The sequence below is a fragment of the Micromonospora sp. BS32 genome (assembly GCF_059089345.1).
Map to the genome: position 1 here is coordinate 1 of NZ_JBSSHR010000022.1, position 95,453 is coordinate 95,453.

Below are 95,453 nucleotides of genomic sequence, written 5' to 3' on the forward strand. Positions count from 1 at the left end.
GGTCCTGCTGGCCCTGCTGGTCGCCCGCGGCCGGGTGCCGCTACCCGCCGGCACCGCGTGCTGGCTGGTCTTCCTCGTCCTGGTGCTGCTCAGCGGCACCCGGCTGGACCGGCCGACCGCCTACCTCACCTTCGGCCTGCGCCTCGGTTTCCTGGCCACCGCGCTGATCGTCTGCGTCTACGTGTACACCCTGATCCGGGAGGGTGTCGCCTGGGAGCGGGTGCTGCGCCCGCTGGGCTGGTACTGGCTGGGCATCGTGGCGCTGGGCTGGCTGGCGGTGCTGATGCCGACGTTCGCGCTGACCACCCCGGTGGAGATGGCGCTGCCCGGGGGGATCTCCGGCGAGCGGTTCATCCAGGCGCTGACCCACGTGCGGGCAAACGAGTTCAACCCGCAGTCGCGTACGCCGATCTACCGCACCGCCGCGCCGTACCCGTACACCAACAACTGGGGGACCGCGTACGCCCTGCTGGTGCCGTGCGTGCTGGCGTACCTCACCTCGGTGCGGACCGGGCGGTTCCGGATGGTGCTGTGGGTGTCGCTGCCGCTGTCGGTGGTGCCGGCGTTCATGACGCTCAACCGGGGCATGTTCCTCGGCCTCGGTGCGGGCCTGCTCTACCTGGGGCTGCGGGCGCTCATCCGGGGCAACGCCCGGCTGATCGTGTCGATCGCCGGGCTGGTCGTGCTGGTCTGGATCGTCAGCCTGGTCGTGCCGGTGCAGGAGATGATCGACGCGCGGGTCAGCAGCACCGACACCAACGTCGACCGGATGGACCTGTACGTGCGGACCTGGCAGGCGGTGGAGCACTCGCCGCTGCTCGGGTACGGCGCGCCGAAGAGCGTGGACACCACCCTCGCCGAGGAGCCGCTGGGCACCCAGGGCCTGATCTGGCAGATCCTCTACAGCCACGGCATCCCGGCGCTGTTGGTCTTCCTCACCTGGCTGGTGCTGGTCGCCCGGCGGCTGGCCGCGGCGGTCTCGCCGGCCGGGTACTGGCTGAGCACCATCCCGGTCATCGCGCTGGTGGTGATCCCGGTCTACGCGTACATCGACCCCAACCTGTCGGTGATCTTCTTCGCGGTGGGGGCCGGACTGGCCGCGGTGAGCGGGCCGGTCAACCGGGTGTCGACGGGTCCGTCCACCATGTCGCAGCCCGCGCCGCTGGCGCCGTGGCGTATCCGGGGGGTGGGTCGGGCGCCCGTGGCCCCGCTTACCGGGCAGCCGGCCGCGGTCGGGACCGGGGTGGCCGCGGTGCCGCTGCGCACCGCGCCCCCGGCCGGTCCGCCCGCGCCGCAGCAGCGCTCGACCGGGGCGGCGTCACCGCGGCTGACGGACTTGCCGGGCCGGGGAGGGACGGCATGACCGGTCCCTCGGTGTCGCGCCCGCGTGCCGGCACCCCGGGCCCGCACGCCGCGCCCGGCGCCATCCTCACCGACCCCGCCCGACCGGACACCGGGACCGCGCCCTCGGCCACCGGTGACCAGGAGGTACGCCGCAGCACCCGCAATGGGCTGGTCGGGCTGGCCGGCGCGGCGATCAACGGGGTGCTGGGCTTCCTGCTGACCGTGGTGATCGTCCGCGGGCTCGGCCCGGCCGGCTCCGGCGCGATGTTCACCGCGATCGGCGTGGTCGCCATCGTCGGCGTGCTCTGCTGCGCCGGCGCGGACACCGCCCTGGTCTGGGCGCTGCCGCGGCGGCGGGCCGGGCGGGACGGCGATGCCGCCCGCCTGCTGCCGGTCGCCCTGCTGCCGGCGCTACTGCTGACCGTCGCGGTGGCGGCCACCGGGGTCGCCCTCGCCGGGTCGCTCGCGCCGGTGCTGTTCGACCGGGACACCGGCCCCGGCGTCGACCTGCTCCGGCTGGCGTTCGCCGGCCTGCCGTTCGTGGTCGCGATGACCGTGCTGCTCGCGGCCGTCCGGGCGGTGCGACCGGTCACCGCCCTGGTCGCCGTGCAGTACGTCTTCGTTCCGGCCGCCCGTCCCGCGCTGGTGTTGGCGGCGCTCGGCGCGGGCGCCGGTGTGACGGCGGCCTTCGCCGGCTGGCTGGCGCCCGTCGTGGCGGCGGTGGCCATCTGCGCCGTCCTGCTGGTCCGTCCGCTCGGCCTCGGTGCCGGCGCGCGGCTGCGCCCGGTCGCCGCGGACTGGCGCACCCTGTGGGGCTTCGCGCTGCCCCGGGCCGCCTCGGCGGCCATCGACGCGAGCAGCATGTGGCTCACCGTGCTGCTCACCGCGGCGCTCGCCGGCCAGGCCGAGGCCGGCATCATCGGCGCGGTCGGTCGGTACGCGCTGGCCGGCCTGCTGGTCATGCAGGGCCTGCGGGTCTCGGTGGCGCCGCAGCTGTCCCGGCTGCTCGGCCAGCACCGCACCGCCGAGGCGGCGCAGGTCTACCGGCGGATCACCGCCGCGATCGTGGCGCTCTCCTGGCCGGGGTACCTGCTCCTGGCGATCTTCGCGCCGGGCTTCCTGAGCCTGTTCGGCCGCGAGTTCACCAGCGGTGCGGTGCCGATGGCGGTGCTCGCCGGGGCCATGATGGTCAACTCCGGGGTCGGCATCGTGCAGACGCTGCTGCTGATGAGCGGCAGCAGCGGGCGGCACCTGTTCGCCGCCGCCACCGGCCTGGTGCTCAACGTCGGACTGGCCCTGGCGCTGATCCCCCGGCACGGCGCGCTGGGCGCGGCGGTCGCCTGGACGGTCGGCATCGTGGCGGAGAACGTGCTCGCCACCGCGGCGGCCCGCCGGGTCGTCGGCGAGCCGCTGATGACCCGGTCGGTGCTGCTCACGGCGGCCGTGGCCGGTACCGGCACCGCCGTGCTGGCCGGGTTCGGGGCGCTGGTCGCCGGGCGCGGCGTGGCCGGCCTGTTCCTCACCCTGGGCACGGCGGTGCTGCTCGCGGCCGCCGCGCTGGCGCACCCGGCGGTGCGGCGGCGGGCCCGGGCGGCGGCCGGGACCCTGGGCCGGCGAGCGAGTTGACGAGGAGGACGAGATGACCATGCGGGATCGGGTCAAGGCGCTGGTGCCCGCACCGGTGCAGACCCGGCTACGGACTTCGCTGGTCCGGTACGGCGAACGCACCAGCGACCAGCGTCCGCTGCCGGACTTCCTCATCATCGGCACCAAGCGCGGCGGCACCACCTCGCTCTGGCGCTACCTGCTGGAGCACCCGCTGGTGCCCCGGCTCTTCCCGGCCTGGAACACCAAGACCTCGCACTACTTCGAGGACACCTGGTCCCGCGGCGAGACCTGGTACCGCTCGCACTTCCCGACCGCCCGGCAGCGGCGCGTGCTGGAGCGGCGGCACGGCGGCCCGACGAAGGTGGGCGAGGCCGCCCCGCTGTACATGTTCCATCCACTCGCACCCGCCCGGGTGGCCGGGCTGCTGCCCGGGGTGCGGCTGATCGTGCTGCTGCGCGATCCGGTGGAGCGGGCGTACTCGCACTGGAAGGAGCGGCGGACCGAGGGCGTGGAGCCGCTGGGCTTCGCCGAGGCGCTGGCGGCGGAGGAGGAGCGGACGGCGGGGGAGCGGGAGAAGCTGATCGCCGACCCGACGTACGTCAGCAACGCTTACGACTGGTACAGCTACCGGGCCCGGGGCCGCTACCTGGAGCACCTGGAGCCGTGGCTGGACCGGTTCGACCGGGACCAGGTGCTGATCCTGCCCAGCGAGACGCTCTACCGGGAGCCCGCCGCCACGTACGCCCGGGTGCTGGAGCACGTGGGCCTGCCGCCGTACCAGCTGCCGAAGTACGAGGTCTTCAACGACCGGCGCAGCAGCGCCATGGACGACGCCGTCCGGGCGGAGCTGACCAGGTACTACGCGCCGTACAACCAGGCCCTCGCCGCGCGGCTGGGCATGACCTTCGACTGGGGGAGCTGACCGTGTCGAGCGGGACCCGAACGAACGACGACAGTGCGCCGACGCGTGGCGGCCGGGGCCGCACGCCCCTGAACTCGCTGCGCTTCCGGCTGGTCGACTCGCCCGACTCGTACGGCGCGAAGCGCCGGGCGAAGCGGGCCGCCTGGCTCTCCGAGACGTTCCCGGACCTCGCCGAGATGTCCGTGCTCGACCTCGGCGGCCGGGTGGGCAGCTGGACGAAGGTGCCGGTACGCCCGAAGCACGTGCACGTGGTGAACCTGGAGCCGCTGCCGGCCGAGCTGCCGGACTGGCTGGAGGCCGACCACGCGGACGCCTGCGCCCTGCCGCCGGAGATCCTGTCCCGCCGCTACGACCTGGTCTTCAGCAACAGCGTGATCGAGCACGTCGGTGGCCACGAGCAGCGCCGCCGGATGGCCGAGGCGATCCGTACCCTCGCCCCGCGGCACTGGGTGCAGACCCCGTACCGGTACTTCCCGGTGGAGCCGCACTGGGTGGCGCCCGGGATGCAGTTCCTGCCGGTGCCGGCCCGGGTGGCGGTCGCCCGCAAGTGGCCGCTGGCCTACACCCCGGGCAAGTCCTGGGAGGCGGCGATGAGGCAGGTGCTCACCACGGAGCTGATCGGCCGGGCCGAGATGCGCTACCTCTTCCCGGACTCCACCATCCGGGCGGAGCGGCTGCTCGGCATGACCAAGTCGATCATCGCGGTCCGGACGGCCTGACCTGCGGCCCGCCCTGCGGACGTCGGTGTCCGGAGGGCGGGACGGGATGACCGGCCTGCGGGATCGGGCACCGGGCGTGACAGACTGACCAATGTGTTGCGCTGGCTGACTGCAGGTGAATCGCACGGTCCCGCTCTCGTCGCGTTGCTGGACGGCGTACCCGCCGGCATCGAGGTGACCACCACCGAGATCGCCGCCGAGCTGGCCCGCCGCCGGCTCGGCTACGGCCGGGGCGCCCGGATGTCGTTCGAGCAGGACGAGGTCGAGGTGATCGGCGGCCTGCGGCACGGCGTCACGCTGGGCAGCCCGGTCGCCATCCGGGTCGGCAACTCCGAGTGGCCCAAGTGGCAGACCGTGATGGCTGCCGACCCGGTCGACGCCGACGAGCTGGCCCGGCAGGCCCGCAACGCCCCGCTGACCCGCCCCCGCCCGGGCCACGCCGACCTCGCCGGCATGCAGAAGTACGGCCACACCGACGCCCGGCCGATCCTGGAGCGGGCCAGCGCGCGGGAGACCGCCGCCCGGGTCGCCGTCGGCGCCGTCGCCAAGGCGCTGGTCAGGCAGGCGCTCGGCATCGAGATCGTGTCGCACGTGGTGGAGCTGGGCCCGGTCGCCGCCGATCCAGGCCTGCGCCCGACGCCCGAGGACGCCGAGCGGATCGACGCCGACCCGCTGCGCTGCCTCGACCCGGCGGCCAGCGCCCGGATGGTCGCCGAGGTCGACGCCGCGAAGAAGGCCGCCGACACCCTCGGCGGCGTGGTCGAGGTGCTGGCGTACGGCGTCCCGCCGGGCCTGGGCAGCCACGTGCAGTGGGACCGCAAGCTCGACGCCCGGCTGGCCACCGCCCTGATGTCCATCCAGGCGATCAAGGGCGTGGAGATCGGCGACGGCTGGCAGCAGGCCCGCTCCCGCGGCTCGGAGGCGCACGACGAGATCGTCCCGACCGCCGCCGGCGTCCGCCGGGTCACCGACCGGGCCGGCGGCCTGGAGGGCGGCATCACCACCGGTGAGCCGCTGCGGGTGAAGGCCGCGATGAAGCCGATCTCCTCGCTGAACCGGGCGCTGGCGACCGTCGACGTGACCACCGGCGAGCCGGCCACCGCCATCAACCAGCGCTCGGACGTCTGCGCGGTCCCGGCCGCCGCGGTCGTCGCCGAGGCCATGGTCGCGCTGGTGCTCGCCGAGGCGGCCACCGAGAAGTTCGGCGGCGACTCCGTCGCCGAGATTCGCCGCAACCTCGCCGGCTACCTCGACGCCCTGGTCATCCGGTGAGCCGGCCGGCCTGCGTGCTGGTCGGGGCGCCCGGCTCCGGCAAGAGCACCGTCGGCGAGCAGCTCGCCGCTCTGCTCGGGACGGCGTTCCGGGACACCGACACCGACATCGAGGCGATGGCCGGCAAGCCCATCCCGGAGATCTTCATCGACGAGGGGGAGGCGCACTTCCGCGCCCTGGAACGGGCCGCGGTGGCCGCGGCGCTGGCCTCGCACACCGGGGTGCTCGCCCTCGGCGGCGGCGCGGTCCTCGCCGACGAGAACCGCGCCGCGCTGGTCGGGCACACCGTGGTGCACCTGTCGGTGGAGCTGCCCGACGCGGTGAAGCGGGTCGGGCTCGGGGCCGGCCGGCCGCTGCTGGCGCTCAACCCCCGGGCCACCCTCAAGCACCTGATGGACCAGCGGCGCCCGCTCTACGCCGAGGTGGCCACGGCCACGGTGGTCACCGACGGGCGTACCCCCGAGGAGATCGCCGCCGAGATCGCCGGCCTGCTCAAGGGGTGACCGCCGGTCGGGTCGTGGTGGGTCATCGCCGGTCGTCGGCGCAGACGTCGACCGCGCCGGCCCGCCGCTGCACCGCCCAGCCGACCGCGACCAGGGCCGCGCCGAACAGCAGGAAGCCGACGTCCCAGGCGGTCTGGTGTGCGCCGGACCGGACATGGTGGATGCCGAGCAGGTGGTGGTCGACCACCCCCTCAACCAGGTTGAACAGTCCCCAACCGACCAGCGCCCAGCCCCAGAGGGCGGGGGAGCGCCAGAGCCGGCCCCGGGACCGGGTGACCCGGCGGTAGAGCAGGGCCAGCCCGGCGAGCACCGCGACCCAGGTCACCACGTGGAACAGGCCGTCCCAGAGGGTGTTCATCTCCAGCCCGGGTACGGTGTCCACCGGGTACGGCCTGACCCCGATGTGGTCGCTGTCGGTGCTGCTGAGCATGTGGTGCCACTGGAGCACCTGGTGCAGGACGATGCCGTCGGCGAAGCCGCCGAGCCCGACACCGAGGATGGTGGCGGGCAGCCGAATGTCCGCACCGTCGATCGTCGTGCCTGCCATCGGGTACCTCCGCCGTCGTGGACCGGTGCCGTTCCGCCCTGCCCCGGCCTCCAGGGGCTAAACGTCGCCGCACCGGTCGCCGTCACGCCGGGCCCGCCGTCCCGATCCGGTTACTCCATCAGGTGGACAGTGGCCGTCCGGCGGTGCCAACTGGTTTAGGCTGCCCTGCGATGGACGACGTGACCCGGATCCCGGTCGGCGGCGAACGGCCGTACGACGTGCTGGTCGGACGAGACCTGCTGGACCCCCCGCCGCGGCTGCTGCCCGGTGCCGAGCGGGTGGCGCTGCTCTACGCGCCGCCGCTCAGGGGGCTGGCCGACACGCTCGGCGAGCGGCTCCGCGCACTGGGTGTCGCGCCGCTGCCGATCGAGGTGCCCGACGCCGAGGCGGGCAAACGGATCGAGGTCGCGGCCGACTGCTGGGAGCGGCTCGGCGCGGCCGGCTTCACCCGTACCGACGCGGTGGTCGGGATGGGCGGCGGCGCGGTGACCGACCTGGCCGGCTTCGTGGCGGCCTGCTGGCTGCGCGGGGTGCGCTGGGTGCCGGTGGCGACCTCGCTGCTCGGCATGGTCGACGCCGCCGTCGGCGGCAAGACCGGCGTCAACACCGCCGCCGGGAAGAACCTGGTGGGCGCGTTCCACCCGCCGGCCGGGGTGCTGTGCGACCTGACCACCCTGGAGAGCCTGCCCCGAGCCGACCTGGCGGCCGGGATGGCCGAGGTGGTCAAGTGCGGCTTCATCGCCGACCCGGTGATCCTCGATCTGGTCGAACGGGATCCGGCCGCGGCCACCGATCCGACCGGCCCGGTGTGCCGGGAGCTGATCGAGCGGGCGATCCGGGTCAAGGCCGAGGTGGTCTCCGGTGACCTGCGCGAGTCCGGGGTGCGCGAGGTGCTCAACTACGGGCACACCCTGGCGCACGCGATCGAGAAGGTGGAGGGCTACCGCTGGCGGCACGGCCACGCCGTCGCGGTCGGCACCGTCTTCGCCGGGCAGCTGGCCCGGCTGGCCGGGCGGCTCGACGCGGCCACCGCCGAGCGGCACCGCAGCGCGATGGCCGCGCTCGGCCTGCCCACCAGCTACCCGGCGGACGCCTGGCCGGAGCTGCTCGCCGCGATGCGGGTGGACAAGAAGGCCCGGGGCAGCCGGCTGCGGTTCGTGGTGCTGGACGCGCTCGCCCGCCCGGCGACCCTGGAGGGCCCGGACGACGAGCTGCTGCACGCCGCCTATCGCGAGGTTGCCTCGTGAGGGTGTACGTCCTGAACGGGCCGAACCTGGGGCGGCTGGGCACCCGGCAGGTCGACGTGTACGGCGTGACCAGCTACGCCGACCTGGCGACGCTCTGCGTCGACACCGGCAGCGAGCTGGGGCTGGAGGTGACCGTCCGGCAGACCGACGCCGAGCACGAGCTGATCGGCTGGCTGCACGAGGCGGCCGACGAGGGCGCGGCGGTGGTGCTCAACCCGGCGGCCTGGTCGCACTACTCGATCGCCGTCCGGGACGCCTGTGCCATGCTGCGCGGCCCGCTGATCGAGGTGCACATCTCCAACATCCACGCCCGGGAGGAGTTCCGGCACCACTCGGTGGTCTCGGCGGTGGCGACCGGGGTGATCTGCGGCCTCGGCGTGGACGGCTACCGGCTGGCGCTGCGCCACCTGGCCGACCGCCTCGGCGCGACGGCCTGACCGCCCGACGCTCGTCGGCCCGGCGGAGCGGCTAGTCCGCAGCGCGGTCACTCCCGGTTCGTGGGACGGACGTCACCGTCGGTCAGCAGCCGTCGGGCGCCCGTCCATCTTCCGGAACGCTTTGCTCTGCTTCAACGCCGGCAACATGCGCGCTGGGCTGCGAAAATCGCTCGCCGTGTGGCCGGTGTCACGCCGGATTGCAGCTACGCACGGTGGCTGTTGCCTCGGCGGCAGCAGAGCAAAGGGCGCGAGGGAGGGGTCAGGGTGCTGGGAGGATGTCACCGCGGGTAACAATGACCTTGGTGTGGGCGGGGTGGCCGCGGGGCGGGGACAGCGGCGCATTCGCGACTTGGGCCCAACTAGTAGACTTGCCAGGTCTGTCCGCCAATTGATGATCAAGGCAGGAAATGGCATCCACCAACGACCTCAAGAACGGCCTGGTACTCAACCTCGACGGGGAGCTCTGGGCCGTCGTCGAGTTCCAGCACGTCAAGCCCGGTAAGGGTGGGGCGTTCGTCCGCACCACGCTGAAGAACGTGCTGTCCGGCAAGGTCGTCGACAAGACCTTCAACGCGGGCACCAAGGTCGAGACCGCCACCGTCGACAAGCGCACCATGCAGTACCTCTACGCCGACGGCGAGGACTACGTCTTCATGGATCTGGAGACGTTCGACCAGATCACCGTCCCCGGCGGCACCGTCGGCGAGGCGGCCAACTACCTCCTCCCCGAGGCCGAGGCGACCGTCGCCACCCACGAGGGCGTGCCGCTCTACATCGAGCTGCCCACCTCCGTTGTGCTGGAGGTCACCTACACCGAGCCGGGTCTGCAGGGCGACCGGTCCACCGGCGGCAACAAGCCGGCCACCGTCGAGACCGGCGCGACCGTGCAGGTGCCGCTCTTCATCACCACCGGCGAGAAGATCAAGGTCGACACCCGCGACGGCCGTTACCTCGGCCGATCCTGATGGCCGAGGGTCCCAAGCAGCAGATGCCGTCGCGCCGCAAGGCGCGGAAGCGGGCGCTGGACGTGCTCTACGAGGCCGACCTGCGCGACCGGCCTCCGGTCGAGGTGCTCGCCGGCTACATCGAGCGGATCGAGAAGCCGCGGCCGGAGCACCTGGGCTACGCGGTCAGCCTGGTCGAGGGGGTGGCCGCCCACCTCGACCGGATCGACGAGGTGATCGCCAGCTACGCCGAGGGCTGGACGCTGGACCGGATGCCGGCGGTCGACCGCAACCTCGCCCGGATCGCCGTCTACGAGCTGCTCTACGTCGACGAGATCGACGACGCGGTGGCGATCAGCGAGGCCGTCGAGCTGGCCCGGCAGATGTCGACCGACGACTCGCCGCGCTTCCTCAACGGCATCCTCGGTCGGATCGCCGAGTACGCGACCCGCTGAACGACGGCGGCGTCCGCCGCACCCCGTACGACGAGAAGGGCCCGTGCCGAACGGCACGGGCCCTTCTCGGTGCGACTGCGGTCAGGACGCGAAGAACGCCCGCGGGTCGGCGACCAGCACACCGTGCTCGGTGAGCCGCTCGATCAGACCGGACGGCGAGGCGTCGTAGACGATCGCCAGCGCGCGGAGGTCGTCGGCGCGGATGGAGAGCACCCGGCCGTTGTAGTCACCACGCTGCTGCTGGATGGCGCGGGCGTACCGGGCGACGTAGGCGAGGTCCTCGGAGGCCTCGTCGTAGAGCCGCTCCAGGTCCAGGACGATCTTGCTGGTGGGCTCGTGGCGCACCCCACTGCCGTCGGGCAGCAGCTCCGAGACGGGAACGCGGTAGAAGTCGGCCAGCTCCGCCAGGCGGGACACCGTGACGGCGCGGTCGCCGCGCTCGTACGAGCCGACCACCACGGCCTTCCACCGCCCGTTCGACTTCTCCTCCACCCCCTGCAGGGACAGGCCCTGCTGCTGGCGGATGGAGCGCAGGCGGGCGCCCAGCGACTTGGCGTATTCAGAGGGCATTCGGACACTCCCAGTGCTGTGCTTTGGGGTTCTCCCAGCGATCGCTACGGAGCGTGACGGTACGGGGATTGCGACACGCGGTCAAGTGCTCGTGAGATTGCCGTTGGGGAGCGCGGGGGAACTTATCCCATTTCGCCAGCCTGATCCGGGGATCAGTGGGTGCCGACGGTTGGCCCGGTGACCACTGGTAACGTGGCCTGAAGCCCCGGTCCGGGCCGTCCGCGACCTGACCGGAGCGTCAGACGTCCTTTAACGACCCGTCCGGTGAGGCGGGGAAGGAGGTCCGCCGTGGCCTGCCCATCGGCTGCCCAGACGTCGCGGGAGCGACAACCCTCGGTGAAGGTGATCCTCGCCAGCGCCGACGTCCAGCGCGTCGTCGACCGGATCGCCCACCAGATCCTGGAGAAGACCCAGGGCGCCGCCGACACCGTCCTGCTCGGCATCCCTACCCGGGGCGCCCCGCTCGCGAGGCGGCTCGCCGCCCGGATCAGCACCTTCGAGGACGTCGACGTCCCGGTCGGCGTGCTCGACATCACCCTCTACCGCGACGACCTGCGCCGGCACGCCACCCGCGCGATCGGGCCGACCGCGCTGCCGCCGGCCGGCATCGACGGCAAGCGGGTGATCCTCGTCGACGACGTGCTCTTCTCCGGCCGCACCGTGCGCGCCGCCCTCGACGCCCTGAACGACGTCGGCCGCCCCGCCTGCGTGCAGCTCGCCGTGCTGGTCGACCGCGGCCACCGCGAGCTGCCGATCCGCGCCGACTACGTCGGCAAGAACATCCCGACCTCGCTCGCCGAGAGCGTCAAGGTCACCCTCGCCGAGACCGACGGCAGCGACGAGGTCAAGTTGTACGGGGGAGTCACCTCATGATCCGCCACCTGCTCTCCGGCGCGGACCTGGACGCCGCCACCGCCACCGAGATCCTGGACACCGCCGCCGAGATGGCCACGGTCGCCGGCCGGGAGATCAAGAAGCTGCCCGCGCTGCGCGGCCGGACGGTGGTGAACCTCTTCTACGAGGACTCCACCCGGACCCGGATCTCCTTCGAGGCGGCCGCCAAACGGCTCAGCGCCGACGTGATCAACTTTTCGGCCAAGGGCTCCAGCGTGACCAAGGGCGAGAGCCTGAAGGACACCGCGCTGACCCTCCAGGCGATGGGCGCCGACGCGGTGGTCGTCCGGCACCCCGCCTCCGGCGCCCCGCACCGGCTCGCCGACTGGGTGGACGGGTCGGTGGTCAACGCCGGCGACGGCACCCACGAGCACCCCACCCAGGCGCTGCTCGACGCGTACACGATGCGCTCCCGGCTGGGCCGGCTCGCCGGCCTGCACGTCGCGGTGGTCGGGGACGTGCTGCACTCCCGGGTGGCCCGCTCCAACGTGCTGCTGCTCTCCACCCTCGGCGCCAAGGTCACCCTGGTCGGCCCGCCCACCCTCATCCCGGTGGACTGGGCGACCAGGGCGGGCGCCGCGATGCCGAACGTCTCGGCGGGCGACGCCCGCGAGGGCGGCGCGTCGGCCGCGCTCGCCCCCGGCACCGATGTCTCCTACGACCTCGACGCGGTGCTGCCGAACGTGGACGTGGTGATGATGCTGCGGGTGCAGCGGGAGCGGATGAACGACTCCTACTTCCCCTCGGCCCGCGAGTACGCCCGCCGCTACGGCCTGGACGGCCCGCGCATGCGCCGGCTGCCCGAGCACGCGATCGTCATGCACCCCGGGCCGATGAACCGGGGCATGGAGATCACGCCCGAGGTCGCCGACTCGCCCCGCTCCACCATCGTCGAACAGGTCGCCAACGGGGTCTCCGTGCGGATGGCCGTCCTCTATCTGCTGCTCGGAGGGAACAACCGGTGACCGCGTACCTGATCAAGAACGTGAGCGTCGTCGGCGCCGCGCCGACCGACCTGCTGATCCGCGACGGCGTCGTCGCGGAGACCGGCGCGGGCCTGACCGCGCCGGACGCCACGGTGGTCGACGGCACCGGTCTGATCGCCCTGCCCGGCCTGGTCGACCTGCACACCCACCTGCGCGAGCCCGGCCGGGAGGACGCCGAGACCGTCGAGTCCGGCTCCCGGGCGGCGGCGCTCGGCGGCTACACCGCGGTCTGCGCGATGGCCAACACCTCGCCGGTCGCCGACACGGCCGGCGTGGTCGAGCAGGTCTGGCGGCTGGGCCGGGAGGCCGGCCTGGTCGACGTGCAGCCGATCGGCGCGGTCACCGTCGGGCTGGCCGGCGAGCGCCTGGCCGAGCTGGGCGCGATGGCCGACTCGGCCGCCCAGGTGCGGATCTTCTCCGACGACGGGTACTGCGTCGCCGACCCGAAGCTGATGCGCCGGGCGCTGGAGTACGTCAAGGCGTTCGACGGGATCATCGCGCAGCACGCCGAGGAGCCCCGGCTCACGGAGGGCGCGCAGATGCACGAGGGCGAGGTCTCCACCCGGCTCGGCCTGACCGGCTGGCCGGCGGTCGCCGAGGAGGCGATCATCGCCCGGGACGTGCTGCTCGCCGAGCACGTCGGCAGCCGGTTGCACGTCTGTCACGTCTCCACCGCCGGCAGCGTCGAGGTGCTGCGCCAGGCCAAGGCGCGCGGGGTCCGGGTCACCGCCGAGGTGACCCCGCACCACCTGCTGCTCACCGACGAGGTCGTGAGCGGGAGGAGTGAGCTTGCGAGCCCCGCACTCGCGAACAATTGGAGCCCAGCGGGCGCCTACGACCCGGTCTACAAGGTCAACCCGCCGCTGCGCACCGCCACCGACATCGCCGCGCTGCGCGCCGCGCTGGTCGAGGGCGTCATCGACATCGTCGCCACCGACCACGCCCCGCATGCCGTGGAGGACAAGGAGTGCGAGTGGGCGTACGCCCGGCCGGGCATGCTCGGCCTGGAGACGGCGCTCTCCATCGCCGTCGACGTGCTCGGCCCGCAGTGGGACCTGATCGCCGAGCGGATGTCCCGCGCCCCGGCCCGGATCGCCGGGCTGGACTCCCACGGCCTCGACCCGGCCCCCGGCGTGCCGGCCAACCTCACCCTGGTCGACCCGGCCGCACGCCGGGTGATCGAGCCCGCTGAGCTGGCCAGCCGCAGTCGCAACACCCCGTACGCCCGCATGACGCTGCCGGGTCGCATCGTGGCGACCTTCCTGCGCGGCGAGCCTACGGTCCTGGACGGAAAGGCTGTCAAGTAAATGGGTAAGCGCAGGCCTGCGATCCTCGTTCTCGAGGACGGGCGCACGTTCCACGGCGAGGCGTACGGCAGCGTCGGGGAGACCTTCGGCGAGGCGGTCTTCAACACCGGCATGACGGGCTACCAGGAGACCCTGACCGACCCCTCCTACCACCGCCAGGTGGTGGTGCAGACCGCACCGCACATCGGCAACACCGGTGTGAACCGCGAGGACGACGAGTCGGCCCGGATCTGGGTGGCCGGCTACGTGGTCCGCGACCCGGCCCGGATCGGCTCCAACTGGCGGGCCACCGGCGGCCTGGAGGACCGACTGGCCGCCGAGGGCGTGGTCGGCATCAGCGGCGTGGACACCCGGGCGCTCACCCGGCACCTGCGCGAGCGCGGCGCCATGCGGGTCGGCATCTCCAGCGTCGACGACGACCCGCGCGCCCTGCTGGCCCGGGTCCGCCAGTCGCCGCCGATGGTCGGCGCGGACCTCTCCGCCGAGGTGACCACCCCCGAGCCGTACGTGGTCCAGGCGCAGGGCGAGCACCGGTTCACGGTGGCCGCGCTGGACCTGGGCATCAAGCGCAACGTGCCGCGCCGGCTCGCCGCGCGCGGGGTCACCACCCACGTCCTGCCCGCCGGCTCCACCATCGACGATCTGCTCGCCACCGGCGCCGACGCGGTCTTCCTCTCGCCCGGCCCGGGCGACCCGGCCACCGCGGACGTTCCGGTCGCGCTGGCCCGCGAGGTGCTCAGCCGGAAGGTGCCGCTCTTCGGCATCTGCTTCGGCAGCCAGATCCTCGGCCGGGCGCTCGGCTTCGGCACCTACAAGCTGGGCTACGGCCACCGCGGCATCAACCAGCCGGTGCTCGACCGGGCGACCGGCAAGGTCGAGGTGACCAGCCACAACCACGGCTTCGCCGTCCAGGTGCCCGGTGCCGCGCAGGGCGCGGTCGTGCCCGACCAGGTGATCGAGACCGAGTTCGGCGGCGTCCAGGTCTCGCACGTCTGCCTCAACGACAACGTGGTCGAGGGGCTGCGGGCCAGGGACGTGCCCGCCTTCACCGTCCAGTACCACCCGGAGGCGGCGGCCGGCCCGCACGACGCGGACTACCTCTTCGACCGCTTCGCCGAGCTCATCGAAGGTCGGACCGACAGCGAGGGGCGCACGAATGCCTAAGCGCAAGGACCTCAAGCACATCCTGGTGATCGGCTCCGGGCCGATCGTGATCGGGCAGGCCTGCGAGTTCGACTACTCCGGCACCCAGGCCTGCCGGGTGCTGCGCAGCGAGGGGATCCGGGTCAGCCTGGTCAACTCCAACCCGGCCACCATCATGACGGACCCGGAGTTCGCCGACGCCACCTACGTCGAGCCGATCACCCCGGAGTTCGTCGAGCTGGTCATCGCCCGGGAGCGCCCCGACGCGCTGCTGCCCACCCTGGGCGGGCAGACCGCGCTGAACACCGCGGTCGCCCTGCACGAGGCCGGTGTGCTGGACAAGTACGGCGTTGAGCTGATCGGCGCCAACATCGAGGCGATCAACCGGGGCGAGGACCGCCAGCTGTTCAAGGAGGTCGTCGCCAAGGCCGGCGTACGCCTGGGCCTGGCCGATCCGGCCGGCCTGGTGCCCCGGTCCCGGGTCTGCCACTCGATGGCCGAGGTCGAGCAGGCCGTCGCCGAGCTGGGCCTGCCGGTGGTGATCCGGCCGTCGTTCACCATGGGCGGCCTGGGCTCCGGCATGGCGCACACCGACGAGGACCTGCGGCGCATCGCCGGGGCGGGCCTGGCCGCCAGCCCGACGCACGAGGTGCTCATCGAGGAGAGCGTGCTCGGCTGGAAGGAGTACGAGCTCGAACTGATGCGGGACCGCCACGACAACGTGGTGGTGGTCTGCTCGATCGAGAACGTCGACCCGATGGGCGTGCACACCGGCGACAGCGTCACCGTCGCGCCGGCCATGACGCTCACCGACCGGGAGTACCAGAACCTGCGCGACCTGGGCATCGCGGTGCTGCGCGAGGTCGGGGTGGACACCGGCGGCTGCAACATCCAGTTCGCGGTGAACCCGGCCGACGGCCGGATCGTCGTGATCGAGATGAACCCGCGGGTGTCCCGCTCCTCGGCGCTGGCTTCCAAGGCCACCGGCTTCCCGATCGCCAAGATCGCCGCGAAGCTGGCCATCGGCTACACCCTCGACGAGATCCCCAACGACATCACCCTGAAGACCCCGGCGGCCTTCGAGCCGACCCTGGACTACGTGGTGGTGAAGATCCCCCGGTTCGCGTTCGAGAAGTTCCCCGGCGCCGACCCGGAGCTGACCACCACGATGAAGTCGGTCGGCGAGGCGATGAGCCTCGGGCGCAACTTCACCGAGGCGCTCAACAAGGCGATGCGCTCGATGGAGACGAAAGCGGCCGGGTTCTGGACGGTGCCGGATCCGCAGGGGGCAACGAGGGAGAACACCCTCGCCGCGCTGCGGATCCCGCACGACGGCCGGCTCTACACGGCCGAGCGGGCGCTGCGGCTGGGCGCCTCCGTGGCCGAGGTGGCCGAGGCCTCCGGCGGGATGGACCCCTGGTTCCTGGACCAGATCGCCTCGCTGGTCGAGCTGCGCGCCGAGATCGTGGACGCCCCGGTGCTCGACGCCGAGCTGCTGCGCCACGCCAAGCGCGCCGGCCTGTCCGACCGGCAGCTCGCCGCGCTCCGCCCGGAGCTGGCCGCCGAGGACGGGGTACGCACCCTGCGGCACCGGCTCGGCGTGCGCCCGGTCTACAAGACGGTGGACACCTGCGCCGCCGAGTTCGAGGCGACCACGCCGTACCACTACTCGACCTACGACCAGGAGACCGAGGTCGCGCCCTCGGACCGGCCCAAGGTGCTCATCCTGGGCTCCGGCCCGAACCGGATCGGCCAGGGCATCGAGTTCGACTACTCCTGCGTGCACGCCGTCATGGCGCTGCGGGAGGTGGGCTACGAGACGGTGATGGTCAACTGCAACCCGGAGACCGTCTCCACCGACTACGACACCGCCGACCGGCTCTACTTCGAGCCGCTGACCTTCGAGGACGTGCTGGAGGTCTGGCACGCCGAGGACAGCACCGGCAAGGCCGCCGGCGGGCCCGGCGTGGTGGGGGTCATCGTGCAGCTCGGCGGGCAGACCCCGCTCGGGCTGGCCCAGCGGCTGAAGAACGCCGGGGTGCCCGTCGTCGGTACCTCCCCGGAGTCCATCCACCTCGCCGAGGAGCGGGGCGCGTTCGGGGCGGTGCTGGCCCGGGCCGGGCTGCGCGCCCCCGCGCACGGCATGGCCACCTCGTACGACGAGGCGAAGGCGATCGCCGACGAGATCGGCTACCCGGTGCTGGTCCGGCCGTCGTACGTGCTGGGCGGGCGTGGGATGGAGATCGTCTACGACGACCCGACGCTGCGCGACTACATCGGCCGGGCCACCGACATCTCGCCGGACCACCCGGTGCTGGTCGACCGCTTCCTCGACGACGCCATCGAGATCGACGTGGACGCGCTGGTCGACGCCGACGGCGAGGTATACCTCGGCGGCGTGATGGAGCACATCGAGGAGGCCGGCATCCACTCCGGCGACTCGTCCTGCGCGCTGCCGCCGATCACCCTGGCCGGCTCGCACCTGACCCAGGTGCGCCGCTACACCGAGGCGATCGCCCGGGGCGTCGGGGTGAAGGGCCTGCTCAACGTGCAGTACGCCCTCAAGGACGACCAGCTCTACGTGCTGGAGGCCAACCCGCGGGCGTCCCGGACGGTCCCGTTCGTCTCCAAGGCGACGGCGGTGCCGCTGGCCAAGGCGGCGGCCCGGATCGCGCTCGGCGCCACCATCGCCGAGCTGCGCGCCGAGGGGCTGCTCCCGCCCACCGGGGACGGCGGCAGCATGCCGGCCGACGCCCCGATCGCGGTGAAGGAGGCGGTGCTGCCGTTCAAGCGGTTCCGCACCCGCTCCGGCAAGGGCATCGACTCGCTGCTCGGCCCGGAGATGAAGTCGACCGGCGAGGTGATGGGCATCGACACCAACTTCGGGCACGCCTTCGCCAAGTCGCAGTCGGCCGCGTACGGCTCGCTGCCTACCAGCGGCAAGATCTTCGTCTCGGTCGCCAACCGGGACAAGCGCGGCATGATCTTCCCGATCAAGCGCCTGGCCGACCTGGGCTTCGAGATCGTCGCCACCACCGGCACGGCCGAGGTGCTGCGCCGGCACGGGATCGCCTGCGAGCAGATCCGCAAGCACTACGAAGCCGGCGAGGGGGAGGACGCGGTGTCGCTGATCCTCGGCGGCGACGTGGCCCTGGTGGTCAACACCCCGCAGGGCTCCGGCGCGAGCGCCCGCTCCGACGGCTACGAGATCCGCAGCGCCGCCGTCACGGCCGACATCCCGTGCATCACCACGGTGCCGGGCGCGGCGGCCGCGGTGATGGGCATCGAGGCCCGCATCCGTGGTGACATGCAGGTCCGCCCGCTCCAGGAGCTCCACGCCGCGCTGCGGGCCGGCGAGTGACCCCCGGCAGTTCGATGGCCGCGGGAGGCGGGGCGTGATCTTCGAGAAGGTGGTGCGGCCCCAGCTGTTCCGGGTCGGCGGTGGCGACGCCGAGGCGGCGCACGAGTGGACGTTGCGACGGCTGGCCGTACTGTCGCGGCGGCCGGCGGCGCTCGCGGCGCTGCGGGCCCGGTACCTCGTCCGGGCACCGCGGACGGTGTTCGGGGTGCAGTTTCCCAACCCGGTCGGGCTGGCCGCGGGGATGGACAAGAACGGGGTCGCCCTGCCGGCGTGGCCGGCGCTGGGCTTCGGCTTCGTCGAGGTCGGCACGGTGACCGCGCACGCCCAGCCGGGTAACCCCCGGCCCCGGCTGTTCCGGCTGCGCGACAGCGAGGCCGTGGTCAACCGGATGGGCTTCAACAACGCCGGCGCCGAGGCCCTCGCGGCTCGGCTGGCGGCGCTGCCCCGGCCGATCGGGGTGCCGCTCGGCATCTCGCTGGGCAAGTCCAAGGTCACCGGACTGGACGAGGCGGTGAAGGACTACCTGGCCTCGTACCGGGCGCTGCGCGGGCACGGCGACTACTTCGCGGTCAACGTCTCCTCGCCGAACACCCCCGGCCTCCGGTCGTTGCAGGACAAGTCGCACCTGGACGCCCTGTTGGCGGCGCTGGTGGGGGAGAAGCCGGTGCTGGTGAAGATCGCCCCGGACCTGACCGAGCCGGCCATCGCCGAGCTGCTGGAGGTCTGCCTGGCCCGGGGCGCGGCCGGCGTCATCGCCACCAACACCACCCTGGCCCGCGACGGCCTCGCCCCGGTCGACCGGGAGCGCGGCGCGGAGACCGGCGGCCTCTCCGGCCGTCCGCTCGCCGCGCGGGCCCGCGAGGTGGTCGGCTTCGTGCACCGGGAGACCGGCGGTCGGCTGCCGGTGATCGGCGTCGGCGGCATCCTCGACCCGGACGACGCCACCCGGATGTTCGACGCCGGCGCCGCCCTGGTCCAGCTCTACACCGGCTTCATCTACCGGGGCCCCGCCCTGGTCCGCGCCGCCGTGCGCGCCGCCGGGCGTTCGTCCGCCGCGTCGAGCTAGGGCTCGTGGTGGCCCCCGGAGACCCCCTGACGACGACAAGCCCCAGCTCGACGAGGAGAGGCGGGAGAGGCGCGTGACGCCCGAGGAGATCCTGGCCGTGGACCGGGCGCACGTCTGGCATCCGTACGCGGCGTCACCGCCGGCCAACCCGCCGTACGTGGTGGAGAGCGCGTCGGGGGTACGGCTGCGGCTGGCCGACGGTCGGGAGCTGGTCGACGGGATGTCGTCCTGGTGGGCGGCGATCCACGGCTACCGGCACCCGGTGCTCGACGCCGCCGTCACCGACCAGCTCGGCCGGATGAGCCACGTGATGTTCGGCGGGCTCACCCACGCCCCGGCGGTCGAGCTGGCCCGGACGCTGGTGGAGCTGGCCCCGGCGGGACTGGAGCACGTCTTCCTGGCCGACAGCGGCTCGGTCAGCGTCGAGGTCGCCATCAAGATGTGCCTGCAGTACCAGCGGGCCACCGGTCGGCCGGAGCGTCGCCGGCTGGCCACCTGGCGGGGCGGCTACCACGGCGACACGTTCCACCCGATGAGCGTCTGCGACCCGGAGGGCGGGATGCACCACCTCTGGGGCGACGTGCTGCCCCGGCAGGTCTTCGCCCCGGTGCCGCCGGGCGGCTTCGACGACCCGCCCGACCCGGCGTACGTGACCGCGCTGACCGACGCGGTCGCCCGGCACGCCCACGAGCTGGCCGCGGTGATCGTGGAACCCGTGGTGCAGGGCGCCGGGGGGATGCGGTTCCACCACCCGGGGTACCTGCGGGTGCTGCGCGAGGTGACCCGGGCCCACGGGGTGCTGCTGATCTTCGACGAGATCGCCACCGGCTTCGGCCGTACCGGCGCGCTGTTCGCCGCCGAGCACGCCGGCGTCAGCCCCGACGTGCTCTGCGTCGGCAAGGCGCTGACCGGCGGCTACCTGACCCTGGCCGCGGCCCTGTGCACCCCCGAGATCGCCCGGGGCATCTCGGCGGACGGGGTGCTGGCGCACGGGCCGACCTTCATGGGCAACCCGCTCGCCTGCGCGGTGGCCAACGCCTCGTTGGGCCTGCTGCGGACCGGGGACTGGTCCGGCCAGGTATCGAGGATCGCCGACGGGCTGCGGGCCGGCCTGGAGCCGCTGCGCGGCACCCCGGGGGTGGCCGACGTGCGGGTGCTGGGGGCGATCGGGGTGGTGCAGCTCGACCACGAGGTGGACCTCCCGGCGGCGACCGCCGCGGCCGTGGCGCAGGGCGTCTGGCTGCGACCGTTCCGCGATCTGGTCTACACCATGCCGCCGTACGTCACCGACGACGCGGACCTGGCCCGGATCGCGGCCGGGGTCGGCGCGGCGGTCAAGGCCGGCTGACCGGTACGGCGTCCGGGCGGGAAGACCGGGCCGGCGGCTGCCGGGCCCGGGTGGACGGGTGAGTGAGGAGAGAGGGACGCGGATGGAGAGCTTCGGGATCCGGCTGCACCGGGCGGTCGCCGAGCGGGGGCCGCTCTGCGTGGGCATCGACCCGCACCCCGGTCTGCTGGCCCGCTGGGGCCTGCCGGACGACGTCGAGGGGCTGGACCGGTTCGCCCGGACAGTCACGGAGGCGCTCGGTGACCGGGTTGCGGTGGTCAAGCCTCAGTCGGCCTTTTTCGAGCGATTCGGTGCCCGAGGTGTCGGGATTCTTGAGTCAACTATCCGACAGTTGCGCGATCGGGGCTCGCTCGTTCTGCTTGACGTCAAGCGTGGCGACATCGGCTCGACCGTCGCCGCGTACGCCTCGGCGTACCTCGATCCATCCAGCCCGCTGTATGTCGACGCGATCACCGCGAGCCCCTACCTGGGGGTCGGCTCGCTGGCGCCGATGTTCGAGTTGGCGGCCGCGCACGGCGGCGGCGTCTTCGTGCTGGCGCTCACCTCGAATCCGGAGGGGGCGAGCGTCCAGCAAGCCAGAGCGGCCGACGGGCGGACCGTCGCGCAGACCGTCATCGACGAGATTTCCCAGCTCAACAGGGGTGCGGAGCCGCTCGGCAGCTTCGGTCTGGTGGTCGGCGCGACCATCGGCGACACCGGTCACGACCTCTCCGCCGTCAACGGTCCGCTGCTCGCGCCGGGCCTCGGCGCGCAGGGTGCGACGGCGGCGGATCTGCGGACCGTGTTCGGTTCCAGCCTGCCCGCGGTGCTGCCGTCGTACTCCCGGGAGGTGCTCGGCGCGGGCCCCGACGAGGCCGCGCTGCGGGCCGCCGCGGACCGCGCGCTGGCCGCCTGCCGGGACGTTCTGGCTGCGTCCTGACTGACTGACTGCTCGGTCACTTTACGATGATCTTCGCGCGCCCACGTTGCCGAAAGCGCCGACGACCGCTAGTTTTCCCCGCGCTGGGAACCACGGACCCCTTTGGTTGCCAGCGACACCACGTTTCACAGAGCGGTGGTGCGCCCCGCCCGCCGCGATAGGGACCTGAGGAGAACTGGTGCCGCTCCCGTCACTGACCCCCGAGCAGCGCGCTGCCGCGCTGGAGAAGGCCGCGGAGATCCGCAAGGCCCGTGCTGAGCTGAAGGAGCAGCTCAAGCAGGGCAAGACCACCCTCGCCACCGTCCTTGAGCGGGCCGAGTCCGACGATGTCGTCGGCAAGCTGAAGGTTTCGGCCGTCCTGCAGGCGATGCCGGGCATCGGCAAGATCCGGGCCACCCAGATCATGGAGAAGCTCAAGATCGCCGACAGCCGTCGTCTGCGCGGACTGGGCGAGCAGCAGCGCAAGGCTCTGCTTGGAGAGTTCGCCGCCAACTGAACGCCGCAACGTGTAGAAACAAGCGGTGAGCACGGATGACGAGGCGCGCCCGGCGGCTCGGCTCACCGTCCTGACCGGACCTTCGGGTGCCGGCCGGGGCGGTGTCGTCGAGCGGGTCCGGGCGCGTTCTCCGTCCGTGTGGGTGCCCGTCCCGGTGACCACCCGGCCACCCCGGCCCGGTGAGGCCGACGGCGTCGACCGGATCTTCCGGGAACCGGCGGGCTTCGACCGGATGGTCGCCGCCGGCGAGCTGCTGGAGTGGTCCCGGATGGGGCCCTACCTGCGCGGGGTGCCCCGCGAACCGCTGCGGTCCCGGCTGGCCGAGGGCCGCCCGGTGCTGCTCCCGCTCGACCTCCCCGGCGCGCTCGCCGTCCGCGAGGCGCTGCCCGACGTCCGACTGGTCCTGCTGGCGCCGCCGGGCTTCCGGCCCGACCCGGCCGTCGCCGCGGTCGGACACACCGTCACACACGACCGCACCGAGCACGTCGTCGACCAACTGGTAGGCTTGCTCGGTTCTTCCTATCTGGCTCCCGCCCGGCCGCGCCTGCGCGGTTGAGCGACCAGCCGCGCTCGCGCGGACACTTCAGACGCAGAGGGTATTTCGTGGGATCCATCGCCAACCCCGAAGGCATCACCAACCCGCCGATCGACGAGCTGCTCGAGAAGACCACCTCGAAGTACGCGCTGGTGATCTTCGCCGCCAAGCGCGCGCGGCAGGTCAACGCCTACTACAGCCAGCTCGGCGAGGGCCTGCTCGAGTACGTCGGCCCGCTCGTGGAGACCACCCCGCAGGAGAAGCCCCTCTCCATCGCCATGCGCGAGATCAACGCGGGCCTGCTCACCGCCGAGCCGACCGACAACCCGTAACACCCCCGCACGCCGATGCCCGCCGAGATCGTCCTCGGGGTCGGCGGTGGCATCGCCGCCTACAAGGCGTGTGAGCTGCTGCGGCTCTTCACCGAGTCGGGCCACCGGGTCCGCGTCGTGCCGACCGCGTCGGCGCTCCGTTTCGTCGGGGCGCCGACCTGGGCGGCCCTCTCCGGCCAACCGGTCGCCGACGACGTCTGGTCCGACGTGCACGAGGTGCCGCACGTCCGGCTGGGCCAGCGCGCCGACCTCGTCGTCGTCGCGCCGGCCACCGCCGACCTGCTGGCCAAGGCGGCCCACGGGCTCGCCGACGACCTCCTCACCAACACCCTGCTGACCGCCCGCTGCCCGGTGGTGCTCGCCCCGGCGATGCACACCGAGATGTGGGAGCACCCGGCCACCGTGGCCAACGTCGCCACGCTGCGCGGCCGCGGCGTGCGGGTGATCGAGCCGGCGGTGGGGCGGCTGACCGGTGCGGACACCGGCAAGGGCCGGCTGCCCGACCCGGCCGAGATCTTCGCGGTGGCCCGTCGGGCGCTGGCCCGGGGTGTCGACGCCCCCGCCGACCTCGCCGGCCGGCACGTGGTGGTCACCGCCGGCGGCACCCGCGAACCGCTGGACCCGGTCCGCTTCCTGGGCAACCGCTCCTCCGGCAAGCAGGGTTACGCCTTCGCCCGCGCGGCCGTGGCCCGGGGCGCCCGGGTCACCCTGGTCGCCGCGAACGTGTCGCTCGCCGACCCGGCCGGGGTGGACCTGGTCCGGGTGGGCACCACCGAGGAGCTGCGCAAGGCCACCCTGGAGGCGGCCGCCGGCGCCGACGCGGTGGTGATGGCGGCGGCCCCCGCCGATTTCCGCCCGGCGGCGTACGTCCCTGGCAAGATCAAGAAGTCCGAGCACGGGGACGCCCCGACGATCGCCCTGGTCACCAACCCCGACATCGCCGCCGAGCTCGGCCAGCGCCGCCGGCCCGAGCAGGTGCTGGTGATCTTCGCGGCCGAGACCCACGACGTCGAGGCCAACGGCCGGGCCAAGCTCGCCCGCAAGCGGGCCGACCTGATCGTCATCAACGAGGTCGGCCCGGACAAGGTCTTCGGCGCGGACACCAACACGGCGACCGTGATCGGCGCGGACGGCTCGGTGCACCCCATGCCCGAGCGGTCCAAGGAGGACCTGGCCGACGCCGTCTGGGACCTCGTGGTGACCCGGCTGGCGGATCGGTCCTGAACACTGGCCACATTCGTATTCCGATGCCCGTGCCGAAACGGGCGTGGCTAAACTGCCGCGCAGCGACCCTTACGAAGATTTCAAGTGCTTAGGAGTGCCGTGACACGTCTGTTTACGTCCGAATCGGTCACGGAAGGCCACCCGGACAAGATCGCCGACCAGATCAGCGACGGCATTCTGGACGCCCTGCTGGCCCAGGACCCGCACAGCCGGGTCGCGGTGGAAACTCTGATCACGACCGGTCAGGTGCACGTCGCCGGCGAGGTGACCACCAAGGCGTACGCCGACATCCCGACCATCGTCCGGGAGACCATCCTCGAGATCGGGTACGACTCGTCGAAGAAGGGCTTCGACGGCGCCTCCTGCGGCGTCAGCGTCTCGATCGGCGCCCAGTCGCCGGACATCGCCCAGGGCGTGGACAACGCCTTCGAGCTGCGGACCGGGTCGTCGGAGAGCGCGCTGGACGCCCAGGGCGCCGGCGACCAGGGCATGATGTTCGGCTTCGCCTGCTCCGAGACGCCCGAGCTGATGCCGCTGCCGATCGCGCTCGCGCACCGGCTGGCCCGTCGGCTCTCCGCAGTGCGCAAGGACGGGACCATCCCGTACCTGCGCCCGGACGGCAAGACCCAGGTCACCATCGAGTACGAGGGCCTGCGCCCGGTCCGGCTCAACACGGTGGTCGTCTCCAGCCAGCACGCCGCGGACATCTCGCTGGACTCGCTGCTCACCCCGGACGTGCGCGAGCACGTCATCGCCCCGGAGCTGGAGAGCCTGGGCCTGGAGACCGACGGCTACCGGCTGCTGGTCAACCCGACCGGTCGCTTCGAGATCGGCGGCCCGATGGGCGACGCCGGCCTGACCGGCCGCAAGATCATCGTGGACACCTACGGCGGGTACGCCCGGCACGGCGGTGGCGCGTTCTCCGGCAAGGACCCGTCGAAGGTCGACCGGTCCGCCGCGTACGCGATGCGCTGGGTGGCCAAGAACGTCGTCGCCGCCGGCCTGGCCGAGCGGTGTGAGGCGCAGGTCGCGTACGCGATCGGCAAGGCCCACCCGGTCAGCCTCTTCATCGAGACCTTCGGCACCGAGACCGTGCCGGTCGCCTCGATCGAGAAGGCCGTCACCGAGGTCTTCGACCTGCGCCCGGCCGCCATCATCCGGGACCTCAACCTGCTCCGCCCGATCTACCAGCAGACCGCCGCGTACGGCCACTTCGGCCGCGAGCTGCCGGACCTGACCTGGGAGAGCACCGACCGGGCCGCCGACCTCAAGTCGGCCGCGGGAGCCTGACCGGCACCAGGCGCAGCGACCGGCGACCCGCGGACGGGTCGCCGGTCGCTCGCGTCTGCGTGGACGTCCCGCTGCCGCACCTGGACCGCCCCTTCGACTACCTGGTCCCGGTGGAGCTGGACGCCGAGGCGGTCCCCGGGGTCCGGGTGAAGGTCCGCTTCGCCGGTCAACTCGTCGACGGCTGGCTGCTGGAACGGGTCGAGAAGTCCGACCACCCCCGGTTGGCGTACCTGGAGAAGGTCGTCTCCCCGGAGCCGGTGCTGGCGCCGGAGATCGTCCGGCTGGCCCGGGCGGTCGCCGACCGGTACGCGGGCAGCCTCGCCGACGTGCTCCGGCTCGCCGTCCCGCCCCGGCACGCCCGGGTCGAGAAGGAACCCCGCGCCGCCGCTGACGCCGCGCCCACCACGCCGTCGACGGCCGGGGCCGGCGAACCGTCCGACGGCACCTCCGACGATCCGGGCCCGGCGGTCGACCCGCGCGGCTGGCGGGACTACCCGACCGGGCCGGCCCTGCTCCGGGCGCTCACCGACGGCCGCGCCCCGCGCGCCGTCTGGTCGGCGCTGGCGGGGGAGGACTGGGCCGCCCGGTACGCCGACGCGGTGGCCGCCACCGTCGCCGGTGGGCGGGGCGCCGTCGTGGTGGTGGCCGACGCCCGGGACCTCGACCGGCTGGACGCCGCGCTGACCGCCGCCCTCGGCCCCGGGCGGCACGCCTGCCTCTCCGCCGCGCTCGGCCCCGCCCGCCGCTACCGGGCCTTCCTCGCCGCCCGCCGCGGCGAGGTGCCCGTGGTGATCGGTACCCGGGCCGCCATGTTCGCCCCGGTGCCCGACCTCGGGCTGGTGGCGATCTGGGACGACGGCGACGACCTGCACGCCGAGCCGCGGGCGCCGTACCCGCACGCGCGGGACGTGCTGCTCACCCGGGCCCGGCTCGCCGAGGCGGCCGCCCTGGTCGGCGGGTTCGCCCGCACCGCCGAGGCGCAATTGCTGCTGGAGACCGGCTGGGCCCGCGAGGTGGTGGCCGATCGGGCGACGCTGCGGGCGCGTACCCCGGCCATCGCCCCGACCGGCGACGACCCGCAGCTGGCCCGCGACCCCGGCGCGGCGACGGCCCGGCTGCCCAGCCTCGCCTGGACCACCGCCCGGGACACCCTGCGCGCCGACGCCCCGGTGCTGGTGCAGGTGCCGCGCCGGGGCTACCTGCCCTCGGTCTCCTGCGCGGAGTGCCGCACCCCGGCCCGCTGCCCGCACTGCGCCGGCCCGCTGGCGCTGCCGTCGGCCAACGGGACGCCGGCCTGCCGCTGGTGCGGCCGGGTCGCCGCCGCCTACGCCTGCCCCGAGTGCGGCGGCCGGCGGCTGCGCGCCTCGGTGACCGGCGCCCGGCGCACCGCCGAGGAGCTGGGCCGCGCCTTTCCCGGTGTGCCGGTCCGCACCTCCGGCCGGGAGGAGGTGCTGGCCACCGTCCCGGACGGCGCCGGGCTGGTGATCGCCACCCCGGGCGCCGAACCGGTCGCCGAGGGCGGCTACGGCGCGGTGCTGCTGCTCGACTCGTGGGCCCTGCTCACCCGGGCCGACCTGCGCGCCGGCGAGGAGACGCTGCGCCGCTGGCTGGCCGCCGCCGCGCTGGCCCGCCCGGCCCCGGCCGGCGGAAAGGTGGTGGTGGTCGCCGACGGCGCCCTCGCCCCGGTGCAGGCGCTGCTGCGCTGGGACCCGGGCTGGTTCGCCGCCCGGGAGCTCGCCGAGCGGCGCGAGCTGGGGTTCCCGCCCGCGATGAAGATGGCCAGCGTCACCGGGCCGGCCGAGGCCGTCGCCGACCTGCTGGCCCAGGCCCGGCTCCCCGACGACGCCGAGGTGCTCGGTCCGGTCCCGGCCGACGAGGACCGGGAGCGGATGCTGGTCCGGGTGCCGCGGGCCCGGGCAGCCGCCCTCGCCGAGGCGCTGCACTCGGCCGCCGGGGTACGCAGTGCCCGCAAGGCGGCCGAGCCGGTCCGCCTCCAGGTCGACCCGCTGAGCCTGTTCTGAGCCCCGACCGGGCCCCCGACGCCCTGGTCGCCGCGCTGGCGTCGCACGCCGCGTCCGCTAAAGCGCTGGCGGGTGCGTGATACCATCGCCCGTCATGCCCGGGCGCACGGACGGCGCGACGATGGCGGAGCGCGTCGGTCAGACGCCATATCGATGATGTCAATCAGCCGGTGATCAGGGGTGGACCAGTCGTGACCGTTCGTCAATCGATCGTCTTCAACGGGGACCTCGGCAGCGGCAAGAGCACCGTCTCCGTCGAGATCGCGAAGCGGCTCGGCCTGCGCCGGGTCAGCGTCGGCGACCTCTACCGGCAGATGGCGCAGGAGCGGCAGATGACCGCGCTCCAGCTCAACCTGCACGCCGAGCTGGACCAGGCCGTCGACGGCTACGTCGACCAGCTCCAGCGGGACATCGCCGCCTCCGGCGAGTCGCTGGTGATGGACTCCCGGCTGGCGTGGCACTTCTTCACCCACGCGCTCAAGGTGCACATGATCACCGAGCCGGGCGAGGCGGCCCGCCGGGTGCTCGCCCGCCCCTCCGGCCCGGCCGAGAGCTACACCTCGCTGGAGGAGGCGAAGGCCAAGCTCCAGGAGCGCAGCGAGAGCGAGCGGAACCGGTTCATCGTCCGCTACGGGGTGGACAAGGCCCGGCTGCGCAACTACGACCTGGTCTGCGACACCACCCGGGCGGCGGCGCCCGAGGTGATCGAGCGGATCGTCGACGCGTACGAGGGCCGGCTCGGCAACGACGTGCTGCGCGGCACGCCGCCGCTGCTGCTGCTGGACCCGGCCCGGGTCTACCCGACCGAGGACATCGCCACCCTCCGCGGGCTCTGGGACTCCGAGTTCGTCGGTGAGGTGGGCGCGGCCGGCGAGGAGGCCCTGGAGCCGCTGCGGATCGGCTACACCGGCGAGTACTTCTTCGTGGTCGACGGTCACCGCCGGCTCAGCGCCGCCCTCCAGAACGGCTTCCGCCTGGTGCCGGCCCAGCTCGTCGCCGAGGTGGAGGAGCCCGTGGTCGGCGACATCAGCGCGGTCGACTACTTCCTCGCCCACGTCCGACCGGGCAGCGTCTACGACTGGGAGGCCGCGCACGGCATCACCCTGCCGCTGCCCGAGCATGCCCTGCTCGCCGGGGACGCGGTGCTGGCGGGGGAGCCCGGCAGCGGCGCCTGACCGCCCCCCGAAACTCCCGGCCGGCCACCGCCGCCGGCCGTGCGGGGTCGCCGCGACCCGTTCCGGCGCGCATGATGGAGCCTTCCGACGCATCGACGCGGGAGGCCGGTCATGGACGCTGCCGAGGCGCTCGCCCTGCTCATGTCCCCAGCGGGGCGGGTCGACCCCTATCCCACCTACGAGCGGCTGCGTGCGCACGGGCCGGTGGTCCAGGCCGGGCCGGTCTTCTTCGTGGTGACCGGTTACGCCGAGGCCGACGAGATCCTCCGCGACCCCCGGTTCGGGGTGATGGACGACGCGCTGCGTGACCAGTTCCTGCCCGGCTGGCGGGACAGCCCGGCCGTCGCGTCGATCTCCCGCTCCATGCTGCGTACCAATCCGCCCGACCACAGCCGGATGCGCCGCCTGGCGGCCGGCGCCTTCAGCCCGCGCCGGATCGCCGGCATGCGGGACGTGGTGCAGGCCCAGGCCGAGGAGCTGGTCGACGGGATGCTCGCCCGCGCCCGGTCCGGCGAGCCGGTCGACTTCATGGCCGAGTTCGCGTACCCGCTGCCGGTCGGGGTGATCTGCGCCCTGCTCGGGGTGCCGGCGGCCGACCGGCCGCTCTTCCGGCGCTGGGCGGCCGACCTCACCGGCGTACTGGAGCCGGAGATCACCCAGGCGGAGCTGGCGGTGGCCGACCGGGGCGCGACCGAGCTGCGCGACTACTTCGCCGCGCTGGTCGCCGACCGCCGCCGCGCGCCCGCCGACGACCTGACCACCGCGCTGGTCCAGGTGCACGACGCCGACGGCGACCGGCTCTCCGGCGACGAACTGCTGGCCAACCTGGTGGTGCTCCTGGTCGCCGGCTTCGAGACCACCACCAACCTGCTCGGCAACGGCCTGGTCGTGCTGCTGGACCACCCGCGGGCCGCGGCCACCCTGGCCGAGCACCCGGAGTTCGCCCCGGGGTACGTCGACGAACTGCTCCGCCTCGACTCGCCGGTGCAGCTGACCACCCGGGTCAGCGGCGCGCCGGTGAGCTGCGGCGGGGTGGACGTGCCGGCGGGCAGCTGGGCGCTGCTGCTGCTCGGCGCCGGCAACCGGGACCCGCGCCGTTACCCGGAGCCGGAGCGGTTCGACCCGTGGCGCCCGCAGGTGCACCCGCTCTCCTTCGGCGCCGGGCCGCACTACTGCCTCGGCGCCGGCCTGGCCCGGCTGGAGGCGCAGGTCGCCTTCCCGCTGCTGCTGCGCCGGCTGCCCGGGTTGGCCCTGGCCGGGCGCCCGCGTCGGCGGACCCGGCTCACGCTGCGCGGGTACGAGAGCCTCCCGGTGACGATCGACACCCGGTCCGCGGCCGCGCATCGCGGTACGCCGGCCGGGACGGCCCCCGGCACTCCGTAGACTGGTACGGCAGCAGACCGCCCAGCCGAAGGAGCCACACCGAGTGACCGTCCAGCCCATCCGTCTGTTCGGGGATCCGGTGCTGCGCACGCCGGCCGATCCGGTCGTCGACTTCGACGTCGAGCTGCGTAGGCTCATCGCCGACCTCACCGACACGATGCGCGAGCAGAGCGGCGCCGGCCTGGCCGCCCCGCAGCTCGGCGTGGGGCTGCGGGTGTTCACCTTCGACGTGGACGACGTCCTCGGCCACCTGGTCAACCCGGTGCTCGAGTTCCCCGACGAGGAGGAACAGGACGGCCCGGAGGGCTGCCTCTCCATCCCCGGGCTCTACTTCGACACCAAGCGTCGGCAGAACGTGATCGCCAAGGGCTTCAACGGCTACGGCGACCCGCTGCAGATCGTCGGCACCGGCCTGATGGCCCGCTGCGTGCAGCACGAGACCGACCACCTCGACGGGGTGCTCTTCGTCGACCGGCTGGACCAGGCCGGGCGCAAGGAGGCCATGAAGGCGATCCGCCAGGCCGAGTGGTACGACCCGGCCGCCCCGCCCACGGTCAAGCTCAACCCGCACGCCGCGGGCAGCCCCTTCGGTCTGGGTCGGTGATCCGGTGCGCCTGATCTTCGCCGGTACGCCGGCCGTCGCCGTCCCCGCCCTGGCCGCCGTGCACGCCTCCGGGCACGAGCTGCTGGCCGTCGTCACCCGTCCCGACGCCCCCGCCGGGCGTGGTCGCGGCCTGGTCCGCTCGCCCGTCGGCGCCTGGGCCGACGAGCACGGCATCGAGGTGCTCACCCCGGCGAAGCCGCGCGAGCCGGAGTTCCTCGACCGGCTGCGTGAGCTCGCCCCCGACTGCGTCCCCGTGGTGGCGTACGGCGCGCTGGTCCCGCCGGTCGCGCTGGAGATTCCCCGGCACGGCTGGGTGAACCTGCACTTCTCGATCCTGCCCGCCTGGCGTGGCGCGGCCCCCGTGCAGCACGCCGTGCTGCACGGCGACGAGCTGACCGGCGCCAGCGTCTTCCAGCTGGAGCAGGGCCTGGACACCGGCCCGGTCTACGGCACGCTGACCGACGAGGTCCGGCCCGCCGACACCTCCGGCGACCTGCTGGAGCGGCTGGCCCACTCCGGCGCCGGCCTGCTGGTGGCCGTCCTCGACGCGATCGAGGCCGGCACCGCGCGCGCCGCGCCGCAGCCCGCCGACGGGGTGTCGCTGGCCCCCAAGCTGACCGTCGAGGACGCCCGGGTCCGCTGGACCGACCCGGTCTTCGCGGTGGACCGGCGGATCCGCGCCTGCACCCCGGCGCCGGGTCCCTGGACGACCTTCCGGGGGGAGCGGGTGAAGCTCGGCCCGGTCACCCCGGTGGCGAACGGGCCCGACCTCAAGCCGGGGGAGCTGCTGGTCGAGCGCTCCCGGGTGCTCGCCGGCACGGCGACCCTCCCGGTGCAGCTGGGCGAGGTCCGGGCGGCCGGCAAGAAGGCCATGCCGGCGGCCGACTGGGCGCGCGGCGTCCGGGTCGGCGCCGGGGAGGAACTCGCGTGACGGGCCCGACGGAACGGCCCGAGCGACGCTCCGACGACCAGCGCCCCACCGACGGCGATCGGCGCCCCGACCAGCGGTCCGAGCGGCCGTACGGCGGTCCGCGCGGCGACCGGCCCGAGCGGCCGACGCGCGGCGGCGACCGCGGTGGATTCGACCGGCGCGGCTCCCGCCCGGTACGACCCGCCGTCGACCTGCCCCGGCACGCGGCGTACCAGGCGGTGGCGGCGGTGCACCGCGACGACGCGTACGCCAACCTGGTGCTTCCGTTGATCCTGCGCGAGGAGGGGCTGCACGGCCGGGACGCCGCCTTCGCCACCGAGCTCACCTACGGCTCGCTGCGGCACACCGGCACCCTGGACGCGATCCTCACCGACGCGGCCGGGCGGGACGTGGAGCGCATCGACCCGCCGGTCCGCGACGCGCTGCGGCTCGGGGCGTACCAGCTGCTGCACACCCGGGTGCCGGCGCACGCGGCGGTCTCCTCGACCGTGGACCTGGTCCGCTCGGTCGCGCCGGGGGCGACCGGTTTCGCCAACGCGGTGCTGCGCGAGGTGGCCAGCCGGGACTCCGATGCCTGGGTGGCGAAGCTCGCCCCGTCGATGGAGAGCGACCCGATCGGGCACCTGGCCCTGGCGTACAGCCACCCGCGGTGGATCGTGCGGGCGTTCGCCGACGCGCTCGGCGGCAACCTGGGCGAGACGACCCGGCTGCTGATCGAGGACAACGAGCGGCCACCGGTGCACCTGTGCGCCCGGCCGGGGCTGGCCGACCCGGTCGAGCTGGCCGAGGAGGTCGGCGGCGCGCCCGGCGCCTTCTCCCCGTACGCCGTCTATCTCGGCGGCGGCGCACCCGGTGACCTGCCGGCGCTCGCCGACGGCCGGGCCCACGTGCAGGACGAGGGCTCCCAGCTGGTGGCGAACGCGCTGGCGGTCGCGCCGCTGGACGGGCCGGACGAACACTGGCTCGACCTGTGCGCCGGCCCGGGCGGCAAGTCCGCGCTGCTCGGCGCGCTCGCCGCGCAGCGCGGGGCCCGGCTGACCGCCGTGGAGGTCTCCGAGCACCGGGCCCGGCTGGTCGAGCAGACCACCCGGGGTCTGCCGGTGTCCGTGCTGCACACCGACGGCCGTACGGTCGGCGCCGACCCGCAGCTGCCGGAGCAGCACTTCGACCGGGTGCTGGTGGACGCCCCGTGCACCGGGCTGGGTTCGCTGCGCCGCCGGCCGGAGTCGCGCTGGCGGCGTCAGCCGTCGGATCTGCCGCCGCTGACCCGGTTGCAGCGGGAGCTGCTCGCCGCCGCGCTGCGCGCGGCCCGGCCGGGCGGCCTGGTCGCCTACGTGACCTGTTCCCCGCACACCGTGGAGACGCACGTGACGGTGACCGAGGCGGCCCGGCGGGCCGAGGTGCCGGCGGACTTCGTCGACGCTCGTACCCTGCTGCCCGCCGGCATGCCGGGGTTGGGTGACGGTCCGACGGTGCAGCTCTGGCCGCACCGGCACGGCACGGACGCGATGTTCCTCGCGGTGCTGCGCCGCGGCTGACCGCGCGCCGACGCCCTTGAGCGAGCGGGTCAGGGTGCGGTCGCTGAGCCACAGGAAGCACTGCACGCCGCGGTTGCCGCTGCGCCACTCCCGCTCGAAGGGATGGTAGAAGATCGACCCCGCGCGGAACCGCACGTCGCCGTCATTCGGCACCCCGGTGTACCGGGCGATCACCCCGAGGCATCCTTTGTGGACCGCGCCGCTGTCCCGGGTGAACGCGGCGTAGCCGACGTTCGGCGCCTGCCACACCCCGACGAACTCGGCGTGGTGCCGGGCGTTGCACGAAACGGCGACCATCGCCTGGACGTCGTCGCGGGCGACGGTCGGGTTGAAGCAGCCCAGCTTCAGGGCGCCGGCGCCGGCCAGGGCGCCCCGGAGGCTACCGGTGCGCGGGTTGGCGCCCGGGTCGTCGAGACTCCTGATCTCCGTGACGTCGCAGCGGAACCAGCGCGCCCCACCGGTCCAGGCCGGCGGGGACGGGAAGATCACCACGAGGCCGAGCCGACCGGAACGCCAGTCGGCGCCGACCGCCCGGCGCACCTCCCGGTCGCACTCGGCGCGGGCGGCGAGGCCGCCCGGGGAGCCGGCGGCCGGGGGAGTGGCGGGCCGGGCGGCGGCGCCGGTGAGGGCGCCGACGTGCAGGGTCTCGGCGCGGTGCGGCTGGGCGCAGTCCACCGGGTTCCAGCCATTGAGGTAGCCGATGTCCTGGACCCCGAGGTGGCAGGCGCCACTGGTGGGCCGGAAACCCTTCGGCGCGGCCAGCGCCGGCCAGTCGTCGGCGATGTCCCGGTCCACCCCGGCCGGCGCGGCGCAACCGGTCAGCGCCAGGGCCGCCAGTGCGCTCACGGCGACCGCCGTCCACCACCGCCGCATCGCACCGACCCTCCGCCGTCGTGGCCGCGGCGCCCGCCCCGGTCACCGGGGGGCGCCACGGTGCGGCAGCATACGGCACCACGGCTCAGATCGCGGGTAGTCCCTTCGGGCCGGCGCCGCGCATCGAGCGGGTCAGCTTCCGGTCGTCGCTCCAGAGGAAGCAGCGGATGCCCCGGTCGCCCTCGTCCCACTCCCGCTGCGACGGCGGATAGAAGATCGACCCCGCCCGGTACGGCAGGTCGCTGTTGTTGGGCACCGCGGCGAAGTTGGCGATCAGCGCCATGCACCGCCGGTGCACCTGCTGGTTGGCCCGGCCGAACTGCGCCCAGGTCATGTCCCGTTCGAAGTAGACGCCGACGAACTCGGCGCGGTGCGGCTCGGTGCAGAGCACCGGGGCCATGTAGTTGAGGTTGTTGCCGATCAGCTTCGGGTCGAAGCAGCGGTGGGTGAGCGGGTTGTCGCCGATCATCGCGCCGCGCAGGCTCCCGGCCCGGTTCACCGGCCGGGTGTTGTCGATGCTGTCGGTCTCGCTGAGGTCGCAGCGGAACCAGCGGGCGCCGCCGTTCCACGCCGGCGCGGAGGGCAGGGCGATGTTCATGGTCAGCCGGGCGGAGTGCCAGTCCCCGCCGAGCACCTCGCGGGCCCGCTGGTCGCACTCGGCCCGCGCGGGGCGCAGCGCGGCAGAGCCGGGCTCGGGCCGGGCGCCGGAGACCACCGCGCCGGTGAAGGTGCCGACGTGGATCGCCTCGGCCAGATGGCTGCGCGCGCAGCTCACCGTCTCGTAGGTGCTCGCCTGCACGATGGCGGTGATCCGGGGCAGGCAGGCGTCGGTGGCCGGTACGAAGAGCTGCGGCACGGGCAGCGCCGGCCAGTCGTCGAACAGGTCACCGTCGGCCCGGTGCTGCTGCACGCAGCCGCTCATCACCGCCGTCGCCGTGCCGGCCAGCGCCAGCGCCACGAGCCACCGTCGCATCGTCCGCCCTTCCCGGGAGCTGAAGCCGGTCGCCGCGACCCGTGCGGCGTTGCCCCGCCGCCGGGCGTGCAGCATTGTGACCGTCCCTGATGGAGTCTTGCCGCGTTTCGGTCGATCGGCCACTCACCGATGGCCTTTCGTCCGGTTTCCTGTTCCGTGGGGGCCAATTCTGCACCACCGGTCACACCCGGGTCACGGGGCGTTCCCGGGGGAGCCGCGCTGTCCCGGGCGGCTGGCCGCGTTCGTACACTGGCCCGGTGACCGTACCGCCGCCGATCATCGCGCCCAGCATCCTCGCCGCCGATTTCGCCCGCCTCGCCGACGAGGTCCGTGCCGTGGAGAACGCCGCGGACTGGCTGCACGTCGACGTGATGGACAACCACTTCGTGCCCAACCTGACCATCGGCCTGCCGGTGGTGCAGAGCCTGCGGGCCGCCACCCAGCTCCCCTTCGACGTGCACCTCATGATTACCGATCCGCGCCGCTGGGCCCCCGGCTACGCCGACGCGGGCGCCTACAACGTCACCTTCCACGCCGAGGCCTGCGACGATCCGGTGGCGCTGGCCAAGGATCTCCGCTCGGCCGGCGCGAAGGCCGGGCTGGCCATCGACCGGGACACCCCGATCGAGCCGTACCTGGAGCTGCTGCCGAGCTTCGACACCCTGCTGATCATGACGATCAAGGCCGGCTTCGGCGGGCAGCGGTTCATCCCGCAGATGCTCGACAAGGTGAGCGCCGCCCGCCGGCACGTCGACGCCGGGCACCTGGAGCTGCGCATCGAGGTGGACGGCGGGATCGCCGCCGACACCATCGAGCAGGCCGCCGCCGCCGGTGCGGACGCCTTCGTCGCCGGCACCGCCGTCTACGGGGCGGCCGACCCGGCCGAGGCGGTCCGTCGCCTGCGCGGCCTCGCGGAGCGCGCGTCCGCCGGGGCCTGAGATGGAGCCGGAGGGCGACCGCCCCGATGTCATCCTGGTCGTCGACGACGACGAGGACATCGCGCGGTTCGTCGAGTTCAACCTGCGGTTGCACGGCTTCGAGGTGATCCACGCCTCCGACGGCCAGGAGGCGCTCGAGGTGATCGAGCGGCAACGGCCGGACCTGGCCGTGGTCGACCTGATGATGCCGCGGATCGACGGTCTGGAGCTGACCCGGCGGCTGCGCGCCGACCCGATGACCTCCGCCCTGCCGGTGATCATGCTGACCGCCAAGGGGATGACCGTCGACAAGGTGCACGGCCTCAGCGCCGGCGCGGACGACTACCTGGTCAAACCCTTCGACACCGCCGAGTTGATCGCCCGGGTCAGCTCCACGCTGCGCCGCAACAAGGAGTTCCGGGAGGTCTCCCCGCTGACCGGGCTGCCCGGCAACAGCCGGATCCGCCGGGAGATCAGCGACCGGGTACGCAGCGGCGTCGACTACGCCGTCGGCTACATCGACATCGACCGGTTCAAGAGCGTCAACGACCGGTACGGCTTCGTCCGGGGCGACGAGTTCATCTCCGCGCTGGCCCGCAGCCTGCATCGGGCGGTGGTCTCGATCGGGCTGCCGCCGGCCTTCCTCGGCCACGTCGGCGGGGACGACTTCGTGATCGTCTGCACCCCCGAGCAGATCCGCCCGCTCACCTCCCGCGCGGTGGTCGACTTCGAGAAGTCCGCCGACACCCTCTACGACCCCACCGACGCCGAGCGCGGCTTCGTCGAGCTCAAGGACCGCCGGGGCACCATCCGCCGGGCCGCCCTGGTCACGCTCTCCATCGGGGTCTCGCTCTCCGACGCCAAGAAGCGCTTCACCGACCCGCTCGTCGCCATCGCCGTCGCCTCGGAGATGAAGACGGTGGCCAAGAGCCAACCCGGGTCGTACGTCGCGGTGGACCGGCGGCGCGCCGACGGGGTGTGAAGTAGGGGTGTGAGGTACCTCGCCGGGGTGGCGTAGACCCCCGCCGGACGTGTAAGACTTCGCATGTACCCACCACGCGCTGGCGGGGCTCGGTGAAATTCCGAACCGGCGGTGATCCACGGTCCGACCGTGGTAAGCCCGCGACCCGGACGGCTTGTGCCGCCCGGTGGACCTGGTGAAAATCCGGGGCCGACGGTTGGGAGCGGGAGGTTTCCGCACCCAGAAAGTCCGGATGGGAGACAGCGCGCGGGGACGGGGCGGGCCCGCGTGGGTCGCTGTGATCCAGCCACGCGTGGGCTCCCCGGGGGCCGGCTCTGCCGTTCCCGGATTCCGCCGCCGCCTGCCCGCGGCTCCTCCCGTACCGCCTGCGCGCGGACCGGCGAGTGAGAGGGCAGGAGCATGGCCGGCGTCTCCGTCGAAGAGGCGATGCGTCGTGCCGTCGTGCTCGCCGCCCGTGGCCTGGGCACCACCAGCCCCAACCCGGTCGTCGGCTGCGTGCTGCTCGACGCCGACGGCACGGTGGTCGGGGAGGGTTTCCACGCGTACGCGGGCGGACCGCACGCCGAGATCGTCGCGCTCGCCCAGGCCGGGGAGCGCGCCCGCGGCGGCACCGCGGTCGTCACCCTGGAACCCTGTGACCACACCGGCCGCACCGGCCCCTGCAGCCTCGCCCTGATCCAGGCCGGCGTCGCCCGGGTGGTCATCGCCGTGCCGGACCCCAACCCGGTCGCCTCCGGCGGCGCCGCCACGCTGCGGGCCGCGGGCGTCCAGGTCGAGCTCGGGGTACGCCGGCCCGAGGCCGAGGCCGGCAACATCGCCTGGCTGACCTCGATGCGGCGGGGCTGGCCGTACGTGATCTGGAAGTACGCCGCCACCCTCGACGGCCGCTCCGCGGCGGCCGACGGCACCAGCATGTGGATCACCTCGGAGGCGGCCCGGATCGACGTGCACGCGCTGCGCGGCACCGTCGACGCGGTGATCGCCGGGGTGGGCACCGTGCTGGCCGACGACCCCCGGCTGACCGCCCGGAACCTGCGTGACGGCTCGCTGGCCATCCGCCAGCCGCTGCGGGTGGTGGTGGACAGCGCGGGGCGTACCCCGGCGGCGGCGCGGGTCCGCGACGGCGCCGCCCGGACGTGGATCGCCACCGCCGCGGAGGTCGGTGCCGGCCCGGACGGTCGGGTCGACCTGCCCGCGCTCCTTGCCGAGCTGCACCACCGCGGCGTGCGGGCGGCGCTGCTGGAGGGCGGCCCGCGGCTCGCCGGCGCGTTCCTCGCCGCCGGCCTGGTCGACCAGGTCGTCGGGTACGTCGCGCCGAAGCTGCTCGGCGCCGGCCCGACCGCGCTGGCCGACGCCGGCGTGACGACCATCGCCGACGCCATCGATCTGGACATCACCGACGTTACGCAGGTCGGTCCCGACCTGCGGATCACCGCGCTGCCCCGGAAGAGGGAGGCCTGACATGTTCACCGGCATCGTCGAGGAGCTGGGCGAGGTCGTCCGGATCGCCGACACCGGGGGTGACTCCGCGCTGGTCGCGATCCGCGGCCCGCTGGTCACCTCCGACGCCCGGCACGGCGACTCCATCGCGGTCAACGGGGTCTGCCTGACCGTGGTCGACGTCGACGGGGGCGTCTTCACCGCCGACGTGATGGGGGAGACGCTGCGCCGCTCCGCGCTGGGGGTGCTGCGCCCCGGCGACCAGGTCAACCTGGAGCGGGCCGCCGCGCTGAACAGCCGCCTCGGCGGCCACCTGGTGCAGGGGCACGTCGACGGGGTGGGCGAGGTCGTCGCCCGGGAGCCCGCCGAGCAGTGGGAGACGGTCCGGTTCCGGCTCCCCGCCGCCCTGTCCCGGTACGTGGTGGAGAAGGGCTCGATCACCATCGACGGCGTATCGCTGACCGTCGCCGCGGTCGGCGACGACTGGTTCACCGTCGGGCTGATCCCCACCACCTTGAAGCTCACCACGCTCGGCGCGAAGGGGGCCGGCGACCCGGTCAACCTGGAGGTCGACGTGCTGGCCAAGTACGTGGAGCGGCTGCTCGGCGACCGGCTGGCCGGCGGCGGGGTCGTACCGGGTGGTGAGCGCTGATGGGCCCGCTCGGGTGGCTGCTCGACGCCCAGGTCCAGGTCGCCGGTTCGCCGGTGCTGGTCCGGGAGATCGTCGGCAACGTCTTCGGCCTGGCCTCCGCGCTGTTCGGCCTGCGCCGGCTGGTCTGGGCCTGGCCGGTCGGCATGATCGGCAACGCGCTGCTGTTCACCGTCTTCCTCGGCGGGGCCTTCGCCACCCCGCAGGCGCACGACCTGTACGGCCAGGCCGGCCGGCAGGTGTTCTTCTTCGCGGTCAGCGTCTACGGCTGGTGGCGCTGGTCGCGCAACCGCCGGGCCGGGGCCGGTGACGAGGCCGCGGTGACGCCCCGTTGGGCGACCGGGCGGGAGCGGCTCGGGCTGCTGCTGGCCGCCGCCGTCGGCACCGCCGCCGGGTACCCGGCGCTGGCCGCGCTCGGCTCCTGGGGTCCGCTGCCCGACGCCTGGATCCTCACCGGCAGCCTGCTCGCCACCTACGGGATGGCCCGGGGCTGGGTCGAGTTCTGGCTGATCTGGATCGCCGTCGACGCGGTCGGCGTGCCGCTGCTGCTGCGCGGCGGCTTCTACCCGTCGGCGGCCATGTACCTGGTCTACGGCGCGTTCTGTGTCTGGGGTTTCGTCGCCTGGTGGCGGACCTCGCGGGCCGCCACCCGCACGGCGTCCCGGCCGATTCCGCCCACCTACTCGGAGGTCGTCGCATGAGCGAGCGAATCATCAGGTTCAGCGCGGTGGTGCCGGCATGAGCGCGTTCGCCAGCATCGAGCAGGCGGTGGCGGACATCGCCGCCGGCCGGCCCGTCGTCGTGGTCGACGACGAGAGCCGGGAGAACGAGGGCGACCTGATCCTCGCGGCCGAGCTGGCCACGCCGGAGCTGCTCGCGTTCATGGTCCGCTGGACGTCCGGGTACGTCTGCGTCGCGCTGACCGAGTCGGAGTGCGACCGGCTGGACCTGCCGCCGATGCACCACACCAACCAGGACCGCCGGGGCACCGCCTACACGGTGACGGTGGACGCCCGGGAGGGGATCAGCACCGGCATCTCGGCGGCCGACCGGGCGCACACCATCCGGCTGCTCGCCGATCCCGGCACCGACCCGACCGACCTGTCCCGCCCCGGGCACGTGGTGCCGCTGCGGGCCCGGGAGGGCGGCGTGCTGCGCCGCCCCGGGCACACCGAGGCGAGCGTCGACCTGACCCGGCTGGCCGGGCTGCGCCCCGCCGGTGTGCTCTGCGAGCTGGTCAACGACGACGGCACCATGATGCGGGTGCCGGACCTGGAGAAGTTCTGCGCCGAGCACGCGCTGACCCTGATCACCATCGCCGACCTGGTGGCGTACCGGCGGCGGCACGAGAAGCAGGTCGAGCAGGTCGCCGACGCCCGGATGCCCACCCCGTACGGGGTGTTCCGGGCGCTGGGCTACCGCGCCGAGCACGACCCGGCCGAGCACGTGGCGATGGTCTACGGGGAGATCGGCGACGGGCGGGACGTGCTGGTCCGGGTGCACTCCGAGTGCCTCACCGGGGACGTCTTCGGCTCGCTGCGCTGCGACTGCGGGCCGCAGTTGCAGGCCTCCCTGGCCCGGGTCGCCCGGGAGGGGCGGGGCGTGGTGCTCTACGTGCGTGGGCACGAGGGGCGCGGCATCGGGCTGCTGCACAAGCTCCAGGCGTACCAGCTCCAGGACCAGGGACGCGACACCGTGGACGCCAACCTCGACCTGGGGCTGCCGGCCGACGCCCGGGACTACGGCACCGGCGCGCAGATCCTCTACGACCTGGGCGTGCGCTCGATGCGGCTGCTGACCAACAACCCGGCCAAGCGGGCCGGGCTGGAGGGGTACGGCCTGACCATCACCGGCCGGGAGGGGCTGCCCATCCGGCCGCACCCGGAGAACGTCCGTTACCTGCGGACCAAGCGGGACCGGATGGGTCACCTGCTGGACGAGCTGGACGAGGTGACCGAGGCCCCGATGGGCCGCCCGGTCCCCGGCGACGAGATCGGAGCGTAAGACATGGCGGGTTTCGGTGAGCCGGGGGTGAGCACGGTGGACGCCGCCGGGCTGACCGTCGGGGTGGTGGCCGCGCGCTGGCACGGCGACCTGACCGACCACATGCTGGACCGGGCCGTGGCCGCGGCCGAGGCGTGCGGGGCCCGCGCGGTCGTCGCCCGGGTGGCGGGCTCGGTGGAGCTGCCGGTGGTGGCCCAGGCCCTCGCCCGCCGCTGCGACGTGGTGGTGGCCCTCGGCGTGGTGGTCCGGGGCTCGACGGCGCACTTCGACTACGTCTGCCGGTCGGTGACCGACGGCCTGACCCGGGTGGCCCTGGACGAGGGGAAGCCGGTGGCCCACGGGGTGCTCACCGTGGAGACCATCGAGCAGGCCCGCGACCGGGCCGGGCTGCCCGGCTCCGCCGAGGACAAGGGCTGGGCGGCGACCGTCGCGGCGCTCGACGCGGCGCTGGCGATCCGGGGCGTGGCCTCGGCCAGCGGCCAGCGGGTCGGCTTCGGCGGCTGAGCGCCCGCCGGTCGGGGTGTCCCGATCGACTCGACTGTGCCGCGGTGGCGGTGTCCGGGCGTGCCGGAGACGGCCACCTCGGCGTTCCTGGGGCGGATCTGGTGCGGTGACCAAGAACGTTCACGGTGTTGGACGACACGCCGCCCGGCCGACGGGCCGGGCGGCGTCGAGGCGTTCAGGCTGAGGCGGCCGTTCACCCCGGTGGAACGCCCGGTCCCGGGTCGACGTCCTGGTGGCGGCCCGCCCCTAACGGCTAGCGCGCTGGTTGTACTTGCGCCTGGCCCACAGGTAAGACACCAGCGAGATCCCTGCGCACCAGGCGAGCGCGGTGATCGCACTGGTGCCGATCCCGGAGCCGAGCAACAGCCCGCGCAGGGTCTCGATGATCGGCGTGAAGGGCTGGTACTCAGCGAAGGTGCGCAGCCCGGCCGGCATCGTCTCGGTGGGCACGAATCCGCTGCCCAGAAACGGCAGCAGGCTCAGGAACATGGGCGTGTTGCTGGCCGTCTCGACGCTGTCGGCGACCATCCCGAGCGCGACGGCGAACCAGGTCAGCGCGAACGCGGTCGCGGTCAGCACGCCGAGCACGGCGAGCCACTCGAGCGCGGTGGCGTTCGGGCGGAAGCCGATGAGCAGGGCGACGCCGAGCACGGCGAGCAGCGCCAGAAGGTTCTGCACCAGGCTGCCGAGCACGTGCCCGGTCAGCAGCGAGATCCGGGCGATGGCCATGCTGCGGAACCGGTCGACGATGCCCTCGGTCATGTCCATCGCCACCGAGATGGCGGTGCCGGCGGCGGCCCCGGCCATGGTGAACAGCAGGATTCCCGGGGTCAGGTAGTTCACATACGCGGAGCGGTCGCCGCCGATCCCGGCGCCGAGCGTGCCGCCGAAGACGTAGGCGAAGAGCAGCAGGAAGATGACCGGCATGCCGATCAGCAGCCCGGTCAGCGACGGGTAACGCCGCAGGTGCAGCAGCTGCCGGCGCAGCATGGTCCGGGAATCGGTGAGGGCGTGGGCCATCGTGGTCATCGCGAGGTCTCCTCGGCGGTCGCATCGGCGGTGGCGGGCGCGCCGGTGAAGGCGAAGAACACGTCGTCCAGATCCGGGGTGTGGATCGTCAGGTGGTCGGGCTCGGCCCGTGCCCGATCGAGCGTGCCCAGCACGGCGCGCAACGAGGCGACGTCGCCGTCGCTGGGCACCTGCAGGGTCAGCGCGTCGTCGTCGCGGTGCGCCGTGGCCAGCACCGCGGCCGCCGCGTGCAACGTGTCCGGGTCGGTGAAGCGCAGCAGCAGGTGCCCACCGGGGATCCGGCGTTTGAGCTCGTCCGGCGTGCCCTGGACGACGATGCGGCCGTGGTCCAGCACCGCGATCCGATCGGCGAGCTGATCCGCCTCCTCGAGGTACTGGGTGGTGAGGAATACCGTGACGCCCTCGGCGACCAGTTCCCGGACGATCTGCCACATCGCATGCCGGCTGCGCGGATCGAGGCCGCTGGTGGGCTCGTCCAGGAAGATCAATCGGGGGTTGCCGACCAGGGTCATCGCCAGGTCCAGGCGGCGCTGCTGGCCGCCGGAGAGCAGCGACACCGGCTTTCGTGCCGATTCACCGAGGTCGAAGCGCTCGATCAGCCGGGCCACCCGCCGGCCACCTTCGGTCCGGCCGAGCCGGTGCAGGTCGGCCATCAGCCGCAGGTTCTCCTGTACGGTCAGCAGGCGGTCGACGGCCGCGAACTGGCCGGTGAGGCCGATCGCCGCACGCACCTCGTCAGGATCGCGGGCCAGGTCGTGCCCGGCGACGCGGATCGAGCCGCTGTCGGGCGGCAGCAGGGTGGCGAGGATCCGCACCATGGTCGTCTTGCCGGCGCCGTTCGGGCCGAGCAGGGCGAAGACGGTGCCTTCGGTGACGGTCAGGTCGATGCCGTCGAGGACCACCTTCGCACCGAAGGTCTTGCGCAGGCCGGCCACCGAGACGGCGGGCCGGGTGGTGACTGTCGTTGTCATCTACGCCTCCTGGCGGATTTCCGGGCAGGGGCCACCGCCGGCCGGGGCACGAGCGCCACGGCCGGGACGGCGGGTTGGGTCAGGAGCGGTGGATCAGGATGTCGCCGAACGCGGTACGCGCGCGCACCTCGGCCTGCTCGTCGGTCTCGGCGGGACCATCGGTGGCCGCCATCTCGTTGTGGACCTTGCCGTACTGGGTGTGCAGGTCGAGCCGGGCGGCGGTGCCCGGCCGGATGCCGATCTCGATGCGGCCGGCGGCGCTGCGCAGCGTCGCCGAGCCGCGGACGAGCTCGCGGACGCGGATGCCGCCGTTGGCGGTGTTCGCGGTTATCGAGGCGGCGGCGTGGTCGGCCGCGATGTCGCCGTTGGCGGAGCTGATCCGCAAATCACTGCCGGCGTGGCCGATCCAGATCTCGCCGTTGCCGCTCTTGAGCACGGCCGGCCCGGCGACCGAGCGCACCTGTAGCTTGCCCGAGCCGGTGGTCAGCTCGGCGTTGCCGGTGACGGTCTCGGCGGTCAGCAGCCCCATCCCGGTCGTCAGGGACAGGCTCTCGGCCTGCTCGACCTGCAGATCGCCGGCACCGCTGCGCAGCCGGCAGCCGCCCAGTGCCCCGGTGCAGCGGACCGCGCCGACGCCCAGCTTGGCCTCGAGGCCGGAGCCGGCCGGGAGCTCGACGAGCACGTCGACGGCGCCGACCTTGCCGAATATGCCGAGGCCGGGTTGACGGGGGCCGCGTACGGTCAGGGTGCCGGATGTGAACTCCACGCGGGTCTGCTCGGCGGCACGCACATCCCGGTTCTCGGTGTCGTCTGCCGGGCGTACGTGCACGACGGTGTCCGGCCGCTCGCTCGCGACCACCCGCAGCTCACCGGCGGTGAGCTCGACGGAGGCGGTGATGGGCCCGGGAGTGTCGAAGGTGGGCATGGCGGTTCTCCTTCTCCTCGAAGTCAGCGGACCCAGCCGGTGTAGCGCTGGCCGCCGCTGGTAGCGCTTCCGGTCGCGGGACGCGCCGTGTCGCTGTCGGCCGTTGTGGCCGCGGCCCGGATCAGCCAGGTGTTGATCGAGACACCGGCGCGGGCGGCGGCCTGCTCGACGCGGTTCTTCAGGTGTTCCGGCAGGCGCAGGCTGATCCGCACGGTCGCCTCGTCCTCGCCCGGGGTCGGAGCTGGTGCCGGACCGGGCGGCGGCGGGGCGGCTGACTGATCGGTCCACGGGTCTGCGGGCGCCGGCGTCACGACGAAGCTGGGCTCGCGGTTGCGCAGCCGCAGGTCCACGGAACCGGGAGCGAGATCGCGGGTGATCTCGGCGGCCGCCTCGGATAGGGCGTCGAGCAGGGCGAGCCTGGCTGCGGATTCGAGTGGCGCGGTGAGCCGCTCGGCCAGCTCGCGGGCGTCATCGCCGCCGGTTGCAGCGGCGAGCGCGAGCTCGTGGCGCAGGGCGTCGATGTAGGGGCGCAGGTCCATGATGCCATCATGGCATCATTGTGATGCCATACGCAACCAAGTGGCATCACCGTGACGCCGACGCCGCCTCGCCACGGTTGACGCCTTCTTGGTGATCCGTCGTCGTGGTTGACTGGCCCGGTGGGGGAGATCGACTTCGTGGAACTGCCCGGCCTGCGGATGGCGTACCGGAGCTGGGGCCGGCCCGGGGCGCGCCCGGTGGTGGCGCTTCATGCCGGCTCGGTGGACGGCGCCACCTGGGCGCCGCTGGCCGACGCGCTCGGTGACCAGGTCCGCCTGTACGCCCCGGACCTGCGCGGTTACGGCGCGAGCGACCGTCCGGGCCGGTACGGCTTCGCGCCGATGACCGGGGACCTCGAGGCTCTGCTGGACGCGCTCGACCTGGCCCGGGTGGCCCTGCTCGGTCACTCGCTCGGCGCGGTGCTGGCCTACCGGTTCGCCGCGACCCGCCCGGACCGGGTCGCCGCGCTGGTGCTGGAGGAGCCGGTCCCACCCGTCCCGATGGGCTTTCGCCCACCGCCCCGGCCGGCCGGGCCGCAGCCCTTCGACTGGGCCGCCCGCGAGGCCGTCCTCGCCGAGCTGAACGACCCCGACCCGGCCTGGTGGGACCGACTGGCGGCGATCACCGCGCCGACCCTGGTCGTCGCCGGTGGCCCACGCAGCCACCTGCCGCAGCGCGAGCTGACCCGGATGGTCGAGGCGCTGCCCGCCGGCGAGTCGGTCACCATCGACGCGGGGCACGCCGTACACGCGACCCGGCCCGGCGAGTTCCACGACGCGGTCCGGGCCTTCCTGTCGAGAACCTGACCGCCGCTGCCGGACGGCGTGGGGAAGATGACGCACCCGGACCCGGAGCGCGCGGTGCCCGGCGGTGACTGGAAGAATCCGGTCCCGTGAAGACGTTCGAGGAGTTGTTCGCCGAGTTGCAGGCCAAGGCCGCCGCCGGCACCCCGGGCTCGGGCACGGTCGCCGCCCTGGAAAAGGGCGTGCACTTCATCGGCAAGAAGGTCGTCGAGGAGGCGGCCGAGTCGTGGATGGCCGCCGAGTACGAGGGGTCGGAGCGGACCGCCGAGGAGATCTCCCAGCTGCTCTACCAGGTCCAGGTGCTGATGCTCGCCAGCGGTCTCGAGCTCAAGGACGTCTACCGACATCTGTGAGTGCGCCCCGTCGTTGATCAGAATCGATCGAAGGAGCACTCCGTCATGCTGCGTGTCGCCGTACCGAACAAGGGCGCCCTGGCCGAGAAGGCCGCCGAGATGCTGCGCGAGGCGGGCTACCGCCAGCGCACCGACCCGAAGGACCTGGTCTGCCGGGACGAACCGAACGACGTCGAGTTCTTCTACCTGCGCCCGAAGGACATCGCCACCTACGTCGGCTCGGGTGACCTCGACGTCGGGATCACCGGCCGGGACCTGCTGATCGACTCCGGTTCGCCGGCCGAGGAGGTGGTGGACCTGGCCTTCGGTCGGGCCACCTTCCGCTTCGCCGCCCGCCCGGAGGACGTGCACTCCGTGCAGGAGCTGGGCGGGCGCCGGATCGCCACCGCGTACCCCGGGCTGGTCGAGCGGTACCTCGGCGAGCTGGGCGTCAAGGCCGACGTGATCCGCCTGGACGGAGCGGTGGAGAACGCCATCCGACTCGGCGTCGCCGACGTGGTCGCCGACGTGGTGGAGACCGGCGCGACCCTGCGCCAGGCCGGCCTGGTGGTCTTCGGCGACCCGCTGCTGCGCTCGTCGGCGGTGCTGGTCCGCCGCGTCGGCGCGCCGGTGCACCCGCAGTCGGAGCAGCTGCTGCGCCGCCTGCACGGCGTCCTGGTGGCTCGCCGGTACGTGATGCTCGCCTACGACGTGCCCGCCGGCCTGCTCGACCGGGCCAGCTCGCTGACCCCGGGCATCGAGTCGCCGACGGTCTCTCCGCTGCACCGGGAGGGCTGGGTGGCGGTCCAGGCCATGGTGCTCCGGGACGACGTGCACCGGATCATGGACGAGCTCTACGAGTTGGGCGCCCGCGCCATCCTGGTCACCAACATCCACGCCTGCCGGCTCTGACCTCGGGGGTCCGCGCCGCCGCGTGGCGTGTGGCGGCGTCCGGCCGGGCGAGGGTGGGTGGCAGACTGGTGGGGTGAGTGATACCGAGCTGATCCGCCTCAAGCCCCGTCGCATCCGGGTGGTCTGCTGGGCCTCGGCGGCCGCGCTGCTGGTCGTCTTCACCCTGGTGGCCACCTCGCTGACCGGGGCGACCGGCGAGGGGTACGGCAGCTTCCAGCGCGGCGACCAGTTCGCGATGGTCGGTCTGGGCGTCCTCGGCGCGCTCGGCATCCTGCTCTTCACCCGTCCGCGGGTCGAGGCGGACGCCCGCGGCGTGCGGGTGCGCAACGTGGTCGGCTCGTACGACCTGCCCTGGGAGGTCGTCCGCGGGGTGCGCTTCGACCGGGGCGCCCCCTGGGCCAGCCTGGAGCTGCACGACGACGACCTGCTGCCGATGGTCGCCCTCCAGGCCGCCGACAAGGAGAGCGCGGTGGAGGGGGTCCGGGCGCTGCGCCGGCTGCACCAGGCCCACCTGGCCGGCCTCGCCGGCGGCCGCCCCGTCGGCTGAGCGCCGCCGGGGCCGGTGAGCGCCCCGGCACACCCGCGTTGACCTGCGGGCCCGGTTTGGGTGCCGGCGGGGCGAGGGTGTAGTGTTGCCGCGTCGACCAGACCGCCCCCGTTCCGACGTGCGGGCAGTCCTGAAGCGGAGCGCCCTGCTCCCACCCGAGTCGCCCCAGACGGTGGCCGGGTCCCGGTCACCGGTTCCGGGCACGTCCCGGTCCCGGATGCGCGATCATATGATCGTGCCGACCGGTCGAGCGGGCCCTGGCATGTGCCGGGGCCTTCTGCTTTCCGGGTCGGCTCCCGCCTGGGAGCCCGTGGAGTCGGCACCGTAGGAGACTCGACTCGAGGAGGCCCCATCAGCGTCGAACCACGCGTGAACGAGCAGATCCGGGCACGTGAGGTCCGACTGGTCGGCCCTGAGGGTGAGCAGGTGGGCATCGTCCCGCTGGAGCGCGCCCTGCAGCTGGCCGCGGACGTCGACCTGGACCTGGTCGAGGTTGCGCCGATGGCGCGCCCGCCGGTGTGCAAGCTCATGGACTTCGGCAAGTTCAAGTACGAGAGCGCACTCAAGGCGCGCGAAGCGCGGCGTAACCAGCAGCAGACCGTCATCAAGGAGATGAAGCTCCGGCCGAAGATCGACCCGCACGACTACGAGACCAAGAAGGGTCACGTGGTGCGGTTCCTCAAGGCCGGCGACAAGGTCAAGGTGACGATCATGTTCCGCGGTCGCGAGCAGAGCCGCCCGGAGCTGGGTTACCGGCTCCTGCGCCGGCTCGAGTCGGAGATCACGGACCTGGGATACGTCGAGGCCGCTCCGAAGCAGGACGGTCGAAACATGATCATGGTGCTCGCCCCGCACCGGGCCGTGAAGGCCTCCGCGGTCGCCGCCACGGCGTCCCGCGGTGGACCTCGGGAACGGGCCGCGGAGGAGTCCGGTGCTCCGGAGGCCGGCGAGACCCCGGAGGCCGGCGAGACCGCAGCAGCCGGTGAGACCGGCCCGACCGCTGACACCAGCGGCCAGTAACAGGGAGAAGACGTTCCACATGCCGAAGATGAAGAGCCACACGGGTATGGGCAAGCGGGTCAAGGTGACCGGCAAGGGCAAGATCGTTGCCCAGCAGGCCGGCCTCCGCCACAACCTGGAGAAGAAGCCCTCCACCCAGACCCGCCGGCTGACCGGCACGGTCGTGCTGGCCAAGGCTGACGTCAAGCGCATCAAGAAGCTGCTCGGCCGCTGACGCGCGCCACCTGAACCGAAGAAGGAGTTGAGATGGCACGCGTCAAGCGGGCTGTGAACGCCCAGAAGAAGCGTCGTACCCTGCTGGAGACCGCGAGTGGTTACCGCGGTCAGCGCTCCCGGCTGTACCGCAAGGCCAAGGAGCAGGTGCTGCACTCGATGCAGTACGCCTACCGGGACCGTCGCGACCGCAAGGGCGACTTCCGGCAGCTCTGGATCCAGCGCATCAACGCTGGCGCCCGGGCCAACGGCATGACCTACAACCGGCTGATCCAGGGCCTGCGCCTGGCCGGCATCGAGGTCGACCGCAAGATCCTGGCCGACCTGGCCGTCAACGACGCCGCGGCCTTCGCCGCGATCGTCGAGCTGGCCCGGGCCGCCGTGGCGGCCGAGGGCACCGGTGGCGCCGCGGCCCAGGCCGCCTGATCCACCCACAGCAGATCGAGGCGTCTCCCATGCAGTCAGCATCGCGCGGGAGGCGCCTCGAGGCTGTCTCCGGCCCGTTCACCCCGCGTACCCCCCGAATCGTCGCCGCCCGCCGGCTGCAGCGCCGCCGGGACCGCGACGCCGCGGGCCGGTTCCTGGCCGAGGGGCCGCAGGCGGTCCGCGAGGCCCTGGCCCGGGCCGGCACGGTCACCGAACTCTTCGGTACGCCGGCCGCCCTCGACCGGTACCCCGACCTCGCGGCGCAGGCCGCCCACGCCGACGTGCCCGTCTCCGAGGTGACCGACGAGGCCGTGGCGGCGCTCGCCGAGACCGTCGCCCCGCAGGGCCTGGTCGCCGTCTGCCAGCACCTCGACGTGCCGCTGGAGACCGCCCTGGCCCGTGGCCCGCGGCTGGTCGCGGTACTCGCCGAGATCCGCGACCCGGGCAACGCCGGCACCGTGCTGCGCACCGCCGACGCGGCCGGCGCGGGCGCCGTGGTCTTCGCCGGTGACGCGGTAGACCCGTACAACGGCAAGTGTGTGCGGGCGTCGGCCGGGAGCCTGTTCCACGTCGACGTGGTCCGCGCCTCCGATCCCCTCGACGTGGTCGCCGCGCTGCGGGCCGCCGGGCTCACCGTGCTCGCCACGACCGGGTACGGCGACAGCGACCTCGACGACGTCATCGACTACGGGCGGCTCGCGGCCCCCACCGCCTGGCTTTTTGGCTCGGAGGCGCACGGGCTGCCCGAGGAGTTGACCGCCGCCGCGGACGCCCGGGTCCGGGTGCCGCTGCACGGGCGCGCCGAGAGCCTGAACCTGGCTGCGGCCGCCGCCGTCTGCCTGTACGCTTCAGCGAGAGCGCTGCGCTGACCTCGTCAGCCGCACACGCAACACAGGGGAGTCGTCCGATGATGAACGCGCCACGGCGTTCGTTTAGCCAGCCCGCCGGTGTCGGCGGGCGGCGGGCCTGACCCTTCCTCCTGCGCGTAACTCCCACCGGCGGGCTGCGGCACAGCCGCGCGTCCGTAGACTCGCCTAGCCGCCCGGAAGGGCCGGCGCCGCCGTGAGGGAGTGCCCGTACGCCATGAGCTACCGCAACGATCCGTACGACCCGAAGCAGGTCGCCCTGCTGGACCCGGCCGCCCTGGCCGAGGCCGTCGCCGCCGCCGAGCAGGCGTTCGCCGGGGCCGCCGACCCCGACGCGCTGACCGCGCTGCGCCCCGCGCACCTCGGTGACCGGGCGCCGGTGTCGCTGGCCCGCCGCGAGATCGGCGCGCTGCCGCCGGCCGCGAAGTCCGACGCCGGCAAGCGGGTCAACGAGGCCCGCCGGGCGATCGAGTCCGCGTACGCCGCCCGCGCCGAGGTGCTGGAGCGGGAGCAGGCCGCCCGGGTGCTGGTCGAGGAGCGGGTCGACGTGACCCTGCCGTACGACCGCCACCCGCGTGGCGCCCGCCACCCGCTCAACCTGCTGATGGAGCAGATCAGCGACCTCTTCGTCGGGATGGGCTACGAGGTGGCCGAGGGTCCCGAGGTCGAGCTGGAGTGGACCAACTTCGACGCGCTGAACATTCCCCCGGACCACCCGGCGCGCGGCTTGATGGACACCTTCCACATCGCCCCGCCGGCCGGCGCCGACAGCTCCGGTCTGGTGCTGCGTACGCACACCTCCACGGTGCAGACCCGTACGATGCTCACCCGCAAGCCGCCGATCTACGTGATCGTGCCGGGGCGGGTCTACCGCACCGACGAGGTCGACGCCACCCACAGCCCGGTGTTCCACCAGGCCGAGGGGCTGGTGGTGGACAAGGGCATCACGATGGCGCACCTGCGCGGCACCCTGGACCACTTCGCCCGGGCGATGTTCGGCGAGGGCGCGAAGACCCGCTGGCGGCCGCACTACTTCCCGTTCACCGAGCCGTCGGCGGAGTTCGACGTCTGGTTCCCCGAGCACCGGGACGGTCCCCAGTGGGTCGAGTGGGGCGGCTGCGGCATGGTCAACCCGCGGGTGCTGCGCGCCTGTGGCATCGACCCGGAGGTCTACTCGGGCTTCGCGTTCGGCATGGGCATCGACCGGACGCTGATGGTCCGGCACGGGGTGAGCGACATCCGGGACCTCTTCGAGGGCGACGTCCGGTTCACCCGGGCGCTGGGCACCGGGACGGCGTAGGCGATGCGGGTACGTACAACGGAGACGGTGGTCTGAGTCATGCGAGTTTCTGTCAGTTGGCTGCGGGAGTACGTCGACCTCCCCGCCGACCTGCCCGCCGAGGATCTGGAGCAGGCGCTGGTCGACCTCGGCATCGAGGTCGAGTCCATCGTGGACCTGCGCGCCACGGTCACCGGCCCGCTGGTGGTCGGCGAGGTCCGTGAGATCGAGGAGCTGACCGGGTTCAAGAAGCCGATCCGGTACTGCCGGGTCGACGTCGGCGACGCCAACGGCACCGGTGAGCTGCAGGAGATCGTCTGCGGGGCGCGCAACTTCGCCCAGGGCGACCGGGTCGTGGTGATCCTCCCCGGCGGCGTGCTGCCGGGGGGCTTCGCCATCGGCGCCCGGAAGACGTACGGGCACACCTCCGCCGGCATGATCTGCTCGGCGAAGGAGCTGGGCCTCGGCGACGACCACTCCGGCATCATCGTGCTGCCCGAAGACACCCCGGCCAGGCCGGGCGACGACGCGCGGCCCGTCGTCGGGCTCGACGACGTCGTGCTCGAGCTGGAGATCACCCCCGACCGGGGGTACGCGCTGAGCGTGCGCGGCATCGCCCGGGAGCTGGGGCACGCGCTCGGCGTGCCGTTCCGCGACCCGGCCCTGGCGCCCGCGCCCGGCGGGACCGCCGAGCCGGCGTACCCGGTGCAGGTGCGCGACACGGTTGGCTGCGACCGGTTCGCCGCCCGGATGGTGCGCGGGATCGACCCGACCGCGCAGACGCCGGGCTGGATGCAGCAGCGGCTCACCGTGGCCGGCATCCGCAGCATCTCGCTGCCCGTCGACATCACCAACTACGTGATGCTCGAACTGGGCCAGCCGATGCACGCCTTCGACGCCGACCGGATCACCGGGCCGCTGGTGGTCCGCCGGGCCGAGCCGGGGGAGAAGCTGACCACCCTGGACGGGGTCGCCCGTACCCTCGCCACCGAGGACATGGTGATCTGCGACGACACCGGGCCGATCTCGCTGGCCGCGGTGATGGGCGGTGAGACCAGCGAAGTGGTCGGCGGCACCACCAACGTGCTCTTCGAGGCCGCGCACTGGGATCCGGCGATGGTGGGGCGCACCGCCCGCCGGCACAAGCTGTTCAGTGAGGCGGCGAAGCGCTGGGAGCGCGGGGTCGACCCGGCGCTGCCGCTGGTGTCGCTGGAGCGGGCGGTACGGCTGCTCACCGCGCACGGCGGCGGCGCCGTCGGTGCGGAGATCCTCGACCTCGACCACGTCCGGCCGATGTCCCCGGTGATCCTCCCGGCGGACCTGCCGTCCCGGCGGATCGGGGTCAGCTACTCCGCCGAGCGGGTGGTCGCCCTGCTGGAGCAGGTCGGCTGCACCGTCGTTCGGGGCGCCGACCGGCTGGGCGAGGACCCGGGCGAGGTGGGTGTGGGGGCGGGCACCGGTGACGTGCTCACCGTGACCCCGCCGACCTGGCGGCCCGACCTCACCGACCCGGCCGACCTGGTCGAGGAGGTGGTCCGCCTCGACGGGTACGACCGGATCCCGTCGGTGCTGCCGACCGCGCCGGCCGGGCGCGGCCTGACCGCCGAGCAGCGTCGCCGTCGGGCGGTCGCCCGCTCGCTGGCCGAGCGCGGCTACGTAGAGGTGCTGGCGCACCCGTTCGCGGCGACGGAGCTGGCCGACCAGCTCGGCCTGCCCGCCGACGACCCGCGTCGCCCGGCGGTGCGGCTGGCCAACCCGCTCTCCGAGGAGGAGCCGCAGCTGCGCACCACGCTGCTCGGCCCGCTGCTCGGCATCCTCAAGCGCAACCTGGGCCGGGGACAACGCGACCTGGCGCTCTACGAGATCGGCGCGGTGTTCCACCCGCGTCCGGGCGTCGGCAGCCCGCCGGCGATGGGCGTGGACCGCCGCCCGACGGACGCCGAGTTCGCCGCCGCCGACGCGGTGGTGCCCGACCAGCCCCGGCACGTCGCCGTGGTGCTGGCCGGCGACATCGAGCCGGCCGGCTGGTGGGGCGCCGGCCGGGCGGCCGGTTGGGCGGACGCGGTGGAGGCTGGGCGCGCGGTGCTGGCCGCCGCCGACATCCCGGAGTCCCTGATCGAGGTGCGCGCCGCCGAGTACGCCCCCTGGCACCCGGGTCGCTGCGCCGCGCTGCTGGTCGACGGCACCGTCGTCGGCCACGCCGGCGAGCTGCACCCGGCCGTGGTGGCGACGTTGGAGCTGCCGAAGCGGACCAGCGCCATGGAGCTGGACCTGGACGCGCTGCCGCCCGCGCCGGTGAGGCCCGCGCCGACCATCTCCGGCTTCCCGCCGGCGCTGATCGACGTGGCGCTGGTGCTGGACGAGTCGGTGCCGGCGGCCGAGGTGCGCAACGCCCTGGTCGACGGGGCCGGCGAGCTGCTCGAGGGGGTCCGGCTCTTCGACGTGTACGCCTCGCCCCAGCTCGGCGCGGGTCGCCGGTCGCTGGCGTACAAGCTCACCTTCCGGGCCCCGGACCGGACGCTGACCGTGGAGGAGGCGGTGGCCGCCCGCGACGCGGCGGTCGCCGTCGCCGCGGAACGCTTCGGTGCCACCCTGCGCGGCGCCTGACCGCCGCGGAAGGGCCCCCTCCTGCCACCTCGTGGGCAGGAAGGGGCCCTTCCGCGCGCGGTGCCCGGGATCGGCCGGGGCACGTCCCGCGTCGGCTCGACCCGGGATCGTGAGCGGGCCGGCACCGTCCGTCACAGCATCGGCCGAATGGGCAACGGCCACGACGCTTTCGGCTACCCACCGGTCACCTGGGAGCGGTTAACCTGCTTGGATTCCGGCTATCGCCGGGATCACACCCCCCGCCACCCCCACGGGAGTCCAGTCATGTCCGAGCAAACGGGGCCGCCGCCGCTCTCCGTCGACGTCTGCATCGTCGGCGGCTGCGGTCGGGTCGGTCTGCCGCTGGGCATCGCGTTCGCCTCCCGCGGCCTCTCCGTCGTGCTGTACGACATCAACGCCGACGCCGTCGCGACGGTGAACGCCGGCACGCTGCCCTTCGCCGAGCCCGGCGCGGCGGAGGCGCTGGCCGAGGCGGTCGCCACCGGCCGGCTCCGGGCCACCACCGACCCGGTCGCGGTGGGCGGCGCCGAGCACCTGGTCGTGGTGGTCGGTACCCCGGTCGACGAGCACCTCAACCCGGACCTGGGCGCGGTGCCCCGGGCCCTGGACCGCTGTGCCGCGCACCTGCGTGACGGGCAGCTGGTGGTGCTGCGCAGCACCGTCTACCCCGGGGTGACCGCGCTGACCGAGAAGCTGCTCGCCGGCAAGGGCATCCGCGCCGACGTGGCGTTCTGCCCGGAGCGGATCGCCGAGGGGCGGGCGATGACCGAGCTGTTCACGCTGCCGCAGATCGTCGCCGCGCGGACGCCGGGCGCGCTGGCCCGCGCGGAGAAGCTGTTTCGGCACCTGACCGACGAGATCGTCCCCCTCGAACCGGAGGAGGCCGAGCTGGCGAAGTTGTTCACCAACACCTGGCGGTACATCAAGTTCGCCACCGCCAACCAGTTCTGGATGATGGCCAACGACTTCGGGCTGGACTTCGCCCGGATCCGGCACGCCGTCGCGCACGAGTACCCGCGCGCGGCCGACCTGCCGATGCCGGGCTTCGCCGCCGGGCCGTGCCTGTTCAAGGACACCATGCAGCTGGCAGCCTTCAACCGGAACAACTTCGTGCTCGGCCACTCGGCGATGCTGATCAACGAGGGCCTGCCGCTCTACCTGGTGTCCCGCCTGGAGGACCGGTTCGACCTGTCCGAGCTGACCGTGGGCATCCTCGGGATGGCCTTCAAGGGCGGCTCGGACGACCCGCGGGAGAGCCTGGCGTACAAGCTGCGCAAGATCCTGGCGTTGAAGACCCGGGAGACGCTCTGCACCGACCCGTACGTGGTCGACGACCGGCTGCTCGACCTGGACGAGGTGCTGGCCCGGGCCGACCTGCTGGTGATCGCGGCCCCGCACGAGCAGTACGCCCGGCTGGACACCGACAAGCCGGTGATCGACATGTGGGGCCTGACCGGGACGGGGGTGCGGGTGTGAGGCCACGGGTTTCGGTGATCGTGCCGGTCTACAACGAGGGCGAGGCGATCCTGCGCTGCCTGGAGCGGGTGCTGCGCGAGATGCTGCTCCCGGCCGAGGTGCTGATCGTGCACGACATGCCGGAGGACACCACCGTCCCGTACGTCGAGCAGATCGCCGGCACCGACTCCCGGGTGCGCGCGGTGCTCAACACGTACGGCCGGGGTCCGGCGAACGCGATCCGGTTCGGCATCGACGCCGCGCTGGCCCCGGTCGTGGTGGTCACCATGGCCGACGGCTGCGACGACCCGCGCCAGATCGACGAGCTGGCCCGACTGGTGGACCGGGGGGTGGTGGTCGCCGCCGCGTCCCGCTACATGCCGGGCGGCCAGCAGGTCGGCGGCCCCCGGTTGAAGCGGATGATGTCCCGCTGGGCGGGGCGCAGCCTCTACACCCTGGCCCGGGTCGGCACCCGGGACGCCACCAACAGCTTCAAGGCCTACGACACGCGGTTCGTTCGCGAGGTGGGCATCGAGTCGCGGACCGGCTTCGAGATCGGGCTGGAACTGACCGCCAAGGCCACCCGGCTGCGGCTGCCGGTCGCCGAGATCCCCACCATCTGGCTGGACCGGCCGCTCGGCGAGTCCCACTTCGACCTGGGCCGCTTCCTCCCCGGCTACCTGCGGTGGTACTTCTTCGCCTACGGTCGACGGCTGAGCCGGGAGAAACTGGCCGCCCGCGCGACCGCGACCGCGGCGGCGGTGCCGGCGCCGCGCCCGGCGCGGGACAGCACCGAGTACGAGAAGACCGCATAGGAGCGCACGTGGCGAAGGTCCTGGTAACGGGTTCGGCCGGTTTCATCGGCGGCTACCTGGTCGAGGAGTTGCTGGGTCGGGGCCACGAGGTGGTCGGGATCGACAACTTCTCGAAGTACGGTCCGGTCACCCACAGCTACGACGACCACCCGAAGTTCCACTTCGTGGAGGGCGACGCCCGGGACGTCGACCTGCTCACCGAGCTGCTGGACGGCTGCGACCACCTGGTGGCCGGCGCGGCGATGATCGGCGGCATCTCCTACTTCCACGCCTACGCCTACGACCTGCTCGCCACCAACGAGCGGATCATGGCGGCCACCTGCGACGCGGCCATCCGGGCGCACCGCGAGGGTTCGCTGTCGAAGGTCACCTACCTCTCCTCGTCGATGGTGTTCGAGTCGACGGAGCACTGGCCGAGCCGGGAGGGCGACGAGCGGCGCATCCCGCCGCCGCTGTCGTCGTACGGCTTCCAGAAGCTGGCCGTGGAGTACTACGCCCGGGCGGCCTGGGAGCAGTACCGGCTGCCGTACACGATCGTCCGGCCGTTCAACTGCGTGGGCGTGGGCGAGGGGCGGGCGCTGGGCCAGGCCGAGGTGCTCTCCGGCAACGTGAAGCTGGCGATGTCGCACGTGGTGCCCGACCTGGTGCAGAAGATCGTCAAGGGGCAGGACCCGCTGCACATCCTCGGCGAGGGCCACCAGGTGCGGCACTACACCTACGGCGGGGACCTGGCCCGGGGCATCGCCACCGCGGTGGAGCACCCGGCCGCCGTCAACGACGACTTCAACCTCTCCACCGCCGAGTCGACCAGCGTGCTGGAGCTGGCCGAGCTGATCTGGACCAAGATCAAGGGCCCGGACGTGCCGTTCCGGCACGTCTCCGACGACCCCTTCGAGTACGACGTGCAGAAGCGGGTGCCGGACGTGACCAAGGCCCTCGAGGTGCTGGGCTTCACCGCCACCACCCCGCTGGACGTGATGCTCGACGAGGTGATCCCGTGGGTGACCCGGGCGGTCGAGGAGGGCCGGCTCTGACACCGGCGCCGCGCCCCGGGCGGTGGCGGCCACCCGGGGCGCGGCGGTCTCAGCCGGTGAAGGGCAGGTCCACCCGGGCGGCCTCGCCGACGGCCAGGCTGGTCGGGGTGGCGCCGATGGCGTTCCACACCTCGATCGTCACGGTGCCGCCGGTCAGGTCGCCGAGCGCGCCGCTGGCCGAGCGGATGCCCTGCGTCTGCCGGTAGTGCTCCCCACCGGGCACCGGGTCGGTGGCGAAGTACGCGTACGTCTCCACCCGGTCGACGGTGCCGTCCCCGGTGAGGTCGTACGACACCCGCGCCTGCACCCCGTCGCCCACCGCCGTCCCGGCGTCGACGGTGAGGTCGAAGGCGGTGGCCCCGCCGGTGTACCGGCCGGTGAGGCCCCGCGCGGTGAAGGTTCGGGCGTTCACCGGGCTGCCGTCGTGGTTGCCGTTCGCCGCCGCGAGGGTGAGCGCGCCGGCCGGGCCGGCGGTCCCGGTGAGGGTCCCGTCGGCGGACAGGTACCGGATCGGGTCCAGCGGCTGGTCACCCTGCGTGCCGGTCGGCGTGGGGCTCGGCGTGGGGCTGGCGGTGGCCGTCGGCGTGGGGCTGGGCGGCGGGGTGCCGCCGACGCCGAACGGGCTCAGCTCGATGCCGGCGGCGCGCGGATCGCCGTCGTGCACCAGGGACTCCTGGGCCTGCACGTCGTCGAAGGCGAAGCCGTACGCCCGGCCGTCGCGCATGGCGGCGTGGATGATCCGCGAGTAGTGGTTGGTCAGCTCGCCTTGGTAGAAGTCGGCCGGCCCGCCGCCGGGCTGGGTGTCGATCGTGCCGAGGGTGCCGCGGTGCAGCGCCGCGCAGAGCGTCCGGGCGACCGGCCCGACGACCAGGTCGTTCGGTGCGGCGAGCGTCCCGTCGCAGTCCCACACGTCGGCGCTGGACGGGCGGGTGAAACTGGCCACCTGCCGGCCGGAGCCGTCGGTGAAGTTCATCGTGGTGCCGGTGGTCCGCCCGAGGTAGCGCACGTCGGGCCGGTCGGCGAAGGGCACCACGGTCAGCGTCCGGGTGGCGTACGCCTGCCAGGCCTGTGCGATGTACGGGTCCAGGTAGCCGGCGTCGAAGAGGCCGGCGTCGGCGGCCTTGCCGGGGGAGAGGACCCGCAGCACCGTCCCGTCGGCACGGGTCTGGACCGAACCGCCCCAGCCGGGCTGCGCGCGAACGGCGTCGATCACCCCGGGTCGCCCACCGCCGACGAGTTCGCCGGTGCGGCGGGTGGCGCCGTCCGCGCCGGTCACGCTCACCGCGTGCGGGACGGCGAACATGTCGACCTGGGAGCTGTTGAGCCAGAGGCCGGCGTCGTTGTAGGTGAACTCGGACCAGTCGAAGAGGATGTCCCGGTTGGGGTCGCCGGCCGCCCAGGGCGCGGGTTGGACGAGCCCGTCCGGGGTGAGGGCGAAGCGGAGCCTGTCGCCGAAGGAGAAGTAGACCCGGCCGGAGAGGTTGCGGGGGATCCGCAGCGTGCTGCTGCCGCCCTCGGCCGGTCCGGGGATCGCCACGTCGGGGGCGGGAGTGGGCGGCAGGCCGCCGGCCGGCCAGGGGGTGAAGGTCCCGGCGGCGTCGACGTACCCGAGCCGCCCGGAGCCGAGGTCGACCCCGAGCACGTAGAGGTGGACGGCCTCCGGCCGCCCGGTGTGGTTGGTGACGGTGAGCGGCAGCGGGGACGGGCCGACGGCCCGGGCGAGGGTCGCCGCGGTGCCGACGGAGGTGACGGTCGTCAGGACGAGCGCCACCAGGGCGCGGGTCCATCGCGTTCGGGTGCGCAACGCGGAACTCCTTCTCGCCCGGGGCACGGGCGGGGAATCGGGCCGGCGTGCCGCGCGGGCGGTGGTGGCGGGTGGCCGGGATGCTGGTCGGAATGCGCCGACACGGGCGGAATGCCGTCTGTGAGAGCGCTCTCTCAGCATGGGCGACGCATGCGTCGCTGTCAATCGACGGGGAGGCGGTGGCCCGGATCACCTCGACATGTCCATGCAGTGCGATGCATGAACTTGCAGAGGCGGGCCGTCCCGACTAGCCTTTGCTGCATAGTCATGCGGAGGTGAGTATGGGCATCCGAGTCGCGGTAGCGGGAGCCAGCGGGTACGCCGGCGGCGAACTGCTGCGCCTGATCGCCGGGCACCCCGAGTTCGACCTCGTCGCGGCCACCGGGCACGCCCAGGCCGGCCAGCCCGTCGCCGCCGTACACCCGCAGCTCGCCGGCCTCGACCTGGTGCTCGGGGCGACCAGCCCCGCGGTCCTGGCCGACGCGGACCTGGTCTTCCTGGCGCTGCCGCACGGCCAGTCGGCGGCGCTCGCCGCCGACCTGCCCGAGACGGTGAAGGTGGTCGACCTCGGCGCCGACCACCGGCTGCACGACGCCGACGCGTGGGCCCGCTACTACGGCGGCCCGCACGCCGAAGCCTGGACCTACGGCCTGCCCGAGCTGCCCGGCCAGCGGGCCGCGATCGCCGCCGCCACCCGGGTCGCCAGCACCGGCTGCTACGCCGTCGCCACCACCCTCGCGCTCGCGCCGCTGATCGCCGCCGACGCGGTCTTCCCCGCCGACGTGGTGGTGGTCGCCGCCTCCGGCACCTCCGGCGCCGGCCGGGCCGCCAAGCCCCACCTGCTCGGCAGCGAGGTGATGGGCGACCTGTCCCCGTACAAGGTCGGCGCCCACCAGCACGTGCCCGAGATCAAGCAGGCCACCGGGGCGACCAGCCTCTCCTTCACCCCGGTGCTGGCCCCCATGCCGCGCGGCATTCTGGCCACCGTCACCGCGGTCCCCACCGGCGACGCCGACCCCCGCGACCTGTTGCAGCGGGCGTACGCGGACGAGCCCTTCGTGCACGTGCTGCCCGAGGGGGCGTGGCCGCACACCGCCGCCACCGCCGGCGCGAACACCTGCCACCTGCAGGCATGCGTCGACGTCGACTCCGGCCGGGTCATCGTGGTCAGCGTGATCGACAACCTCGGCAAGGGCGCCGCCGGCCAGGCCGTGCAGAACGCCAACCTGATGCTCGGCCTCCCCGAGACCACCGGCCTGTCGACCTTCGGAGTCGCGCCATGACAGTGACCAGCCCCAGAGGGTTCCGGGCGGCCGGCGTCGCCGCCGGACTGAAGAGCAGCGGCGCCGCCGACATCGCCCTCGTCGTCAACGACGGCCCCGACGCCGGGGTCGCCGGCGTCTTCACCGCCAACCGGGTCAAGGCAGCGCCGGTGCTCTGGACCCAGCAGGTCGTCCGCGGTGGCGTGGTCCGCGCCGTGGTGCTCAACTCCGGCGGCGCCAACGCCTGCACCGGCCCCGCCGGCTTCCAGGACACCCACGCCACCGCCGAGCACACCGCCGCCGCCCTCACCGCCAGCAGCCCCCGGCGGATGCTCGGCGCCGGCGAGGTCGCGGTCTGCTCCACCGGCCTGATCGGTGAGCGGCTGCCGATGCCGAAGCTGCTGCCCGGCGTCCGCACCGCCATCCGCGGCCTGGCCCGCGACGGCGGCACGGCGGCGGCCGAAGCGATCATGACCACCGACACCCGGCCCAAGACCACCGTCGTGCGGGGCAGCGGCTGGACCGTCGGCGGGATGGCCAAGGGCGCCGGCATGCTCGCCCCGGCCATGGCCACCATGCTCTGTGTGCTCACCACCGACGCGGTGGCCGGGGGCGAGGCGCTCGACGCGGCGCTGCGCGCCGCCACCCGGGTCACCTTCGACCGGATCGACTCCGACGGCTGCATGTCCACCAACGACACGGTGCTCCTGCTGGCCAGCGGCGCCTCCGGCGTCGAGCCCACCGAGGCCGAGCTGACCGCCACCGTCACCGCCGCCTGCCACGACCTGGCCCAGCAGCTCATCGCCGACGCCGAGGGCGCCACCAAGCAGATCGCCATCGACGTGGTCGGCGCGGCCGACGAGGACGACGCGGTCGAGGTCGGCCGCGCGATCGCCCGGAACAACCTGGCCAAGACCGCGCTCTTCGGCAACGACCCGAACTGGGGCCGGATCCTCGCCGCCGTGGGCACCACCACCGCCGCCTTCGAGCCGGACGGGGTGGACGTCGCCGTCAACGGGATCTGGGTGTGCCGCTCCGGCGCCGCCGCCGAGGACCGCTCCAAGGTCGACCTCTCCGGGCGGGACGTCACGATCCGGATCGACCTGCACGCCGGCGACGCCGCGGCGACGATCTGGACCAACGACCTGTCGCACGCGTACGTCCACGAGAACTCGGCGTACTCCACATGAGCGCGAGCAACGCAGCGAAGCGGAGCCTCTCCGCGGACCTCACCCGGGCCCAGGTCAAGGCCGAGACGCTGATCGAGGCGCTGCCGTGGCTGGCCCGCTTCTCCGGTGCCACCGTGGTGGTCAAGTACGGCGGCAACGCCATGGTCGACCCCGCACTCCAGCGCGCCTTCGCCGCCGACATGGTCTTCCTGCGGTACGCCGGCCTGAAGCCGGTCGTCGTGCACGGCGGCGGGCCGCAGATCTCGGCCATGCTCGGTCGGCTCGGCATCGCCAGCGAGTTCAAGGGCGGCCTGCGGGTCACCACGCCCGAGGCGATGGACGTGGTCCGGATGGTGCTCGTCGGGCAGGTGGGCCGGGAACTGGTCGGGCTGATCAACGCGCACGGCCCGTTCGCCGTCGGTCTCTCCGGCGAGGACGCCGGCCTCTTCACCGCCGTGCGCCGCCCCGCCTACGTCGACGGGCTCCCCGTCGACGTCGGGCAGGTCGGCGACGTGGAGTCGGTGGACGTCTCCGCCGTCGCGGACCTCATCGCGGCCGGCCGGATCCCGGTGATCTCCACCGTCGCGCCGGACGTCGACGGGGTGCTGCACAACCTCAACGCCGACACCGCCGCGGCCGCGCTCGCCGTCGCCCTGGACGCCCGCAAGCTGGTCGTCCTCACCGACGTGCCCGGCCTCTACGCCGACTGGCCGGACACCACCAGCCTGGTCAGCGAGATCAGCGCCGATGACCTGGCCAAGCTGCTGCCGTCCCTGGAGTCGGGCATGGTCCCCAAGATGGAGGCCTGCCTGCGGGCGGTGCGCCACGGAGTGCCCGCCGCGCACGTCGTCGACGGCCGGGTCGCCCACTCCACGCTGCTGGAAGTGTTCACCTCGGAAGGATTCGGCACGATGGTCGTGAGCGCGCAATGAGCACACTGGTCGAGCGCTGGGGTGCGGCCCTGATGGACAACTACGGCACCCCGCCGCTGGCGCTGGTCTCCGGCTCCGGCGCCGTCGTGGTCGACGAGGCCGGCCGGGAGTACGTCGACCTGCTCGGCGGCATCGCGGTCAACGCCCTCGGGCACGCCCACCCGGCCGTGGTCGCCGCCGTCTCCCGGCAGGTCGCCACCCTCGGGCACGTCTCCAACCTCTTCGTCGCCGAGCCGCCGGTGGCCCTCGCCGAGCTGCTGCTGGCCCTGGCGGGCCGGCCCGGCCGGGTCTTCTTCGCCAACTCCGGCGCCGAGGCCAACGAGGCCGCGTTCAAGCTGTCCCGGCTCACCGGGCGTACCCACGTGGTCGCCACCGAGGGCGGCTTCCACGGCCGGACCATGGGCGCCCTCGCGCTCACCGGCCAGCCGACCAAGGCCGACCCGTTCCGCCCGCTGCCGGGCGACGTCACGCACGTGCCGTACGGCGACGTCGCCGCGCTGGCCGCCGCGGTGACCGACGCGACCGCGATGGTGATCCTCGAGCCGATCCAGGGTGAGAAGGGCGTCGTCGTCCCGCCCGCCGGCTACCTGGCCGAGGCGCGGCGGATCACCGCCCGGCACGGCGCGCTGCTCGTCCTCGACGAGGTGCAGACCGGCGTCGGCCGTACCGGGCACTGGTTCGCACACCAGGCCGAGGGTGTCGAGCCGGATGTGGTGACGCTGGCCAAGGGGCTCGGCGGTGGGCTGCCTATCGGTGCCTGCCTCGCCTTCGGGCGGGCCGCCGAACTGCTCGCCCCCGGCTCGCACGGCACCACCTTCGGCGGCAACCCGGTCAGCTGCGCCGCCGCGCTCGCCGTGGTCGCCACCATCGCCAGCGAAGGGCTGCTCGACCACGTCAAGCGGGTCGGCGAGCGGCTGCGCCGGGGCGTCGAGGCGCTCGGCCACCCGCTGGTCGCCGAGGTGCGCGGCGCCGGTCTGCTGCTCGGCATCGTGCTCACCGCGCCGGTCTCCGGCCCGGTCAGCACCGCCCTGCGCGAGGCGGGCTTCCTGGTCAACCCGGTACAGCCCGGCGTGGTCCGGCTCGCCCCGCCGCTGATCCTCACCGCCGCCCAGGTCGACGCCTTCCTCACCGCCCTCCCGGCGGCCCTCGACGCGGCGGCCCCGGCATCGTCCGCCACCAACGCGGACGACCGCGCTGCCGGGGCCGCCACCGCCAGCCCGCTCAGCACGGAGGTCGACGCATGATCCGGCACTTTCTGCGCGACGACGACCTGACCCCCGCCGAGCAGTCCACCGTGCTGGATCTGGCGGCCCGGATGAAGGCCGACCGGTTCGCGTTCCAGCCCCTGGCCGGGCCGCGCTCGGTGGCGGTGCTCTTCGACAAGCAGAGCCTGCGCACCCGGATCTCCTTCGACGCCGGCATCGCCGAGCTGGGCGGCCACCCCCTGGTGGTGGACACCCAGGTCACCCACTTCGGCCGGGGCGAGACCCTCGCCGACGCCGGCCGGGTGCTCTCCCGCTACGTCGCCGCCATCGTGCTGCGTACCCACGGCGACGACCGGATCGCCGAGGTCGCCCAGGGCGCGACGGTGCCGGTGATCAACGCGCTCACCGACACCTACCACCCCTGCCAGCTCCTCGCCGACCTGCTCACCGTCCGTGAGCACTGCGGCGGCACGCGGGGCCGGGTCCTGGCGTACATCGGCGACGCGGCGAACAACATGGCGCACTCGTACCTGCTGGCCGGGGCGACCGCCGGGATGCACGTCCGGATCGCCGGCCCCGCCGGTTTCCAGCCCGATCCGCAGATCGTGGCCCGGGCCGAGAAGATCGCCGCCGGCACCGGCGGATCGGTCCGGGCGCTCACCGACCCGGTCGAGGCGGTCCGCGACGCCGACGTGGTCTCCACCGACACCTGGACGTCGATGGGGCAGGAGGACGACGGCCTCGACCGGATCACCCCGTTCCTGCCGTACCAGGTGAACGACGCGCTGCTCAGCCACGCCGGGCCGGAGGTGATCGTGCTGCACTGCCTGCCCGCCCACCGGGGCGAGGAGATCACCGACGAGGTGCTCGACGGGCCGCGGAGCGCGGTCTTCGACCAGGCGGAGAATCGCCTGCACGCCCAGAAGGCGCTGCTGACGTATCTCCTGGAGGCCACCGCATGACCGCCCCGCTGACCCGTGCCGCCCGGCACGGCCGCATCGTCGAGCTGATCCGCGACAAGGCGATCCACTCGCAGACCGAACTCGCCGACCTGCTCGCCGGCGACGGCATCCAGGTCACCCAGGCCACCCTCTCCCGCGACCTCAAGGAGCTGGGCGCGGTCACCGCGCGCGGCGGCGACGGGCGCGGCGTCTACCTGATCCCCGAGGACGGCCAGCGCCCGCTGCGCGACGCCGAGGCCGCCCCGGCCCGGCTCGTCCGGCTGCTGCGCGAACTGCTCAACGGGGTCGACTCCAGCGGCAACATCGCCGTACTGCGCACCCCGCCGGGCGCAGCCCACTACCTGGCCAGCGCGTTGGACCGAGCGGGCCTGCCCGAGATCGTCGGCACCATCGCCGGCGACGACACCATCCTCGTCGTGGCCCGCGAGGCCGCCGGCGGGGCCGCGCTCGGCGACAAGCTCGCCGGGTGGGCCCACCGGGAAGAACACGTTGAAGGGAGCACCACACCATGACCGAGCGGGTCGTCCTTGCCTACTCCGGAGGTCTCGACACCTCCGTGGCCATTCCGTACCTCGCCGAGCAGACCGGCGCCGAGGTCATCGCGGTCGCGGTGGACGTCGGCCAGGGCGGCGAGGACCTCGACGCCATCCGGCAGCGCGCCCTGGACTGCGGCGCCGCCGAGTCCGAGGTGGTCGACGCGCGCGACGAGTTCGCCGCCGACTACTGCCTGCCGGCGATGCGGGCCAACGCGCTCTACATGGACCGCTACCCGCTGGTCTCCGCGCTGTCCCGGCCGCTGATCGTCAAGCACCTGGTCGCCGCGGCCCGCAAGCACGGCGGCACCATCGTGTCGCACGGTTGCACCGGCAAGGGCAACGACCAGGTCCGCTTCGAGGTCGGCCTGAACGCGCTCGCCCCCGACCTGAAGATCATCGCCCCGGCCCGCGACTTCGCCTGGACCCGGGACAAGGCCATCGCCTTCGCCGAGGAGAAGGGCCTGCCGATCGACGTGTCGGCCAAGTCGCCGTACTCGATCGACCAGAACCTCTGGGGCCGGGCCGTGGAGACCGGCTTCCTCGAGGACATCTGGAACGGCCCGATCGAGGATCTCTACTCGTACACGTCCGACCCGGCCGAGCCGCGCGACGCCGACGAGGTCGTGATCACCTTCGACGCCGGCAACCCGGTCGCCATCGACGGCGAGACCGTCACCCCGTACCAGGCGATCCTGGAGCTCAACCGGCGCGCCGGCGCCCAGGGCGTCGGCCGGCTCGACATGGTCGAGGACCGGCTGGTCGGCATCAAGAGCCGCGAGGTGTACGAGGCCCCCGGCGCGATCGCGCTGATCGCCGCCCACCAGGAGCTGGAGGCGGTCACCGTCGAGCGGGACCTGGCCCGGTTCAAGCGCGGCGTCGACCAGCGCTGGGGCGAGCTGGTCTACGACGGCCTCTGGTTCTCGCCGCTGAAGAACTCCCTGGACGCGTTCATCGACGACGCCCAGCGGCACGTCTCCGGCGAGGTGCGGCTCACCCTGCACGGCGGCCGGGCCACCGTCACCGGCCGGCGCTCCGAGGCCAGCCTCTACGACTTCGGCATGGCCACCTACGACACCGGCGACACCTTCGACCAGTCCCTCGCCAAGGGCTTCGTGCAGCTCTGGGGCCTGCCGAGCAAGATGGCCGCCGCCCGGGACGCCCGGCTGGGTGGCTCCTGAGCATGGGCACCACAATGGGTGGGGTGGACGACAAGAGCCTGACCGAAAACAGCGCCGCCACCAACCGGACGAGCCTGTGGGGCGGCCGGTTCGCCGGCGGCCCCGCCGAGGCCCTCGCGCGGCTGTCGGTGAGCGTCCAGTTCGACTGGCGCCTGGCCCCGTACGACCTCGCCGGCTCCCGGGCGCACGCCCGGGTGCTGGCCGGCGCCGGGCTGCTCGACCCGGACGAGCTGGGCCGGATCCTCGCCGCGCTGGACGACCTGGAGGCGGCCTGCGCCTCCGGGCAGTTCCGCCCCACCATCGACGACGAGGACGTGCACACCGCGCTGGAGCGGGGCCTGCTGGAGCGGTTGGGGAGTCTCGGCGGCAAGCTGCGCGCCGGCCGGTCCCGCAACGACCAGGTCGCCACCGACCTGCGGCTCTACCTGCGTGACCACGCCCGCGGGGTGGCCGCCCGGCTGGTCGAGCTGGCCGAGGCCCTGGTCGAGCAGGCCGAGCGGCACGTGGACACGGCCGCGCCCGGGATGACCCACCTCCAGCACGCCCAGCCGGTCACCTTCGGGCACTGGCTGCTCGCCCACGTGCAGCCGTTGCTGCGGGACCTGGAGCGGTTGCGCGACTGGGATTACCGGACGGCGATCAGCCCGCTCGGCGCGGGCGCGCTGGCCGGCTCGGGCCTGCCGCTGGACCCGGTGGCGGTCTCCAAGGAACTGGGTTTCCGCACCTCCTTCGCGAACTCGATGGACGCGGTCGCCGACCGGGACTTCGTCGCCGAGTTCCTCTTCGTCACCGCGCTGGTCGGCGTGCACCTGTCCCGCCTCGGCGAGGAGGTGGTGCTCTGGACCTCGCACGAGTTCGGCTGGGTGGAGCTGGACGACGCCTTCGCCACCGGATCGTCGATCATGCCGCAGAAGAAGAACGCCGACATCGCCGAGCTGGCCCGGGGCAAGTCCGGCCGGCTGGTCGGCGGGCTGATGAGCGTGCTCACCATGCTCAAGGGCCTGCCCATGACGTACGACCGGGACATGCAGGAGGACAAGGAGCCGGCCTTCGACGCGGTCGACACCCTGGAGCTGCTGCTGCCGGCGCTCGCCGGGATGATCTCCACGATGACGGTCCGGGTCGACCGGTTGGTCGCCGCCGCGCCGGTGGGCTTCTCGCTGGCCACCGAGGTGGCCGACTGGCTGGTCCGCCGGGGCGTGCCGTTCCGCGACGCGCACGAGATCACCGGCAAGCTGGTAGCGCTCTGCGTGGCCCGGGAGTGCGCCCTGGACGAGGTCTCCGACGCCGACCTGGCCACGGTCAGCGAACACCTCGACCCGTCGGTGCGCAACGTGCTCTCGGTGCGCTCGGCGCTCGCCGCGCGGACCACGCCCGGCTCCACCGGGCCCGGCCCGGTCGCCGACCAGCTCGCCGCCGCGGCGGACAAGCTGGCCGGCTGGCGGGAGTGGGCGGCCGAGCAGGTCGTACCCCGCTGAGGTCGTCGGGGTCGGCGCGGCGTGGGCCGCGCCGGCCCTCAGGCCGTCGGCCGCTCCCGCTTCGGCAGCTTCGCCACCACCGCCTCGTACGAGGCGTCCGCCGCCTCGGTCAGCTCGTCGTCGGGGATGTCGCCGTCGAGCCGCAGGCTGTTCCAGCCCGACCGCCCGATGTACGGCGACGCCTTCGCGTCCGCCGGGAACCGGTGCAGCCACTCGTCGGCCACCTCCCGGCTGGGCCCGCACTTCACGCCGAGTCGTGCCTCGCCGTTCGGGGCGCCGAGGAAGGCGAAGATCCGACTGCCCACCTTCACCACCTCGTCGCCCTCCCAGGGCCGGTCCAGCCAGGCGCCCGGCATCGCCAGGCAGTACGCCAGCATCTCCTCGCGCGTCATCGTGTCCTCCCGGTGGCACGGTTGCCCGCCCAGTCTGGCCGACCCGGACCTTGATCGGTTGACCGAGGACCGGGACGCCACCGGGACAGCCACCGGCCGAACCGGTTGACCAGCGCGGCGTACCCGATGCCCAGCGCCAGCGATGCGGCCAGCGCGACCAACGGCAGGTCCCGCAGGTGCGGGTAGACCTGCCAGTGGGTCAGGTAGATGTAGAGCGAGCTGCCCGCCAGCACCCCGGCCACCCGGTTGACCGGCCCCAGGCTTGGCACGGTCGGCAGCCAGGTCAGCAGGGCGAAGCCGGCGACGATCAACGCCTCCCGCTGCGGCTGGCCGAAGAAGCCCGGCACGGTCGCCGCGGCAGCGGCGGTCACCAACAGTCGCTGTCGGACCCCGACGGCCCGGGCGGACGCCCAGCCGAGCGCGAAGAGCCAGAACGCGACCACCCCGGTGGGCAGGTCGTAGCGGGCGTCCAGGCCGAGCAGGTCGTACCGGCTGACCAGGCCGAGCCCGGCGAGGGCGACCGGCAGGCCGAACGGGAAGCGCCGTTCCAGCCGGTCGATGCGGGGCACGGCCAGCAGCGCGGCCATCGCCAGCAGGATCGTCACCAGCGCCTCGATGAACCAGAAGTGCCACTCGGTCCGCCCGTCCGCCGGCCCGACCAGGCTGTTGAGCAGCAGCAGGGTGCTCAGCCGGTACTGGTCGGTGACCACCAGCATCGCCGCGATCCAGGCCATGGTGGGCAGCACGATCCGGCCCAGTCCGGCCCGGATCTGGCGTAGCCGGCCGGCCCGGCCGGTGTCGGCGAGCTGGAACCGGGCGAAGTTGAAGCCGGCGACGGCGAGCAGCAGGTGGGCGCCGCCGGTGAGGGTGAACAGCGGGATGTGCGAGCCGACGATCAGCACGATCGCCACCGCGCGCAGCGCCACGCTGGTCTCCAGCGAGCGGCGCCGGCGGGGCCGCCCGACGGGCGGCGTAGGGAGCGACCCGATCGGCAGCAGGTGCCAGTTCGGCGGGAGCTGCCCGAGCAGCTGCTCCAGCCGGACCGACATCTCGACGTACGACAGCGAGTCGCCGCCCAGGTCGACGAAGCTGCGGTCCGGGGTGACGTCGGTGCGGTCCAGCACCTCGGCGTAGAGCTGGCACAGGTCGGCGGCCGGCGCGACGGACGGTGGCGCGGTCGGTGGGGCAGCCGTCGCCAGCGCGCGCAGCGCCGGATGGTCCACCTTTCCGTTGGCCAGCCGGGGCAGTTCGGGCAGCGACAGCACCCGGACCGCGCGGGGCGGCAGGCCCACCTCCCGGGCGACCAGCCGGCGGACCCGGCCCGGTTCGCCCTCCCCGGCCACGGCGACCAGCAGCTCGTCGTCGGCGCCCAGGCAGGCCGCCGCCACCCCGTGCGCGGCGAGCAGCGCCTCGACCCGCTGCGGGTCGACCCGCAGGCCGAGGATCTTGGCGAACCGGCTGCGCCGGCCCACCAGCTCCCAGAGGCCGTCCGGGCCGCGCCGGGCCAGGTCGCCGGTGTGCAGCTCCTCGACGGTACGGCCCGAGGCGAGGTCCGCCGGGCTCTCGGCGTAGCCGAGCATCACGTTGCGGCCGGTGTACACCAGCTCACCCACGCCGTCGGGCTGGTCGGCCACCGGCGCGAGCCGGAACCGGCCGCCAGGGACCGGCACGCCGATCGCCTCCGGCCGGGTCAGCGCCAGGTCCGGGGGCAGGTACGCCATCCGTGCGGTGGCCTCGGTCTGGCCGTACATGACGAAGAGGTCCCAGCCGGCGCGCCGGCCCAGCTCGGCGAAGCGGACCACCTTATCCGGCGCGAGGCGCCCGCCGGCGACCGTGACGTAGCGCAGGTGCGGCAGGTTCATCGCCGCGAAGCCGACCCGGTCCAGCAGGTCGAAGGTGTACGGCACCCCGGCCAGGCTGGTGGCCCGGGCGGCCCGGAACAGCTCCCAGAAGCAGTCGTCGGCCACGGAGCGGTCGGTGAGCACCAGCGCGGCGCCCCGGGCCAGGTGGCTGTGCACCACCGACAGCCCGTAGCAGTAGTGCAGCGGCAGGCTGGTCGCCGCCCGGTCGCTCTGCCGTACCCCGAGGTAGTCGGCGATCGCCTCGGCGTTGGCCTGGAGGTTGTCGGGCGAGAGCCGGACCAGCTTCGGTGAGCCGGTCGACCCGGAGGTGCTCAGCAGCAGCGCCAGGTCGGGGTGCAGGTCGTGCGCCGAGCCGGCCCGCCGTTCGGTGAGCCTCCAGGCGCCGTCGACCGGGCCGGCCACCACGTCCGGGTCGTACGCCCGGGCCAGCGCCGCGGTCGCCGGGCCGTCGCCGGGCACCAGCAGGACCGGATGCCCGCCGCGCAGCGCGCCGAGGTAGGTCACCAGCGCGTCGACGGTGTTGGCGCCGGCCACCAGGACGAGCCGCCGGTGCCCGCCGAGCCGGCGCGCGACGTCGTCGACGCGGGCGGCCAGCTCGGCGTACGACATCGTGCCGGCGGCGGTCACGACGGCGGGACGGTCGCCGTGGCGGGCCAGCTCGCGGACGAACGGCACCTCGGCGACGGCCGGCATCAGCTCGGGCGGTGAGGTCACGGCGGCAATACTAAGGTAAGCCTTCCCTCACCAGTCAGGCTGGGCGGCGGAGATCGTCGGGGAGGCGTCCCCGGAGCCGCTGGTCACGGCCCCGGGACCGCCCCACCTCACTTGACGATGGTGACGACATGCTCCTCGAACAGCGACATGCAGCCCGTGTCGCCGCAGACCAGGGCGGACGCCGATCCCCAGGCCTCGCCGGTGCGGAACGGCCGCTCGGACGCGACCACGGTGAGCTGCAACTGCTGAGCCGTGCCGTCGCAGGTCACCTCCTTCGTCGCGGTGCCCTTCGCGAGGCGGTTCGCCGCGCTCTGGGTGAGGTTGACCTGAATGCTGCCGTAGTAGCCCGGGTCGCAGGTGACGGTCACCGCGGCGAACACCACGGCGCCCTTCGCGTCGATCGTGGCCTCGCTGCCGAGCTCCAGCGACCGGAGCGGGCCGGTGTCCGACACCACCGCCGCGGCGGCGGGCTGCGCGGTCGCCAGGACCGCGCCGAGCGCCAGCGCGCCGAGCGCGGCCAGCGAGGTCCGGGACGTCAGTGCCTTCATGGGTTTCTCCTTCTCGATGGGACGACCGTGGTCCACCACGGGCGGCGGGCCCGGCGAAGCGGACCGCGCGCCGCCCGGCGGGCTGGGCCCGCCGGGCGGTCATGTCTCCACCACCCCCGTGTGTGCCGCCCGGTGAGGCGGGCGACAGGAGTGACACCCGCGGGGGCGGTGCCCGGTTGCGGCGGATCGACAGGTGTCAGCTTCGTGACAAATGCCTTCCCCATCGACGGACCGTCGGCGCGAGCCCCGGATAGGGTCGGCCCATGTCGTCACGGGGTGAGCGGGTGACCAGCCAGGTCGACGGCGCGCTGGCCGAGCTGCTCGACGGGCCGGTGCTGCCGGCCGCGCAGGGGCTGCTCGGCTGCCGCCTCTCCGCCGGCGGGGTCACTGTCCGGATCACCGAGGTCGAGGCGTACGCGGGGACGGCCGGCGATCCGGCGTCGCACGCGTACCGGGGGCGTACCCCGCGCAACGCGGTGATGTTCGGCCCGGCCGGGCACGCCTACGTCTACTTCACCTACGGCATGCACTGGTGCATGAACGTGGTCACCGGGCCGGACGGCGAGGCCGCCGCGGTGCTGGTGCGCGCCGGCGAGGTGGTCGACGGCATCGCCGAGGCCCGCGCCCGCCGTCGGACCGTACGCCGGGACGTGGACCTGGCCCGGGGCCCGGCGCGGCTCTGCGCCACCCTCGGCATCGACCGCTCCGCGTACGGCGTGGACCTGCTCGGCGACGGCCCGGTCCGGCTGCGCCCGGCGGTGACGCCGGTGCCCGGGGCGGACGTCTCGGCCGGCCCCCGGGTCGGCGTGACCGGCGCGCACGACCTGCCCTGGCGCTTCTGGATCACCGGCGACCCGACGGTGAGCAGCTACCGCCGGCACGTGCCGCGCCGCCGGGGCTGAGCCCGCTCCCGGCGTGGTCCTGGCGCTTCTGTCGGTGGGTGTGGCCATAATCACGCCACGCGCTCGCCAATGGATCGGAGGACGGTCATGCCCACGCTGCTCGCGATCGGCACCGCCAAGGGGCTCTTCCTGGCCACCCGGGAGGGCGCCCGCGCCGACTGGGAGGTGAGCGGGCCGCACTTCCCGATGACCGGGGTCTACGCCGTCGCCGTGGACCGGCGGCGCGGCACGCCCCGGCTGCTGGCCGGCATGACCAGCTCGCATTTCGGGCCGAGCGTCGCCACCAGTGACGACCTGGGCGCCTCCTGGGTCGAGCCCGAGCAGGCGCCGGTCGCCTTCCCGGCCGACACCGGGGCCACCCTCGGCCGGGTCTGGCAGCTCACCCCGGCCGGCCCCGACGCTCCCGACGTGGTCTGGGCCGGCACCGAGCCCTCGGCGCTGTTCCGCTCCGACGACGGCGGGCACAGCTTCACCCTGGTCCGCTCGCTCTGGGACCACCCGCACCGGCAGGAGTGGAGCGCCGGCTTCGGCGGGCAGGCCGTGCACACGGTGCTGCCGCACCCGACCGATCCGCAACGGATCACCGTCGCGATGTCCACCGGCGGCGTCTACCGTTCGGCCGACGCCGGGGCGAGCTGGTCCCCGGCCAACACCGGCATCCGCGCCTACTTCCTCCCCGACGAGTGGCCCGAGTTCGGCCAGTGCGTGCACAAGATCGCCCGGGACGCCGGCAACCCCGATCGGCTCTACGCGCAGAACCATCACGGCGTCTACCGCTCCGACGACGACGGGCGCAGCTGGACGTCGATCGCCGCCGGCCTGCCCAGCGACTTCGGCTTCCCGATCGTGGCGCACCCGTCCCGCCCCGGCACGGTCTTCGCGTTCCCGCTGGTGGCCGACGGGGAGCGCTTCCCGGTCGAGCACCGGTGCCGGGTGTTCCGCTCCGCCGACGCCGGCGGCAAGTGGGAGCCGCTCTCGGTGGGCCTGCCGGAGGGGCCGTTCTACCCGTCGGTGCTGCGCGACGCGATGTGCGCCGGGGACTCCTCGGACGTCTACTTCGGCACCCGCTCCGGCGAGGTCTACGCCAGCCGGGACGACGGCGACTCCTGGTCCCAGGTCGCCGCCCACCTGCCCGACGTGCTCTGCGTCCGCGCCGCGGAGGTGTAGAGATGGTCACCGTCCTGGTTCCCGGTCCGCTGCGCGGCGAGGCCGGCGGCGCCAGCCGCCTCACCGTCGAGGCGTCCGGGTCGGTTGGCGCGGTCCTCGACGCGCTGGCCGCCTCCTGGCCCCGGCTGGCCCGCCGGATCCGCGACGAGCGTGGCGAGCTGCGCCGCTACGTCAACCTCTACGTGGACGGGGAGGACTGTCGGCACGCCGGGGGAGTGGCGGCGCCGGTGGCCGAGGGCGCCGAGGTTCAGGTGCTCCCCTCGGTGGCCGGCGGCTGACGCCCTGCACCGCACCTGGTCGGGTCGGACCCGATACGACGGAACTGGAATAGTTGATCCGTCAAACATGTTGTGCGCGTCGTCCGGGTGACACCATCCCGGTCGGACACGCGAGGAGCTGGTCATGCAGTTCGGGATCTTCACCGTCGGCGACGTCACGGTCGACCCGACCAACGGGCGGGAACCGACCGAGCATGAGCGGATCAAGGCGATGGTGGCCATCGCCGTCAAGGCCGAGGAGGTCGGCCTCGACGTCTTCGCCACCGGCGAGCACCACAACCCGCCGTTCGTGCCCTCCTCGCCCACCACCATGCTGGGCTGGATCGCGGCGCGGACGTCCCGGCTGCTGCTCTCCACCTCGACCACGCTGATCACCACCAACGACCCGGTGAAGATCGCCGAGGACTACGCCATGCTCCAGCACCTGGCCGACGGCCGGGTGGACCTGATGATGGGGCGCGGCAACACCGGTCCGGTCTACCCGTGGTTCGGCAAGGACATCCGCGCCGGCATCCCGCTGGCCATCGAGAACTACGAGCTGCTGCACCGGCTCTGGCGCGAGGACGTGGTCGACTGGAAGGGACGCTTCCGCACCCCGTTGCAGTCGTTCACCTCGACCCCCCGCCCGCTCGACGGCGTGCCGCCCTTCGTCTGGCACGGCTCCATCCGCAGCCCGGAGATCGCCGAGCAGGCCGCGTACTACGGTGACGGCTTCTTCGCCAACCACATCTTCTGGCCCAAGGAGCACACCCAGCGGATGGTCGGGCTCTACCGGGAGCGCTACGCCCACTACGGCCACGGCTCGCCCGAGCAGGCGATCGTCGGCCTCGGCGGGCAGGTGTTCGTCCGGAGGAACTCGCAGGACGCGGTCCGGGAGTTCCGGCCGTACTTCGACAACGCCCCGGTCTACGGGCACGGGCCGTCGCTGGAGGAGTTCAGCCGGGAGACCCCGCTGACCGTGGGCAGCCCGCAGGAGGTCATCGACCGGACCCTCGGCTTCCGGGAGTACGTCGGCGACTACCAGCGCCAGCTCTTCCTGGTCGACCACGCCGGCCTGTCGCTGAAGACCGTGCTGGAACAGCTCGACATCCTCGGCGAGGAGGTCGTCCCGGTGCTGCGCAAGGAGTTCGACGCGCTGCGTCCGGCGCACGTGCCCGAGGCGCCCACCCACGCGTCGCTGGTCGCCGCTCGCGAGGCCGCGGAGCTGGCCGGCGCCGGCGCGGAGAGCGCGCGATGACCCGACGTACCCTCGCCGTGGTCTCCGCCGGGCTGAGCCAGCCCTCCTCGACCCGGCTGCTCGCCGACCAGCTCGCCACGGCCGCCCGTGACGAGCTGGTCCGGCGCGGCGCCGAGGTGGAGCTGCGCACCGTCGAGCTGCGCGACCACGCCCACGACGTGGTGAACAACCTGCTCACCGGCTTCCCGTCGGGCGCGCTACGAGAGGCGCTCGACGCGGTGGCCGGCGCCGACGGGCTGATCGCCGTCACGCCGATCTTCAACGCGTCGTACAACGGGCTCTTCAAGTCCTTCTTCGACGTGCTGGACTCCGGCGCGCTGGAAGATCGGCCGGTGCTGATCGGCGCCACCGGCGGCACCGCGCGGCACTCGCTCGCCCTGGAACACGCGGTCCGCCCGATGTTCAGCTACCTGCGGGCCGTGGTGGTGCCCACCGCCGTCTTCGCCGCCCCGGAGGACTGGTCGGGCGGCGGCGCGGACGGCGCGCTGCGCGCCCGGATCCGGCGGGCCGGCGCGGAACTGGCCGACCAGGTCGACCGCCGCCCGCCGTCCACCGGGCCGGCCGACCCGTTCGCCCTGACCACCGACTTCGCCGAGGTGCTCGGCCGCCGGGAGGAGTGAGGCTCAGCCCCGGTACGGGTGGGCGACCAGCACCGGGCAGTGCGCGTGCTGGGTCACCACCTGGCTGACCGAGCCGAGCAGCAGCCCGGCGAAGCCACCCCGGCCGCGGGTCCCCACCGCCAGCAGCGCCGCCCCGCCGCTCGCCTCGACCAGCCCCTGCGCCGGGCCGGCCGCCCGGACCGGGTGCTCCCGCACCACCAGGTCCGGGTGGTCGGCCCGGACGGCGGCGGACGCCTCGGCGAGCAGCCGCACCGCCTGCGCCCGGTACGCGGCCCGCGACTCCTCGATCTCGTCCGGCACCGCGCGCTCCTCCTCGGGCGGACCGACGTGCACCAGCACCAGCGGCGTGCCGCGGCGGACCGCCTCGTCGGCGGCGTACCCGGCGGCGAGCCGGGCGGCATCCGAGCCGTCCACCCCGGCCAGCACGGGCCCGTCCACCGGGATCGGCTGTTCCTCGGGGCGGACCACCAGCACCGGGCAGTGCGCGTGCGCGGCGACCTGGGCGCCGACCGAGCCGAGCAGCAGCCCGGCGAAGCCGCCCAGGCCCCGGCTGCCCACCACCACCAGCTCCGCGCGGCGGGACTCCTCGACCAGGGTGGCGCCCGGGCCGCCGGCGACCTGGCGCACCTCGACGGTCAGGCCGGGCCAGCGCCCGGCCAGGTCGGCGGCGGTACGGGCCAGCATCTTCTCCGCCTCCGCCGACGGCGCCGGCACCCCCAGGTCGTACGGGTTCAGCGGCACCCCGTAGCCGAGCGGGTGCAGGTAGCCGTGCACCAGGTGCAGCGGCCGGGACCGCAGCACGGCGGCGTGGGCCGCGTGCTCGGCGGCGACCAGGCTGGACGGTGATCCGTCCACGCCCACCACGACAGGTCGGTTCATCGGCGCTCCCAGGGTCGGTCAGGTCATTGTGGACGGGTGGACCGCCCGCGTCGGGTCGGACGCGCCGTCGCGCGCCGGCCCCGTACGCGCGTCCGCGCCGGCCGTGGGGAGTGGCCGACGCGGACGGGGTGGGCGGGGCTCAGTCCTTTCCACCCTCGCGGTGGTGCCGCACGATCGCCAGCGGGCTGTGCGAGTGGTGCAGCACCGCGTGGCTCACCGAACCGAGCAGCGCCCCGGCGAGGGCGCCCCGACCGTGCGCCCCGACCACGGTGAGCTGCGCCGCGGCGGACTCCTCCACCAGCACCCGGGACGCCGCGCCGTGCGCGACGCGGTGCCGCACCGGCACGTCCGGGTACCGCTCGGACCAGCCGGCCACCGCCTCGGCGAGCATCCGCCCCTCCTCGGCGGCGAGCGCGTCCACGTCGTACACCAGCGGCAGGATGTCGCCGGGGCCGACCGGGACGGGGACGAGCCAGGCGTGCACCGCCACCAGCGCGGTGTGCCGCAGCGCGGCCTCCTCGAAGGCGAACCCGAGCGCCTCGGTCGACGACGCCGAGCCGTCGACGCCGACCAGCACCGGTCCGTCGGCCCGGGCCTCGCCCTTGACCACCAGCACCGGGCAGTCCGCGCGGGCGGAGACCTGCACCGCCGCCGAGCCGATCAGCAGCTCGGCGAAGCCGCCGAGGCCACGGTGGCCGAGCACCAGCAGCGCCGCGTCCCGGGACTCGCGCCGCAGCACCGGGGTGGGCGCGCCGTCGACCACCTCGCCGGTGACGGTGACCTCGGGTGCGATCTTGCCGGCCTCGGTGACCGCGTCGGCGACGTACCGTTCGGCCTGCTGGCGCAGGCCGGCGTCGGGCGGGCCGCCCGGGACCGGGCCCAGCGGCATGCCGTAGAGCGGCCAGATGAACGCGTGCACCACGCGCAGCGGACGGTGCCGTGCCGCGGCCTCCCGCGCGGCGACCCGCACCGCGTCCAGGGCCGAGGTGGAACCGTCGACGCCGACCACGACGGGGGCACCGGATCTGATGGTCATCACGTCCTCCTTCGTCCACCTTCAGCCTCGTCCGCGCCCGGTCGCCCGGTCAGGGCCGGTCGACCACGCGCCCCGGGCCGTTGGTCCCGTCCCGTCCAGGGGGTGCCGGGGCGCGGGCAGGGTCGGGCCGGCACCGGCGCACCGGCCGCGGGCCAGCCGCAGCGCCAACCCCGGCAGGGTGCTCACCCCCGCGCAGGCCAGCAGGACGCCCGGCCCCAGCGGATCGGTGCCGAGCAGCTCCCGCAGCGGCGCCAGCAGCACCCCGCCGACCTGGAGCGCCGCCGACACCGCCACCGCGACGAGCAGCCCCGGGTTGGCCCGTCGGGCTCGCGGCGCCCGGGGCGAGCGCACCGCCAGCGCCACGCCGAGCTGGGCCAGGCCGAGCACCACGAAGACCACCGACTGCCAGGGCAGGTCGCGGCCCGCGGCGACCACCCCGGCGCCGAGCACCACCGCCGCGATCAGCGCACCGGTGACCAGCACGTCCCGGCCGAGGCCGGCGCCGAGCACCGACTCGGACGGCGAGCGGGGCGCCCGGCGCAGCGTGCCGGGCTCCGCCGGCTCGGCGCCCAGCGCCACCCCCGGCACGCCGTGGGTGAGCAGGTTGACCCAGAGGATCTGCGCGGGCAGCAGCGGCACCGGCAGCCCGCACAGCGGCCCGAGCAGCATCACCGCGATCTCCGCCACCCCGCCGGCGAGCGCGTAGCGCAGGAACCGGCGGATGTTGTCGTAGATCCGCCGGCCCTCGCCGATCGCGGCGGCCACCGTGGACAGGTCGTCGTCGACCAGCACCAGATCGGCGGCCTGCCGGGCCACCTCGGTGCCGCCGCCCATCGCCACCCCGATGTCGGCCCGGCGCAGCGCCGGGGCGTCGTTGACCCCGTCGCCGGTCATCGCCACCACGTGCCCCCGCGTCTGGAGGTCGGCGACGAGGTCGAGCTTCTGCTCCGGTTGGGTCCGGGCGAACACCCGGGTCCGCGGGTGCGCGGCGGCCGGTTCGTCGTCGTCGCCGCAGGCGAGCGGGTCGCCGTCGCGCCAGAGCCCGAGCTGCCCGCCGATCGCCGCCGCGGTGGCCGGGTGGTCCCCGGTGACCAGCAGCAGCCGTACCCCGGCGGCCTCGAACTCGGCGACGGTCCCGGCGGCCCCCGCGCGCAGCGGGTCCCCGACCGCGACCAGCCCGACGGGGCGCAGGCCGGTCGGCGCGGCCGGGTCGGGCGCCTCCTCCACCAGGGCGGTGGCCACGGCGAGGACGCGCAGCCCGGCGCCGGCCAGCCGGTGCGCGGCGGCGGCCAGCGCGGCGATCTCCCCGTCTGTGGCGTCCAGCAGCGGGGCGGTGAGGACGCTCTCCGGTGCGCCCTTGCAGACCACCAGGTAGCGCCGGTCACAGGCCCGGTGCACGGTGACCATCCGGCGGGTGGCCTGGTCGAACGGGTGCTCGGCGAGCCGCGGCCAGGCAGCCCGGGTCGGGCCGGGGTCGAGGCCGCACCGGGCCGCGAACGCCACCAGCGCCGCCTCCAGCGGGTCGCCCACCGCGCCCCAGTCGGGCCGGTCGCCGTCGGGCGGGGAGAGCGCCGCGTCGTTGCAGAGCAGCCCGGCCCGCGCCAGCCGGCGTAGCTCCTCGGGTACGACCACCGCCGCGCCGTCCCGGCGCACCGCCCCCTCCGGGGCGTACCCGACGCCGGTGATGTCGTACCTCGCCCCGTCGGCGGTGACCGCCTGCTGCACCGCCATCCGCCCCTGGGTCAGCGTGCCGGTCTTGTCCGAGGCAATCACGGTCACCGAGCCGAGCGTCTCCACCGCGTGCAACCGGCGGGGGATGGCCCGGGCGGCGGCCATCCGGCGGGCGCCCAGCGCCAGCGCCAGCGTCACCACCGCCGGCAGCGACTCCGGCACCGCCGCCACCACGAGGCTCACCGCGGTGACCGCCATCTCCACCACCGGCCGGCCGCCGGCCAGGCCGATGACGAAGACCAACCCGGACAGGGCCACCACGGCCAGCCCGAGGACCCGGCCGAGGGCGGCCAGCCGGCGCTGCAACGGGGTGTCGGCGGGCCGGGTGCCGGCGACGAGCGTGCTGATCCGACCCAGCGCGCTCGTCGCCCCGGTCCGCAGCACCGTGCCGGCGGCCCGACCGGTGGTGACCACCGTCCCGGCGGACGCCTCCTCGCCGGCGGCCCGTCCCACCGGCACCGACTCGCCGGTCAGCGCCGACTCGTCCAGGCGTAGCCGGTTCGCGTCCACCAGCAGCAGGTCGGCGGGGACCACGTCGCCGGCCTCGACCCGGACCAGGTCGTCGCGGACCACCTCGGCGGCCGGCACCACCAGGTCCCGGCCGTCCCGGACCACCCGCGCGGTCGGCGCCGCGAGCCGGTCCAGCGCGGCGACCGCCCGGTCGGCGCGTACCTCCTGCACCACGCCGATCACCGTGTTCACCGCCACCACCAGGGCGATCACCGCGCTGTCCGGCCAGTCGCCGAGCACGGTGGTGACCGCCGCCGCGGCCAGCAGCAGGGCGACCAGGGGATCGGTGAGCTGGTGCAGGACCCGGCCGGAGAGCCGCCGGCGGGGCGGCGCGGCGACGATGTTCGGCCCGTCCGCGCGCAGTCGCTCGGCGGCCTCGACCGCACCGAGACCGGCCGGCGTCCCGGCCTCCCCGTGGTCGCCCGCCAGCACCGTCCGACCGGATGGCGTCACCGGTTACTCCCCGCCTCACGCGGCGTGTCGCGGGCACGCCGTCCCGCTCCACCGTCCCCCGGGCGGCGGTGCCCGGGGCAGAGGCGCAGCGCCCGCCCGGTCCGGGACCAACGGCCCTGACGGCGACCGCCCCGGCAGGAGTCGGATGGAGGCAGGACAACCGACAAGGAGGTCGATGATGTCCACCGTCACGAAGTTCAGGGGCGGCGGCACGCTCGCGCCGTTCGACTGGACCAACCTGTCCTGGTTCCCGCTGCTCGCGCCGACGATCCGGATCGAGGACTACCTCGACGGCGACCGGTACGTCGTCCGCGCCGAGCTGCCGGGGATCGACCCGGCCAAGGACGTCCGCATCACCCGCACCGGGGAGACCCTGCGGCTGGACGTGGTACGCCGGGAGAGCCACGCGGAGAAAGTCCGCTCCGAGTTCCACTACGGGTCCTTCTCCCGCCTGATCCCGCTGCCGCCGGGGGTCAAGCCGGAGACCATCGCCGCCCGCTACGCCGACGGCATCCTCCAGATCACCGCGGCGGTCGGCGACACCGAACCGGCCGCGCGGGAGATCCCGGTCACCGTGGAGCACGGTGGGAAGCGGTGAGGCGACTCCAGGGGCCCGGCATGGCGCCGGGCCCCGCACCGTTGGAAGGGAACACCGTCATGACGCCGCTGGAGATGCTCCGCGAACACCCGTTCCTCGCCGGGCTGCCGCAGGAGTGGCTGCCCCGGCTCACCGCGTACGCCCGGCCGGTGGTCTGGCATCCGGGGCACCGGCTGTTCCGGGCCGACCAGCCGGCGGAACGGTTCTGGCTGGTCCGCGGCGGCGAGGTGGCGCTGGACTTCGCGGTGCCCGGCCGCGGTGACGTGGGGATCGAGACGATCGGCCCGGGCGGGGTGCTGGGCTGGTCCTGGCTCTTCCCGCCGTACCGGTGGCAGTTCGGCGCGGTCGCCGTGCAGCGGACCACCACGGTGGAGTTCACCGCCGAGGGGGTGCGCCGGCTGATGGAGTCCGACGACGCGCTCGGCCGGCAGCTGACCACCCGGTTCATGGCCGTGGTGGTGGACCGGCTCCAGGCGTCCCGGGTACGCCTGCTCGGCCTGTACGGCTACCCGACCTCGTCGGCGAGCTGATCCGCCCGCCTCTGCTCCCGGGATCGCCGCGCGCGGGCCAGCTTCCACCCGCCGCCGCGCCGGCGGCCGACCAGGGTACGCGCGGCGAGGGTCGCGGCGACGGCCAGCAGGACGACTACGAGGCCCTGGCCGAGGAAGCTCCCCACGGCGTACGGGACGCCTCGGGGCGCGTCGCACGTCCCCGTCCGTCGCGCCACACGCCGTCGGCCAGGAAGTTCGCCGGCTGGATCGCGGCCAACGCCAGCACGGCGAGCCCACCCCAGAGCACCTCATCATTGGTAGCGGGTGGTGACCACCCGTGCCACAGTGGGCACTGTCCGTTATTCGTTGCCGTCCAGCGCCGGGTCGGCGCGCCGGTGCACGATCAGCTCGTCCACCTCTAGCCGGCCGATGCGCAGCTCCCGGATCATGGCCCGGCGCACCGCCAGCCGGCCGATCGCCAGCACGCCCAGCGTCGCGGCCCCGCCGGCGAGCGCGGACACCGCCAGCGAGCCGATCGCCGCGGCGCCGATCGCCCGGGCACCGACCGCCAGGGCGCCGGTCGCCACCGCGGCGACGGCGCGCGGACCGGCGACGGCCGGTCGACCTCGCCGCTCCCGTATCGCCCGCATGTACCGATCCTGCGCGCCGGCGCCCGGCGGCGGGCCGTGGCCGGGCGTAGGTCCATCGGCCGGGTGAACGCGACCGGTCGGGCCGGGTGGCGCCCTCAGTACACGCTTAGCCCCCGCTCGGCGAACTGGCCGCGTACCCGGGACAGCAGCTCCGGGGTGGGCGGTGCGGTGTCCGCGAGCGGGAAGGTCAGGCCCAGCTCGGCGTACTTGTGCGCGCCGAGCCGGTGGAACGGCAGCACCTCGACGCGCCGCACGGTGGCCAGTCCGGCGGCGTAGTCGGCGATCCCCGCGACGTTGGCCACCGCGTCGGTCAGCCCGGGCACCAGCACGAACCGGATCCAGATCGGCGTGCCGCGCTCGGCGAGCCGGCGGCCGAACCGCACCGTCGGCGCGACGGCCCCGGTGCGGGTAACCCGGCGGTAGGTGGCCGGGTCCCAGGACTTGACGTCGAGCAGCACCAGGTCGGTGGCGTCGAGCAGGGCGTCGTCGGCGCGCGCGCCGAGGAAGCCGGAGGTGTCCAGCGCGGTGTGCAGGCCCAGGGCGTGGCAGCGACGCAGCACCTCGCCGGTGAACCGGGGCTGCATCAGCGGCTCGCCGCCGCTGAGGGTGACCCCGCCGCCGGCGACCGAGATGAACCGGCGGTACCGCTCGATCTCGCCCATCAGGTCGTTCACCGTGCGGTGCCGCCCGCTGCGCCGGTACCAGGTGTCGGGACTGTGGCAGTAGCGGCAGCGCAGCGGGCAGCCGGCGAGGAAGGCCACGAACCGGGTGCCCGGCCCGTCCACGCCGACCGAGACGTCCCAGGAGTGCACCGCCCCGGTGGGCTCAGCCCCGACCGGCCGGACCGGTCGCGTCGCGGGCGGTGGCGACGGCCGGGCGTTCACAGCGACCCGTGGAAGGTCCGGGACACGACGTCCTGCTGCTGCTCTCGCGTGAGCCGGACGAAGTTCACCGCGTACCCGGAGACCCGCACCGTCAGCTGCGGGTAGCGCTCCGGGTGGGCCATCGCGTCGAGCAGGGTGGCCCGGTCCAGCACGTTGACGTTGAGGTGGAACCCGCCGGCGTCGGTGTACCCGTCGAGCACCCCGGCCAGGTTGTCGATCCGCTCCTGCCGGGTCCGCCCCAGCCCGTCCGGGGTGACCGTGCCGGTCAGCGAGATGCCGTCCCGGGCGGCCGCGTACGGCAGCTTCGCCACCGACAGGGCCGCCGCGACCAGGCCGTGGGTGTCCCGGCCGTTCATCGGGTTCGCGCCCGGCGCGAAGGGCTCGCCGGCCCGCCGGCCGTCCGGCGTGTTGCCGGTGTGCCGGCCGTAGACGACGTTGGAGGTGATGGTGAGCACCGACATGGTCAGCTCGGCGTTCCGGTAGGTGCGCTGCCGGCGCAGCTTCTCGGCGAACGTCTCCACCAGCCACACGGCGATCTCGTCGGCCCGGTCGTCGTTGTTGCCGTACGTCGGTGGTTCCCCCTCGACCAGGTAGTCGACCGCGAGGCCGGTGGCGTCGCGCAGCACCTTGACCGTGCCGTAGCGGATCGCGGCGAGGCTGTCGACGGCCACCGAGAGCCCGGCGATGCCGGTGGCCATGAACCGGCGCACCGGGTGGTCGTGCAGCGCCATCTCCAGCCGCTCGTACGCGTACCGGTCGTGCTGGTGGTGGATCACGTTCAGCGCGTCCACGTACGTGGCGGCCAGCCAGTCCAGCGTCCGGTCGTACGCGGCGAGCACCTCGGCGTGGTCCAGGATCTCCCCGCCGACCGGTGGGCTGGCCGGGGCGACCTGCTCGCCGGTGAGCTCGTCCCGGCCGCCGTTGATCGCGTACAGCAGCGCCTTGGCCAGGTTGGCCCGGGCGCCGAAGAACTGCATGTCCCGGCCGACCCGCATCGCCGATACGCAGCAGGCGATCGCGGTGTCGTCGTCGTACGCCGGGCGGATCAGGTCGTCGTTCTCGTACTGGATGGCGCTGGTGTCCAGGGAGATCTGCGCGCAGAACCGCTTGAACCCGGCGGGCAGCCCCGGTGACCAGAGCACGGTCAGGTTCGGCTCCGGGGCGGGGCCGAGGTTGTAGAGGGTCTGCAGATAGCGGAAGCTGGTCCGGGTGACCAGCGGCCGGCCGTCCGCGCCCATCCCGCCGAGCGTCTCGGTGACCCAGGTCGGGTCGCCGGAGAAGAGCTGGTCGTACTCGGGGGTGCGGAGGAACCGGACGATGCGCAGCTTGATCACGAAGTCGTCGACCAGCTCCTGGGCGGTCATCTCGGTCAGCCGGCCCTCGGCCAGGTCCCGGCGCAGGTAGACGTCGACGAAGTTCGCGGTCCGGCCCAGCGACATCGCCGCGCCGTTCTGCTCCTTCGCCGCGGCGAGGTAGCCGAAGTAGAGCCACTGGATCGCCTCCCGCCCGGTGGTGGCCGGGGCGGAGATGTCGTACCCGTAGGCGGCCGCCATCTGCGTCAGCTCGCCCAGCGCGCGGATCTGCTCGGCCAGCTCCTCCCGGTCGCGGATGACCTCGTCGGTGGAGGGCCGGTCGTCCAGCGCCGCCTTGAGCGCCCGCCGCTCGGCGACGAGGCGGTCCACGCCGTAGAGCGCCACCCGCCGGTAGTCGCCGATGATCCGGCCCCGCCCGTACGCGTCGGGCAGCCCGGTGATGACGTGCGAGCGGCGCGCCTTCAGCACTGCCGACGGGTACGCGTCGAAGACCGCGTCGTTGTGCGTCTTCCGGTAGCTGGTGAAGATCCGGTGCACGGTCGGGTCGGGGTCGAACCCGTACGCCTTCAGCGCGGTCTCCACCATCCGCAGCCCGCCGGCGGGCATGATCGCCCGCCGCAGTGGCGCGTCGGTCTGCAGGCCGACGATCAGCTCCTTCTCCCGGTCGAGGTAGCCGGGCGCGTGCGCGGTGATGGTCGACGGGGTGGCCGCGTCGACGTCGTACACGCCGCGGCGGCGTTCCTCGACGAAGAGTTTCCGCAGCGCTCCCCAGACCTCCAGGGTCCGGCAGGTCGGCCCGGTGAGGAAGGCGGCGTCCCCGGTGTACGGCTCGTGGTTGTCCCGGACGAAGGCGGCGACGTCGACGGTCTCCCGCCACGTCGTGCCGGTGAAGCCGCGCCACGGGTCGAGGCGTGCGGTGCCGGTCATGGTCTGTCCCTCCGGGTCGAGTGCGGTGACGACGGTCGCGCGCATCGGGCGCCTCCCAGGTCCGCTTCCCACTTCCACGACCAGCCTCGCCCGGCCGTTTTCGGCCGGGCAGAGGCGCAGGACCGAGCCCGCCCGGGACCAAAGACCCCCGCCGGGCGGAGCTGCCACCCGGCGGGGGTGCGCACCGCACCGGCGGACCGGTCAGCGTTCGACCACCAGGCGGCGGGCCCGCAGCAGCCGGGCCCACCAGGGGCGGCGCCGGGCCGGGCGCAGCGCGGGCGTGGGGGCGCCCTTCAGGCTGACCCAGCCGCCCGGTCCCATGGTCACCGCGCCGATCGCCGCCGGGCGGCGGCGGGCCACCACCGCCACCCCGGCGGTGAGCAGCGCGACGGCGAGCGCGCCGGCCGCCGCGGCGAGGACCTGGTCCGGGTCGGTCACCGACCGGTAGCGGACCTGGCCGCCGGCCAGCACGAACGCGCCGACGGCGCGACCGTCGCGGGTCACCGGGACCAGTGCGGCCGGCGGCGTGCCGGGCAGTTCCAGCACCGGCCCCACCGGTCCGGCGGGGGCCGGGGGTACGGCTGGCGCGGGGGCGGCCGGTTCCGGGACGCGCCGCGCGGGCGGACCAAGCGGGGCCGGCCCGGTCGGGTTGAGGATCGCGGTCATGGCGCTGCCTCCTATCGGCTGTCGGACGTGCCGGTGGGCCGCACGGCGGCCCGTCCCGCGGCCAGCCGGGCGATCGGCACCCGGTACGGCGAGCAGGAGACGTAGTCGAGTCCGGCGTCGGCGAAGAACGCCACCGAGTCGGGGTCGCCGCCGTGCTCGCCGCAGACCCCGATGGTCAGCTCCGGGCGGGCGGCCCGGCCCTCGGCCACGGCGAGGCGGACCAGCCGCCCGACGCCCTTGGTGTCGATGCTCTCGAAGGGCGAGACGGCGAAGATCCCCCGCTCCAGGTACCCGCCGAAGAACGAACCCTCCACGTCGTCGCGGGAGAACGCCCAGGTGGTCTGGGTGAGGTCGTTGGTGCCGAACGAGAAGAAGTGCGCCTCGGTGGCGATCTCCCCGGCGGTGAGCGCCGCCCGCGGCACCTCGATCATCGTGCCGATCGGGATCTCCGGCGCGCCCGGCACCCCGGCCAGCACCCGCTCCGCCTCGATCCGCACCGCGGCCAGCTCCTTCACGTCGCCGACCAGCGGCACCATGATCTCCGGTCGGGGGTCGCCGCCGGCGCGGACCCGCTGCGCCGCCGCCTCGGCGACCGCCCGCACCTGCATGGCGAACAGTCCGGGGACGACCAGCCCGAGCCGGACGCCGCGCAGGCCGAGCATCGGGTTCGCCTCGTGCATCCGGCGTACCGCCACCAGCAGCCGCCCGTCGCGGCCCGGGTCCTCGCCGAGCGCCTCGGCGCGGGCCACCCGCGCGGTCAGCTCGTGCAGCGGGGGCAGGAACTCGTGCAGCGGCGGGTCGATCAGCCGGATGGTCACCGGAAGGCCGTCCATCGCGGCCAGGATCTCGGTGAAGTCGGCTCGCTGCAGGGGGAGCAGCGCGGCCAGCGCGGCCGTCACCTCGGCCGGCTCCTCGGCGAGGATCAGCCGCTCCACGAGTTCCCGGCGCGCGCCGAGGAACATGTGCTCGGTGCGGCACAGGCCGATGCCGGCGGCGCCGAACGCCCGGGCCCGGCGGGCGTCCGCGCCGGTGTCCGCGTTGGCCCGGACGCCGAGCCGGCGCACCGCGTCCGCGTGGCCGAGCAGCCGGTGCACCGCGGCCACCAGCGGGTCGGCCTGCGGCGTCAGCTCACCGGCGAGGTAGCGGGCGACGGGGGAGGGCTGCACCGGCACCTCGCCGGGGTAGACCCGGCCGGTGGTCCCGTCGATGGAGATCACGTCGCCGGCCCGGACCACCCGGTCGGCCACGGTGAACTCGCCGCGCTCGGGGTCGATCCGCAGCGCGTCGGCGCCGCAGACGCAGGTCCGGCCCATGCCGCGGGCCACCACGGCGGCGTGCGAGGTCTTGCCGCCCCGGGAGGTGAGCACCCCGGCTGCGGCGATCATGCCGGGCAGGTCGTCCGGGTTGGTCTCCCGGCGGACCAGGATCACCGGCCCGTCGGTGGCCGCCGCGGCGGCGGAGTCGAAGACCACCCGCCCGACCGCGGCCCCCGGGGAGGCGCCCACCCCGACCGTGAGCGGCGCCGGGGCCCCCGACAGGTCGAAGGCCGGAAACATCAGCTGGGCGAGCTGCGCCCCGGTGACCCGGTGCAGCGCCTCGTCCAGGGTGATCAGGCCCTCGTCGACCAGCTGCGCGGCGATGACGAACGCGGCGGCGGCCGTCCGCTTGCCGACCCGGGTCTGCAACATCCAGAGGGTGCCCCGCTCGATGGTGAACTCGATGTCGCACAGGTCGCGGTAGTGCCGCTCCAGCGTCGCCATGATCTCCGTCAACCGGCGGAAGCTCACCGGGTCGAGCCGTTCCAGCTCGGGCAGCGGGACGGTGTTGCGGATGCCGGCGACCACGTCCTCGCCCTGGGCGTCGGCCAGGTAGTCGCCGTACACGCCGGGGGCGCCGGTGGCCGGGTCGCGGGTGAACGCCACCCCGGTGCCCGAGTCGGGGCCGAGGTTGCCGAAGACCATCGCCATCACGTTGACCGCGGTGCCCAGGTCGTCCGGGATGTGCTCCTGCCGGCGGTAGATCCGGGCCCGCTCCGCGTTCCACGACTCGAGCACCGACCGGATCGCCAGGTAGAGCTGCTCGTGCGGGGCCTGCGGGAAGTCGTGTCCGACGTGCGTGGCGAAGACCTTCTTGTACGTCTCGACCAGCCCGCGCAGCTGCTCGGCGGTCGGCCCGGCCGGCCCGGCCGAGCCGCGCAGCGCCTCCAGTTCCCGCTCGAACTCCTCCGCCGGCACCCCGTGCACGGTCCGGCCGAACATCTGGACGAGCCGCCGGTACGAGTCCCAGGCGAAGCGCTCGTCGCCGCTGCGCGCGGCCAGCCCGCCGACGGTGGTGTCGTTCAGCCCGATGTCGAGGATCGTCTCCATCATCCCGGGCATCGAGTAGCGCCCGCCGGAGCGGACCGCCAGCAGCAGCGGGTCGTTCGGGTCGCCCAACCACCGGTCCAGCCGGGCCTCCATCTCCCGCAGGTGCGCGTTCACCTCGTCGAAGAGCCCGGCCGGCACCGACCCGGTGGCCAGGTACGCCCGGCAGGCGTCGGTGCTGACGGTGAAGCCCGGCGGCACCGGCAGACCCAGCCGGGTCATCTCGCTCAGGTTCGCCCCCTTGCCGCCCAGCAGGTCGGCCCTGCCCCGGTCACCCTCGATGAAGTCGTAGACGTACTTGGCCATGGCCCCGGCCTCCAGTTCCGTTACCGCACGGACCTCTCCATCCGTTGGTACCAATGCGGCAGGCGGCGCCGGCAGGGCCGGACGGGACGGTCGACGGGCCAGAGGTCCCGGAGTGTCGGTGCCGGTGCGTACCCTCTGCCCCGTGACCGTCCCTGTGCAACTGCGTGCGGTGCGCGACGACGACCTGCCGTTGTTCTTCGCCCACCAGCAGGACCCGGAGGCCAACTGGATGGCGGCCTTCGGGCCGGCCGACCCGGCCGACCGGGCGGCGTTCGACGCCCACTGGCAGCGCATCCGCGCCGACCCCCGGAACATCACCCGCACCGTCGTCGCCGACGGCGAGGTGGTCGGGCACGTGGCCGCTTTCCCGGTCGACGACCGCACCGAGGTCAGTTACTGGATCGACCCGGCGCGCTGGGGCCGGGGCCACGCCACCGCCGCGCTCACGGCGCTGCTGCGCAAGCTGCCGCAGCGTCCGGTGCACGCCCGCGCGGCGAAGGACAACCGCGCCTCCCTCGCGGTGCTGCGCAAGTGCGGGTTCGTCGTGGTCGGCGAGGACGCCGGGTACGCCAACTTCCGTGGCATCGAGGTGCCGGAGTGGGTGCTGGAGCTGCCCGCCGACGGCCGTGAGCTGGGCGACCACTAGTCTCGCGGGGTGAACTGGCTGGAACTCGTCGGCTGGGCCGGCTCCGCGCTGCTGGTCTGGTCCCTGCTGCAGACGCGCATCCTGCGGCTGCGCGCACTCAACCTGCTCGGCTGCCTGATCCTGATCGGCTACAACGCGGCGGTGCACGTCTGGCCGATGGTCGGCCTGAACGTGGTGCTCACTGCGATCAATGTGTGGTATCTGCGGAAGATGCTGGCGACCCGGCACGACGAGCAGACGTACCAGGCGGTCGAGGTGGGCGTCGACGACCAGTTCCTGGCGCACACGCTGCGGGTGCACGCCGCCGACATCGCCCGGTTCAACCCCGACTTCCGCTGGGAGTCGCACGGCGCGGCGCGCTCGGCGTTCGTGGTGGTCAGCGCGGACGAGGTGGTGGGCGTCGTGCTCTCGCACGCCGAGGCCGGCGGGATCGCCCAGATCGACCTGGACTACGTCACCCCGAAGTTCCGCGACTTCACCCCGGGGGAGTTCGTCTACCGGCGCAGCAGCCTCTTCACCGACCGGGGTTTCCGTCGGGTGGTCAGCCCGCCCGGCATGGTCGCGCCGTACTACCACCGGCTCGGCTTCCGCGCCGAGGGCGACGCGTACGTGCTCGACCTGCCGGCGCGGGCCTGACGCGACCGGTCCCGCCGGGAAGGATTCGCCGTCGTCCCGGCGGGGCACACTGGGGCCTACGTCGGCCGGGTCCACCGTCCGGCGGCGTCGGCCGTGGCGGCCGGCGCGTGTCGCGTGAGGGAGAGAACCGGGCGTGCAGAGCTACTGGAGCCAACTGGCCCTGGTCGGAGTCCTGGTGGTCCTCAACGCGATCTTCGCGGGCAGCGAGATGGCCCTGGTCTCGCTGCGGGACAGCCAGCTGCAACGACTGGAGCGGACCAGCCGCGCCGGCCGGGTGCTGGCCCGGCTGGCGAAGGATCCGAACCGGTTCCTCGCCACCATCCAGATCGGCATCACCCTGGCCGGCTTCCTGGCCTCGGCGGCCGCCGCGGTCTCGCTGGCCAAGCCGCTGGTGCCGCTCTTCGGTTTCCTCGGCGGCGGCGCCGAGACCGGCGCGATCGTGGTGGTCACCCTCGCGCTGACCTTCGTCACCCTGGTCTTCGGCGAGCTGGCCCCGAAACGGATCGCGATGCAGTCCGCGGAGCGCTGGGCGCTGCTGGTGGCCCGCCCGCTCGACCTGCTGGCCACCTTCACCCGACCGGCCGTCTGGGCCCTCGGCGCCACCAGCGACGTGGTGGTCCGCCTGTGCGGGCTGAACCCGAAGCACGAGCCCGAGGAGATCGGCCCGGACGAGCTGCGGGACATAGTCGCCGGCAACCACGGCTTCACCAAGGAGCAGCGGACCATCATCGCCGGCGCGGTGGAGATCGCCGACCGGCAGCTCAAGGCGGTGCTCGTACCCCGGTTGCAGGTCTTCACGCTCGACAGCGGGACGACCGCGGAGGCGGCCCGGCTGGTGCTGGCCGCCACCGGCCACTCCCGGGCGCCGGTGGTCCGGCACGGCGGCCTGGACGACGCGGTCGGCGTGATCCACCTGCGCGACCTGGTCGGCGTCCCGGACGACCGGCCGGTCGACGAGTGCGCCCGCCCGCCGATGCTGCTGCCCGACTCGCTGCCCGTGGTGGACGCGCTGCGCCAGTTCAAGGCCGAACGCCAACACATCGCCCTGGTGGTGGACGAGCGCGGCGCCGTCGACGGGATCGTCACCCTGGAGGACATCCTCGAGGAGATCGTCGGCGAGATCTACGACGAGACCGACCGGGACGGCCGCGCGGTCCGGACCGAGGCGGACGGGGCGCTGCTGCTGCCCGGCACCTTCCCGGTGCACGACCTGTCGGACATCGGGGTCACCGTGCCGGGCCGACCGACCGGCGACTACACGACCGTCGCCGGGATGGTGCTGACCTGCCTGGGCCACATCCCCACCGTCGCCGGGGAGAGCGTCACCATCGACGGCTGGGAGCTGGAGGTGGCCGACATCGATCACCGGGCCATCACCCAGGTACGGGTGCGCGAGGCGGCGGGGGAGACCGACGCCGCAGCCGACGACGAGCCGGTGCTGGACGAGGCGCGCAGCTGACCGGCGCGGTCCCCGTACCGCCGTCAGCCGCCCGGCCTGCCGAAGGGGAAATCCGGCACCGGGGGCAGCAGCTGCACCTGGTCGGCGGGGAGCTGGCGGGTGTCCCGGCTGAGCGCGCGGGCGGCCACCCGGATCACCCACGGGCCCGCCGGGTGCCGCTCGGGGCCGATCAGCCGCCCCCACATCCGGCTCCACCAGTGGCGGGTGACGACCACGTCGGTCAGCCGCAGCCGGCCGTCCGGGTGCCCGCCGCGCACCACCACGTCGACCACCCGGCCCAGCCGCCGGCCGTGCAGGTCGTACGCGGTGCGTCCGAGCAGCTCACCCGCTCGCACGGTCGGCCCCCGGGATCCGGTCGATCAGGTGCCGGCGCAGCCACGCCTCCACCGGTTGCGGGGGCAGTTCGCGGGCGGTCGGGCGCAGCCGCACCGCGCTGTCGACCCGCTCCACGTCAGCGATCGGGATGCGCAACGGCCCGGCCGGCGGGTCGTCGGTGAACCGGTCGGCGACCGCCCCCAGGATTCGGCCCACCCGGCCGCCGATCCGCTGCCCGAGCGCCCCCTGCCCGCTGAGCAGGTACGCCACGTACGGGAAGCCGTCGGCGTCCACGGCGAACTCCAGGTCGTCGACCTTGCCGACCAGCCGACCGGTGGCGTCGACGATCTGCCGGTCGAGCAGCTGCCGGCCGAGCTGGATCCTCATCGCCCCATCCCCGTCCCCACCGCGAGCGGGATCGCGGCCACCGACGCGGCCACGATGACCATGAGGAAGACCGTGCCGAGCAGGTTCGCCAGTGGACCGTTGACCCGGTCACCCAGGTACGTCCGGTCGTTCGCCACGATCAGGATCGGCAGGTACGTCAGCGGCAGCGCCACCGCGCTGATGATCAGCATGTACTCGGTCAGCAGGACCGGGTCGATCGTGGTGAACAGCAGCAGCATCCCGACGAGCACGCTGAGCAACAGCACGCTGTGGAACCGGGCGGCCTCGCGCGGGCTGACCCGCTTGCCCCACTGCCAGCCGAAGTACTGCGCGGCCGCGTACGCCGCGGAGAGCCCGGTCTCCAGCGCGGCGCCGAAGGTGACCGCGAAGAACGCCAGGGCGGCCACCGCCAGCCCCACCCCGCCGAACGCGAGCACCGCCGGCTTCGCCACCTCGTCCAGCGTCGACAGCGTCACGCCCGTCGGGTGGAAGACCACGGCCGCCGTGGCGACCAGGGACAGCGCGAGGAACCCGCCGACGGGGAAGCCGATCAGCACGTTCGACCGCTCGTCGGCCAGGTCGGCGGCGCTCCACCTCTCCTCCACGCCGCCGGAGGAGAAGAAGAACACCTCGTACGGGCTGACCGTGGAGGCGAAGAGCGCCACCGCCACGAACCAGTAGGCGCCCCAGCCCTGCCCGGCGGCGGTCGGGTGCCACGCGCCCCGGCCCAGCGCGCCCCAGTCGGTGGGCAGCCAGAACAGCGCGAGCGCGAAGACCAACAGGGCCAGCCCGGCCAGCCCGAACACCCGCTCCATCAGCTGGAAGCGCATCCGCCACAGCACCAGCCAGACCGCGAAGGCGGCCACCGGCACCCAGAGCAGGTAGCTCACCCGGGAGGCGAGCTGGAGGGCGAGCGCGACTCCGCCCAGCTCCGCGGCGAGGGTCAGCACCGTGACCAGGTAGGAGGCGACCAGGTTGACCAGCGCGACCCGTGGGCCGAGCCGCTCCCGGACCAGGTCGAAGACCGCCCGGCCGCTCACCGCCGCGATCCGGCCGGCCATTTCCGCGTACGCGCAGATCCCGACCACGCCGACCACCAGCACCCAGGCGTGCCCCATGCCGAACCGTGCGCCGGCCTGGCTCGCCGCGACCAGGTCGCCGATGTCGACGAAGCCCCCGATCGCCGAGAGGATGCCGAGCGTGGCGGCGAGGAGCTTCCTCACCTGGGGTGCGGGCCGGCCGGTGTCATCGACGCGACGATATCCGCCTCAGACGGTGCTTTTCCGGCAAACCAGCCGGGCCGCCGTCGGCCCGGCCAGCGGCCGTCCAGGCGTCCCGGTCAGGCGGGGGTGAGGTTCTGCAGGCGCACCTGGCCGCGGGAGACCAACCGGCCGTCGGAGTCGGTGATCTCCACCTGCCAGAGCTGCTGGCTGCGCCCCCGGTGCACCGGCGTGCCGACCGCGGTCAGCTCCCCGTCGCGCACCGCGCGGAAGAAGTCCGTCTGGTTGGACACGCCGACCACCGTGCCGCGGTCACCGAACCACAGCGACCCGCCCACGCTCGCCGCCGTCTCCACCACCGCGCAGTACACCCCGCCGTGCTGGATGCCGAATGGCTGGTGCAGCTCGGGACGTACCTCCCAGCGGATGACCACCCGGTCACCGCTGACCTCGTCCAGCTTCAGCCCGAGCAGGGCGACCAGGCCACCCGTCAGGTCCGGCGTCTCCACGTCCGCTCCTCCTCGCCTCGCGAGCCGTCAGCCTAGTCGCCCCGCCGTCGGCAAACCCGGTACGGCCCGGGGCCCGCGATGGGGGACAATCAGTGACCGTGACCGACAGCAACCTCCCGCCGGGGCGGGACTCCCTGACCGAAGACCTGCGGTGGCGGGGCCTGATCCAGGACTCCACCGGCCTCGACGAGCTGCGCGAGCTGCTCGACGGCGGGACCGCCACCTTCTATGTGGGCTTCGACCCGACCGCCCCCAGCCTGCACGTCGGCAACCTCATGCAGGTCGTGATGGCCCGCCGGCTCCAGCTCGCCGGGCACCGGCCGCTGCTGCTGGTCGGCGGCGCCACCGGGCAGATCGGCGACCCGAAGGAGAGCGCCGAGCGCACCCTCAACCCGCCCGAGGTCATCGCCGGTTGGGTCCAGCGGATCCACGACCAGCTCGCGCCCTTCGTCTCGTACACCGGGGAGAACGCCGCGCGGCTGGTCAACAACCTGGACTGGACCGGCGAGATGTCGGTGGTCGAGTTCCTCCGCGACGTCGGCAAGCACTTCCCGGTGAACAAGATGCTGGCCCGCGAGGTGGTCAAGGCCCGGCTGGAGACCGGCATCAGCTTCACCGAGTTCAGCTACCAGCTCCTCCAGGCCAACGACTTCTTCGAGCTGCACCGCAGGTACGGCTGCCAGCTCCAGTACGGCGGCTCCGACCAGTGGGGCAACATCACCGCCGGCGTCGACTACGTCCGCCGCCGGGGCGCCGGCCCGGTGCAGGCCTTCACCACCCCGCTGGTGACCAAGTCGGACGGCACCAAGTTCGGCAAGAGTGAGACCGGCGCGGTCTGGCTCGACCCGGAGATGACCAGCCCGTACGCCTTCTACCAGTTCTGGCTCAACGCCGACGACCGGGACGTCACCCGCTACCTGCGCTACTTCAGCTTCCGCCCCCGGGAGGAGCTGGAAGAGTTGGAGAAGGCGACGGCCGAGCGCCCGCAGGCGCGGCTGGCCCAGCGGGCCCTCGCCGAGGAGCTGACCACCATGGTGCACGGCGAGCGGGAGATGGCGCAGGCGGTCGCCGCGAGTCAGGCCCTCTTCGGGCGGGGGGCGCTCGACGAGCTGACGCCCGAGACGCTGCGCGCGGCGTTGACGGAGGCCGGGCTGGTCCACCTCACCGAGCTGCCGGACGTGGCCGGACTGCTCAAGGAGTCGGGACTGGTGCCGAGCATGAAGGAGGCCCGCCGGGTGATCGCGGAGGGCGGCGCCTACGTGAACAACAACCGGGTCACCGACGCGGGCGCGGTCGTCTCCTCCGAGGATCTGCTGCACGGCCGGTACCTGGTGCTGCGTCGCGGCAAGCGCTCGTTCGCGGGCGTTGAGCTGGGCGGATAGCCGCACGCACCGATGTGACGCGGGACGCCCCCGGCGAATTTGACGATCAACTCGCCGGGGGCGTAACTTTCTCTCTGTCAGCGCGGAACGGACGAAACGGGCGAGAGCCTGGGAGGCCGGAGCGCAGGACGGAACGTCCGGAGTCGAGGGGCCTGCTCCTCGGACTGTGGGCCCGGGTGGTGCCCCGGATCGACCCAGGGGGTCGATTTGGTGGGGCGGAGCCGACCGGGTAGTGTTCAACGCCGGCAGGGAACCGGGCGAGTGTGCGGGTTACCGCACCGGACGGCCTGACGGAAACCATGAGGGGAAGCGGCGGAAGCCGGTTCTAATTGTGGTGCTCGGAATTGGTTTGAAGCGGGTCGGATCGCGATAGAGCGGTTTGACACGGTGAAAATCGCCGGGTAACGTAGTAAAAGTGCCCGGCGCGAGAGCGGCGGGTTGAACGAAGTGCCCCGGACGGGTGGCTCGCGGTGCGGGTTTTCCGGATGGTGTGTGGTTGTTCTTTGAGAACTCAACAGGGTGCTTGATAAGCCAGTGCCAATTATGATTTATACCCCGGACTGGCAGTCCTTCTTTTTGGGAGGGTCTGTTGGTTGGGATTCCTTTGGC

92 protein-coding genes, 1 pseudogene and 1 riboswitch are annotated in these 95,453 nt (G+C 73.8%); of the genes and pseudogenes, 68 read left to right on the forward strand and 25 right to left on the reverse strand.

Features of this window, described 5'->3' with window-relative positions; translation table 11 throughout:
* From AC5RWQ_RS25365 to AC5RWQ_RS25390, 6 genes are all read left to right on the forward strand, one after another.
* The coding region (locus tag AC5RWQ_RS25365; RefSeq protein ID WP_494285160.1) for an O-antigen ligase family protein at positions 1 to 1,363 on the forward strand (1,363 nt) is incomplete at its 5' end.
* Positions 1,360 to 2,970 (forward strand): lipopolysaccharide biosynthesis protein, encoded by a 1,611-nt coding sequence (locus tag AC5RWQ_RS25370; protein WP_494285161.1) that lies wholly within the window; start codon positions 1,360 to 1,362, stop codon positions 2,968 to 2,970. The genes AC5RWQ_RS25365 and AC5RWQ_RS25370, both read left to right, overlap by 4 nt.
* 19 nt (positions 2,971 to 2,989) lie before the next feature.
* Complete coding sequence (locus tag AC5RWQ_RS25375) at positions 2,990 to 3,874, forward strand: sulfotransferase domain-containing protein (protein WP_494285233.1); 885 nt, start codon at positions 2,990 to 2,992, stop codon at positions 3,872 to 3,874.
* A 68-nt stretch (positions 3,875 to 3,942) separates the two neighbouring features.
* Positions 3,943 to 4,593 carry a methyltransferase domain-containing protein gene (locus AC5RWQ_RS25380; protein WP_494285234.1) on the forward strand — a complete coding sequence of 217 codons (651 nt, stop codon included), beginning with the start codon at positions 3,943 to 3,945 and terminating at the stop codon, positions 4,591 to 4,593.
* A 93-nt stretch (positions 4,594 to 4,686) separates the two neighbouring features.
* The gene (gene aroC / locus AC5RWQ_RS25385; protein ID WP_494285162.1) at positions 4,687 to 5,865 is read left to right on the forward strand and encodes a chorismate synthase; all 1,179 of its coding nucleotides are present in this window, start codon (positions 4,687 to 4,689) and stop codon (positions 5,863 to 5,865) included.
* On the forward strand, positions 5,862 to 6,368 hold the full coding sequence (locus tag AC5RWQ_RS25390; RefSeq protein ID WP_494285163.1) for a shikimate kinase: 507 nt from the start codon (positions 5,862 to 5,864) through the stop codon (positions 6,366 to 6,368). The genes aroC and AC5RWQ_RS25390 overlap by 4 nt, the downstream gene beginning before the upstream one ends.
* A gap of 22 nt (positions 6,369 to 6,390) precedes the next feature.
* Here AC5RWQ_RS25390 and AC5RWQ_RS25395 read toward each other — a convergent pair whose 3' ends face one another.
* Complete coding sequence (locus tag AC5RWQ_RS25395) at positions 6,391 to 6,915, reverse strand: DUF2243 domain-containing protein (protein ID WP_494285164.1); 525 nt, start codon at positions 6,913 to 6,915, stop codon at positions 6,391 to 6,393.
* 170 nt (positions 6,916 to 7,085) lie between these two features.
* On the opposite strand from AC5RWQ_RS25395, the gene aroB reads away from it, so the two are divergent.
* The 4 genes from aroB to nusB all read left to right on the forward strand — a co-directional run bounded on the left by aroB (position 7,086) and on the right by nusB (position 9,998).
* Positions 7,086 to 8,162 carry a 3-dehydroquinate synthase gene (gene aroB, locus AC5RWQ_RS25400; RefSeq protein WP_494285165.1) on the forward strand — a complete coding sequence of 359 codons (1,077 nt, stop codon included), beginning with the start codon at positions 7,086 to 7,088 and terminating at the stop codon, positions 8,160 to 8,162.
* The gene (gene aroQ / locus AC5RWQ_RS25405; protein ID WP_334489622.1) at positions 8,159 to 8,599 is read left to right on the forward strand and encodes a type II 3-dehydroquinate dehydratase; all 441 of its coding nucleotides are present in this window, start codon (positions 8,159 to 8,161) and stop codon (positions 8,597 to 8,599) included. The genes aroB and aroQ overlap by 4 nt, the downstream gene beginning before the upstream one ends.
* 407 nt (positions 8,600 to 9,006) lie before the next feature.
* On the forward strand, positions 9,007 to 9,564 hold the full coding sequence (gene efp, locus AC5RWQ_RS25410) for an elongation factor P (protein ID WP_074318567.1): 558 nt from the start codon (positions 9,007 to 9,009) through the stop codon (positions 9,562 to 9,564).
* Positions 9,565 to 9,587: 23 nt separating this feature from the next.
* Positions 9,588 to 9,998: a transcription antitermination factor NusB gene (nusB, locus tag AC5RWQ_RS25415; protein ID WP_494285235.1), complete on the forward strand. Its 411-nt coding sequence runs from the start codon at positions 9,588 to 9,590 to the stop codon at positions 9,996 to 9,998.
* Positions 9,999 to 10,079: 81 nt separating this feature from the next.
* Here the strand turns inward: nusB and bldD are convergent, their stop codons facing one another.
* Positions 10,080 to 10,568 carry a transcriptional regulator BldD gene (gene bldD / locus AC5RWQ_RS25420; protein WP_013285505.1) on the reverse strand — a complete coding sequence of 163 codons (489 nt, stop codon included), beginning with the start codon at positions 10,566 to 10,568 and terminating at the stop codon, positions 10,080 to 10,082.
* Positions 10,569 to 10,856: 288 nt separating this feature from the next.
* Between bldD and pyrR the strand changes: the two genes are divergently transcribed.
* From pyrR to AC5RWQ_RS25515, 19 genes are all read left to right on the forward strand, one after another.
* Positions 10,857 to 11,441 carry a bifunctional pyr operon transcriptional regulator/uracil phosphoribosyltransferase PyrR gene (gene pyrR, locus AC5RWQ_RS25425; protein ID WP_494285166.1) on the forward strand — a complete coding sequence of 195 codons (585 nt, stop codon included), beginning with the start codon at positions 10,857 to 10,859 and terminating at the stop codon, positions 11,439 to 11,441.
* A complete protein-coding gene (locus tag AC5RWQ_RS25430; protein ID WP_494285167.1) occupies positions 11,438 to 12,427 on the forward strand; it encodes an aspartate carbamoyltransferase catalytic subunit in 990 nt (329 codons plus the stop codon). The genes pyrR and AC5RWQ_RS25430 overlap by 4 nt, the downstream gene beginning before the upstream one ends.
* Positions 12,424 to 13,755 carry a dihydroorotase gene (locus AC5RWQ_RS25435; protein ID WP_494285168.1) on the forward strand — a complete coding sequence of 444 codons (1,332 nt, stop codon included), beginning with the start codon at positions 12,424 to 12,426 and terminating at the stop codon, positions 13,753 to 13,755. Before AC5RWQ_RS25430 ends, AC5RWQ_RS25435 begins: the two co-directional genes overlap by 4 nt.
* Positions 13,756 to 14,919: a glutamine-hydrolyzing carbamoyl-phosphate synthase small subunit gene (gene carA, locus AC5RWQ_RS25440; protein WP_494285169.1), complete on the forward strand. Its 1,164-nt coding sequence runs from the start codon at positions 13,756 to 13,758 to the stop codon at positions 14,917 to 14,919.
* Complete coding sequence (carB, locus tag AC5RWQ_RS25445; protein WP_494285170.1) at positions 14,912 to 18,259, forward strand: carbamoyl-phosphate synthase large subunit; 3,348 nt, start codon at positions 14,912 to 14,914, stop codon at positions 18,257 to 18,259. Before carA ends, carB begins: the two co-directional genes overlap by 8 nt.
* 34 nt (positions 18,260 to 18,293) lie before the next feature.
* Entirely contained in the window at positions 18,294 to 19,325 is a 1,032-nt protein-coding gene (locus AC5RWQ_RS25450) for a quinone-dependent dihydroorotate dehydrogenase (RefSeq protein WP_494285171.1), read from the forward strand.
* Positions 19,326 to 19,398: 73 nt separating this feature from the next.
* The gene (locus AC5RWQ_RS25455; protein WP_494285172.1) at positions 19,399 to 20,673 is read left to right on the forward strand and encodes an adenosylmethionine--8-amino-7-oxononanoate transaminase; all 1,275 of its coding nucleotides are present in this window, start codon (positions 19,399 to 19,401) and stop codon (positions 20,671 to 20,673) included.
* A gap of 82 nt (positions 20,674 to 20,755) precedes the next feature.
* On the forward strand, positions 20,756 to 21,592 hold the full coding sequence (gene pyrF, locus AC5RWQ_RS25460) for an orotidine-5'-phosphate decarboxylase (protein WP_494285236.1): 837 nt from the start codon (positions 20,756 to 20,758) through the stop codon (positions 21,590 to 21,592).
* A gap of 178 nt (positions 21,593 to 21,770) precedes the next feature.
* A complete protein-coding gene (mihF, locus tag AC5RWQ_RS25465; protein WP_013285515.1) occupies positions 21,771 to 22,088 on the forward strand; it encodes an integration host factor, actinobacterial type in 318 nt (105 codons plus the stop codon).
* 25 nt (positions 22,089 to 22,113) lie between these two features.
* The gene (locus tag AC5RWQ_RS25470) at positions 22,114 to 22,644 is read left to right on the forward strand and encodes a guanylate kinase (RefSeq protein WP_494285173.1); all 531 of its coding nucleotides are present in this window, start codon (positions 22,114 to 22,116) and stop codon (positions 22,642 to 22,644) included.
* A 47-nt stretch (positions 22,645 to 22,691) separates the two neighbouring features.
* The gene (gene rpoZ / locus AC5RWQ_RS25475) at positions 22,692 to 22,955 is read left to right on the forward strand and encodes a DNA-directed RNA polymerase subunit omega (protein ID WP_203703063.1); all 264 of its coding nucleotides are present in this window, start codon (positions 22,692 to 22,694) and stop codon (positions 22,953 to 22,955) included.
* Positions 22,956 to 22,970: 15 nt separating this feature from the next.
* Positions 22,971 to 24,179, forward strand: coding sequence for a bifunctional phosphopantothenoylcysteine decarboxylase/phosphopantothenate--cysteine ligase CoaBC (gene coaBC / locus AC5RWQ_RS25480; RefSeq protein ID WP_494285174.1), 1,209 nt, complete (start codon positions 22,971 to 22,973; stop codon positions 24,177 to 24,179).
* A gap of 99 nt (positions 24,180 to 24,278) precedes the next feature.
* Positions 24,279 to 25,469 (forward strand): methionine adenosyltransferase, encoded by a 1,191-nt coding sequence (gene metK, locus AC5RWQ_RS25485; protein ID WP_334489652.1) that lies wholly within the window; start codon positions 24,279 to 24,281, stop codon positions 25,467 to 25,469.
* A gap of 59 nt (positions 25,470 to 25,528) precedes the next feature.
* Positions 25,529 to 27,490, forward strand: a complete 1,962-nt coding sequence (locus AC5RWQ_RS25490) for a primosomal protein N' (RefSeq protein WP_494285175.1) — start codon at positions 25,529 to 25,531, stop codon at positions 27,488 to 27,490.
* A gap of 191 nt (positions 27,491 to 27,681) precedes the next feature.
* The gene (locus AC5RWQ_RS25495) at positions 27,682 to 28,665 is read left to right on the forward strand and encodes an AAA family ATPase (RefSeq protein ID WP_494285176.1); all 984 of its coding nucleotides are present in this window, start codon (positions 27,682 to 27,684) and stop codon (positions 28,663 to 28,665) included.
* 111 nt (positions 28,666 to 28,776) lie between these two features.
* The gene (locus AC5RWQ_RS25500) at positions 28,777 to 30,048 is read left to right on the forward strand and encodes a cytochrome P450 (protein WP_494285177.1); all 1,272 of its coding nucleotides are present in this window, start codon (positions 28,777 to 28,779) and stop codon (positions 30,046 to 30,048) included.
* A gap of 43 nt (positions 30,049 to 30,091) precedes the next feature.
* Positions 30,092 to 30,652, forward strand: a complete 561-nt coding sequence (def, locus tag AC5RWQ_RS25505; protein WP_494285178.1) for a peptide deformylase — start codon at positions 30,092 to 30,094, stop codon at positions 30,650 to 30,652.
* Positions 30,653 to 30,656: 4 nt separating this feature from the next.
* Positions 30,657 to 31,583, forward strand: a complete 927-nt coding sequence (fmt, locus tag AC5RWQ_RS25510; RefSeq protein WP_494285179.1) for a methionyl-tRNA formyltransferase — start codon at positions 30,657 to 30,659, stop codon at positions 31,581 to 31,583.
* Entirely contained in the window at positions 31,580 to 33,121 is a 1,542-nt protein-coding gene (locus tag AC5RWQ_RS25515) for an RsmB/NOP family class I SAM-dependent RNA methyltransferase (protein WP_494285180.1), read from the forward strand. The genes fmt and AC5RWQ_RS25515 overlap by 4 nt, the downstream gene beginning before the upstream one ends.
* Before the next feature lie 6 nt (positions 33,122 to 33,127).
* Here AC5RWQ_RS25515 and AC5RWQ_RS25520 read toward each other — a convergent pair.
* Positions 33,128 to 33,994: pseudogene (locus tag AC5RWQ_RS25520) on the reverse strand (septum formation family protein); the annotation flags it as partial.
* Between the two features lie 85 nt (positions 33,995 to 34,079).
* On the reverse strand, positions 34,080 to 35,042 hold the full coding sequence (locus AC5RWQ_RS25525; RefSeq protein ID WP_494285181.1) for a septum formation family protein: 963 nt from the start codon (positions 35,040 to 35,042) through the stop codon (positions 34,080 to 34,082).
* A gap of 182 nt (positions 35,043 to 35,224) precedes the next feature.
* Between AC5RWQ_RS25525 and rpe the strand changes: the two genes are divergently transcribed.
* The 7 genes from rpe (at position 35,225) to ribH (ending at position 41,463) form a co-directional block, all read left to right on the forward strand.
* Positions 35,225 to 35,905: a ribulose-phosphate 3-epimerase gene (gene rpe / locus AC5RWQ_RS25530; protein ID WP_494285182.1), complete on the forward strand. Its 681-nt coding sequence runs from the start codon at positions 35,225 to 35,227 to the stop codon at positions 35,903 to 35,905.
* Position 35,906: 1 nt separating this feature from the next.
* A complete protein-coding gene (locus AC5RWQ_RS25535; protein ID WP_494285183.1) occupies positions 35,907 to 36,866 on the forward strand; it encodes a GGDEF domain-containing response regulator in 960 nt (319 codons plus the stop codon).
* Positions 36,867 to 36,940: 74 nt separating this feature from the next.
* A riboswitch (FMN riboswitch) is annotated at positions 36,941 to 37,114 on the forward strand.
* A 151-nt stretch (positions 37,115 to 37,265) separates the two neighbouring features.
* Positions 37,266 to 38,327 carry a bifunctional diaminohydroxyphosphoribosylaminopyrimidine deaminase/5-amino-6-(5-phosphoribosylamino)uracil reductase RibD gene (ribD, locus tag AC5RWQ_RS25540; RefSeq protein ID WP_494285184.1) on the forward strand — a complete coding sequence of 354 codons (1,062 nt, stop codon included), beginning with the start codon at positions 37,266 to 37,268 and terminating at the stop codon, positions 38,325 to 38,327.
* A 1-nt stretch (position 38,328) separates the two neighbouring features.
* Complete coding sequence (locus AC5RWQ_RS25545; protein WP_494285185.1) at positions 38,329 to 38,958, forward strand: riboflavin synthase; 630 nt, start codon at positions 38,329 to 38,331, stop codon at positions 38,956 to 38,958.
* On the forward strand, positions 38,958 to 39,656 hold the full coding sequence (gene pnuC / locus AC5RWQ_RS25550; protein ID WP_334489681.1) for a nicotinamide riboside transporter PnuC: 699 nt from the start codon (positions 38,958 to 38,960) through the stop codon (positions 39,654 to 39,656). Before AC5RWQ_RS25545 ends, pnuC begins: the two co-directional genes overlap by 1 nt.
* Before the next feature lie 37 nt (positions 39,657 to 39,693).
* Entirely contained in the window at positions 39,694 to 40,959 is a 1,266-nt protein-coding gene (locus AC5RWQ_RS25555; protein ID WP_494285186.1) for a bifunctional 3,4-dihydroxy-2-butanone-4-phosphate synthase/GTP cyclohydrolase II, read from the forward strand.
* Between the two features lie 3 nt (positions 40,960 to 40,962).
* Entirely contained in the window at positions 40,963 to 41,463 is a 501-nt protein-coding gene (gene ribH, locus AC5RWQ_RS25560) for a 6,7-dimethyl-8-ribityllumazine synthase (RefSeq protein ID WP_494285187.1), read from the forward strand.
* A 246-nt stretch (positions 41,464 to 41,709) separates the two neighbouring features.
* On the opposite strand, the gene AC5RWQ_RS25565 is transcribed toward ribH, so the two are convergent.
* The 4 genes from AC5RWQ_RS25565 to AC5RWQ_RS25580 all read right to left on the reverse strand — a co-directional run bounded on the left by AC5RWQ_RS25565 (position 41,710) and on the right by AC5RWQ_RS25580 (position 44,927).
* Positions 41,710 to 42,492, reverse strand: a complete 783-nt coding sequence (locus AC5RWQ_RS25565; RefSeq protein ID WP_494285188.1) for an ABC transporter permease — start codon at positions 42,490 to 42,492, stop codon at positions 41,710 to 41,712.
* A complete protein-coding gene (locus AC5RWQ_RS25570; protein WP_494285189.1) occupies positions 42,489 to 43,463 on the reverse strand; it encodes an ATP-binding cassette domain-containing protein in 975 nt (324 codons plus the stop codon). Before AC5RWQ_RS25570 ends, AC5RWQ_RS25565 begins: the two co-directional genes overlap by 4 nt.
* A 79-nt stretch (positions 43,464 to 43,542) precedes the next feature.
* On the reverse strand, positions 43,543 to 44,388 hold the full coding sequence (locus AC5RWQ_RS25575; protein WP_494285190.1) for a DUF4097 family beta strand repeat-containing protein: 846 nt from the start codon (positions 44,386 to 44,388) through the stop codon (positions 43,543 to 43,545).
* 23 nt (positions 44,389 to 44,411) lie between these two features.
* A complete protein-coding gene (locus AC5RWQ_RS25580; RefSeq protein WP_494285191.1) occupies positions 44,412 to 44,927 on the reverse strand; it encodes a hypothetical protein in 516 nt (171 codons plus the stop codon).
* 120 nt (positions 44,928 to 45,047) lie between these two features.
* On the opposite strand from AC5RWQ_RS25580, the gene AC5RWQ_RS25585 reads away from it, so the two are divergent.
* The 13 genes from AC5RWQ_RS25585 (at position 45,048) to AC5RWQ_RS25645 (ending at position 57,237) form a co-directional block, all read left to right on the forward strand.
* Positions 45,048 to 45,734 carry an alpha/beta fold hydrolase gene (locus tag AC5RWQ_RS25585; protein WP_494285192.1) on the forward strand — a complete coding sequence of 229 codons (687 nt, stop codon included), beginning with the start codon at positions 45,048 to 45,050 and terminating at the stop codon, positions 45,732 to 45,734.
* Between the two features lie 86 nt (positions 45,735 to 45,820).
* Complete coding sequence (locus AC5RWQ_RS25590) at positions 45,821 to 46,084, forward strand: phosphoribosyl-ATP diphosphatase (protein ID WP_494285193.1); 264 nt, start codon at positions 45,821 to 45,823, stop codon at positions 46,082 to 46,084.
* A gap of 45 nt (positions 46,085 to 46,129) precedes the next feature.
* On the forward strand, positions 46,130 to 46,975 hold the full coding sequence (gene hisG, locus AC5RWQ_RS25595; RefSeq protein WP_494285194.1) for an ATP phosphoribosyltransferase: 846 nt from the start codon (positions 46,130 to 46,132) through the stop codon (positions 46,973 to 46,975).
* Positions 46,976 to 47,048: 73 nt separating this feature from the next.
* Positions 47,049 to 47,522 (forward strand): PH domain-containing protein, encoded by a 474-nt coding sequence (locus AC5RWQ_RS25600; RefSeq protein ID WP_494285195.1) that lies wholly within the window; start codon positions 47,049 to 47,051, stop codon positions 47,520 to 47,522.
* A 369-nt stretch (positions 47,523 to 47,891) separates the two neighbouring features.
* Complete coding sequence (gene infC / locus AC5RWQ_RS25605; protein ID WP_334489701.1) at positions 47,892 to 48,542, forward strand: translation initiation factor IF-3; 651 nt, start codon at positions 47,892 to 47,894, stop codon at positions 48,540 to 48,542.
* A gap of 19 nt (positions 48,543 to 48,561) precedes the next feature.
* A complete protein-coding gene (gene rpmI, locus AC5RWQ_RS25610) occupies positions 48,562 to 48,756 on the forward strand; it encodes a 50S ribosomal protein L35 (protein ID WP_007458415.1) in 195 nt (64 codons plus the stop codon).
* A gap of 32 nt (positions 48,757 to 48,788) precedes the next feature.
* Positions 48,789 to 49,181, forward strand: a complete 393-nt coding sequence (gene rplT, locus AC5RWQ_RS25615) for a 50S ribosomal protein L20 (RefSeq protein ID WP_030335718.1) — start codon at positions 48,789 to 48,791, stop codon at positions 49,179 to 49,181.
* A 29-nt stretch (positions 49,182 to 49,210) separates the two neighbouring features.
* A complete protein-coding gene (locus AC5RWQ_RS25620; protein ID WP_494285196.1) occupies positions 49,211 to 50,050 on the forward strand; it encodes a TrmH family RNA methyltransferase in 840 nt (279 codons plus the stop codon).
* A 214-nt stretch (positions 50,051 to 50,264) separates the two neighbouring features.
* A complete protein-coding gene (gene pheS / locus AC5RWQ_RS25625; RefSeq protein ID WP_494285197.1) occupies positions 50,265 to 51,347 on the forward strand; it encodes a phenylalanine--tRNA ligase subunit alpha in 1,083 nt (360 codons plus the stop codon).
* Positions 51,348 to 51,386: 39 nt separating this feature from the next.
* Positions 51,387 to 53,933: a phenylalanine--tRNA ligase subunit beta gene (gene pheT / locus AC5RWQ_RS25630; protein ID WP_494285198.1), complete on the forward strand. Its 2,547-nt coding sequence runs from the start codon at positions 51,387 to 51,389 to the stop codon at positions 53,931 to 53,933.
* Between the two features lie 264 nt (positions 53,934 to 54,197).
* A complete protein-coding gene (locus AC5RWQ_RS25635; protein ID WP_494285199.1) occupies positions 54,198 to 55,409 on the forward strand; it encodes a nucleotide sugar dehydrogenase in 1,212 nt (403 codons plus the stop codon).
* Positions 55,406 to 56,203, forward strand: a complete 798-nt coding sequence (locus AC5RWQ_RS25640; protein WP_494285200.1) for a glycosyltransferase family 2 protein — start codon at positions 55,406 to 55,408, stop codon at positions 56,201 to 56,203. The genes AC5RWQ_RS25635 and AC5RWQ_RS25640 overlap by 4 nt, the downstream gene beginning before the upstream one ends.
* Positions 56,204 to 56,211: 8 nt before the next feature.
* The gene (locus tag AC5RWQ_RS25645) at positions 56,212 to 57,237 is read left to right on the forward strand and encodes an NAD-dependent epimerase/dehydratase family protein (RefSeq protein ID WP_494285201.1); all 1,026 of its coding nucleotides are present in this window, start codon (positions 56,212 to 56,214) and stop codon (positions 57,235 to 57,237) included.
* A 49-nt stretch (positions 57,238 to 57,286) separates the two neighbouring features.
* Here AC5RWQ_RS25645 and AC5RWQ_RS25650 read toward each other — a convergent pair whose 3' ends face one another.
* The gene (locus AC5RWQ_RS25650; protein ID WP_494285202.1) at positions 57,287 to 59,041 is read right to left on the reverse strand and encodes a beta-1,3-glucanase family protein; all 1,755 of its coding nucleotides are present in this window, start codon (positions 59,039 to 59,041) and stop codon (positions 57,287 to 57,289) included.
* Between the two features lie 281 nt (positions 59,042 to 59,322).
* Between AC5RWQ_RS25650 and argC the strand changes: the two genes are divergently transcribed.
* Genes argC through argH form a run of 8 tightly spaced genes read left to right on the forward strand, consistent with a single transcriptional unit; the run spans position 59,323 to position 67,763 of the window.
* Positions 59,323 to 60,324, forward strand: a complete 1,002-nt coding sequence (argC, locus tag AC5RWQ_RS25655) for an N-acetyl-gamma-glutamyl-phosphate reductase (RefSeq protein WP_494285203.1) — start codon at positions 59,323 to 59,325, stop codon at positions 60,322 to 60,324.
* A complete protein-coding gene (argJ, locus tag AC5RWQ_RS25660; protein WP_494285204.1) occupies positions 60,321 to 61,493 on the forward strand; it encodes a bifunctional glutamate N-acetyltransferase/amino-acid acetyltransferase ArgJ in 1,173 nt (390 codons plus the stop codon). The genes argC and argJ overlap by 4 nt, the downstream gene beginning before the upstream one ends.
* On the forward strand, positions 61,490 to 62,404 hold the full coding sequence (gene argB, locus AC5RWQ_RS25665) for an acetylglutamate kinase (protein WP_494285205.1): 915 nt from the start codon (positions 61,490 to 61,492) through the stop codon (positions 62,402 to 62,404). Before argJ ends, argB begins: the two co-directional genes overlap by 4 nt.
* On the forward strand, positions 62,401 to 63,648 hold the full coding sequence (locus AC5RWQ_RS25670) for an acetylornithine transaminase (RefSeq protein ID WP_494285206.1): 1,248 nt from the start codon (positions 62,401 to 62,403) through the stop codon (positions 63,646 to 63,648). Before argB ends, AC5RWQ_RS25670 begins: the two co-directional genes overlap by 4 nt.
* Positions 63,645 to 64,571, forward strand: a complete 927-nt coding sequence (gene argF, locus AC5RWQ_RS25675) for an ornithine carbamoyltransferase (RefSeq protein WP_494285207.1) — start codon at positions 63,645 to 63,647, stop codon at positions 64,569 to 64,571. Before AC5RWQ_RS25670 ends, argF begins: the two co-directional genes overlap by 4 nt.
* Positions 64,568 to 65,083, forward strand: coding sequence for an arginine repressor (locus AC5RWQ_RS25680; RefSeq protein ID WP_494285208.1), 516 nt, complete (start codon positions 64,568 to 64,570; stop codon positions 65,081 to 65,083). The genes argF and AC5RWQ_RS25680 overlap by 4 nt, the downstream gene beginning before the upstream one ends.
* The gene (locus AC5RWQ_RS25685) at positions 65,080 to 66,285 is read left to right on the forward strand and encodes an argininosuccinate synthase (protein WP_494285209.1); all 1,206 of its coding nucleotides are present in this window, start codon (positions 65,080 to 65,082) and stop codon (positions 66,283 to 66,285) included. Before AC5RWQ_RS25680 ends, AC5RWQ_RS25685 begins: the two co-directional genes overlap by 4 nt.
* A 14-nt stretch (positions 66,286 to 66,299) precedes the next feature.
* Entirely contained in the window at positions 66,300 to 67,763 is a 1,464-nt protein-coding gene (argH, locus tag AC5RWQ_RS25690) for an argininosuccinate lyase (protein ID WP_494285237.1), read from the forward strand.
* A 38-nt stretch (positions 67,764 to 67,801) separates the two neighbouring features.
* Here argH and AC5RWQ_RS25695 read toward each other — a convergent pair whose 3' ends face one another.
* From AC5RWQ_RS25695 to AC5RWQ_RS25705, 3 genes are all read right to left on the reverse strand, one after another.
* Positions 67,802 to 68,155: an MmcQ/YjbR family DNA-binding protein gene (locus AC5RWQ_RS25695; RefSeq protein WP_494285210.1), complete on the reverse strand. Its 354-nt coding sequence runs from the start codon at positions 68,153 to 68,155 to the stop codon at positions 67,802 to 67,804.
* Positions 68,152 to 70,710: an AMP-binding protein gene (locus tag AC5RWQ_RS25700; protein WP_494285238.1), complete on the reverse strand. Its 2,559-nt coding sequence runs from the start codon at positions 70,708 to 70,710 to the stop codon at positions 68,152 to 68,154. Before AC5RWQ_RS25700 ends, AC5RWQ_RS25695 begins: the two co-directional genes overlap by 4 nt.
* Before the next feature lie 128 nt (positions 70,711 to 70,838).
* The gene (locus tag AC5RWQ_RS25705; protein ID WP_494285211.1) at positions 70,839 to 71,279 is read right to left on the reverse strand and encodes a hypothetical protein; all 441 of its coding nucleotides are present in this window, start codon (positions 71,277 to 71,279) and stop codon (positions 70,839 to 70,841) included.
* A gap of 263 nt (positions 71,280 to 71,542) precedes the next feature.
* On the opposite strand from AC5RWQ_RS25705, the gene AC5RWQ_RS25710 reads away from it, so the two are divergent.
* From AC5RWQ_RS25710 to AC5RWQ_RS25730, 5 genes are all read left to right on the forward strand, one after another.
* Complete coding sequence (locus AC5RWQ_RS25710; RefSeq protein ID WP_494285212.1) at positions 71,543 to 72,181, forward strand: DNA-3-methyladenine glycosylase; 639 nt, start codon at positions 71,543 to 71,545, stop codon at positions 72,179 to 72,181.
* An 87-nt stretch (positions 72,182 to 72,268) separates the two neighbouring features.
* Positions 72,269 to 73,348, forward strand: a complete 1,080-nt coding sequence (locus AC5RWQ_RS25715; RefSeq protein WP_494285213.1) for a WD40/YVTN/BNR-like repeat-containing protein — start codon at positions 72,269 to 72,271, stop codon at positions 73,346 to 73,348.
* A 2-nt stretch (positions 73,349 to 73,350) separates the two neighbouring features.
* Positions 73,351 to 73,626 carry a ubiquitin-like small modifier protein 1 gene (locus AC5RWQ_RS25720; RefSeq protein WP_334489769.1) on the forward strand — a complete coding sequence of 92 codons (276 nt, stop codon included), beginning with the start codon at positions 73,351 to 73,353 and terminating at the stop codon, positions 73,624 to 73,626.
* Between the two features lie 124 nt (positions 73,627 to 73,750).
* A complete protein-coding gene (locus tag AC5RWQ_RS25725) occupies positions 73,751 to 74,863 on the forward strand; it encodes an LLM class flavin-dependent oxidoreductase (protein WP_494285214.1) in 1,113 nt (370 codons plus the stop codon).
* Positions 74,860 to 75,483, forward strand: coding sequence for an FMN reductase (locus AC5RWQ_RS25730; RefSeq protein WP_494285215.1), 624 nt, complete (start codon positions 74,860 to 74,862; stop codon positions 75,481 to 75,483). Before AC5RWQ_RS25725 ends, AC5RWQ_RS25730 begins: the two co-directional genes overlap by 4 nt.
* A 3-nt stretch (positions 75,484 to 75,486) precedes the next feature.
* Here AC5RWQ_RS25730 and AC5RWQ_RS25735 read toward each other — a convergent pair whose 3' ends face one another.
* The 3 genes from AC5RWQ_RS25735 to AC5RWQ_RS25745 all read right to left on the reverse strand — a co-directional run bounded on the left by AC5RWQ_RS25735 (position 75,487) and on the right by AC5RWQ_RS25745 (position 80,092).
* The gene (locus AC5RWQ_RS25735; RefSeq protein WP_494285216.1) at positions 75,487 to 76,362 is read right to left on the reverse strand and encodes a universal stress protein; all 876 of its coding nucleotides are present in this window, start codon (positions 76,360 to 76,362) and stop codon (positions 75,487 to 75,489) included.
* Between the two features lie 139 nt (positions 76,363 to 76,501).
* On the reverse strand, positions 76,502 to 77,398 hold the full coding sequence (locus AC5RWQ_RS25740) for a universal stress protein (RefSeq protein WP_494285217.1): 897 nt from the start codon (positions 77,396 to 77,398) through the stop codon (positions 76,502 to 76,504).
* Between the two features lie 21 nt (positions 77,399 to 77,419).
* On the reverse strand, positions 77,420 to 80,092 hold the full coding sequence (locus AC5RWQ_RS25745) for a cation-translocating P-type ATPase (protein ID WP_494285218.1): 2,673 nt from the start codon (positions 80,090 to 80,092) through the stop codon (positions 77,420 to 77,422).
* A gap of 178 nt (positions 80,093 to 80,270) precedes the next feature.
* On the opposite strand from AC5RWQ_RS25745, the gene AC5RWQ_RS25750 reads away from it, so the two are divergent.
* Both AC5RWQ_RS25750 and AC5RWQ_RS25755 read left to right on the forward strand, forming a co-directional pair.
* Positions 80,271 to 80,690 carry an Hsp20/alpha crystallin family protein gene (locus tag AC5RWQ_RS25750; RefSeq protein ID WP_334489785.1) on the forward strand — a complete coding sequence of 140 codons (420 nt, stop codon included), beginning with the start codon at positions 80,271 to 80,273 and terminating at the stop codon, positions 80,688 to 80,690.
* Positions 80,691 to 80,749: 59 nt separating this feature from the next.
* Positions 80,750 to 81,220: a cyclic nucleotide-binding domain-containing protein gene (locus AC5RWQ_RS25755; RefSeq protein WP_494285219.1), complete on the forward strand. Its 471-nt coding sequence runs from the start codon at positions 80,750 to 80,752 to the stop codon at positions 81,218 to 81,220.
* Here AC5RWQ_RS25755 and AC5RWQ_RS25760 read toward each other — a convergent pair.
* The 6 genes from AC5RWQ_RS25760 to ppdK all read right to left on the reverse strand — a co-directional run bounded on the left by AC5RWQ_RS25760 (position 81,196) and on the right by ppdK (position 88,290).
* Positions 81,196 to 81,366, reverse strand: a complete 171-nt coding sequence (locus AC5RWQ_RS25760) for a hypothetical protein (RefSeq protein WP_494285220.1) — start codon at positions 81,364 to 81,366, stop codon at positions 81,196 to 81,198. The genes AC5RWQ_RS25755 and AC5RWQ_RS25760 overlap by 25 nt on opposite strands.
* 174 nt (positions 81,367 to 81,540) lie before the next feature.
* A complete protein-coding gene (locus AC5RWQ_RS25765) occupies positions 81,541 to 81,831 on the reverse strand; it encodes a hypothetical protein (RefSeq protein WP_494285221.1) in 291 nt (96 codons plus the stop codon).
* 95 nt (positions 81,832 to 81,926) lie between these two features.
* On the reverse strand, positions 81,927 to 82,643 hold the full coding sequence (pflA, locus tag AC5RWQ_RS25770; RefSeq protein WP_494285222.1) for a pyruvate formate-lyase-activating protein: 717 nt from the start codon (positions 82,641 to 82,643) through the stop codon (positions 81,927 to 81,929).
* A 68-nt stretch (positions 82,644 to 82,711) separates the two neighbouring features.
* Positions 82,712 to 84,955 carry a formate C-acetyltransferase gene (gene pflB, locus AC5RWQ_RS25775; RefSeq protein WP_494285239.1) on the reverse strand — a complete coding sequence of 748 codons (2,244 nt, stop codon included), beginning with the start codon at positions 84,953 to 84,955 and terminating at the stop codon, positions 82,712 to 82,714.
* A 201-nt stretch (positions 84,956 to 85,156) separates the two neighbouring features.
* Complete coding sequence (locus AC5RWQ_RS25780; RefSeq protein ID WP_494285223.1) at positions 85,157 to 85,621, reverse strand: hypothetical protein; 465 nt, start codon at positions 85,619 to 85,621, stop codon at positions 85,157 to 85,159.
* 11 nt (positions 85,622 to 85,632) lie between these two features.
* Positions 85,633 to 88,290 carry a pyruvate, phosphate dikinase gene (gene ppdK, locus AC5RWQ_RS25785; RefSeq protein WP_494285224.1) on the reverse strand — a complete coding sequence of 886 codons (2,658 nt, stop codon included), beginning with the start codon at positions 88,288 to 88,290 and terminating at the stop codon, positions 85,633 to 85,635.
* 142 nt (positions 88,291 to 88,432) lie between these two features.
* On the opposite strand from ppdK, the gene AC5RWQ_RS25790 reads away from it, so the two are divergent.
* From AC5RWQ_RS25790 to AC5RWQ_RS25800, 3 genes are all read left to right on the forward strand, one after another.
* Positions 88,433 to 88,936, forward strand: a complete 504-nt coding sequence (locus tag AC5RWQ_RS25790) for a GNAT family N-acetyltransferase (protein ID WP_494285225.1) — start codon at positions 88,433 to 88,435, stop codon at positions 88,934 to 88,936.
* Between the two features lie 9 nt (positions 88,937 to 88,945).
* Entirely contained in the window at positions 88,946 to 89,572 is a 627-nt protein-coding gene (locus AC5RWQ_RS25795) for a hypothetical protein (RefSeq protein ID WP_494285226.1), read from the forward strand.
* 133 nt (positions 89,573 to 89,705) lie between these two features.
* Entirely contained in the window at positions 89,706 to 91,031 is a 1,326-nt protein-coding gene (locus AC5RWQ_RS25800; protein WP_494285227.1) for a hemolysin family protein, read from the forward strand.
* Between the two features lie 23 nt (positions 91,032 to 91,054).
* Here the strand turns inward: AC5RWQ_RS25800 and AC5RWQ_RS25805 are convergent, their stop codons facing one another.
* From AC5RWQ_RS25805 to AC5RWQ_RS25820, 4 genes are all read right to left on the reverse strand, one after another.
* Positions 91,055 to 91,366 carry a PRC-barrel domain containing protein gene (locus tag AC5RWQ_RS25805; RefSeq protein ID WP_494285228.1) on the reverse strand — a complete coding sequence of 104 codons (312 nt, stop codon included), beginning with the start codon at positions 91,364 to 91,366 and terminating at the stop codon, positions 91,055 to 91,057.
* Complete coding sequence (locus AC5RWQ_RS25810; protein WP_494285229.1) at positions 91,353 to 91,733, reverse strand: hypothetical protein; 381 nt, start codon at positions 91,731 to 91,733, stop codon at positions 91,353 to 91,355. The genes AC5RWQ_RS25805 and AC5RWQ_RS25810 overlap by 14 nt, the downstream gene beginning before the upstream one ends.
* Positions 91,730 to 92,956, reverse strand: a complete 1,227-nt coding sequence (locus AC5RWQ_RS25815; protein WP_494285230.1) for an NRAMP family divalent metal transporter — start codon at positions 92,954 to 92,956, stop codon at positions 91,730 to 91,732. The genes AC5RWQ_RS25810 and AC5RWQ_RS25815 overlap by 4 nt, the downstream gene beginning before the upstream one ends.
* A gap of 116 nt (positions 92,957 to 93,072) precedes the next feature.
* Positions 93,073 to 93,462 (reverse strand): PaaI family thioesterase, encoded by a 390-nt coding sequence (locus AC5RWQ_RS25820; protein ID WP_494285231.1) that lies wholly within the window; start codon positions 93,460 to 93,462, stop codon positions 93,073 to 93,075.
* A 92-nt stretch (positions 93,463 to 93,554) separates the two neighbouring features.
* On the opposite strand from AC5RWQ_RS25820, the gene tyrS reads away from it, so the two are divergent.
* On the forward strand, positions 93,555 to 94,844 hold the full coding sequence (gene tyrS / locus AC5RWQ_RS25825) for a tyrosine--tRNA ligase (protein WP_494285232.1): 1,290 nt from the start codon (positions 93,555 to 93,557) through the stop codon (positions 94,842 to 94,844).
* The last annotated feature ends 609 nt before the right edge of the window (positions 94,845 to 95,453 follow it).

Bases quoted from the DNA above. Each gene is read 5' to 3' on its own strand.
- AC5RWQ_RS25750 (WP_334489785.1), top strand. From the start codon at position 80,271: ATGTCCACCGTCACGAAGTTCAGGGGCGGCGGCACGCTCGCGCCGTTC.
- AC5RWQ_RS25670 (WP_494285206.1), top strand. From the start codon at position 62,401: ATGAGCACACTGGTCGAGCGCTGGGGTGCGGCCCTGATGGACAACTAC.
- AC5RWQ_RS25780 (WP_494285223.1), bottom strand. From the start codon at position 85,621: ATGACCGCGATCCTCAACCCGACCGGGCCGGCCCCGCTTGGTCCGCCC.
- AC5RWQ_RS25575 (WP_494285190.1), bottom strand. From the start codon at position 44,388: ATGCCCACCTTCGACACTCCCGGGCCCATCACCGCCTCCGTCGAGCTC.
- pyrF (WP_494285236.1), top strand. From the start codon at position 20,756: ATGGAGAGCTTCGGGATCCGGCTGCACCGGGCGGTCGCCGAGCGGGGG.
- AC5RWQ_RS25620 (WP_494285196.1), top strand. From the start codon at position 49,211: ATGCAGTCAGCATCGCGCGGGAGGCGCCTCGAGGCTGTCTCCGGCCCG.
- AC5RWQ_RS25535 (WP_494285183.1), top strand. From the start codon at position 35,907: ATGGAGCCGGAGGGCGACCGCCCCGATGTCATCCTGGTCGTCGACGAC.
- carB (WP_494285170.1), top strand. From the start codon at position 14,912: ATGCCTAAGCGCAAGGACCTCAAGCACATCCTGGTGATCGGCTCCGGG.
- argC (WP_494285203.1), top strand. From the start codon at position 59,323: ATGGGCATCCGAGTCGCGGTAGCGGGAGCCAGCGGGTACGCCGGCGGC.
- ribD (WP_494285184.1), top strand. From the start codon at position 37,266: ATGGCCGGCGTCTCCGTCGAAGAGGCGATGCGTCGTGCCGTCGTGCTC.
- AC5RWQ_RS25725 (WP_494285214.1), top strand. From the start codon at position 73,751: ATGCAGTTCGGGATCTTCACCGTCGGCGACGTCACGGTCGACCCGACC.
- AC5RWQ_RS25430 (WP_494285167.1), top strand. From the start codon at position 11,438: ATGATCCGCCACCTGCTCTCCGGCGCGGACCTGGACGCCGCCACCGCC.
- efp (WP_074318567.1), top strand. From the start codon at position 9,007: ATGGCATCCACCAACGACCTCAAGAACGGCCTGGTACTCAACCTCGAC.
- AC5RWQ_RS25580 (WP_494285191.1), bottom strand. From the start codon at position 44,927: ATGGACCTGCGCCCCTACATCGACGCCCTGCGCCACGAGCTCGCGCTC.
- aroB (WP_494285165.1), top strand. From the start codon at position 7,086: ATGGACGACGTGACCCGGATCCCGGTCGGCGGCGAACGGCCGTACGAC.
- AC5RWQ_RS25715 (WP_494285213.1), top strand. From the start codon at position 72,269: ATGCCCACGCTGCTCGCGATCGGCACCGCCAAGGGGCTCTTCCTGGCC.
- nusB (WP_494285235.1), top strand. From the start codon at position 9,588: ATGCCGTCGCGCCGCAAGGCGCGGAAGCGGGCGCTGGACGTGCTCTAC.
- AC5RWQ_RS25375 (WP_494285233.1), top strand. From the start codon at position 2,990: ATGCGGGATCGGGTCAAGGCGCTGGTGCCCGCACCGGTGCAGACCCGG.
- rplT (WP_030335718.1), top strand. From the start codon at position 48,789: ATGGCACGCGTCAAGCGGGCTGTGAACGCCCAGAAGAAGCGTCGTACC.
- AC5RWQ_RS25680 (WP_494285208.1), top strand. From the start codon at position 64,568: ATGACCGCCCCGCTGACCCGTGCCGCCCGGCACGGCCGCATCGTCGAG.
- argB (WP_494285205.1), top strand. From the start codon at position 61,490: ATGAGCGCGAGCAACGCAGCGAAGCGGAGCCTCTCCGCGGACCTCACC.
- AC5RWQ_RS25735 (WP_494285216.1), bottom strand. From the start codon at position 76,362: ATGAACCGACCTGTCGTGGTGGGCGTGGACGGATCACCGTCCAGCCTG.
- AC5RWQ_RS25720 (WP_334489769.1), top strand. From the start codon at position 73,351: ATGGTCACCGTCCTGGTTCCCGGTCCGCTGCGCGGCGAGGCCGGCGGC.
- carA (WP_494285169.1), top strand. From the start codon at position 13,756: ATGGGTAAGCGCAGGCCTGCGATCCTCGTTCTCGAGGACGGGCGCACG.
- AC5RWQ_RS25525 (WP_494285181.1), bottom strand. From the start codon at position 35,042: ATGCTGCACGCCCGGCGGCGGGGCAACGCCGCACGGGTCGCGGCGACC.
- AC5RWQ_RS25555 (WP_494285186.1), top strand. From the start codon at position 39,694: ATGAGCGCGTTCGCCAGCATCGAGCAGGCGGTGGCGGACATCGCCGCC.
- argJ (WP_494285204.1), top strand. From the start codon at position 60,321: ATGACAGTGACCAGCCCCAGAGGGTTCCGGGCGGCCGGCGTCGCCGCC.
- AC5RWQ_RS25570 (WP_494285189.1), bottom strand. From the start codon at position 43,463: ATGACAACGACAGTCACCACCCGGCCCGCCGTCTCGGTGGCCGGCCTG.
- AC5RWQ_RS25710 (WP_494285212.1), top strand. From the start codon at position 71,543: ATGTCGTCACGGGGTGAGCGGGTGACCAGCCAGGTCGACGGCGCGCTG.
- AC5RWQ_RS25635 (WP_494285199.1), top strand. From the start codon at position 54,198: ATGTCCGAGCAAACGGGGCCGCCGCCGCTCTCCGTCGACGTCTGCATC.
- ppdK (WP_494285224.1), bottom strand. From the start codon at position 88,290: ATGGCCAAGTACGTCTACGACTTCATCGAGGGTGACCGGGGCAGGGCC.
- AC5RWQ_RS25705 (WP_494285211.1), bottom strand. From the start codon at position 71,279: ATGAAGGCACTGACGTCCCGGACCTCGCTGGCCGCGCTCGGCGCGCTG.
- argF (WP_494285207.1), top strand. From the start codon at position 63,645: ATGATCCGGCACTTTCTGCGCGACGACGACCTGACCCCCGCCGAGCAG.
- pheS (WP_494285197.1), top strand. From the start codon at position 50,265: ATGAGCTACCGCAACGATCCGTACGACCCGAAGCAGGTCGCCCTGCTG.
- AC5RWQ_RS25545 (WP_494285185.1), top strand. From the start codon at position 38,329: ATGTTCACCGGCATCGTCGAGGAGCTGGGCGAGGTCGTCCGGATCGCC.
- coaBC (WP_494285174.1), top strand. From the start codon at position 22,971: ATGCCCGCCGAGATCGTCCTCGGGGTCGGCGGTGGCATCGCCGCCTAC.
- AC5RWQ_RS25685 (WP_494285209.1), top strand. From the start codon at position 65,080: ATGACCGAGCGGGTCGTCCTTGCCTACTCCGGAGGTCTCGACACCTCC.
- AC5RWQ_RS25370 (WP_494285161.1), top strand. From the start codon at position 1,360: ATGACCGGTCCCTCGGTGTCGCGCCCGCGTGCCGGCACCCCGGGCCCG.
- AC5RWQ_RS25700 (WP_494285238.1), bottom strand. From the start codon at position 70,710: ATGCCGGCCGTCGCCGAGGTGCCGTTCGTCCGCGAGCTGGCCCGCCAC.
- rpmI (WP_007458415.1), top strand. From the start codon at position 48,562: ATGCCGAAGATGAAGAGCCACACGGGTATGGGCAAGCGGGTCAAGGTG.
- hisG (WP_494285194.1), top strand. From the start codon at position 46,130: ATGCTGCGTGTCGCCGTACCGAACAAGGGCGCCCTGGCCGAGAAGGCC.
- pnuC (WP_334489681.1), top strand. From the start codon at position 38,958: ATGGGCCCGCTCGGGTGGCTGCTCGACGCCCAGGTCCAGGTCGCCGGT.
- AC5RWQ_RS25695 (WP_494285210.1), bottom strand. From the start codon at position 68,155: ATGACGCGCGAGGAGATGCTGGCGTACTGCCTGGCGATGCCGGGCGCC.
- AC5RWQ_RS25810 (WP_494285229.1), bottom strand. From the start codon at position 91,733: ATGAGGATCCAGCTCGGCCGGCAGCTGCTCGACCGGCAGATCGTCGAC.
- AC5RWQ_RS25565 (WP_494285188.1), bottom strand. From the start codon at position 42,492: ATGACCACGATGGCCCACGCCCTCACCGATTCCCGGACCATGCTGCGC.
- AC5RWQ_RS25500 (WP_494285177.1), top strand. From the start codon at position 28,777: ATGGACGCTGCCGAGGCGCTCGCCCTGCTCATGTCCCCAGCGGGGCGG.
- AC5RWQ_RS25765 (WP_494285221.1), bottom strand. From the start codon at position 81,831: ATGCGGGCGATACGGGAGCGGCGAGGTCGACCGGCCGTCGCCGGTCCG.
- AC5RWQ_RS25740 (WP_494285217.1), bottom strand. From the start codon at position 77,398: ATGACCATCAGATCCGGTGCCCCCGTCGTGGTCGGCGTCGACGGTTCC.
- AC5RWQ_RS25755 (WP_494285219.1), top strand. From the start codon at position 80,750: ATGACGCCGCTGGAGATGCTCCGCGAACACCCGTTCCTCGCCGGGCTG.
- pflB (WP_494285239.1), bottom strand. From the start codon at position 84,955: ATGACCGGCACCGCACGCCTCGACCCGTGGCGCGGCTTCACCGGCACG.
- bldD (WP_013285505.1), bottom strand. From the start codon at position 10,568: ATGCCCTCTGAATACGCCAAGTCGCTGGGCGCCCGCCTGCGCTCCATC.
- ribH (WP_494285187.1), top strand. From the start codon at position 40,963: ATGGCGGGTTTCGGTGAGCCGGGGGTGAGCACGGTGGACGCCGCCGGG.
- AC5RWQ_RS25730 (WP_494285215.1), top strand. From the start codon at position 74,860: ATGACCCGACGTACCCTCGCCGTGGTCTCCGCCGGGCTGAGCCAGCCC.
- AC5RWQ_RS25395 (WP_494285164.1), bottom strand. From the start codon at position 6,915: ATGGCAGGCACGACGATCGACGGTGCGGACATTCGGCTGCCCGCCACC.
- argH (WP_494285237.1), top strand. From the start codon at position 66,300: ATGGGTGGGGTGGACGACAAGAGCCTGACCGAAAACAGCGCCGCCACC.
- pheT (WP_494285198.1), top strand. From the start codon at position 51,387: ATGCGAGTTTCTGTCAGTTGGCTGCGGGAGTACGTCGACCTCCCCGCC.